Below are 115,343 nucleotides of genomic sequence, written 5' to 3' on the forward strand. Positions count from 1 at the left end.
GTTCTCCTCACATATGACTAATATTGTTTCGATCTTAGATCGAATCGATGATCAAAGCTTAGTTTTATTTGATGAATTGGGAGCTGGAACAGATCCACAAGAAGGTGCTGCTTTGGCAATTGCGATTTTGGATAAAGTTGGTGGGATTGGCAGTTATGTCATGGCAACTACTCATTATCCAGAATTAAAAGCCTATGGTTACAATCGTCCTGGGACAATTAATGCCAGTATGGAATTTGATGTAGAAACGTTAAGTCCAACATATCGCTTATTAATTGGTGTTCCTGGTCGTAGTAATGCCTTTGAAATTTCTAAACGATTAGGACTTGCCGAAGATGTAATTTCAGCAGCTAGAAATCTGATTGATGGAGAAAGTCAAAACTTAAATGAAATGATTGCAGATTTAGAAAATCGCCGTAAAATGACCGAAATGGAATACCATGAAGTACGTCAATATATTCAAGAATCAGAGGAACTGCATCGCGATTTAACGACAGCTGTAGAACAATTTTTTGGTGAACGAGAAGAGCTAATGAAAAAAGCTCGTGAAAAAGCCAATCGAGTAGTTGAAGAAGCAGAAGAGGAAGCAAATCAAATTGTGACTAATTTGCGGAAAATGCAACTAACAGGACAGTTTGAGGGTGGAATTAAAGAGCATGAATTAATTGATGCAAAATCGAAACTAGCCAATCTTCATCATGAAGAGACACTAACAAAAAATAAAGTCTTGAAAAAAGCCAAAGCCAAACAAACCTTTAAAGTAGGTGATGAAGTCTTGGTAGCTTCTTATGGCCAGCGTGGCATCTTGATGGAAAAATCAGATAAAACTAATTGGTTGGTTCAGCTGGGGATTTTAAAAATGAAGATTCGTGAATCAGATATGACCTTGGTTCAACCAGAGAAAGAACCAAAGCGCCAAGTGGTTGCAGCTGTGCGTTCAAGCAATAATAGTCATGTTTCAACACAATTAGATTTACGTGGTGAACGTTATGAATCAGCTTTAAGTGAATTAGATCAATATTTAGATGCCGCATTATTAGCTGGGTATCCGCAAGTGACGATTGTCCATGGAAAGGGAACGGGAGCTTTGCGCCAAGGAGTGAATGAAGCCTTGAAAAAACACCGTTCGGTTCAAAAATATGAAATGGCTCCACAGAATCAAGGTGGCAATGGAGCAACGATTGTTTACTTTAAATAAGGACTTATAATGAATAAGCAAAAATTTAGTTATTTTGCAAGAAATTTGTTATAATGAATCTAAGCTTACAAATTATAAGTAATTTAAAAAGCTATTAAACTTGATAAATTTAGGAGGAATTACAATGGTATTAGCTATAACAGATCAAACATTTGAAACTGAAACAAAAGAAGGCTTAGTCATTACAGATTTCTGGGCAACTTGGTGTGGCCCATGTCGTATGCAATCGCCTGTCTTGGATGAATTAGAAACAGAAGTTGGCGACAAAGTAAAATTCGTAAAAATGGATGTTGATGCAAATCCAACTGTTCCTAGTGAATTTGGAATTATGAGTATTCCAACGCTATTAGTTAAAAAAGATGGTGAAGTCGTTGAGAAATTAATTGGCTACCATGCTAAAGAACAATTAGAAGAAATTATTGCTAAATACGCATAATCCAAAACTTTTCTATAAAGTTAAATAAAGAATCATCTTTCTGGTATAGAAGGGTGATTTTTTATTATGTTAACAGGTAAAATAGCTGGTTTTATTTAATTAGTTGAAAAGTTTTGCTTTCTGAAAAAAAGTGGTATGATAGTAATGTTGAAAACTTGAAGATAGGGGACTTTTATATGAAATCTGTTTATATCCCAGTTGCAGATGCTGAAATTTTTTGTCGAATTGCCGGAAGTGGTCACCCTTTAGTTTTATTACATGGAAATAATGAAGATAGTCGGATTTTTGAGAGCCAACTAGCTATTTTTAGTCAAACATATCAAGTTATTGCAATTGATACTCGTGGACATGGGCATTCTAGCCATGGTACAGCTACATTAAGCTTTACTCGGATTGCTCTAGATATTGTTGCCGTATTGGATTATTTAGCGATTCAACATGCAAACTTTATTGGCTTCAGCGATGGTGGAAATAGTGCGATGTATGTAGCTGTGAAGCATCCTAGTTACGTAGATTCCTTAATTTTGGTAGGAGCTAATTTAACAACTGGAGGCATGAAGAAAAAGCCTTTATTTGGAGTCAAATTGGCGTATTCATTAACGAATTTACTGGCAAATGTCAGTTCAAAATATCATCAAAAAAAACAAATAATCGATTTAATGTTAAAACAGTTAACTTTAACAATAGAGGATATTAAAACAATTCAAGCGCCAACGCTAGTAGTGGCAGGTGAAAATGATATGATTGAAGAAGCTCATACTCAGCTGATTGCCGATTCGATTCCTCAGGCTGAACTAGTTATTATTCCCGATGCGGATCACTTTTTGATTATGAAACAACCAGAATTATTTAATCAAATAGCATTAGCGTTTTTAGCTAAACTAGCTAACTAGAAGTGTAAGTTTTTTGATAAGGAGGTTTATTGAATTAGATGAAAAGTGAGCATATTGAACATAAATTAGAGCTTTTACCAAATCAACCAGGTTGTTATTTGATGAAAGATAAAAATGGTACGATTATTTATGTTGGAAAAGCTAAAATTTTAAAAAATAGAGTTCGTTCCTATTTTAGAGGAAGTCACGATACGAAAACAGAACGTTTAGTTAGCGAAATTGCTGATTTTGAATACATTGTAACAGGTTCAAATATCGAAGCACTTTTGTTAGAAATTAACTTAATTAAGAAAAATGATCCTAAATATAACATTATGTTAAAGGATGATAAAACCTACCCTTTTATTAAGATAACTAATGAAAAATATCCGCGTCTTTTAATTACTAGAAAAGTGTTGAAAGATAAAGCAACCTACTTTGGACCTTATCCGGATGTAAAGGCAGCCAATGAAACTAAAAAGTTGTTAGATAAATTATATCCTTTAAGAAAATGCAAAGTTTTGCCAAATCGAGTGTGTCTTTATTATCATTTAGGACAATGTTTAGCGCCATGTATCCAAGAAATCCCTAAAGAAACTTATACAGAGATGGTAGAAGAAATCAAGCGCTTCTTGAATGGTGGGTATCAAGAAGTGAAGCAAGAGTTGGAACAGAAGATGGAAGTAGCTAGTGGCAACTTAGAGTTTGAAAAAGCCGCTGAGTTACGCGATCAGATTACCTCTATTGTGACAACCATGGAACAACAGAAAATGACAAGTGCCGATTTTATTGATCGAGATGTTTTTGGTTATGCGGTTGATAAAGGGTGGATGTGTGTTCAAGTATTTTTTGTTCGACAAGGTAAATTAATTGAACGAGATGTTTCCCTATTTCCATTTTATAACGATGAAGAAGAGGATTTTTTAACATTTATCGGACAATTTTATCAAAAAAATCATCATTTTGTGCCTAAAGAAATCTTAATTCCCCAAAATATTGATAGTGCTAGTGTTGAAGCGTTAGTTACTGCTACCAAAGTAAGTCAGCCTCAAAGAGGACAGAAAAAAGAATTGGTGCAATTAGCGAATAAAAATGCGGCAGTTTCTTTGTCTGAAAAATTTTCTTTGATTGAGAAAAAAGAAGAGCGAACATATGGTGCAGTCAAACGCTTAGGGGATGCTATGAATATTCCGTTGCCTGGTCGCATTGAAGCTTTTGATAATTCCAATACTATGGGAGTTGATCCGGTTTCAGCGATGGTCGTTTTTCTAGATGGCAAGCCAGCAAAAAATGAATACCGAAAATACAAGATTAAAACAGTTGTTGGTCCTGATGACTATGCATCTATGCGTGAAGTTATTTATCGTCGTTATTCCCGTGTATTGAAAGACGAGCTACCGTTGCCAGACTTGGTTATTATTGATGGTGGTAAAGGGCAAGTAGATGCGGCTCGTGAAGTCTTAGAGAACCAGTTAGGTTTAGATATTCCGATTGCTGGATTAGCAAAAGATAATAAGCATCGAACGAGTGAATTATTATTTGGACCAGAATTAGAGACTATTCCTTTGAAACGAAATAGCCAAGAATTTTTCTTGTTGCAACGAATTCAGGATGAGGTCCATCGCTTTGCTATTACCTTTCACCGACAATTGCGGAATAAAAATAGTTTTGCTTCTAAATTGGACGGCATCGATGGGCTTGGTCCGACGCGGAAGAAAAATCTGCTTAAAACTTTTAAATCGATGAAAAATATTCAAGAAGCAAGTATGGATGATTTAAAAGCAATTGGTTTACCTAAAAATGTAGCTCAAAACGTTTATGACAAATTTCAAAATGAACCGTAAAAATGAAAAAAGATAAACTTCATTTTGGCTAAGTTAGAATTAAATCTATTTTCTATAAACGCCAAAAAACTAGAGGAAACTCATTCTTTAGTCGGATGTGCATTGGATTAAAGTTCATTAAGATAATAAAGGAGTCAAGACGAGCAAATCTAAAGAGATTTGATCTAAAAATGACTTAGAAATCAATTGTTTTTATGAAATAGATTAAATTCAAAAAAAGTTATGAAATTCTTAAAACTAATTACAAAAATGTTAGCAAATTCATAGTGGTTTGTTATGGGAAGTTTATCAGATAAGTGGTAAGATTACTTGGAACTTCAGATAAATAACAAATTATTTAATAGACAATGTAACATTGCTATCTGCTAGGGGGGAAAAGAATGCGAGAGAAATTTCAAAAATTAAAAGAAAATCAATTTCTACTTTTTTTTGGGAAGACAATTTTGTATTTAGTAATTCTATTAATCTTAGTTTATCTCTATGATTACACAAATACAAATAGTGGCAATTTTATCTATAACGAGTTTTAACCAAGAAAGGAGGATGTTGTTTTGCTTTTGTTAGAGTGAGACAGCAACTACAATGAATCAAACGATTATTGAAAGATTAGACCAATTAGCTCAAACAACCCCTTCGGCTGCTTGGTATGATTATAATGGTGAACAGTCAACATATGAGGATTTAAAAATACAATCAGATCGAGTGGCTCTCTATTTGGGGCAAGAGCTTCATTTAACTGAGAAAAGTCCAATTTTAGTTTTTGGTGCTTTAGAAGCTGAAATGATTGTGGCCTTTATTAGTGCGATTAAAGCAGGCCACGCTTATATTCCAGTTGACAGTCATACTCCTAGAGAACGATTAGAGCAAATTATTTCTATTGCTAAACCAGATTTAATTATTGGAATGGATGAATTGCCAATTGAATTAGATGAGTCAATGTCTTTTATTTCAAAAATAGAGCTGAATGAGATTAGTCAAAGATCAACAAATCAAGTATTAGATCCAGCTAAAGCAGTAACAGGTAATAATAACTTTTATATTATTTTTACATCGGGAACTACGGGTGTTCCAAAAGGTGTACAGATTAGTCATGATAATTTAGTCAGTTTTACGGATTGGATGTTTGCTGATTTTGAAATAGAGGGACAACAACGTTTCTTGGCGCAAGCGCCTTATTCTTTCGATTTATCCGTAATGGATTTATATCCAGCACTGCTGTCTGGTAGTACATTAGTACCGTTAGAAAAAGAAATTACGAATAACTTCAAGCAATTATTTACAACACTTCCAACTTTAGCAGTAACGGTTTGGGTATCAACGCCGTCATTTGTAAACATTTGTTTGATGGATCAAAACTTTACGCAAAGTAATTACCCAGATTTAAAAACGTTCTTATTTTGTGGTGAAGAGCTACAATCAAGTACAGCGATTCTATTAAATCAACGTTTTCCAGAGTCAAAGGTATTTAATACCTATGGTCCAACAGAAGCAACTGTTGCTATTACTGAAACGCGTATTACTTCAGATATTACGGAGAGTTATCCTCGTTTGCCAATTGGTAAAGTGAAAAAAGATACGAAAGTGATTTTAGTTGATGAAGAGTTGCACCCAGTTCCAGCAGGGGAAGCTGGCGAAATCGTTATTATTGGTCCTAGTGTTTCTAAAGGTTATTTAAATAATCCTGAAAAAACAGTAGCAGCATTTTATGAAGTAGACGGTGTTCCAGCTTACCGAACAGGAGATTTAGGTAAGTTTGAGGGAGAGTTACTGTTTTACCAAGGGCGTTTAGATTTTCAAATCAAGTTACATGGCTATCGAATTGAGTTAGAAGATATCGATCATAATATTGAACAAGTCTCTTATGTGAAGGCAGCAACCGTAGTGCCTAAGTTAAAAGAACATAAAGCTCAGAGTTTGGTAGCTTATGTGGTAGCACATCCTCATTCTTTTGAGAAAGACTTTCAATTAACTAACGCCATTAAACAGGAACTAGCTCCATTAATTATGGATTATATGATGCCAACAAAATGGATTTACGTCGATCACTTGCCGTTAACTGCTAATGGGAAAGTTGATCGTAAAGGTCTAATGAACGAGGTGAATCAATGATTTTACCTTATGATGGACCTTCGTATTTTATTATTATTGCGGTTTTATTTTTACCAATTATTATTGGATTATTAAGAGGCAAACGTTATTTGATTTATCAAAACCTAGTTACGGTTCTCTTCTTATTTCTGACATTTGGTGGAAAAAGTTGGCACCAAGGTGTGTCAATTATTGTTTATATTATTTGGCAGTGGGCCTTAGTTTATGGATATTTCCATTATCGACAGAAAAAAAATGCAACGAATATCTTTGTTGGGGCTGTTATTTTAGCCATTATTCCTTTAGCAATTGTCAAAATAGCTCCATTGGCCTCAGGTCATAATTCAATTATCGGGTTTTTAGGAGTGTCGTATTTAACCTTTAAATCTGTACAGATGGTGATGGAAATTCGTGATGGATTGATTAAAGAATTCCATCCAATGATGTTTTTACAATTTTTACTATTCTTCCCAACTATTTCTTCGGGACCTATAGATCGTTATCGTCGTTTTGAAAAGGACTTTAATCAACCGGCTTATGGTGAAGCGTATATTCCATTATTAAGTAAAGCCATTTGGATGATTATGTTAGGTAGTGTTTATAAATTTATTATCGCGCATTACATCGGCACCTTTGCTGTTCCTTATACAGAAGGACTAGCTTTAGGAACGAAAGGTTTCTCCGTTAGTTTACTGTTATATATGTACAGCTATAGTATGTATTTATTTTTTGATTTTGCAGGATATAGTTTATTTGCAGTCGGAACGAGTTATTTATTGGGGATTGAAACTCCAGTTAACTTTAATAAACCGTTCATTAGTCCAAACTTAAAAGAGTTTTGGAATAGATGGCATATGTCTTTATCATTCTGGTTTAGAGATTATGTTTTTATGCGATTAGTTTTTACTTTAATGAAGAAAAAAGTGTTTAAGAGCCGGATTACGGTTTCTAATATTGGCTACTTGGCCTTATTCTTATTGATGGGAATTTGGCATGGGCTAACTTGGTATTATATTGTTTATGGTCTGTTTCATGGGGTAGCAATGTGTATCAATGATGCATGGTTAAGATATAAGAAAAAACACAAAAATCTGCCTAGTAACTGGGCTACAAATGCCTTGGCAATCTTTATTACCTTTAATACCGTTTGTTTTAGTTTCTTGATTTTCTCAGGAATTTTAGATAAAATGTTCCGTTAGTTAGCTAATAGGGTCAACAAAAAAATGAATACTATAAATGAAAGAAGGAAATAAAAATGGATAAAAAAGCAGAATTATTAGATATTTTAGAAGAATTAACAGGTAGTGATGAAGTTAGAGAAAATTTAGATGTAGCTTTATTTGACGAAGGATTATTAGATTCTTTAGGAACGGTTCAATTATTAATTGAATTAGATGCTAGATTGGGAGCAGCAGTTCCTGTTTCTGAATTTGACCGATCAGAATGGGCAACACCAAATTTAATCTTAAAGCAGCTTGAGAATTACTAATGAGCAGCTTTAAGCATAAACTTTTTATGGCAGTAGGGCCACTTGTAGTAGCAGTGGTCTTGCTACTAGGGCTTTTATTTTCACCATTTCGACTACTGCCAGTGAATCAAAAAGGAATTGAAAATTCCGCAACATCTATTAGTACGAATATTATGAAGGGTGAAAAAATTTATCGAATGGCTATGAGTGAAAAACAAACAATACCATTCTTTGGTTCATCTGAACTTTCACGTTTTGATGCATTTCATCCTTCAGTATTAGCTAAAAAATACAATCGTACCTATACGCCCTATTTAATTGGAAATGCAGGATCACAATCGTTAACGCACTTCTTAGTTATGGAAGGCATGGGAGATACTTTAAAAAATAAAAAAGCTGTTTTTGTTATTTCACCTCAATGGTTTGTAAAAAAAGGGGCATCGAATATGATGTTTAGTTCTCATTTTTCACCATTGCAAACGTATGAATTTATTTTATCTGGTGAGGAAGATAGTCCAAGTCGACGTTATGTTGCAGAACGATTACTGCAATATAAGGCAACTTCAGTTGATAATCGAATGAATGCAATGTTACAGTCTATTGCTGAAGGGAAATCAATTAATCAGCAAGAAAGAACCTATGCAATTGCAAAACGCCAAATTTTAAGAAATGAAGATGATTTATTTGGATCTTTTATTTCCGACAAAAATGCGAAACGTGTGGATAGTCGCTTAAAACAACTTCCTAATCAGTATAATGTTCAGGAACTTGATAAAAAAGCTTTTGAAATTGGGGAAAAATCGAGTAAAAATAATCCATTTCAAATTAAAGATGGCTTTTATAAAACACGAATTAAGCCTGTAGAAGGTGAATTGAAAAATTCTCAAAGAAACTTTAATTATGAATTTTCTAAAGAATATTCAGATTTACAAGTTGTTTTAGAGAAAATGAGAGATAATAACATGGATGTTCGTTTTGTGATTCCCCCAGTAAATAGTAAATGGGCGGAATATACAGGGCTATCGCAAGAAATGTTAAATCGCTTTTCTGAAAAAATAAGCTATCAATTAACTAGCCAAGGATTTAAAGTAATTGATTTAAGCAATGATGGAAAAGAAGATTACTTTATGCAAGATACAATTCATATTGGATGGCGTGGTTGGGTTGCGCTAGATCAAAAGTTAAAACCTTTCCTTGAAGATAAGCAACAAGCTTCACCAAAAATTGAATTAAACGACTATTTCTTATCTAAAAACTGGCAGAATTTACCTGCTAAAGATATCAAAAAATAAAAAATTGTGAGGCAAAGTATGAAAATACTTTGCCTCACAATTTTTTTCGTTTATTCTAGTTAAGAAAACACAGTTTTCCTAGCTCAATTAGTAACAAAATTTTAATTTTCTTATAGCTTTCTTAAAGGCTAACTATTATAATTTAATTATAGATTGAAAAGATTGGAGGAAAAATAATGTTAGAAGTTAGGCATTTAAAAAAGACATTTGGCGATTTAACAGCAGTCAATGATTTGTCTTTTACGATTAATGATGGAGAAATTTTAGGTATGATTGGACAAAATGGGGCAGGTAAAACAACGACCTTTCGTTTGATTCTAAAATTTTTAACGGCAGATAGTGGTGAAGTTTTATGGAATGGCAGGCCAATAACGAAAGAGGATTATGATATAATTGGCTATTTGCCAGAAGAGCGTGGATTATATCCCAAAGTATCAATTGAGGATCAAATCTATTATTTTGCCCGGTTACGTGGGAAGACAAAAAAAGAAATTAAACCATTAATTGATGGTTGGATGGAAAAATTCCAAGTTAAAGGAAAGAAGACAGACAAGGTTAAGTCACTTTCAAAAGGAAATCAACAAAAGGTTCAACTGATTTGTACGCTCATCCATGAACCTAAGCTGGTTATTTTAGATGAACCTTTTAGTGGATTAGATCCTGTGAATGCAGATTTATTGCAACAGGGGATTATTGATTTGCGAAAAAATGGTTCATGTGTGATTTTTTCAAGTCACCAAATGGAAAATGTGGAAGAGCTTTGTGACCACCTAGTGATGCTACGTAATGGAAATATGGTTTTAGACGGAAAAGTAAAAGATATTCGGGAACAATTTGGTCGAACAAAGATTTTTATTGAATCCAACTTAACGCATGAAGAGTTACTTAATTTACCAGGTGTTGAAGAAGTTACTGTTACAACAGATGGTATCTCAATTCTGCATCTAAATGATCCAGAATATGGGAAAGAGATATTTAAGCTTGTTACAAAAGAAGGGTATATTCCAACATTTAGTCAAGTTCCTCCAACTTTAGAAGAAATATTCAAACTGAAAGCGGGTGGTATCAATGAATAAATTTTGGATTATTGTCAGTGAAGTTTATAAGAAAAATGTTAAATCAGGTGCATTCATTTCGATGGTATTGTCACCAGTAATTTTAATTGCAGTAGTTGGACTGATTGCTTTTTTTGTAAATTCAAACCAAAAATTACCTGAAATTGCTATTCTTTCAGAAGATAAAGCTATTACAGAATTATTGAAGTCGGATAATAATTATAAGATTAACGCCAAAATTACGACTGAGAAAGCTGCAGAAAAGGCTTTGAAATCAGAAAAGATTGCGGGCTACTTAGTTTTAAAGAAAGATAAAACTAGTCTTTCTGGAGAATTTGTAACAACTCCAACAAGTGATAAAGTAGATACAGGAAGTATGAGCCAAGTTTTAACAACGATACAGACAAATCAAATTGCTAAGGAGTTAAACTTGAGTCAAAAAGATTTAGTTAATTTAACGACACCGGCCATGATTGAAACAAAAACAGTGAAATTTGATGAAACTGGTGGGGAACAAACAACCACTGATAGTACGGCAAAAATGATTAAGATTGGTAGTGCTTATGTTGTTTCTTTTCTAATTTATATTTTAATGATTTTTTATTCCGCGATTATTGCACAAGAAATTGCTTCTGAAAAAGGTACACGAATTATGGAAATCATTCTTTCTAGTGTCTCGGCAACGCAGCATTTTTTTGGTAAATTAGTAGGAATTTTATTAGTTTGTTTAACTCAAATCGTATCTTATCTATTGATTGGTACAATTGCGTATCAATTTGGAAAATCCTTAGACTTTGTTCAGGAAGTCTTAAAAGGAATTGACCTTTTTGAGATGCTAAAAGGCTTGATTGGTTCATCGCTAATCTTCTTTGTTTTAGGAATGGTTTTGTATTCTGTCATTGCAGCATTCCTTGGCTCTCTAATTTCCAAAGTAGAAGAAGCCAGTAAAGCCGTTTCACCTTTAACTTTCGTTATTATGATAGGGTTCTTTGGTGGAATGTATGGGATGAATGTACCAAATGCACCATTAGTAAAAATCGGTTCGTATGTTCCATTATTTACGCCTTTTATTATGCCTTTTAGAATGGCAAATGATACGGTTACCACAGGTGGTGTTATCGTTTCAATTGTGATTATGCTGGCTTTTACAGCTGTTCTAACCTATCTTGCTTCAATGATGTATCGTTCTAATGTATTAGTTTACTCAGATACAGGATTAGTTAAAACAATAAAAAATTCTTGGGTGATTATGCGAAATGAGCGTAAGAAGAACTAGTTAAAGAGGAGATAGACAACAAAACGATAAATTAGTTTTGTTGTCTATTTTTTTAATTTGCTCTAGCAATGTTTAAAATGACAGATAAGTCATTATGCTTGTTTACGAGGCAAAAACAAAAAAAGAAATTCAACCGCTGATTGAGGAATCGCTGAAAAAGCTTAAAGTTAAAGGAAAAAAGACGGCTAAGGTGAAGCTTCTTTCAAATAGAGACCAGTGCAAAATACAATGAATATGTATATTGATTCATGAACCAAAGCTAATTATTTTTGATGAGCCCTTTGTAGGCTTAGATTCTGAGAATGTGAGTTTATTAAAAAAAGGATTTTGTGTGATTTTTTTCAAGTCACCAACTGGAAAATGATGTATCGATACAATGTACTCATCTACTCAGATATAGGGTGGATTAAAACAATCCAATCATCTTCTTATTATATGTGAGGTATGAACGTCGGACCTAGATCAAGTCAAAAAATATCCAGTGAAATCCATTTTTATGGATAATTCACTGGATATTTTTTTTATCATTCACAATTTTAGAAGAATTCAACACACCTTTTAATTTTTTAATTGCCCGATAAGCAACTTCGCACTGCTGTCCATTAGTCATATGAACAATGCGTTCTGAAGCATCAAACTGTTTAATATTTTTTAAATTAATCAAATAAGATTGATGACAGCGGTAAAAATTAGTTTGTTTTTCATCCAATTGTTGTTGAATTTCTTTTAGAGAAGAATAAAATTCTATTTTGCGATTATAAGAGTGAATGACAATTCGATGTGCTTTTGAAGATACCTCAAAAAAGATAATTTCATCAAAAGGAATAACGAATTGCGATTGGTTTAAGCTAAAGATAAAGCTTTCCTTATGAGTATATTTCGTTGTATTACGATCAGTAATAGCTAGCAGGCTTTCCAGAAGACGGTCCTCAATAGTTTCATTGTCATTTTTTAAAATATAATCTAACGCTTCAATTTTATATTTAAATGTATGATGAAACTTATGAGCATCCCCAGTTAGAAAAATAATAAAGCCACGGGGATCAATTTTACGAATTTCAGTAGCTAAATCAAGCCCAGACATAACATCTTCGCCTAAATCAATATCCAAAAAGTAACAACCAACTTCATTTGTGTAAGTCAAGGCAGTTAAAAGTGTTTCAGGTTTTTTTGTTACAAGGTTGATTGAAAAATTAAGCTGATAGTCGCGAATCAGTTTATTAAGAGTTTGTTCAGTTAGTTTAGCAAATTGGGTATTGTCTTCACAGATATAAATATCAACCATAGCTATTGATTCCTTTCTTAGGACAAACGGTATATATTGTTAATTTTTGCACAAATACTTGTTCTTCAATGGCAGTATCCAATACAAAATTTAGGTGATTTTCAGTCATGCTCGCCAATGTTGTTAATCCAAGTCCACGATGTGTACCTTTGGTAGATTTGCCAAGTTCATACAACTCATGTAAAGAGAGGTCAGAATGGATAAAACTATTTTCAAAAGTAAAAAGAACTTTGTCGGGATAGAGTAGTAGGGAAAGGGTCAGTAGTCCATTTATCGATTCACTAGCGGCTTCAATGGCATTATCCAAAAGAATTCCAACTGCGGTACATAAGTCTAATGTATTTAATGAAATAGACTCAATTAGTTCTGGAATCTCACAATAAACTTCAATACCTAATTCTTGTGCTTGGAGTAATTTGATAAACATTAGGCCTTTTAATTCCGGAAGACGAATATTTTTAATAGATTGTAACCGAGAAAAATTGGTTGTTATGGATAAACTAGTTGGCTTGATGTGCTGATTAAAATAAACTTCTAATCCAGCATAATCTTTTGTTGTAAAATAGTCTGCCATTCCAAGGTGCATATTCAAATAATCATGATGAAATCGACTGTATTCTGAATACTTTTCTTCTAAATGACGACAATATTTTTGTAACTGTTCTAACTCAATTTTCCTTTGAAATAAATGACTTTCTCGGATTAATGCTTTATATAGAATGAAAAAAATCATAATAATTAGCAAGCCAAAAATAGAAAAGATAAGATTTGTAATGTTGACCACCTCAGGATTTGCCGTGAAAATAGCTTCAATAGTTAAATTTAAAATGAAAAATACTAAAGAAAGTGCAAATGTTGCGCTGGCTAAGTAGAGGACTGTCTTCGCTTTGAAGAATTGTTGTGTAACCGATTTATTACTGAGTATTTTTTGAAAGAATTTTGCAGCAAAAATAGCTAGAGTCATTCCTAAAAGATAGTTAAAGCCTAAAACAAGGATACTTTCTTTAGAATAATCATTTGGATAAAAATGAAAAAGACTTAGTATCAAAGCAGATGTATCAGTCATAAAAAACATAAATAAGAGACTTAAGATGGTACTAATGCCACTATAATAAATCTTCTTTGAAACGATATAGCTATATAAATAAATAACGACTAGTTCTAAAAGAACATGAATAAATGACGAGTTAAATGAATAGAAATGAAGACAACCAACAATTAATGTATTTATCAAAGTAAATAATAAAAAAATAAATAAAGATTGCTTTTTTTTGATAGAGAAAATAGTGAATATAAAAAAAGTAAGGAAACTACTTTCAAAAAATGCTGTTAAAAATAAAATCATACAAGCTCTCCTATAATATATTAATAATCAAAGTATAACATATTACTTTGGTTCAATCATTATTTATTTTTTTGAAATTTCAATAAAATTAAACAAAATAAGTATGTTAAGTACGTTGAATAGTATTTTTTGATTTCAATAAAATACGAATAAGAAGGGAAAACAGACGATTAAGAAAAAGGGGTTTTATTTCACTAGTTTTTTTTGTATTATAAAAATTGTTGTTTATATAAAAAGATAAATCAAATTTAATAACATTAATTTAAAAATGACTATAGGGAATAAGGAGGATCTGAAAGTGAAAAATATAAAAATTATTTTAGCTGATCAGGAAAGAGACTATGTTGTAAAGTTTAAAGAATATTTAGAATCACAAGAGGGAAAAAATCGCTTTGAATTAATTAGTGCAACAACTAAGGAAGCATTTGAAACTTTAGCTAAGTCAGAAAACTTTGATTTACTATTGGCGACTCCTTATTTTTTTGATAGTTCACTAGTTCACGAGATTCCAATTGTCATTGGTTTAGATGATCATACTAAAAAAAACAATTGGGATTTTCCACTAATCGAAAAATACCAATCTTTAACCAAGTTGATTGGGGAAGTGCTAGCCCTTTATTTTGAAAAAATTGAACAGACAGAGTATTTTATTGCCAATAATGGAGATACTAAAATAATTAGTACATTTTCCAGTACTGCTGGAGCAGGGAAAACTATTTTTGCGTTGAATCTTGCTAATGAATTAACGAAACTGAATTTAAACGTGCTTTATTTAAACTTAGAAACCATCCATTCAACAGCTTTATTTTTAAAAGATGATACGGATATGAGACAATCTTCCGAGCTAATCTATTTCACTCAAAAAAAATCAACTCTTCTTCTTTCTAAAATTGAAAAATACAAAAAAAGGGACTCATACTTAAATTTTGATTACTTTGACTTTATTAATAATCCAGCGGAGATGTTGGAAATGAAAAGTGAAGAAATTCACTATTTATTAGGTATTTTAAAAAGTAGTGATGTTTATGATTATGTCATTGTTGATTTAGATTCCCAACTACATGAACGTAATCTTGAAGTTTTACAGGCCAGTCAAAAAATTGTTTGGTTAGTTAAAAATGATGTAACGAGTATTTTCAAATCTGAACATATGCTAGAAAATAGTCGGACTTTAGTTGGATTAGAGGCTAAGGGAAATTCAGCACTTCATTTTGTCATGAATTACTGTCATCAAGAACAGCATTTAGAAACAAGTTTGCCTATAATGCATCATCTTCCTTTCGTCAGAAGTTGGGAGAATTTACGTCAACCAACAGCAATAGTTGAAGAAGATAGCTACTGTAAAGCTGTGGCCAATCTAATTGTCACGAATTTTGTAAAAGTGGAGGAGAATAGTGATGGTTGATGACACCGTAATCAAAGAGTTAATGGTTGAACTTCGTGCTACATTAGATTTTATGCACTCTATTGGCGATGATGAGATGCTGGAATACGTCGAAAATGCTGTTTTTGACTACGCTGCAGAACACAATGTTAAATCAAAAGATGTTCGGATGATTATTGATCGTATTTATCATGCTTTTCGTGGATTAGATGCCTTGCAGCCGTTGCTAGATGATCGTGAAGTCAGTGAGATTATGATTAATAACCATGAAGAAATATTTATTGAGAAGCGTGGAGAAGTCTTTCAAAGTGAATTGAAATTTGAATCACAAGAAAAGTTAGAGGATATTATTCAATCGATTGTTTCAAAAGTGAATAGGATTGTCAACGAGTCTTCACCGATTGTTGATGCAAGGTTAAAAGATGGTTCACGGGTGAATATTGTGTTGCCGCCAATCGCGTTAAAAGGTCCAGTAATGACCATTCGTAAATTTCCAGAAAGAGCCTTAACAATCGAAGATTATATTCAATATAAAAGTATCACACCTGAAGTCGCCCAGTTTTTAGAAAAGTTGGTTAAAGCTCGCTACAATATTTTTATTAGTGGTGGAACGGGATCTGGGAAAACAACATTTTTAAACGTAATGAGCAATTTTATTCCTGCCGATGAACGGATTATTACAATTGAAGATTCAGCCGAGTTGCAGATCAAATCCGTACCTAACTTAGTCAGTTTGGAAACACGAAATGCGAATACGGAAGGAAAAGGTGAGATTTCGATTCGGGAGCTAATAAAATCTTCATTACGGATGCGTCCAGACCGAGTAGTTGTAGGCGAGGTTCGTGGAGAAGAAGCATTAGATATGTTACAAGCAATGAATACAGGACATGACGGTTCATTATCAACAGGACATAGTAATTCAACGTATGATATGTTAAGCCGTTTAGAAACAATGGTGTTAACCGGAGCTAACTTGCCCGTTCAAGTAATTCGTCAACAAATAAGTTCAGCTTTAGATATTATGGTTCATTTATCTAGAATGCGAGATCATACTCGTAAGATTGTTGAAGTTTCTGAAATTATTGGTTTTGAAAATGGCGAGATTCAATTGAATTCGTTGTTTAAATTTATTGAAGAGGGCGAGTACAAAGGCAAAATAATTGGCGAGCTTAAGCCAACAGGTAATGAGCTGAAAAATCATTCTAAGCTGGCAATGGCAGGTATTCGTTTAGTCGAAGAAACATAAAGGAGTGGCGATACAATGGAGTTAATATCAGTTGAAACCGTTCAAAATATTGTTGGCGTTGTAGTGGCTACAGTCTTAATGGTTGTTCTGATTATAAAGATTCAAAAAAGAAAAGCTAAAGCGGCCAAAGAAAATGCTGAAAAAAAACAAGAAGAGCTGCATAAGAAAAAAATCCGAGCAACACAGATGCGGATTATTCATCAACGACAACAAGATGGAATTGGAGAACTAATCGATTATGCTGATTATCATATGAACCTAAAGGAATGGATTGTTGCCGTGATTGGAGCAGGACTTGTTTTTTCTATTTTAGGTTATATATTTTATGAAAAACCAGTGATTATTCTACTAATGTCTTTATTTGGATTATTCTTTCCGATTCAGCGCCGGAAGCAATTATTAGTAACGCGTAAACATGTCCTTAATCTACAATTCAAGGAAGCGGTTCAATCTTTATCTGCGTCATTAGCAGCAGGACGTTCGGCTGAAAGTAGTTTTCAAGAAGTTGCCTATGATTTGAAACTATTATATCCAGATCCGAATACGTATATTTTAAAAGAATTTGATATTATCAATCGTCGGGTTGAAAATGGCGAACCTTTAGAGCGTGCGATTGAAGATTTTGCCCAACGTTCTGATGTGGAAGATATTATGAATTTTGCCGATGTTTTTGTGACCTGTAAACGGACAGGCGGAAGCTTGGTAGAAGTAATGAAACGCACAGCGGATATTATCTCAGACAAATTAGAAGTTCAACAAGATATGAAGGTTCTTGTTTCGCAAAAGAAATTTGAAGCGCAAATCTTGAATTTAATGCCAGTTGGGATGGTTTTACTGTTAAAACTTACTGGTGGAGACTATCTAAATCCACTTTATGATTGGAATGGTCCTGGACCAGTGATTATGACTGTTTGTTTACTCTTTTTATTGGCAGCTTACTTAATCGGCCAAAAAATTATGAATATCAAAATGTAAGGAGACGAAGTATGGCTGTTATTTTAAAAATTAGTTTTGTTGTTTTAATTGGTTTTATTTTAATGATGTTATTGAAAGCTGGAAAAAAATACAAAGATTTTATTGAACACTACAAAAAAGCAGTCGGTTTGCCTTTTATGGCTCCGTATTCCTTTGAATTCTTAGATACTTTTTCACTAATTGAAAAATTCTATAAACAAATTGCAAATATTCAACAAAAAATGATCAGTCTTTATGGAACAAAAGATGCCACTAATCAAACTCGTGCTTTTCTTGCACAGATAATTTCTTTAACTACATTGGCTGTTCTTGCTACGTTATTGATTGGCATTATGCAACCAAATGATACTAGTGGAGCCATCGCGATGGGGATCTTAACGTTATTGATTCCTTTTGTATTAGTTAAGAACTTAGATACAAAAGAACGAAATCGCAGAATGGCCATCATCCATGAGTTGCCAGAATTTCTAAACAAATTAATCTTGCTAATTAATGCTGGTGAAACAGCCCAGAAAGCTTTTATTCGGTGTACATTAGCCAAAGCGGATTTTGTTGATAAAAGTCCATTGTACTATGAGCTAGCAGAAACCGTTACAAAAATTGAAAATAATTTACCTTTTTCAGAAGCCCTAAATCAATTAAGCAAGAAGTGTGCGATTCAGGAAATGTCAGTTTTTACAACGACTTTACTGTTGAATTATCGAAAAGGTGGAGAACAGTTGGTTCACTCGCTAAAAGAACTTTCAACTACGCTTTGGGGCAAACGAAAAGCCCAGACTCAAATGAAGGGGGAAGAAGCCTCTTCAAAAATGGTTTTCCCATTAATTATGATTTTTGGTGTTGTTATGGTAATTGTTGGTTATCCAGCACTGGCTATGTTTTAAAAAGCTAAAATCTGAAAGGTGGTGAGGCTGCAAAAGTAGAAAACAAAATCAGGTGAGGCTTTTATAAAAAATATAGATAAAAGTAATAAAAAAAAAGGAGGAACAAGAATGAAGAATTTTATGTTAGATTTCTGGAAAGATGAGCAAGGATTGGAAACACTAGAAATGTTATTGATTATTGCGATTATTGTCGTGATTGCTGTTATGTTTAAAGATAAAATCATGACTTGGGCGCAAAGTTTACTAGATAAAGGCGACGAGAATATCACGAATATTGTCGATAACAAATAATAAAATCAGCGGGGTAGAGAAGATGGAAGAATATATAGTGGAGATAAAGCGATTTTTGAAATCAGAGAAGGGCAGTGCTTTGCTAGAAGCCTCTTTTCTCTATCCTGCTATTTTAATTATTACAGTAGCAATGTTGCTTTTTACGATTGTTGTGTACCAACAATCTTTAGTTCATTATCAAGCTAGAAAAGTGGCGGATAAAGTAGCTTATGTATGGAATTACAATAGTGATTCCCAAGAAATTGGAAAAAATAATGGATTATTTGAAAAATACACCAGCCAAGATCATGGTGATGGTCTATATTGGCGATTACATGGAAATAATGTTCTTCAACAGTTTGGAATTAATTTTGGAAATGGCAGTGGTGTTGTCGGGACTAAAGAAAGTTTAGCTAAGACAAAATACAAAAGTACGAATGTGGAATTAGATATTAAATTTGAAAATAATCTGTTAGGTCGAAATCAAATTAAAGTTACTGCAAAAAGTGGATTTAAGATGCCAAGTCTATTGAAAAAAGGATTTGGCATCGATAAGGATGTTGAAGCCGTAGCTTATGCCGATGTGACAGATACAGTTGAAAGTATACGAGATTTAAGATTTATGGCATATGTGGTAGGAGAACTTAAAAACACTCTAGAAAAAGACGGGAAATTGGCAAGTATTCTCAGTAAATTAGGATTTTAACTAAAAGTAAGGAGATAAGATGGAGAATTTTTTTAGAAGACAAAATGGTTCTGTTTCAATTTATTTTATGATTGTTTCATTAATTTTTTTCTTATTTAGTACAGTTTTGATTGATTTTATGCGAATTATGGTTGCTGAAAGAAAACTAGAACATGCAACAAAAACAGCAGCAGCTTCAATTATGTCTAACTATAATGCAGAAGTAATGGGAAGATATGGATTGTTTGTTTTTGATGGAGATACGAGTAAAGCAACAGAAATGGCTTCTAATGTTACTAAAAGTAATCTTGAACTTAAAGATAATTTTTTTAATATTGCTGAATTGTCAAATTCAACAAGTCAAGTTGATTTTATGAAATTTGATGATCGTATTGGGTTAACCAGTGAAGAAACATTAAAGCAACAAATGCTAGAGTCAGTTAAGTATAAAGGACCATTAGCATTTGGCGAAGAAACGTTTGAAATATTTGATTTTTTTACTCAAAATGGACGAGATACCCAAGCATTGAAAAAAATGATGAAAGAACAAAAGAAAATTAAAGCAGAAATGGAAAAAAGGCTGGAAAATATTAAAGAAATTGAAGAAGAGTTAAAAAACATTGAGATTGCTCCAATCCAACTAAGCTTAAATCGAAGTCAAATTGAAGCTTATAATCAAGCTATTTTTATTAAAACGTATTTTGTTGAATCGGGAGATAGTTTTGAAAATAAACAACAAGCAATTTTTAAACAAGCTTATGAAAATGAAACTGATGAAAAGATAAAGGCGAACTTAAAGATTCAAATGGATAAGCATCATGAGGAATTAGAAAAGTTAAAAGATGCGGGAACCGATGCTGAAACGAGTTTGGGAAATGAAGTTACAAACATTAACGCAAAAGTAACGGAAGTAAAGAATGCACTATCTAAATTAAAAACTGCTGAATCCGCAATAAAAGCGGCTATTACTTCCAATGAAGAAATAAAAAAGAAGCTTGGCAATCTACCAAGTGGCGATTCAAAAGAAATTAACGAGATGCGCGAGGCGATACAAAAAGCCTATGTAGATCCAGTTAAGTTGACAGATATGCAAGGGAAAATTCAAACATCAAAAAAAAATTTAGAAACCTATCAAGGCAAGTTAGAAGCCTATAGTAAAAAAATAAAGGGCTATAAAAAAGCTTCTTTAAAACCGGGCATAGATAAAAGTTTAGCCATTGATAAAAATGATCTGAAAATTGATCAAGACTCTACTAAAGAACAAATAGAACAATCAGTAACAAATCGGGTTACTAAAAATAAAAATCATGCAATGGCAGTTGGTTATCAATCTGTAGTCGATTTGTATTTAGGCAAAGAAATATCAGCTATTGAGAATAGTGGAATTAATGAAATCAATCAAGCGATTGATGCAGTAGTGACGACTTCTAAAGAAAAAGAGGTCCGTCAAGAATTATCTGAAGATGAGAAAAAGCAAGAGGAAGCAGAAAAAGAAAAGACAGCTGGTGGTATGAAAGATTTAGGTAAGATTATGGACGTAATCAATACGGCTAAAGACAAATTAGATTCTGAACAAGCGATTTACGATAATTTAGAAGCGATTATGAAAAGTAATGACGCTGAAAATCAGAAGGACTACCCAGAAGGAAAAGCGCCATCAACCGATGCCGATGATTTAGTTGATCAAAGTTTTGATCTGTTAGACACGCTAACAACCATGGGCAATCAACTGAAGAACCGAGCTTTATTGAATGAATATTTATTAGGCGAGTTTGGTACAAGCCAACCAGTCAGTCTATTTGGTACAGATACAATCGATCCAGATAATATAGATGGTTTGATTTCTGATTTTGAGTTCCAGAATAAGCAAGTTGAATATTTGATGTATGGAAAAAGTACACCAGGTGCGAATTATGCATCAGCATTGTTGGAATTGATTATGATACGGTTAGTCTGTAATTTGATTTCGGGTGCATTTGATAAGGCTGTTCAAAAAGCTTTTAGCGTTAATATTTTGGTTGGTTTAGCAGCATTGATATCGTATACGATTATTGAAACTGTAAAGGATATTATTAAGTTAACTAAATCAAATGATATAGAACGTAAAGATAAATCTGCAGCTTTTTTCAAAATGAAAATTGGAAAAATTGACCCTTCAAAATTAACTTTAACATATCGAGACTATTTACGTTTAATGTTATTATTTGAACGGAAAAATCAATATGCTCGAGCATTAGCAGTAGTAGAACAAGTAAGTGAAGAAAAAGGAGTCGGGATAAAACCAACCCAAATAAAGGTAACAAATACAGCAAAAATTAAACCTTGGTTTTTACCTAACGCCGTTAAAACTTTTACTACTCTAGATAGTAAGTTAGTCGATGGAGAAATTGAGTTGAAAACAGAATTATATTATTCATATTAAAAGGAGAAGATAAACATGAAAAAATTAGTAATGACAATGGTATTAGGAAGTATATTTATTTTAGGAGCTTGTGGAAACACGACTAAAGAAACATCATCAAAAGAAGATACGTCAGAAAAATCGGTGACAACAGAACAGAAGAAAGATTCTAAAGAAAATGAAGGTTTAGGTGATTACAAAGGCTTGAAAATTGGTGATACAGTAGCAGTTAAAGGTGCAGATATGTATGATGGAACGATGGATTTTGATTTTACGTTGAATAAAATAGAATATACAATCCAACCGATAGCTGGAAAAGATCCAGGATATGATAGTGGTTTTATTATTGCTGATGTTACCATTAAAAATACAGGAACAGAAGAATTAGATGTTGATATATTAGCTAGTCTACAATATAGTGGAGCTCCTTTTTCATTCGGTTCAGATTTTGATTTGAAGGAGTTAGATGATTCAGAAAAATTATCAAAAGGTGAGAGTAAAACAGGAAAAATGATTGTTTATTATAAAAATCTAGATGGCACTATAACCTATGGGCTAGAAGGGTACTCCACATTATTTTCATATGATATCAAGGTAGATGAGATGAAAGACTATGTAGCTGAATAAGCTTTGCATATTTTAAAAGGAGATAAACATGAAAAAATTAGTAATGACAATGGTATTAGGAAGTATGTTGATTATAGGAGCGTGTGGAAATAATAAGGAAGAAAGTATGAACAAGGAAAATATATCAAATCAAGAAAGTCCATCTAAAAAGATATCAGAAAAAACAGATGATATCGAAAGTTATAAAGGATTAAGAATTGGAGATTTAGTATCGGTAAACTATGCAAAAGCTTTTAAAGGGAAATATGCATTTGATTTTACTTTGAATAAGTTAGAATTTACTGATCAACCACTAGGTGGATCAGAGGCGGAATATGAAAGTAGTTTTATTATTGCCGATATTACTATAAAAAATGTTGGAAAAGAAGCTTTACCATTAGAACAATTAGAGAATATGAAAATAGGGCCTGCTATTTTTGATTTTGGAGTGGATTATGAATTTAATGATATTGATGGCTCTGCAAAACTAGGTGTTGGCGAAAGTATAACTGGAAAAATGGTTACTGATTTCAGAAAATTAGACAGCAAATTAACATGGGGATTAGAAGGGATAACAACTGTGTTTTCATATGATATTAAAGCAGATGAAATTGGAGACTATGTACCTGAATAAAAAGTGTTTCAGTTCTCAATAAAAACGTATCATGTTTAAACCCTAGTTAAAAGGAGGAGGTGAGTAATTATTGAACAATTGGTTAAAGTGTGAAAAAGGTAGCCTACTCTTGGAAACAGCTATGATTTTACCAATTTTTTTAATGTTTATTTTTTTACTGTGGACATTGATCCGAATTTCGGTTATTCAAATGGCTTTGGATAAATCAACTTCAGACTTAGTTCAATCGGTTAATTCCTCAGCATATGGAATTAGTATTGTGATTGATAAGGGAAATGAACTGAAACAAGAGTTAAAGACTAAAGCCAATGGTGGAATTGATCAATGGATCGGTAAACAACCAGATGAGGCAGCGAAAATGTTGAACATTAGTGGAATTGACACATATGTTAAAGAGTTAGTTGGAAATGGAATTGACGGAGGATTACCAGTTGATGCAATTGGTTCAAGCTATTACGAAAAAATTGTAGGAAAAGAGGGACCTTGGTCTAATAGCAAATTAAAAGATGTATTTAAATCTAATATCCGAATGAAAGATAATGGTGAAATTAGTGGCTACTATGGTTCAGGTGATATAAAAATAGAAGAAGTTAACCCCGTTCAGGCTACTGGAAAAGAACAATTATATAAAGTTCGGGTTTCGTATGTTGTGCCTTTGAATTTGCCATTTCTTAATGGATATAAAGTAAATCTTCAAAGTGTAGCAGGTGGATATTTGTGGACGACTAATAGGTAACAGTCAATAAGTAAAAAAGGAGAACTAAATGATTGGAACATCGGTACTAATGTTATGTGTATTTTTAGGAATTGCTTTTTATTATGATATTCGCTACAATCTTATTCCAAATAAATTAATTTTATTTTTTTTGCCTTTAGCATTTATAAATACAATTGGTGTCTCTGGAGTTGGTGGATTAGTTGATAGTATGTTAGGTTTTTTAGTTAGTGGTGGAATTATGATGATCCTCTATGTTTTTAAAGCATTAGCAGCAGGCGATGTTAAATTATTCGCTGTTATTGGAGCCATAATGGGAATTGAATTTTCTTTGTATTGTATGATGTACACCATTATTGTAGGAGGAATTTTAGCTATTCTCATTCTTTTATTCACGCGAACATTTCTCTCGAGAATGTTAACAGCTATTCAACATATATGGACATCGATAAAAGTGAAAACGACAGAGCCATTAGAGGTTTTTAAAGTCACCAAAGCTAAAACAATGCCCTTTATGATAGCCGTAGTACCGGGAGCATTAATTGCGATTTATTATGTATATCTTGTTTAATTGGTTTGAAAAGAGGGAATGAGAAGATGAAATTAAAAAAGGAAATAAATCAACGAAGTGGGAAGAAGTTAGTTTATTGCAAAGAGTCAGGAGCCGCTTTTAAAGAAGAGGATTTTATTGAGATTGAGAAGAAAATGCTGGAACATAATCGAATACAGCAACTACTTCCAATTCACATTCAACAAATAGACTTTGAATTTGCAATTGATTTTTCTCTAGATGAGAAGCGCAGCGTAGCAGATTATATTCAAAAGAATACTTATTTGAAGGTTGAAGAAATATATGTACTATTATTAGAGATGATTAAAAAAATCGAACAGGCAGAAGAATATATGCTAAATCGACAACATTTTCTGATTGAAATCGATACTCTTTTTTATGTTGATTCATTACAACGAGTAGAATTAGTTTATTTGCCATTAAACGATCTTTTTTTCCAGTTTACAATAGAGGAACAAATTCAACAAATAACTAAAAAATTCCTGCAAAAAATTGATCCTGAAGCAGAAATTGAAGTGGATTTAGAAGAATTATTGACGTATCTGAAGGAACCACATTTTTCAATTCAGGGACTTAGAAAACTAGTTTATCGTCAAAGTAGAGCGTTGCCGCCAATGGAAGAGGAGCATAGTTTTAGTAAACAGGTAGGTGCATCAGCGAGTGCAAACTTAAAAAATGAAGCAACCGATACGAGTTTTACTAAGTTTATGAATCTCTTTAAAAAGCAATCAGAAAAAGTGGAAATAGATCAAAAGAATAAAGATGCAAAAAATAGTCAAAATGAAGATTTTATAGCTGCCAAGGGAAAATTAAAAAAAGACAACCTAGCAGTGGGACTATTAAGTATTCTAGCACTTGTGGTTATTTCTCAATTGGTGGCAGATAAACTGATTCTACTCGCTTTAGGAGGATTAGTTATTATTATTGGTTTAAATTATAGTCAAAAAATGAAAAAGCGAGTGAATGAAGCCTTTCCTGAAGAGAAGTCTGCTACTAAAAATACGGTTATTAAAGAGTCTAAAAAAGAAAAAACGCCTTTGACAATTGAGGAAAAAAATAAACGAAATAAAATCGCTTTGATTGTACTTGGATTAATGGCATTGGTTGTTTTGCAACAGTTAATAGACAATGGATTTGTGTTAGGTATCGGAATTCTGATCATTGGTGGAGTTACATTTTTATTCATAAAAAAGATGGGCTTAACAAAAGTTTCGCAAACAAATCCAGAAAAAAACAGCTTAGGTTTTTCAACGAAAAAACAACCGTCTAATGAGATGCCAAAGCAAAAGATTGCTGAATTATTAGCTGCAGAAAATGGTCCATTTAATGAAGGCAATTCGGAAGTCGAATTAGTTGACGGTAATATTCTTGAAACAAATGAGTCATTGAAACAAGCGAGTGTTGCTTCAAGTGAGCAAGCGTTAGCGGATTTCAAAGCTGAAATTAAAGAAGAATATTTACAAGAATTGCAAAAAGAAATAGTGGAAGAAAAGCAATTAAAAGCGGAAGTAGACTCTCAAATAATAGCTAAAAGTAAGATTAGTTATACATTAAAAAGTCAGCCGAAAAAAATTGAATCAGATTCAAAGATAGAAAAGAAAATGTCTACTATTTTAAAAAATAAAGTGTTCTTTATGAACGCTAAACCATTGTTAACATTAGAACGTTTTGAAAAGAATCATGGTTCTGAAAAAATCGATATTCATAAAAAACATTTTTTAGTGGGTCGTAATGAAAATCGAGTAGATTATTTTGAAAATGAAAAGGGAACTTCTCGTATTCATTTTGAACTTTTTTATTTAGATGATGTTGTGATGATTCGTGATCTAAATTCAAAACATGGTACTTTTTTAAACGAGTTTAAATTACAACCTTATGAAATGTATGAAGTTAAAGAGAATGACCGTATTCAGTTGAAATCGGTTCATTATTTATTAAAAAATGTAAAAATTAGTTAGGAGAATTAGATAAATGAAAAAATTTAGTAAAGTGCTTGGATTTAGTCTGCTTAGTGTATTGTTGGTCGGTTGTGGTGGAAAGGCTCAAGGATTAGCTGAAAAATCAACTGAAGTTCAATCTAGTTCTAGCAGTGAAGTAGCAGAAAAAATTGAAAGCCCTATAGAAGTTAAACTTAATCAGGGTTATTTTGTTTTATTTAATGAAACTAAAAAAGAAGAAACTAAAAAAGAACGCTTAGTTTTAGAATTAGAAGTAAAAAATTTAGTGAACAACGCTAATTTTCTTAATGAAAGAAAACTAGCTTTGTTAAATAAAGCAACAGATGAAGTGATAAAAACATATGTTTTTAAAGAGTTTGGTAGTGGGGTGCTTCAAGAAAAAAATGAAAAGGCAACGGGAGCCCTCTCTTTTGATGTTGAAGAGGGAGCAATGTACGATTTAGTCTATCAAGTAAATGATGACTGGCTTTCATTGAATATAACCGTAGATCCTGCTGATTACCAAGATACAAAAACAACCTTAGAAGATCCGCTAACAGCAACGAATGCTTATTTTAATGTCTTGGCTTTCAATGAAGAAGATGCTAATTATCAGAAACTAGTATCTAACAATCTGCAAAATGCTAACACACTTCATCAAAATTTGTTTAAAGATAAAGTTTTAGGAGCTTTATTTTCTAGATATAAACCAGATGAAGCAACAGTTTTATCAATGTATCAACGTTTCCAAGCAATGGAGAAAAAAAGAGCGACGATTGTGCCAACTTTAATCTCTAATGACACAGAAAAAGCCATTGTTTCATTGCAGTTTGAAATCATGTCTCATCAAAATATTAAAGATTTATTTTTTGAAAAGTCACAAGAAATAGGTTTAGCCACTCATTGGAGTGGAATTCTAGAAGGAAAAGAAGAAGAAGCGACGATTCCACAATTTGATGAAATTATGGAACAAACGGTGCTTGTAAGAAGAGAAGAACCTCTGGTAATTGAGTTAGTTAAAGTTGAGGATAAATGGGAATTTGATTTAAACAATGAAAATTTCCAAGCTATTTTTTATGGTGGATATCGTGGAAAATAAAGTGTAGTAAAAAAAGTCAGTTTCCATTATGGAAGCTGACTTTTTTTGATAAATTGTTTAAAAGCCACGTCCACCGCCGCCATGTTTTGTACCACTACTAGAAGTGCGAGTTGAAGTTGGAGTACTGCTGCTGCCCATACTTCTTCCGCTACCACCATGAGTCTTCCCACTACTTGAAGTACGTGTTGTCGTTGTTCCACCACCGCCACTGTTATTAGTGCGGTTTGGCGGATCTTTTTTCGGAATTCGACGAGATGTCGTTTTATCTTTCATTAAATTATCTTGTTGGAAGGTTAGGTAAGTTTGTCCGTTATTTCGGAAATTATAAGAGCTCGTGGTAGATTTCATCTTATACTTGCCAATAACCCCTAAACAAAAAAATCCAGCCAGCAACAAAGCAGACAACAAACTAGCTATTGTTTTTCCACCAGTAAATTTTCCAACTAAAGGCTTAACTTCTTTAGGCTTGGCTTTTTCTGCTGCTTTAGCTTTTGCTTCAAGGTCTTTTTGATAATAGTTCTTTGTTTGATTGAGAAAAGCCGTTGTAGCACCATAATAATTTTGATTTGGAAGTTCTTTAAAGACGGCATCGAGCAAACGCTCAATTCGAGCATCATTTAACAAGTTTATCATTTCACCAGATGTTGTGATAAAAGCTTCCCGATTGTCCATATCAAGTAATAATAAAATACCACTTTTTTCAGGACCAGTCCCGAATTTATTTTTATCGTAATAATCATCTGCATAGGCTGCACTTGTTTTTCCTTCGGCGTTATTCGTTGTGACAACGACAACATCCATTTGCATATCCTTTTTTAATTCTAGAATTTGTGCTTCTAATTGCTGTTTGTTTTCGGCTGATAGTAGCTGTGCTTGGTCGAATACACGGGTTTCTTCAGCTTGTACAGTAGCCAGTCCAGTCGTAAAACCTACGATCAAAACAAGGAGAAAGCATAATTTAGTTAGTGAAGTAGTCCATATTTTCATTAGAAGTAATACCCTCCTAATAAGAATAGAATAAAGAAGATTCCTGTTAAACCAGCAAATAATACCGCCATTTTTTTAGAATCAATAGGAAGTTCACCAAAAAATTTACCAGTTTGTCCATTCATTATATAGGAATAGTTTCGCTGGTTTTTTTGATAATTTAAAATCCAAACAGGCAATAAAACATATTTTGGTTTCAATTGTACATCATTAAGTTGAACCGTTAGTTTTTTTATTGATGATTTGCCAGATAGTGTACTTTTCAGCATGGTCTCACCATTTCTGCGAATGTTTTGTTGTATCTCAGTCTGGAAGACATCCATTTCTTTATTTCGTTTTTCAGCTTGAAAACCAGATAAATAACTACTAGAAAATTTTGTCAAACTAGACAAATCATAGGGATGAATACTTTCTATCATAGATGCACTATTTTTAGAAAGTGCATTCCGGAAGATCCCATTAAATTGCATCGTTCCTTTTCGGAGACTAGTGTATTGTTTCGTATTTATATATTCCGTATCCCCATTTCGCCAACTGGTAACGACACTTGTGTCAGCTGTTAATTGTCCATCAACGGATCCATCGATAATCCAATAGGGGAAGTAAATACCAGTAATATTCTCAATTTGTTTCTCATTAAAAAAAGCCTTTGGAATAAATTTCTTTTTCTGAACCCAATTTAAAAATTGTTGTGTGGCGCGTTCTTTTCCAATTGAAAAAGGAATAATAGCATCAGGTAAAAAATCCCCTTCCAAACGACCAGCAAGAATAACTGGGTTATGGCAATAATAGCAATACGTAGCAGCAGTAGTTGTTTCTGTTACAATCTCAGCACCACAACTGGGACAAGAATAAAGATTTGCCTCCGTTAACGGTGGACTCTCATAACTTTCAAATGCTGCATTTTGTTCAGTGGTTGCCTCTGTTTCTTGATCAGAGGACACTGGATTTTGGAAAGCTTCAAGTTGACTAGCTGTAAAATTACTTAAACAATACTCACAATGAAATTGTTGAGTATCAGGATTAAAAGTTAAACCAGCATCGCAATTTGGGCATTTATGTGTTAAAACGTCCATTTTTGAACTCCTTTTAGATTAATTTAAATGATCGTAATTATTTACTTTAAGCAAATGGTTGTCCACATTCAGGACAGAATTTGGGTCTAGGCTGTCCTTCTGGAATTTTGTAGCCACAATTGCTACAGAATTTTGCTGCGGCAACTTCTGGTTCAGGTTTTGGTTTCCCACAATCAAAACAGAATTTACCAGTATTACGAGTACCACATTCGCATGTCCATAATTCTACTTGTGTTTGTGGAGCGACTTGCGGAGTTTCAGCTTGCGGTTGTTGCTGGCTCTGATTTTGTTGATTTTGCATTTGTTGCTGATTGGCTTGAGACGTTGTTCCCACAAAATTACCGCCAGTTTGTATGCCTGAATTCATAGCGAAAAAGCCATTAACACTTCCATTAGGATTTGAACCAGCAGCTTCCATACCACGAGCTACAGCGCCTTGAACATATCCTTCGCGAACACCAGGATCACTAAGCATGGCTCCTTGATTTCGCATTTGAATTAAGGCTTTTGACTCATCATCATATGAAATACTTGCAATTCCAACAGCTTGAATCTCCATACCACGAGTAACGCGCCATTCTTCATCTAACGTTTCAGACATAAATTTACTTAGTTGAGTTCCTTTAGAAGTAACATGAGAAACACGTTCGCCATCAGCGGATAGTTGATTGATAGATGCTTGTAAAGCTTCAAGAAATTCATTTAGATATTGTTCATTAATATCTTGGATATCAACTTTGACTTTATTACGCGGAATGGCTTCTTTATAAAATAAGATTGGGTCTGTAATTTTGATAGAGTAGGATCCGTGAGCTCGAAGAAAGAGTTCTGCATTGTAAAAATTATCAAAATAATTAATTGGATTTCGCGTTCCAAAACGAATTCCTTTGATTTCTTGCAAATTAATATAAAAGACTTCTTGTTTCGTAGGAGTTACGCCACCAAATTTGATACGATCAAATGAATCTGCAATGGCATCTTTAAAATTCCCAGTAAATAGAGAGGGAAGTGCTGTATCATCTACATGGTAATAACCTTCTTCTGCTGTAAAATCAACAATTTTTCCACCATCAGTTAAAATCATAAATTGATTAGGATTAACATGAATGACTGAACCCGTTGAAATTGTGTCAGAGGTTCCTTTTTGATTAGCCCCACGTTTTTCACTTTTTCGGACATGTACGCCTTTAACAAAAACTGTTGAATCACTCATTTTATCAGGCTCGATGACCTCAAGCCATTGATCGGCTAAAGTATCGGAAGCCGAGGTTAGTGCTACTTTAATTAAACCCATTTAAATCAACCTTTCTATTCTTAAATTACCTTATACATAATTAATAGTAGCATAGTTGGAAATGCTTGTATAGACGTTAATTTATTGGATTTTGAACAGAAAAACTAAAGAGAAAGGTTCTGATTTTTATTGGTTAAAAAAAGAGTTTATAGAAAATATCAACTACTATAGTTCAGGCATTTTAGTATCTCTTTTAACAACTTTCATTGTAAAATAAATAAGTGATAGGGAAGATAAGAAAAAAGGGGGAATTTTGTTGAAAAAAGCAGATAGCCTAATGAATCAATTGGACTATTCTTTGGAAAAAAAGCTTGATTTATTTGATAAAAGCAAATCACGTTATATGCTTCGAGCGTTTTTAGCGTGTTTATTTCTAACATTAGGTTCGGCAGTGGCCTTTAGCATTGCCAGTAAAGGAGATCATATTGCGCCAGGTTTGGGGAAAATGCTGTATGCCTTCATGTTTAGTTGGTCTTTAGTGATGATTGTGTATTTAAATGCAGAATTAGGTACATCGAACATGATGTATTTTACTGTTGGATTTTATCAACGTAGAGTAACTTTTAGTAAAGCAGCGACTGTATTAGTTACTTGTATTCTTTTTAATCTAATTGGTGGAGTAGTAGTAGGCTTCTTAATGTCTAAAACAACGATTTTTACCGAATTACCAAAAGATGACTACATCTTTACCGCTGTGACTGCTAAATTAATGAAAACACCTCTTCAAATTTTTGTAGAAGGAATTTTTGCGAATATTGTTGTAAATACCGCTGTTATGGCTTCTATGAGAATGAAAGATGATGCGGCAAAAGTGATTAGTTTAATCTTTATTATCTATATTTTTGCTTTCTTAGGCTTTGAACATGTGATTGCTAATTTTCCAGCGTTTTCTTTAGCTTATTTTGCTTCTGGTGGAACGTTGGCAGCCATGACGTTTAGTGCTGTTGGAACCAACCTATTACTCGCTTTCTTAGGGAATTTTGTTGGTGGAGGTTTGGTAATGGGGTTAGGGTATGCTTGGTTAAATAAAACAGATTCTATCTATCAAGATTAAATCTAAAAGAGCGTGAAACAAAACTGGTTTTCAGTTTGTTTCACGCTCTAAGTTCATATAAATGGTGAGAAAAAGCAATCCCTTGAGTTTATTTACTTTTCTTTTTATTATGGCGTGAAGATCGAGAAGGGAGAGAATCAAAAATGGATTCATCATCATCTTCTTCGGGAGCCGTTTCATGGTTAATATCACTAAAGACTTGACTTAAAGCATCAAATTCATGCAATGCCTCTTCTTCTGTTAACGGTTCTGTAGGCAAATCATTTAGTGGCTCTTCTTCAATAATCGCCTCAATTTCTTCGACTTCCGTAACCGGCTGTTCTTCAAAAGAAACGAAAGGCTCAGTAGCTTCAGGTTCCTCAGCGGATATCTCGGGGACAAAGTTGATAAAAACGTCTTCTTCGATTTCATCCTCTTCTAGCTGAATAGAAGGAACGTCTGTAGGAACTTCCATAATTTCTTCAGTTTCAACGAAATCTTCTACAGGTTCGGTAAACTCTTGTCTAAGTTCTTTTGTAAAAGTTTCAGTCAAAGGTACTTCAACTTCCTCAGTAATGAAATCCTGTGGAATCGCTTCTTCTTCAACTGGAGGAGTTTCTGATGGCAAATCAAGAATACCAAAACGATCTTCAAAGTAAATGAAGTCATCCTCTGATTGTTGTTTTTCTTCAATAGATTCGTTCAAAACCGGTTCAACAATTTCTTGATAGTCTGCTTCAAGCTCATCATCTGTTAAAAAATCATCGTTTAAAGTAATGGTTTCTAAAGGTTTATCAATAGAAACAGAATCTTTAGCATCCCATTGCAAGGTAATTGTGACTTTGTTACCACGAGAATTAATTTCAGAGATAGCTTCTGAATAGAGTTCTTGTTGTGCTTGCAGTTGTTCCGCTAAGAATCCAGCTTCTAAGCTAAAGTTAGGATTGCCATGTTGAATTCGAGCAGTAATAGTTGGTCCAGTTAATGTGTAAAGTTTTTGATGTTTTTTTTCTTTAAGCAACACTAAGTCGCCAAAACATGCTTTTTTGAAAAACAGGACTAAATCATCAAAATCAGCAACAGGATATTGACGCGCTAATTCTTTTCCAGCCCAATATAAGATTTCGTGTGTTTCTTTTCCAAGAATATTTGGTAAAAGGCTATCACGAATTAATTCGTAGCCAAACATAGAAATGGTTCCAGTAAATTTTTCTAAATCAATCGGTTTTAATTGTTCATCATTTTTCATTTAGTCATCACCTCAATTTTATCTTCTTATCTATTATAACGTTAAATGTTGTGGAAGCCTATCTTTTTTGCTTTCCTTAACGAAAATTAAAGAGAATTGCTGGAATTTGTCAAGAATCTGTTAAAAGATGAAGCTAACTCTTGAATTTTAGTGAAAAAAAGGTGAAAATAGGAGATAGTATAAAATCATTAAAATGAAAGACTAAAAAATAAATCAATCTACAAAAAGAGCAAGAATTAACTATGAAAAAGTGAACTAAATGAATTTTTAAAAATGAGGGGAATTTATGAAAAAACAGGCAATCGGCTTTATTGATTCAGGAGTAGGTGGTTTGACAGTTGTTAAAGAAGCGATGCGTCAACTCCCCAATGAATCTATTTATTATGTAGGCGATACGGCCCGCTGTCCATATGGTCCAAGGCCAGAGGAACAGGTGCGCCAGTTTACTTGGGAAATGACCCACTTTTTATTGGATAAAGATATCAAAATGTTAGTGATTGCATGTAACACAGCAACAGCAGCAGCATTGGAAGATATTAAAAAGAAATTAGCGATTCCTGTTATTGGTGTGATTTTACCAGGAAGTCGTGCAGCAATTAAAGCAACTAATAGTAATTTAATCGGTATCATTGGAACCGCAGGAACTGTCAAAAGTAATATGTACCATGATATGATTCGCTCAAAAGATCGTTTGGCGAAAGTGTCTAGTTTAGCTTGTCCTAAGTTTGTGCCAATTGTAGAAAGTCATGAGTATAATAGTGCGATTGCGAAAAAAGTAGTAGCGGAAACATTAAAGCCGATGCAAAAAAAAGGTGTAGATACGTTGATTCTTGGCTGTACCCACTATCCGCTATTACGTCCGATTATTCAAAATGTGATGGGATCTGGGGTAACACTGATTGATTCTGGTGCAGAGACAGTTAGTGAAGTGAGTACAATACTAGATTATTTTAATATTGCTGAAGATAGTAAAAGCAAGCTTTCTGTTGAACGCTGTTTTTATACAACCGGATCGGCTCAAATGTTTAGAGAAATTGCTTCTGACTGGCTAGGTTTAGCTGAGATGGAAGTGGAAAATATTAAACTAGGACATGGCTAACAAATCTATTTGTTAGCTAGTTAGTAATTTGGATAAATTATGAGAAACTAAATTGAAATGAGGAATTCACCAGATGCGTAGTGATGGCAGACAATATGATGAAGGACGTCAAGTAACAATTGAAACAAATTATTTAAAACACCCAGAAGGCTCTGTTTTGATTTCAGTAGGAGATACAAAGGTAATCTGTAATGCTACGTTAGAAGAAAGAGTACCGCCTTTTATGCGTGGTGAAGGGCGTGGTTGGGTAAATGCAGAATATAGTATGTTGCCTAGAGCTACGGAATCAAGATCTATTCGCGAATCATCAAAAGGCAAAGTAAAAGGGCGCACCATGGAAATCCAACGTTTAATTGCACGTAGTTTACGTGCAGTTGTTGATCTAGAAATACTAGGTGAACGATCAATTATGGTAGATTGTGATGTTATTCAAGCGGACGGAGGTACACGGACAGCAAGCATAACAGGTGCATTTGTCGCCTTGCAATTAGCTGTTCAAAAGCTGTTAGACGCAGGTGAGTTAACTGAAAATCCAATTAAAGAAGGATTAGCTGCTATTAGTGTTGGAATTTTACCAGATGGAGAAGCTGTACTAGATTTGAATTATCCAGAAGATAGTTCAGCAGCAGTGGATATGAATTTAGTTATGACTTCAAGCGGTCGTTTTGTTGAAATTCAAGGAACTGGAGAAGAAGCAACATTTACAACGGAAGAATTAATGCAAATGTTAGCATTAGGAAAAAAAGGCATTCATGAGTTAATTCAGTTACAAAATACCGCTTTACGCCAAAGTGTGGATACATTGGTTCTACCAACGCATTCTGCTTCAGCAAAAGAAATTTTAATTGCTACAAATAATCCAGGGAAAGCGCGCGAATTTGATGCATTATTTGCTAAAAAAGGTTGGACTGTGAAAACATTATTGGACTATCCAGCAATTCCAGAAGTTGAAGAAACAGGTACGACTTTTGCTGAAAATGCGTTATTAAAAGCTGAAACTATTGCGAAACGTTTAAATATGCTTGTGTTAGCAGATGATTCTGGCTTAAAAGTGGATGCATTATCTGGACAACCAGGAGTGTACTCGGCTCGTTATGCAGGAGAACCTAAAAGTGATGCTGCAAATAACGCCAAATTACTCCATGAATTAAGTTCGTTTAAACCAGAAGAAAAAACAGCTCAATTTCATTGTACGTTAGCTTTGGCAATGCCAGGTAAAGAAAGCTTAGTTGTATCAGGAGAAGTGGCTGGTTTGATTATTGCTATTCCAAGAGGCGCTAATGGTTTTGGTTATGATCCGTTATTTTATGTGCCAGAAATGAAAAAAACAATGGCGGAATTGGCTAGCGAAGAAAAAAATAAAATTAGCCATCGAGCAAAAGCATTGGTCAATCTAGAAAAAGTGTGGGATGATTGGATTAAATAAACCATAAAAAAGAGGTGTTTTAAATGAAAGTATTAGTTGTCAGTGACAATCATGGAGATCGTGACGTATTAGTTGATTTGATTCAAACTTATCAAGGAAAAGTCAATCAAATGTTTCATTGTGGAGACTCAGAACTACCATCAGATGATCCAATTTGGGAGCAGATGTTAAGTATTCGTGGCAATTGTGATTATGATTCAGCTTTTCCAACTTCTCGTGTGACTAAAGTTGATGGAGAAACGGTACTAACGGTTCATGGTCATTTACACGATGTAAAGTTTACAATGGATACCTTGATTTATGCCGCTAAAGAAGTAGGTGCTAGTTTTGCCTTTTTCGGTCATACACATGAATTAGGTGTAGAAATGGTGGATTCGATTTTATTGTTAAATCCTGGAAGTATTTCTTTACCAAGAGGGCGCTTCAGTGGAACAAAAACTTATGCGATTATTGAAACGACTCCTGAGCTAATCCAAGTAACTTATTATGATCGAAGTCATCAACCAGTTGACGGGTTGCATTTTGACTTTAAACGCTAATAAAAAGGGCTGGAAACAAAACGATTTTTTTAGTTTTGTTTTCAGTTCTTTTTTTAGTGATTTCTCTAATGGTGTCTGAAAACATATGATATGTCATTAAAAAACTATAAAAATTACATTTAGAATCATAGGATTATTTGATATGCTAAAGAAAATTGGGGAATTCTGCAGAAAGGGGCCTTGGTTGTTGTTGGATGTTTTTAGGGAATTTATTTGAAAAAGGAGAGTTAACATTTGATATCTAAAGTAAAAAAAACACTTATTTGTTCATTTTTAACTGTAAGCGCTTTAACGTTAGCGATGACTATTCAATTGATGCCAGTAAAAGTACATGCTGAGGATGGACCTAAAAGTACATTACAAACTGGAGATTCCGAACAAGCAATTCCAGAAATTAAAGAAAATCCTTATGCTTCACATTTTTTTCCAAAGGAATTACTGGAATGGGATGCACTGAAAGATGAAGATGCAATTCATAATCGTTCATCTGTACCGCTTAGAAAAAGAGTTCAAGGAGAGAAAACGAATCAAGATCAAAGTTTGGAAGCAAAAGTTGTTTCTTTGGCAATCACAAATCGAAACACAAGTGGAACCCCATCCCAAGGTAGCGGAGATAAGGCAGTTTATAATTTTAGCTATTGGCAATATGTGGATACGTTAGTTGCTTGGGCAGGTTCTGCCGGTGAAGGAATTATTGTGCCACCTAGTGGAGATGTGATTGATTCAGCTCATCAAAATGGTGTGCCAGTTCTAGGAACAGTCTTTTTTCCGCCAACTGCATATGGTGGAAAATCAGAGTGGGTGCAACAATTTGTTGTGAAAGATGCCGATGGAAACTTTCCAGTAGCAGATAAATTACTATTACTTGCTGATTATTATGGATTTGATGGTTGGTTTATTAATCAAGAAACACAAACAGATGCTACAACAGCTAAAGCCTTGCAAGAGCTTTTAGTCTATTTACAGCAACATAAGAAACCGGAACAAGATATAATGTGGTATGATTCGATGCTTGAAAGTGGAAATATTTCGTGGCAAGGTGCTTTAAATGATCGAAATAAAACTTTTTTTCAAAAAGATGCACAACAAGTAGCAGATACTATGTTTTTAGACTTTAACTGGAAAAATAACCCAAGTAAATTAGATAGTTCGGCTAAAATGGCAACGGATCTAAATCGCTCACCGTATGATTTATTTGCTGGAATCGATGTACAAGCTCAAGGATTCAATACGTCTACTAAACCTAGTAGCCTTCTCCGCAATGGTCAACCGATAGTTTCATTAGGGTTGTATTGTCCTGACTGGACACTGCGGGATGGAGCTAATTATGATGTGAATAAATATTGGGAAAATGAAGAAAAATTCTGGGTGAACTCAGCAGGAGATCCTCGTGATACTAGTATGGAGGCTAGTAAATGGCAAGGGATTTCTCGTTATTTTGTAGAAAAATCAGCTGTTACAAGTTTGCCTTTTGTAACGAATTTTAATGTTGGGAATGGCGATAATTTTTATCAAAATGGGCAGCTAGTAAAAGAGGGAGCCTATAATAATCGTAGCATTCAAGATATTATGCCAACGTATCGTTGGATTCTTGAGAATCAAGGAAATCAGCTAAGAGCAAGTATTGATTATAGTACGGCTTTTAATGGTGGTTCATCTATTGCGTTATCTGGTTCGACAGTCGAAAATGGCGAAACAACTGCCAAATTATATAAGAGCCAATTAGCCTTAACAGGTAAAGAAAAAGCAACTTTGGTTTATCAAGGAAAAGCGACACTTGAATTAGTCTTAGGTTTTACAGACGAGCCAACTAAATTAATCCCGTTATCTGGTGAAACACAGGACGGCGATTGGCAGAAGCTTCAAGTTGACTTAAGCCCATATAAAGGAAAAACAATTGATACGATTTCTGTTAAAGTAATCAGTCAAGAAACAAAAAAAGAGACAAAGATTCAATTAGGACAGATTGAAATTGCGGATATGAATGAGATGACGGTTAGTCCGATTCAAAATTTAGAAATTGTTGGGCAGTCTATTGAAGAGGATTTATTTGCTAATTTACGCTTCAAGTGGACGTCAGCTGCTGAAAATACAAAGAGCTATAATCTTTATCAAGTTGCAGAAAATGGTGAGAAACAGTTAGTTGGAGTGAGTACTAATCAAGCGTATTTTGCGGCTAAGCAAAAACGTCCTAGTACAAATAGTCTTCATTATCAAGTAGTTCCAGTAGATTCATTAGGAAAGGAACATCTGACAGCAGCAGCGAATATTAATTTTACTTTTAATGCCTTGAAAGCACCAACAGCTGATTTTTCAGCGAATAAATCTTTTGTTAAAGTTGGTGAATCTATTGAATTAATGAGTCAATCAGCGCAATCTGCTGAAAAATTGACTTGGTTAATTGAAGGCGGAACACCAGAAAACGGTGAAGGTAAAAAAATTCAGGTTCAATTTGCTAAGGCGGGAACGTATACGATTCGTTTAACTGCTAGTAATTCCGCAGGTGACACTGAAAAAGTCAAAGAAAATTATATTACAGTTTACGATGATCAATTTAAGGAACCTTTAGTTAATTTAGCTTTAGGTGCTGTAGCGACTGAAGCATCTGGTTACACGAATAAAAATGAATCCCCTAAGCAAGCTTTGGATGGTGATCTACTAACTAAATGGTGTGATAATGCCCATGATCAACCATGGATGAGTGTTGATTTAGGTAAGCCTGTTTCGATTGTTGGTTTTAAGCTTTATCATGCCGAAGCGGGTGGTGAGAATGCTGAATGGAATACGAGAGATTATGAAATTCTAGTTAGCCAAGATAATCAGAATTGGTCAGAAGTCGTTCATCAAGATAAAAATACGAAAGGCATAACGGAAGACTCAATTCCTTTAACAGAAGCACGTTATATTAAGTTGAAATTAAATAAAGCTGAGCAAACTGGTAAAGTAGCTCGCATTTATGATTTTGAAATTTGGGGTTATCAAAAAACTGGAATTGAAGTTGTGCCAAATCAAGAGGCACTTAGCCAACTCCGGAGTCAATACTATCAAACAAATGTGAATGAAGCTGAGTATACAGTAGCTAGTTTTACCGAATTAAAAGCGGCGCGAATAGAGGCTAAGCGTATTTTAGAGGTGAGTCAATCTGTTCCATTAGGAGAAATTGAAGCAGCCATTCAACGACTAACTACAGCTTTTCAATCGTTAGTATCGGTACAAGATGAAGCCTATAAGAAATTAGCTGAGTTGATACAAGTCGCTGAAAAGATTGATGGAACGTTATATACAATCGAAAGTTATCAAAATTTACAAGAGAAATTAATCCAAGCCAAAGAATTGGTTCAACAGCCTAATTTGACGATTGCTGTGTTAGAGGCGCAATACAATCAGCTACAAAAGCAGTTAACTGATTTAACTTTAGTTGAAAGTAGCCCGGTAGAAGTTGCTAAAATAAAACTCAGAGAAGCGATTAAACAATTCAAAGAAGTCAATTCTGCCTTATATACACTAGAAAGTTATCAAAAACTCTCTGAACAAATAAGCTTTGCAGAAGAAATGTTAAAAGATTCTACAGCAACGTTACAAACTATTCAAATAACTACCGGAAAATTACAGCAGCTATTTGATGAGTTAGTAACACTTGAATCAGCTGATTTGACGCAAGCACTAACTAAATTACAACAACTTGTCAATAACGCTAAAGAGTTAACAGAAAGTCATTATACAATTGAAAGCTATGCAAAGATGACGACTCAATTAGAATTAGCCCAGGGAATCTTAACTATGGAAGAACCTCTATTATCGGAAGTTGAAGGAAGAGGGACAGCGTTACAAAAAGCTATTGATGAGTTAATTTCTACCGATTCAATGCTTGTTCAACAAATGAAGGACCAGTTAAATGAGATCTTAGAGCAAGCTAAAAAAGTCAATTCTTCCTTGTATACAATGGCAAGCTATCAGGGACTTCAATTGGCTATAGCAGATGGAGAAAAACTAGTTAGTGATCCTTTATCGACAATTCAAGGTTTAGAATTTGCAAAAATCAATATCCAACAAAGAATGGATCAATTGGTAACACTTGAAACTGCTGAAATTCAAGCGCTTCATAAAAAAATCAGCGCATATGTGGTTCTTGTGAAAGAGTTAAAAGAAACAGAGTATACTTCTGAAACATTTAAGCTTTTAACCAATCAGATTAAAGCAACTGAAGTCATTCTATTGAATCCAGCAAGTTCATTAAGTCAACTACAAGCGACTGAAAAAGAGTTAGAAACTGCAGTGGCACAATTAATCATGAAAAAAGAGGATCAACAACAAGAAAAAATAAATCAAGCTAGAATAAAATTAAGCGAATTAATTACAACAGCAAAAAGTTATCAAGAAAATCACTATACAAGTGAGAGCTACCAAATTTTACAACAATCCGTTACAACAGCTGAAAGTCTTTTGGCAATGAGAAAAATAGCTACTTTGGGAGAACTTGAGGAAGCAATGGCAACTGTAACAGTAGCCATAAATAATCTGGTTCCTATAGAGGAAGGCAATCGTCAAAAAGTGAAACTAGAAATTGCTGAATTATTACGTAAAGCTAAGCTAGCTATTAATCAAGAGCAAGAATTTACAAAAGAATCAATCCAGTCTCTGAAAGGAGCAATTGCTAAAACAGAAGAAATTATAGCGAACCCAGATGTTACGTATTCTGAGTTGGTGGCAACAAAAAATGATTTAGAACAAGCTTATACGGGGCTAACTCCAATGGTAGTTGAGAAAGAGGGAGATACCGAAAAAGAAGGAGTGAAACCAACAAATCCAGTAATTAGTATTCCAACAACAACAACGCCACCTGTCCAACAATTCAATGCGCCTACCAATCCATCTTCAACCGAAAGCCAGTTTCCTAAAACTGGTGAGAAAACAAGCAACAGTATAGGAGCATCAGTGGGCTGGATTTTAATTTTGATTATCAGTGGAACCACTTTTTACAAGATTAAAAAACAAGAACCAATGAACTAATTAAAAAACATGAATGAAGGCAATGATGCTTTGATTCATGTTTTTTATACGTACGTGAATAGTTGAACAAATCATTAAGCTTTTATTAAAATTAAAATTTTGATTCGTAAGACTACTTTTTTATGTGTGAATAACGTAAAATAGAAGAGGAACTATTTATTGACTCTAAGGAGGAACTGTTAGACATGATAGGTAAAGAAATTGGCGAAATGCTACTTGAAAATAAAGAAGGATTTTTAATTCCAGCTGAAACGGTAGCCCATGTTCAAGTAAATAACCACTTGGATCACGCGTTATTGGTGCTAACGAAAATTCGCTATTCCGTAATTCCAGTATTAGATAACGAGTATCGTATTAAAGGATTAATTTCAATGCCGATGGTGATTGATGCGATTATGGGTCTTGAAGAAATTAATTTTGATAAATTAAGTGACATCTGTGTGCATGAAGTTATGCAAACTGATTTTCCGATTGTGCATAATCCCTATGATTTAGAAGAGGTTTTGCATTTATTAGTGAATCACGCTTTTCTTTGTGTAGCTAGTGAAGATGGAAGTTTTACAGGAATCGTTACTAGGCGTGAACTATTAAAAGCAACCAATCGAATTGCTCATGAATTTGAAAATGAATTCGATGTCTTAAAAAAAGTTAAAAAGTAAGCATAAAAGAATTCATTTTTTCGTTAGAATTTGTTATTCTTATAAAGGACTATTGAAAAGTAGGTCAGAAGGAGTGGTTCATGATGGATGCAAACGAAATTATTAAATTTATTGCAGATAGTAAGAAGAAAACACCTGTAAAGGTTTACCTTAAAGGAAGTCTAAAAGAACTAACTTTCCCTGAAACAATCCAAAATTTTACGAATTGTAAATCAGGTGTATTATTTGGTGACTGGCAAGATGTAGAGCCATTTTTGAAAGAAAATAGTACTCTTATTTTAGATTACGTTGTTGAAAATGATCGTCGTAATTCAGCAGTTCCATTAGTCGATACAAAACCATTAAATGCTCGTATTGAACCTGGTGCGATTATTCGAGATCAAGTTGAAATTGGCAATCAAGCAGTTATTATGATGGGGGCATTAATTAATATTGGTGCGATTGTTGGCGAAAATACGATGATTGATATGGGTGCAGTTCTAGGTGGACGTGCTACAGTTGGAAAAAATTGTCATATCGGTGCGGGTGCTGTTTTAGCTGGTGTTGTTGAGCCTGCTAGTGCACAACCAGTTGTGATTGAAGATGATGTTTTAATTGGAGCAAATGCGGTTGTTTTAGAAGGCATTCGCGTTGGCAAAGGAGCAGTTGTTGCGGCGGGTTCAATCGTTGTTAGCGATGTAGCACCTTATACGGTTGTTGCTGGTGTTCCAGCTAAAAAAATTAAAGATATTGATGAAAAAACAAAAAGTAAAACAGGCTTAATTGATGAGCTACGTAAACTTTAAGATGTCAATAAAAGTAGTTGTTGAATTAAATTTTAAGCCATCTCTGTATTAGAGATGGCTTTTTTTGAAAAGGAGTGGTTCACTATGACAGAATTAAATCCATTTGTAGCAATTCGTAGAGAGCTGCATTTAATTCCCGAGATTGGTTTAGAAGAGTATAAAACACATGATTATTTACTAAATAAAATTAATGCATTACCACAAGAACATCTAGAAATCAAAACTTGGAAGACAGCTATTGTTGTTCGAGTTAAAGGTTCAGAGGGAGAGAAAACAATTGGTTGGCGGACAGATATTGATGGCTTACCAGTTAGTGAGGAAACGGATTTACCTTTCAAATCAACTCATGAAGGACGAATGCATGCTTGTGGTCATGATATGCATATGTCAATTGCATTAGGATTGTTAACGCATTTTAGTCAGCATCCAGGGAAAAATGATTTAGTGATTCTCTTTCAACCTGCAGAAGAGAATGAATGTGGGGGCAAATTAGTTTACGATCATGGACTACTAGATGAATGGATGCCACAAGAATTTTATGCCTTACATGTTCAGCCGGAATTACCTGTAGGAACGATAGGAACACGAGCGGGGACCTTATTTGCAGGTACATGTCGAATTAAGGCAGATTTCACTGGGAAAAGTGGTCATGCAGCTTATCCTCATGAATCCAATGATATGATTGTTGCGGCAAGCCAATTTGTGAGCCAATTGCAAACAATTGTGAGTCGGAGTGTGAATCCTGTTGAAGGCGCAGTGATTACAATTGGGACCTTTAATGCAGGAACTACAGAAAATATTATTAGCGGAAATGCCAGTCTAACAGGTACTATCCGAACGTTGACGCCTGAAATGAGCGAACATATGATTGAGCGTGTTCAGCAAGTTGCTGCTGGAATTGAAGCATCGTATCAATGTAAAATTGAGTTAAGCTTAGTTCAAGGCGGATATTTACCAGTCGTTAATGCAGAAAAAGAAACCACAGAATTTATTGAATTTATGAATCATCATTCAGCAGTAGATTTGGTTATTTCACCAACAGCCATGATAGGGGAAGACTTCGGTTATTTACTAAATAAAGTACCAGGAACGATGTTTTGGTTAGGCGTAGATAGTCCGTACGGCTTACATCATCCTAAAATGAGTCCCAAAGAAGAGGCTATTCCGTTTGCTATTCAGCAAGTCGGGGCGTTTCTAGAAATGAAACTAGCTAAATAATAAGAAAAACCTACCACTAGTTTAGCCACCCGATTCTTATCTTCAGGGATGACTACTATTGATAGGTTATTTTTTTATTTCATTAGACTTAAAGGAGAGGCTGGAATCTCAATTCCTGCATCAGTTAAGGCCGCGACGTAATGCCTTAAAAACTCATTTTGAACACGGAATTGATCGCCATTTAACGTAAAGATTACAACTCGAAAAGCCAGCATCCCATTGCCTAAATCCGTTAATCCCATCATAGTTGGACCTTGAACGATTTCTGGATATTCAGGAACCAACGTATCATTTACTTGTTGAATGATGGCTGTTACTTGATTAATATCAGCATTTGGCAATAAACGAATATCAATTAACGCACGCATATTCCCTCTGGATAAATTGCTGACAATGGTAATATTGCGATTAGGAATAAAGTTCAACGTCCCATTTAAACTTTTAACTTGGGTCGTTCGGATTCCAACGGCAATTACAGTTCCTTCAATAGGATCTAATTTTACATAATCACCGACATCTAGTTGTTTTTCTAAAATAATAAAGAATCCAGTGACAATATCACTTACAAATCCTTGAGCGCCTAAACCAATAGCAATCCCCACAACTCCAGCACCAGCAAGTAAAGTTGCCACAGGAACACCGAGAATCGATAATACCCCATATGCATAGAAAAAAATCATGATGTAGTGAAAAATATTAAGAGAAAGTGTATATAAAGTATCTAATCGGTTTTGTGAAACTTGTTTTTTCTTTTTATAGTTATCAAAACTTTTTTCAATTGATAGTTTCCCAATCTTTGTGATAATTAATAGGATAACGGTTAAAAAAAACAGTTGAATCCCTTTACTGATTAGTGTAGCAATTACATCACTCCAATTAATACTATTCCAATAATTTAAAAAATAATTCGTACTTTTGGCAACTTTATCAACAACATCTGTAGTTACTGAACTATCCATTGTGCTACTACTATCCATCAAAAAAAACTCCTTTAAAATATTTTAGTCTTTCTTATTCTATCAAAAAATAACGAGAAAAGTGAAAAAATTTGAAATTCTTAATAAAGGATTATAAAGTGTTGGGACAAATAAAAAATAAACGCTAAACTTGTTTGATATAATTTGAACAAAAATTGAATTAATGGTATTCTAATAAAGTAAAGATTTGCGGTTTTGTTTAAGAATTTAGCTGGTTTAATTTAATCAGTGTCGATTCAAATAAACAGAAAGAACTAAGGTGGAAGTGAGGCGATAAAATGTCAGGTGGAGAAATTGCGGCGATTATTGCGGCAGTTGCATTTGCTGTGCTGGTGGTTTTCATAGTGATGAATTTGATGAAATTCTCAAAAATTGCAAGTGAAATCGGTCAAACAGTTAAAGAAGCAAATTCAAGTATTCAAGTTATTACCAAGGATGTTGATAATCTATCAATTGAAGTTGAGGGACTACTGAATAAAGCCAATGCTCTTGTAGATGATGTGAATGGAAAGTTAGGGATGACTGATCCATTATTTCAGGCAATTGGAGACTTAGGAACGACGGTTTCAGATTTAAATGAATCAAGTCGTAACTTAGTTGGTCATGTTACTGGAGCTTCAAAGAAAACGGCTCAAGTTTCTATGGCTTCAAAAATTGGTCGGACAGCAATGTCGGTGAAACGCAATCGTAAAGCGAAAAAAGTAGCAAAAACAGAGATTTAAAAATAATGAAAATTAAATAAGAATGGAGAGAATAGACATATGAGTAAACAAGGTGGATTTTTCTTAGGTGCATTAATCGGAGGAACAGCAGCAGCAATAACAGCTTTATTATTTGCTCCAAAATCAGGACAAGAATTACGCGAAGAACTTTCTGGTAGAGCAGAAGAGTTTAAAGGTACTGCGAAAGATTATGCTGATTTAGCCGTTGATCGTGGAACAGAATTAAAAAATGCTGCAGTAGATGCAACTTCTGATATTAAAATTAGCTTAAAAGGAACAGCAAATCAATTTGCAGAACAATTAAAACAAACATCTAAAGAAGTAAATAGTGATTTAGATGATATCCGTGCTGAATTAAAAGATGAAGCAGCAGAAGTGAAAGAAGAAGTTGCTGACACAGCGGAAAAAGCAAAAGATAGTGCTGAAAAAGCGACTGATGTTGTGACAGAAAAAGCAGATAATATTAAAGAAAATGTAGCAGATACAGCGAAAGATGCTGCTGAAAAGACAACAGCAACCGCAAAAGACGTTGCATCAGATGTTAAAGATACAGCCAAAGAAGTAAAAAAAGAAATTAAAAAATAAGTACATTAAAAAAGCTGCATCCAAATTTGGATGCAGCTTTTTTAGTTAGTTGATGACAGTATACGTTTTTGGTGTATGTGTGAAGACTTCACATCCATCTTTAGTTACATATAAACAATCTTCAATTCGGACACCTGCTACACCGGGAACATAAACTCCTGGTTCAATTGAGAAACACATGCCTTCTTCAATCACAAGTGAATTGCCTTCCATGATAGAAGGGAACTCATGAACAGAACTACCTAAACCATGTCCTAAACGATGGTTAAAATACGGGCCATAGCCAGCAGCAGTAATAATATCACGAGCAATTTTGTCAAGTTCTCCAGCAGTAACCCCAGGTTTAACTGCTTGTAACGCTGCTTCGTGAGCTTCTAAGACAACTGCATAAATTTTTTGAGATTCTTTTGATGCCTCGCCATATGCTACAGTTCGAGTAGCATCACTTGTATAGCCATTATAAACAACACCTAAATCAAATAAAACTAATTCATTTTTTTGAATTTTTCTTTGGCTAGGATTACCGTGAGGACTCGCTGCATTATCACCGGCAAGTACGAGAGTATCAAAGCTCATTTGCATAATGCCTTTTTTCTTTAACTGATATTCAATTTCAGCGACAATTGCTTGTTCAGAAACACCTTCTTGAATGGCTTTAAATCCAATATCAAAAGCAAAATCAGCCCACTTGCCGGCTTCAATCATTGTTGCAATTTCTTCTGGTGTTTTAATCAACTTTTGTCGTTGAATCACAGGAGTTAAATCATAGGTAAAATCGGTAGTTGAAAATTCGGTTTGTAAAGCTTCAAACCTAGCTAATGTTAAGAATTCTTTTTCGACTGCCCAATTGTTGCAAGCATCGGTAGTTTGTTTGATTTGCTCGGCAATAATTGTCCATGGATTTTCATTATCTAAATAGCCAAAAACATTAAATTCCCATTCACTATTTTGGGCATCTGCGATTTCTAATGCAGGGGTGAATAAAAAGGGGTTTGCTTTTGGGAAAACCAGCAAACTTAAAATTCGTTCATGAGGATCACTTTCATACCCAGTAAAATAAGCAATATTTGCTGGATCGTTGATGAATGCTACATCAACTTGATTTTCATTTAACCATTTCTGTAGTTCAACTAATTGTTTTTTCATATCAAATCCTTCTTTCTTTTTAATTAAAAAATAGAATCAAACTCACTTCTTATTGTAGCATTAAAAAGCCAATATGTTTAGAAAAAAAAGTCATAAATGCCTAAATCTAGGTAAAAGAGAGCGCTTTTTGAAAACAAAGATGAAATTTTCATGAAAATGAGAGTAAAACGTTTGCAATTTGCTTGATAATTTGTTAAATTGTAGGAGTATAGGAATGTTCAGAAACTAAATTAAAAAATAAAAGGAGAAAATAAACTCATGGAAAAACAAACAATTACAATTTATGATGTTGCAAGAGAAGCGAATGTTTCAATGGCAACAGTTTCACGAGTTGTCAATGGCAACCCAAATGTGAAACCAACAACAAGAAAGAAAGTTTTAGAGGTTATCGATCGTTTGGATTATCGTCCGAATGCGGTTGCACGTGGACTAGCAAGTAAAAAGACGACAACTGTAGGTGTAATTATTCCAGATGTAACGAATTTATATTTTGCTTCATTAGCAAGAGGGATTGATGATATTGCTACAATGTACAAATACAATATCATTTTAGCAAACTCTGATCAAAATGATTTAAAAGAAATTCAAGTATTGAATACATTATTAGCTAAACAAGTTGATGGTGTGATATATATGGGACACAAAATAACAGATGAAATGCGTGCTGAGTTTTCACGTTCAAAAACGCCTGTAGTCTTAGCAGGAACAGTTGATCCAGATGAACAAGTAGGTAGTGTGAATATCGATTATGAAGCAGCGACAGAGCAAGTCATCACACAATTAATTGAAAAAGGCAACAAACGTATTGCTTTCATTGCTGGTTCATTATTAGAACCAATCAATGGAACATACCGTTTAAATGGCTATAAAAAAGCTCTTAAAAAAGCTGGTATTAAATTTGATGAAGCCTTGGTTTTTGAATCTGAATATTCATATAAATCTGGTGAAGCATTGTATGACAAATTATCTTCAGCTAAAGCAACAGCTGCTTACGTAGGGGACGATGAATTAGCTATCGGTGTATTAAACGGAGCGCTAGATCAAGGCGTTAAAATTCCAGAAAATTTTGAAGTCATTACAAGTAATAACTCAAAATTAACGGAAATGATTCGTCCACGTTTAAGTACAATTACTCAACCGTTGTATGATATTGGAGCAGTTTCGATGCGCCTATTAACAAAGTTAATGAACAAAGAAGAAGTAGATGAAAAAACGATTGTATTGCCTTATAACATTGCAAATCGTGATACAACTAAAAAATAACTAAAAAGCTAGAGCATCTGTTAAAAAACAGTCGCTCTAGCTTTTTTGTATAAAAAAAGAAGGTTAGCTTTGAATCGCTAACCTTCCGAACAATAATTAAATTATGGAGTAGTCGTGATAGTAGTTGTACCACCAGCGGTTGGAGGTGGAGTAGCTGGTGGAGTAGGTTTGTTTGCCTCTTCCTCAGCTTTCTTCTTATCCTCTTCTTCTTTTTTCTTTTTAGCCGCTGCTTCGTCCTCATTTTTCTTTTTCTCTTCTTCGGTTTTTTTCTTGTCTTCTTCTTCTTTTTTCTTATCTTCCTGTTCTTTCTTCTTCCTATCTTCCTCTTCTTTTTTCTTTTTCTCTTCAGTTTCACGAGCTTTTAGATAGGTTTCATACCAGAAATTATTGAGTTCATAAGAATTGGCACCCACAGCAAAGTCATAAGTGGTAACCCCGGGTATAAAGTTAGTATTGAATAAATCACTTCTAGTTGGACCAGTAACATCAATTGTTTTTCCATCAGGGAGTGTCATTTTTCCAGGTTTCATACCAGTTTGTTCTAAAACAGTAGATGAAGAAATTCCCGGTGGACGAGTAAAGCTTTTGTCTGCTCCCATAATAGTAGGGTTGACACTGTAAATAGCATTTGCTAGCTGTGCCCAATAAGATTCATTAGCACCACTGGCATCGAAATCGGCTCCATTATCATAGTATTGCAGCTGATGACGAGATTCACCATCATTGTCATAACCAATCCATGAGCTTAAGGTCACTTGAGGTGTACTAGCAACAAACCAAACATCAATAAAGTCATTAGTTGTTCCCGTTTTCCCAGCCAAATCAGGCGAGAAGTTTAATTCACCTAAAATACCAGCAGCAGTCCCACTTTCAACAACCGAACGCATCATATCAATTGTTAGATAGGCTGTTTGTGGTGTGAAGACTGTTTCTGATTTTGCTTCATGCTGATAGATGACATTGCCTTTTTTGTCAGTAATGTTTTCAATCATGTATCCTTCAACATAAGTTCCATTATTGGCAACAGCTGCAAAAGCATTTGTTTGTTCCATAACGGTAGGCCCTGTTTCTGTACCTCCAAGCGATAAGGCAGGTTGGCCACTTTCGTACTCTGCATCTGAAATCGAAGTGAATCCCATTTTTTTCATGTAATCTTCAGGTTTCATTCCTTCAGGAGAGCTTTTCAACATTTCTAAATAAATTTTAGCAGTTGGATTGTTGTATGAACGTTTTAATGCATCCCTTGCACTGATGAATTTTCCAGTAATACTACCACCATAGTTACTTGGGTTCCATGATGAACCATCAGATTGAGTAAAGTTGATGGCTGTATCAGGAATCATAGTTGCAGGTTGAATTAATCCTTGCTCAATGGCAGGAGCGTAAACTAAAAGTGGTTTAATTGTCGAACCAGGTTGACGATGGGTACTAAAGGCATGATCGACTTCACTAATAGAAAAATCACGTCCACCAACAAAACCAATGACACGACCAGTTGCATTATCCATTAGAACACTACCATTTTGAACAGGTTCAGGTTCCATTACAGGCTCACCAGTTGTTTTATCTAGAATCAAAGCGCCAGTATATTGATCGACTTTATTCCGATAATAGGTTTGACCAAATTGATCGCCATAATTAGCTACTACATTTTGCATGGCATCATAGACACCTTTATCAATAGTCGAACGGATTTCATATCCATTATTTTGTATTTGTGATTCAGCTTCAAAGTAATATTTGTTATAGAGAGTATCATTTTCAGTAATATCTTTTTCAGTTAATTTATCTGCTGTATAATTTTTTTTCATAACAATTAAGGTTGCTTCTTTTAAAACGCGATTGTATAAAAATGAATAGTCATGATTGTCAACCGTTTGTGTTGGTTGAACAAAGTCTTTAACTAAGTCGTAGTTAAGTGCTTCTTCATAATCTTTTTTGCTAATAAATTTTTCACGATACATTCTAAAAAGTACTGTATTTTTACGTTCTAAACCAGGCTCTAAATTCGAGCGAAGTTCTCCTAATTGATTGTAAGGTGTATAAAGCGATGGACTTTGTGGTAGACCAGCAATAAAAGCAGATTGTGCTAAGTTTAATTCACTTGCACGAACTCCAAAAATACCGAGAGCTGCTTCTTCTACACCAGCTATATTTTGGCCACTACTATTTCTTCCAAAGGTTGAGGTATTTAAGTAAGCTTCTAAAATTTCATCTTTGGAAAAATAATTTTCTAAACGAATCGCTAGTAAAATTTCATTGGCTTTTCGTTTAAACGAAACTTCACTAGTCAAAATTTGTTGTTTAACTAGTTGTTGGGTCAAGGTTGATCCACCAGTTTGAACTTTTGCACCAGTAAATTCCTGTGTTAAAGCACGAGCCACAGCTTTAGGGACAATACCATTGTGTTTATAGAAGTATTCATCTTCAGTAGCAATAATAGCATGTTGTAAGTTTTTAGACATGTCACTTAAAGGAACCACTTTACGAACTAAGTCGGATTTAACCGCTCCAATCGGCTGGTTATCTGCAAAATACATTGTTGATGATTGTTCTAAGTTTGTAATATCAGCCTTCATTTCTTCGTACGTAGGTGGTTTTTCAGTAGAAACTAAATAGGCAAAGTAGCCTAATCCAATTCCACTAGCCAAGGCACCGCCAACTAAAATAGCGATAATTAAGCTTAAAATTAAGCTTTTTATTACTCCATAAGTGACATTGAATGAAAAAATTAACTTCTTTTTAGAATCCGTTGGTGGAGTTGGTACTTCCTCTTGTAGGGCAGGAATGATGGCTAATTCATAAGTTTCTTCTTTTGTATCAAGAAGGTTAGCTGGGTTTTCTTCACTAGAAGAGTCTAAAGCATCAACTTCTGGATTTTCAGTAAGTGAACCAGGTGCGATTAAGTCGGATTCTAAATTGCTTTCAAGAGGAGGTTCAACAGAGCCTGATAATTGTTCTGTATCAGCTTTGTTTAATTTTCGTTTAAGCTTATTCCACTCAGCCAAGAGAATCACTTGAGCTGCTAGTAGAAAGGCAACTATTTTATTCTCAACAGGTTGATCAGAAGGTTCTTTTTCAGAAGGTAAGTCATTATTTTCTAAAGAAAGAGTGTCAGATTGAATTTCTTCAGGTTTGTTACTTTCTTCAATGGAAATTCCCTCTAGAGGTTCCTCTATGCTTTTATTCTCGATATCAACATTTTCCGAATTTGGGACAGCAGGTAGATCCTTTGAATCAGCACTATTAGAATGGGCTTCATCTTGAACCGACTGGTCATTAGTAATTATCGGATCTGTCACTTGATTATCAGCAGTATCCGTTTCTTGTTGAGCATCAATAGTTGCATCAGAATGAGAAGTTTTGGAGGAATCCGTTGTGAAATTATTCGTCGGTTCCACGTAACCTGGCTCATGAAAGGATGCAGAAGAAATATCTGATTGTTGCTCTTCATTAGAATTAATCTTTTTTTCTTTGAAAGAAATCCATTTTTCTTTCACAACTCGTTTTACAATAGTGAATCCTTGTTTTATTTTTTCACTAAATGAGGAGTTGTTGTTTTGTGGATCATTCAAATTGTGTTCACCTCAGTATCTTAATTAATAAAATATATATTCTGCATTATTATAACAAAAACTGTCAGGAAATAACATCCTTAATCAAAAAACTTACGAAAAGTTTGGTTTTTCGTGTCAAAAAATTTTATAGTAAACCTTTATTTGTAGGCTTGTTTGATCTCATTGACTAATTGCGTGAGTTCAGATGTTAAAAATACGCTTGTTTCTTCTGAAAAAGAGAGCATTTTTGTTGGTGTTTGATAGTCATTAAAGTAACTAATTGATAGGATTTCATCCGTTTGTGACTGAAATTTGACAGTCAATTGTGGATTATATAGATAGGCGCCACATGGATCAGCTACTAGTGAAGCAATTTTGTAGGTAGTAGCGTTCTCCTTTTTTATACGATAATAGTGACCATCTAGATAATGTTTACTTGAACCCATTTGTTGAGCCAAGTTTGAAATTGTCTGGTTAAATGATTTCATTATTACTCTCCCTTTTAAATAGAATCTAAGAATAAGTATACAATAGTATAGAAAAAAATTAAAAAAAATTTGCTGAAATTCAAGTTTTTTTCAATTTTAATAATGACTGTTCTTCTATGTTAGAATTTGATTATAAAAAAGTGTTTGACTTCTTACTGAAATTTTATTATACTAAAAACACGATAAATTTTGATTGTGAGGGATTGCTATGACTAATTGCAATTTACAGAAACCAACACAACTGAATAATTTCTTCTTTAGCTACTTTAGATAGTGTTTGTGTACATGGGAAATCATGGATGCAAACCGTAATGTTTGTGTCTATGGGGCTAGAGAATTTTAACATGCAAAATTCGCCACATAGATTGTTCTGTCAAATCTAAGTGGCTTTTATAATTTAACTGGTGGAATAGGATCAGTTTAGGAAGCATCTACTTAGATTTTCGATAAATCTAGAAGTAGATGCTTTTTAATTTTATCTACCTGGTAGTGAATGAGTTGGAATAGGAGGAAATATTTTAGTAAAAATGGTTAAAAGAAATCAACTAAAAAATGGAGGAAATAAAAATGAAAAAAACAACATTAAAAAAATACGTAGTAGCGGGTTTGACAGGAGCATTAGCTTTAGGTGTTCTTGTAGGGTGTAGCAATGGGAAAGATGCAAGCAAAAAAGATGGTTCTGTTAAAGTAGGGATTTTACAGTATATGGAGCACAATTCTTTAGATGAAGCGAGAGAAGGATTTTTAGCAGAATTAAAAGATGCTGGTTATGAAGAAGGCAAGAATCTGACATTGGATTCTTTGAATTCTCAAGGAGATCAAGCGAATTTAAAAAGTATGAGTGAACGTTTAGTTAAAAATAAAAACGATGTTATTCTGACAATTGCAACACCTGCAACAATTTCTGTTGCTAATGAGACCGATAAAATCCCTGTATTATTCACTGCTGTAACCGATGCAGTTGCAGCTAAGATTGTTAAAAGCAATGAAAAACCAGGTGGAAACGTAACGGGAACAAGTGATATGGTGCCAGTAGAAGATCAAACAAAACTATTGCTTTCAATTGTGCCAAAAGCGAAAAAAATCGGAATTATTTATAATTCAAGTGAAGAAAATTCAGTGATTCAAGCAGATTTAGCTAAAAAAGCTTTAGAAAAAGGCGGAGTTGAAGTTAAAGTTGCAACAGTTACATCAACAAATGATGTCCAACAAGTAATGACATCATTAGCAAACGATGTTCAAGGAGTATATGTTCCTACTGACAATACATTGGCGAATACAATGGCAACTGTGGGTGAAATTGCAAAAGCGAAGAAAATTCCGGTTGTTGCTGGAGCAACAGAACAAGTTAAAGTTGGTGGCTTAGCAACTTATGGAATTGATTACAAAGATTTAGGCCGTCAAACTGGGAAACTAGCAGTCAAAATTCTAAAAGGCGAAGCAAAACCAGAGGATTTAGCTGTTGAAACATCAACAAAGTTAGAATTAGTTGTGAATAAAGAAATGGCAGAAGCTATTGGAATTGATCCAGATAGTATTAAATTAGATAAATAAAATAAGCAAAGTCAAATGATTTAGTAAAAGAGCTGTTTGTAACTAGCTCTTTTACTAAAGATAAGGATGTTTAGGAAGGAAGATTTGTTAGATGGATATTATTTTATCAAGTGTTTCACAAGGTTTATTATGGTCTACGATGGCGATTGGTGTCTATTTGACCTATCGGATTTTAGATATTGCAGATTTAACAGCAGAGGCAAGTTTTCCTTTAGGTGCAGCGATTTGCGCTAAACTTATTATTAGTGGAATATCTCCATTATTAGCAACAACTTTAGGTTTAGTCGGAGGAATGCTAGCTGGTTTAGTATCAGGTCTACTACATACTAAATTAAAAATTCCAGCATTGTTAACCGGTATTTTAACCATGACGGCATTATATTCAATTAATTTACGTATTATGGGACAAGCAAATATTTCATTACTTGGTCAAGATTCAGTAATGAGCTTTTTTACAAACTTAGGTTTAGATAAGCCTTACGCTGTTTTAGTGATTGGCGCAATTTTTGTTTTAGTTGTGATTCTTTTCCTATATCTATTCTTTAGTACAGAAGTGGGGTTGGCTATCCATGCAACAGGAGATAACAATGAAATGAGTGAGGCAAACGGAATCAATACGGATGCAATGAAAATTATAGGGTATATGATTTCTAATGGGTTAATTGCTTTATCTGGAGCATTACTAGCACAAAATAATGGATATGCGGATATTAGTGGAGGAGTTGGCACAATTGTAATTGGCTTAGCTTCGATTATTATTAGTGAAGTTATTTTCAACAATGTGAGTTTTGTTCAACGACTATTTGTGATTATTGCAGGATCGATTATTTATCGTTTAATTATTGCGATTGTTTTAGAATTTGGTGTGGCTCCAACAGATTTGAAATTATATTCGGCAATTATTTTAACCATTTGTTTAGCATCACCACTTTTACGTAGCAAACTAAGAGTTAGTTTAAAACCAAAAGCAGCAGCGAAAAAGAAAGGCGGCGTATAAGATGACAGACATCTTACAATTAAAAGGGATCCATAAAAGCTTTGAAGTTGGAACCGTCAATGAGCATCATGTTTTAAAAGGGATTAATTTAACTTTGAAGCAAGGTGAATTTGTAACGATTATCGGAGGGAATGGCGCTGGTAAATCAACGTTACTAAATAGTATTGCTGGCAGTTTTGGTGTTGATGAAGGACAACTATTTTTAGATAAAATCAATGTAACTAGTCAAAAAACAGCAAAACGTGCAAAATATATTGGACGAGTTTTCCAAGATCCAAGAATGGGAACAGCAACTCGTTTATCAATAGAAGAAAACTTAGCTATTGCTTACAATCGTGGTAAGAGTCGTGGTTTATCTAAAGGAGTCAAAGAGAAACAGCGTAGTGAATTTAAAGCCCAATTAAAAGAACTTGATTTAGGTTTAGAGAATCGTTTGAAAATGGAAGTTGGTTTGCTTTCTGGGGGACAACGCCAAGCATTAACATTATTAATGGCAACGTTAGTCACACCTAAATTGCTTTTATTAGATGAGCATACGGCAGCATTAGACCCTAAAACAAGTCAATCGGTGTTAAATTTAACTGAGAAGATTGTTCAAGAGAAGCAATTAACGACATTAATGATTACGCATAATATGGAAGATGCGATTCGTTACGGCAATCGCTTAATCATGCTATACAATGGGCAAATTGTGGTGGATGTTAAAGGGGAAGAGAAGCAAGGATTAACTGTACCAGATTTATTAGCCTTATTCCAAAAAAATAGTGGAACCGCAATGAACGATGATGCATTGATTTTAGCTTAATAAAAAAATATCCTTAGCTAATTTATCTATTAGTTAAGGATATTTTTATACAATTAATTTAAAGTTGGCAGTTTTTCACCAAGTACAGCTAGACGTTCAGCAACTTCATCTAAACTCAAATGATGTTCTTTCACATAGCGGTTTTCAGGTGAAATACGGCAATCATGACTACAGCCACGTAAATATTTAGCTTCATTTTCTTCAGAAGTTAGAATTTGACGATTGCACTTTGGGTCGGCACAGTTGACATAACGTTCAGAAGGTAATCCATCAAACCAATCACGACCAACAATAACATGTTCTTTATGATTGATTGGTACGCTGATACGGCTGTCAAAGACATACATTTGCCCATCCCATAAATCTCCTTGAACTTCTGGATCTTTTCCATAAGTGGCGATTCCACCATGAAGTTGACCAACATCTTTAAAGCCTTCTCGGACCAACCAGCCAGAGAATTTTTCACAACGAATTCCACCGGTACAATAAGTAACCACGCGTTTTTCCATAAATTGTTCTTTGTTGTCACGAATCCATTGAGGCAACTCACGAAAACTACGAATATCAGGACGGACAGCTCCTCTAAAATGACCTAAATCATATTCATAATCATTACGAGCATCAATAACAACTACGTTCTCATCTAAAATAGCTTCACGAAATTCTTGTGGACTTAAATACTCACCTGTTAATTCCAATGGATTTATATCGTCTTCAAGATTTAACGAAACTAATTCTGGACGATAACGAACATGCATTTTTTTGAAAGCATCTTGATTTTCATCATCGATTTTAAAAATAGTTGTAGCAAAGCGTGAATCTGCATGCATTTCTTCTATATAACGTTCTGTCGCTTCATAGGTTCCAGAAACAGTACCATTGATTCCTTCATCTGCGACTAAAATCCGACCTTTCAGCCCGATTTCTTGACAAAATGCTAAATGATCCTTAGCAAACTGTTCTCCATTATCTATTGTTACATATTGATAATAAAGTAAAACTCGAATATCCTTTGACATAATTAAAATTCCTCCTAGTTAAATGTTCCTTGCAGTGAAAAAAATAGCTAGAATCACCAATAATGAATCATATCATGAATAAATAAAGGAAACAATGTATTTGCTTGTGTTGAATTGTACAATGATTTCAAAATTGTTGCTATGCAAGCTGGATTTCGCTAAGATAAAAAGAAACGGTATACAATTGGAGGAATGAGTAAATGAAACGTTGTGATTGGGCAAAATCAGAATTAGATAAAAAATATCATGATACTGAGTGGGGAAAGCCACTTCATGGAGATCAAGCTATTTTTGAGTTGTTGATTCTGGAGACAATGCAAGCTGGCTTAAGTTGGTCAACTGTTTTAACAAAACGAGAGAATTTTCGTCAAGCCTTAGACGGTTTTGATTATCAAAAAATTGCTTTGTATAACGAGGAGAAAAAATCAGAATTATTAACCAATGCCGGATTAATTCGTAATAAATTAAAAATACACTCTATCATAAAAAATGCTCAGGCTTTTTTAAGGGTTCAAGAAGAATTTACAAGCTTTGATGATTATTTGTGGTCATTTGTAGATGGAAAACCAATTGTAAACCAATTTGAAAAACGAGAAGAAGTTCCTACTGAAACAGAACTGTCACAAAAGTTAGCCAAAGATTTAAAAAAACGTGGTTTTTCATTTGTTGGTCCGGTGACGTGTTATGCATTTATACAGGCTTCAGGGCTAGTAAATGATCATTTACTTGATTGCGATTTTTATTAAATAAAGCTTGAAATAAAGGTCAGTAACAAATAAAATAACAAGAGAAATGAAATTTGATTGTAATCTAAACGATATGCTATTAAAACTTGGTATATGTTATAATTAAAAAACATTAAGAAATACTTAAATAAAATATAACGATGACACTTACTTTGGAGGAGCTCAAAAAATGAATAAAAAGTTAATTAATATCGCCATCTTAGGTAGCCTAACGTTTAGTTCTGTAATATTACCAGTTGTTGCTCATGCAGATACAATTGAATCGAAAATTCAACAACAGGATACTAAAATAAATTCTTTGAAAAATGCCTCATCATCAACACAAACTGATTTGGAAAATATCGAGTCTTCAATTGCATCAAATGAAGCCAATGCTAAACAATTATTAGCTGATATTCAAACGGCCAATCAAGAAATGAACCAATTAGATTCAGAAATTACCGTATTACAAGAAAAAATTCAACAGCGTAATGGACAGTTACAAGATCAAGCTCGTTCTGTACAAGTGAACGGCGATAGTTCAAACTATGTTGAATTTATTATTAATGCAGAATCTGTTACGGATATTATTGGAAGAATTGATGTTGTTGGGAAACTTGTTACAGCAAATCGTGAATTAGTCCAAGCGCAAGTTCGTGACCAAGATGCAGTTAAATCGAAAAAAATTGAGACAGAACAAAAGGTGAATCAACAAAATGCACTAGCTGGTCAGTTAGAATCAGCACAAACTAAATTAGCCAGCCAAAAATTTGAAAAAGAAGCAGTTGTTGCTCAATTAGCGTCTGAAACAGCAGTCGCTGAAGGTGAAAAACAATCATTCTTGGCTCAAAAAGCGGAAGCTGAGAAACAAGTTGCATTATTAGCAGCTGCAAAAGAAGAATCAGCTAAAGCAGTTAAACTAGCTGTAGCTAAAACAAAGGAAGAATCTTCAAAAGCATCTGAAAGTTCTTCTGTAGCATCTAACGAATCTAGTAATTCAACAGAATCTTCTTCAAGTGCAGAACCAGAAAATGTGAACCCTGTTCAACCTCCAGCTGGAGGAAATAGTGGCAATAATGGAGGCGGATCGGTAACTCCGAATCCAACACCAACGCCTGAACCAACACCAACACCGGAGCCAGAACAACCGAAACCACAACCTCCTGTGAATCCTGTTCAACCACCAACAGGTGGTGGAACTTCTTGGGCAAGTTTAAAACCGATTGCTGAATCATTTCTTGGAACACCTTATTTATGGGGTGGAACAACACCAAATGGTTTTGACTGTTCTGGATTCACACAGTATGTTTTTGCTCAAGCTGGAAAAAGAATTCCTCGTGTAGCATCTGATCAATATGCACAATCGCAAAAAGTATCAACTCCGCAAGCAGGAGATTTAGTTTTCTTCTCTCAATCAGGTGGAGTCATTGATCATGTTGGAATCTATGTTAACTCAAGCACATTTATTGGTTCACAAAGTACTCCAGGAGTGGCATATGCTTCTTACAGTGGGTATTGGGGTAATTATATTGTAGGTTACGGTAGATATTAAGCGAAAATACTAAAAGATGTCGAGGAAACTCGCATCTTTTTTTTGTAAATTAAAGAATAGGATCCAATTAAAATACTTACAATTTTAAAATGACGAAGGTAAATTGTAAAAGTTAAACTATCTATTTTTAATAGGAAACAATTGTCTTTAAATATATATCAATAGAAATACGAAGGGTTCTATTGTATTTGATTGATAGAGGTGGAAACAAGTTGTTAAGAGAAGTATAGTTAACGGTTACTTTCTCGAAAAAATTGCTCAAGCTTCCTTTTCTTTGGGATTTTTACTGGTCGTTATGAAGAATAAAATATCAGCAGGTAGAGTCTGAAGATGCTTTTTTATTATAGGATTGAAGACTCTAAGAAAAAGTCTTAATCATTCCTGTGATGGAACAAAACTAAAACTCTCATGAAATCATCATTTTGAACAAATGGATTTCATGAGAGTTTTTAGTAATTAATTTAAATAAGATTCAGTTAGTTCCATAAAAGTAGTGACATCTTGAGCCATAATTTGAATACCAGCTACCCAAAAATCAGGTTTTGTCAGATCCACATTTAGGTGTTTCATCGCTAAGTCTTCTGTTGTCATTGAAGCGGTATCTCGTAATAAATCAATATACTTATCTTCAAAACCAGCACCTTCCTCAAGAGAGCGAGCGTAGATTCCTAAGCTAAACAAATAGCCAAAGGTATATGGGAAGTTATAAAAAGAAATTTCTGAAATATAAAAATGTAACTTACTTGCCCAAAAATGCGGATGATAGTTACTCAGAGAATTCTGGAAGGCCTCTTTTTCAGCAGCTTCCATTAGTTCGGAAATTCTTTCAGCAGTGACAATGCCCTGTTTTCTTTCTGTATAAAAATTCGTTTCAAAAATAAAACGGGCATGAATATTTAAGAACATAGCTAGCGCATTTGACATCTTGGTGTCTAGTAAAGTGATTTTTTCAGCTTCATTTTTTGCTTCGCGAACAGTTGCATCAGCGACAATCATTTCTGCAAATGTGCTGGCTGTTTCAGCAACGTTCATAGCATATTCTTGACGAACGCCAGGTAAATCTTTCATTACATAACTATGAAATGCATGTCCTAATTCATGAGCAAGAGTGGAGACTTCGCTAGGAGAGTCAGCGTAGGTCATGAAAATACGTGATTCACCAGACTCTGGCAATGAAGTACAGTAACCACCAGGACGTTTGCCACTACGATTTTCAGCTTCAATCCACTGCTGATCAAAAGCCATTTGAGCAAATTCAGCCATCTTAGGACTGAATTTCTTGAAATTCGCTACAATAAAATCAGCACCATCATCAAATGGATAGACTTGAGGTTCAGCACCAGGCATAATAATAGGAGCATCGACATCTTCCCAAGCTAATTTTTCTTTACCTAATAAATGTGCCTTACGATTCAAATAATCAATAAAAGGTGCTTTATGATCGGTTACGGCTTGCCACATAGCATTTAAGGTTTCAGGTTTCATTCGATTATATTCCAAAGGTTGTTTTAAAAAGTCTGTTACTCCATGAGATTTATAGGTTGCCAAGCGAAATCCGCTTAAGTGGTTTAAAGTATCTGCAAAAGCTGGAGCTAATCTGCCCCAAGTGATTTCCCATTTTTCAAATAGTTCACTCCGAACTTTTGGATCTGGATCAGCCATCATTTTATTAAAGGCTTGTCCGGCAGAAAGTAAAGTTGTTGTTCCATCTGCATTTTCAAAAGGGATTTCAATGGTGTTCACAAGGGTATCATAATGTTCACTCCAACCTTCAAATCCGTCAATGCTTAGGGCGTTGATTAATGCTTCTTCAGCTTCACTTAATAATTCTTGTCCATGGAATCTAGTTTCAGAAAGATTGAAGGCGATTGAACTAAACTCAGCTAAACTGACTAGTTTTTGCCATTCATCATTAGAGATGTTTACCATTTTTTTTACGAAAACAGTGGACACTGTAGCAAACTGACTACTTAACTCTAATAATTGACCAGTGACAGCGCCAGCATACTTGTCATTTACATCTGCAGATTGTACGGCAGTAATGAAACTAAACGCTTGAGTTAATCCAAAGTTGATTTTTTCTTGATGAGCTAAGATCTTACCGAAATGTGAATAACTAGGTTGGTCAGTATCAGGTGTCCAATTTTGAATTTCAGTTGAATTGTTCGTGATTTGTTCCTTTAATAAAACAATCTTTTCTTTTAAGGCAGTCGATGTACTACCTCCGGGGAAAATAGATTCTAAATCCCAATTGATTGAATACTTCATTTAATAACTTCCTTTCCAATTTTTAATACTCTAAGTATAACTTAATTCGTTTAAATATAGCAAAATAAATAGATAAAATCAATGTACATCCAAAGTCTGAGAAAGAGTTGGTTCTTTAGGCGGTAGGTTCTCATTAAAAACTCAGTTAAACTAAAGGAGTAGAGTAAGTTAAATTCATTAAAAAGGATGGGAAGAAAATGAGTAGAAATTTAAGAGTTTTATTGGTGATTGAAGGGTTTTTAGCAATTTCATTTATCCGTGATTTAATTGGTAATCCTTTGGTAGTTACGTTATTAATTGGTGCTGTTGTGTTGATGGTTATTGGCAATCGAGATCAAAATAAAAACCTAGGGAAGGTAGCTATATATATTGGTTTATCTGGTTTAGCGCTTGGTGCATTCACTTCTGGAGTAGCCGTTGCAATGCTGATTATTATTCTGATGTGGGGCGTTATATTTGGTTTTGATGAAATGAAATATGAAATTCAAAAAAGAATTTAAGAAATTATTGAGATGCAGATGCGTCTCTTTTTTTGATTAGTTATAAAAAATTGTACCTAGAAAAGGTAGCTTTTTTCTGAAAAAATAGTAACATAAGAGAGCAAAGTAAATTAGGAGGTCTTTTATGAAATTGAAATTAGCTACAAAAGATAATTTATTTATTCTTCTTGCGATTGTGATGATGGGTATTTTATTTTACAGTTCATCACAACCTTTTGGTAAACAAACTGTAGCACCATATTTAGATAAGCTGTTAGTAAATCAACCTTTTAAAGAACTCTTAAGTGGTATTCATTTTAATTACGCAGGTGGTGGGGAAGTTAGTATTGCTGCTAAAGGGTATGTTCCTTTTATTGAATTCTTTATCCGCAAAGGAGCTCATTTTGGTACGTACTTTTTACTGGGTTTATTCTGGTTCTTAGGTTTGAAAAATCGATTGTACAGTATTGGGTTAACAGCGTTTATTGCTTGGAGCTTAGCTGCAGGTTATGCCGCTTTTGATGAATTTCATCAGAGTTTTACGGCAGATCGTACGCCACTTTTTCAAGATGTTATACTGGATAGTGTTGGTGCTTTAACAGCTGTTTTAATCGCCGTGCTGTTTAGTCAATTATTTGGTAAAAAAAAGAAACATAAAAAATAGAATGTAGTGATGATAAAATAAGAAAATCTGATTTTAATTTGCACTAAATTAGTGTAGTTTGGTAAAATGAAGGAAAGATATAAAATTAATTACACAATGAAATGAGGGATAAGGATGTCAGGACATTCAAAATGGAGTAATATTCAAGGGCGTAAAAATGCGCAAGATGCAAAACGTGGGCAAATTTTTCAAAAAATATCAAGAGAAATTTATATGGCTGTAAAAAGTGGTGGTTCGGATCCTGGCATCAATCCTCAATTGCGTATGATGATTGATAAAGCCAAATCAGCTAATATGCCTAATGATAATGTGAAAAGAGCTATTGCTAAAGGAAGTCAAAGTGGCGAAGGTGAAAATTATGAAGAAGTTACTTATGAAGGATATGGACCAAACGGAATTGCTGTTTTAGTACATGCATTAACTGATAATCGGAATCGGACAGGTACTAATGTTCGAGTTGCATTTAATAAAAATGGTGGTTCTTTGGGTGAAACAGGTTCGGTTAGTTATATGTTTGATCGTAAAGGTTATTTAGCGATTGAGCGAGCGGGTTTAGATGTTGATGAGGATACAATGTTAATGAGTGTTTTAGAAGCAGGTGGGGAAGAAATGGAAACCTCTGATGAAGTTTTTGAAATTTATACGGAGCCAGTTGATTTTGTATCGGTTCGAGATAGTTTGGAAGCGGAAGGTTATACTTTAGCTCAAGCAGAAATCACCATGATACCTCAAACAACTAATGAGTTACCGGCTGATAAAGCGACACAATTCCAACTAATGTTAGATAAATTAGAAGAAGACGATGACGTATCAGAAGTCTTTCACAACGCTGAAATATAAATAATAAAAGCTCACATTGGATGTCCAATGTGAGCTTTTATTATTTTATCCGTTTAAAAAAATTCATAAGCTATTTTTATTCACTGGTAGCTTGTTTGGTAAATCCTTCCCCAACAACACGTTGTACATCATTGATGATAAAGAATGCTTTTGGGTCATATTGATTCACGATTTTAGTAAGCTGTAATAATTGTTGACGATTGACAACTGTATACAGAATTTTACGATCCTGCTTTAAATAGTAACCTTGTCCATGGAAAATAGTAATACCACGTTCTAATTGTTCATCGATATCTTGAGCAATTTGTTCGTATTTATCTGAAATAATCGTAACTGATTTTTTCGGATTAAAGCCTTCTAAGATGAAATCCAATACTTTTGTGGAAATATAAAGAGAAACTACTGTAAAGAGCATTTTTTCTAAACCAATAATAAAGACTGAAGGAAGAACAACAATTAAGTCGAAAAATAACAATGCGTAGCTTGTGTTCCACCCTAGGTATTTGTTGGCTAATTTGGCCAAAATAGCACTTCCTGCTGTTGTTCCACCACCTAGCATGATTAACCCCATTCCTGCTCCCATCAAAGCACCAGCTGCCAATGCAGCAACAATCACCTCATCCGGTTTGAAAACAAAGACAGTCGTTACACGCAAGAAAAATGACATAAGGGCAACGGCAAAAATCGTTAAAAATACCGTTGATTTGTCTAAATACTTATAGCCAATTACTAGTAAAACACTGTTAAATAATAAGTTTGTTAAAGCTGGGGACCAAGAAAGTTGATAATAAAGCATCATCGTTAATCCTGTTACGCCACCTTCGCCAAGCTCGTTAGGCAAAGCAAACATATTCACTGCTACTGAAAAAATAAAAGCACCAAGAATAATTTTTAAATAGTTAGCAATCTTTTTTTTCGTCATGCTGATTTCACTCCTTTAAATGTTTCTACATGGTCAATTTAAACTGAAAATTACAAAAAATAAGACACTGCTTGCTCCTATAACAGGGCATTCAGAGTCTTTTTTCAAAAAAGTACTAAAACAAAATGTAATACGATTGGATTCCAATCTCTTCAACAAACAAATTACCTCAAAAGGTATTTATATCCTAAGAAAATATAACATAAATAAACTAGTTAGGCAAATGAATAAAATAGCAATTAGACACAAAATAAAAAATAAAAAAATAATGAGACTTTTTTGCATATAGTCTAGATAGGACGGACAAAGAGGGAGCTGAATGGATGGCGATTGAAGAATTGGCAACAACTATTTTAAAAGAAGCGGATATACGAGGAGTGAACGATATTCATATCTTACCAAAATCAACGGAATATCAATTGTTTTTTAGAGTGAGTGGTCAACTTTTATTGTGGCTAACAATCTCTTTGGAACAAGGAATTCGGTTGATTGCTTATTTCAAATTTTTATCGGATATGGATGTAGGTGAGAAGCGCTTTCCACAAACAAGTTCAAGTACGATGAAATTAGATGGAAAAGCTAAAGCGCTACGCTTTTCTACTATTACTGACTTCCATCATCAAGAATCTTTGGTTATCCGTTTGCTACACCAAGTTCAAAAACATACTTTGGAACAGACGGCTTATTTTCCAAGACAGATTAAAGAATTAGAGCAATTAATTAAAAGGAAAAGTGGCTTGCTTTTGTTTTCAGGGCCTGTGGGATCGGGTAAAACTACAACTATGTTTCAACTAATTAAGGAGTCATTAGTACATGAAGAGCGACAAGTTTTTACAGTAGAAGATCCAGTTGAGATTGAGGAACCACGATTTTTACAAACACAAGTTAATCAAAAGGCTGGAATTAGTTATGAGGCTTTATTAAAAGCTAGTTTAAGACATCATCCGGATATTATTGTTGTAGGTGAAATTCGTGATACAGAAACAGCTAAAATGGTTATTCGTGGTGCATTAACAGGGCATTTAGTGATTAGTAGTATTCATGCCAAAAATGCTAGTGGGGTTTTGAGTCGATTAGGTGAGTTAGGAATTTCTTTGAATCAATTGCAACAAACCCTCATAGGAATTGTTTCTCAAAAGTTAGTTCCGAGGCGATGTAGTCTATGTGAGGGGACGTGTCGATTATGTTGTACTCATTTATCTGTCTATGAAAAACGTTCAGTTCTTTACGAAATTACAACAGGAAGACAATTAGAAAAACTTGGACGACAAAAGGAGGTGGGGGTAGTAGCAGATCATCAACGAGGTTCTTTTAATTCTTATTTACGAAAGGCGTATAGTTATGGATTTATTACAGAAGATGGGTATCAAAAAAATCGGCTTTATTGAACCAATAAAAGAGTCAAAGCAAGCCTTTTTTCTTTCAAAATTAGCTGTTTTAGTTGAGGAGGGTTTTTCTTTAAAAGAAGCACTTAATTTTTTAATCCTCATCATGACGAAAGAAAAATATTGGTTGGAAAAAGTAGTGATAAGCTTAGAAAGTGGTCAAGAATTTTATCAAATATTGGCTGAGTTAGGTTTTTCAGAACGAATATCTGCTGAGATTTATTTAGCGCAAGTTCATGGGCAATTCAGTCAAGCGCTAGCTAATAGTGGCTTATATTTAGAAGCTAAATTAGAGCAAAGAAAGAAACTCAAACAATTATTGCACTACCCATTACTACTAGTTGTATTTATGTTAGGTATTTTGTTTGCCATGCGTTTGTTCTTACTTCCTTATTTTAGTCAACTATTTCAAAAAAATGATTCATTAACATCTATTTTAAGTCAGATTTCTATTGGCTTTATTTACTGTTTTCCGTATATTTTGGCTGGTATTGCTGCAGTTGGCATTAGTTTGAATGTTTATCTTAAACGACGATTTAAACATTATTCTGCTATTGCCAAAATTGATCTTTTATTAAAGATTGGCTTCTTAGATAAATTCATTAAATTATACTACACTTATTATTTTAGTTACGAATGGGCCCAATTATTTAAAAGCGGTCATAAAATGTTACGAATTATTCAGTTAATGAAAGAAAAAGAAACGACTAGACTAATGCAAGAAGTGGCTTTAAAAATGGAAGATGGGTTGAAAAATGGTCATGAATTTAATCAAATTATGGAACAATTTAATTTTTTTACACCAGAATTAGGTGCGATTATCTTTCATGGAGAGTTGACGAGTCAATTAGCCAGTGAATTAAGTTTGTATAGCGCAAGCTGTCAAAAAGAATTTGTTACTAGTATTGAAAAATTATTAGGATGGATTCAACCCGTTATCTTTTTTCTAGTAGCTTTTTTTATTCTATGTATTTATCTAGCGTTATTATTACCAATGTTTACGATGATGGAGGGAATTGTATGAAAATAAAACTGAAAAAAATACTCAAAAGCTCGGATGGTTTTACATTAATTGAAATGATTTTAGTACTTTTTGTCATATCTGTCTTACTTATATTAGTTATCCCTAATGTTGTACAGCAAAAAGATAAGATTGATAAACAAGGGGCGGAAGCTTTGACAACCGTGGTGGAAACACAGGTTGAACTTTATTTGCTAGATAATGATCCAGGAATTCAGGTGACATTTGAGAAATTAAAGGAAGGAAATTATTTAAAACAAAAGCAGGTAGACAATGCAAAACAAAAAGGAATTACAATCGAAAATAACCAAGTGCGATTAAAATGACTGTATGGAATAATCGCGGATTTACACTATTGGAAACATTATTGACCTTGTTTGTAGTAGTAATGTTAGTTGGCCTACCAAGTTTTATTGGAAGTCAAGTTCTAGAAAAAATGGAAAGTATCTTATTTTTAGAAGATTTTCAAAGTCATTTATTGGCTATTCAAAATTATGCTTTATTAATGAATGAAAAAACAGAGATGAAGATTCAGAAATCGGGTGAAGTTTAATATTCTAGTCCAACAAATGTAGCTAGTTCTATCAATAAGGTAATTTATTTTCCGGGAGGCATGAGAACAGAAGCTACTTACAAAATCGGCTATATAAAAGGCAGTGGCCGTCCAACAAATTTTCAAACAATTCAATTTAAAGATAGATACAAAATATATCGTTTTAAATTTCAGATGGGAAGTGGTCGTTATACTTTGGAAGAAGCTTCATAATCAAGAGGGCTATCTAGTTTTAGAAGGATTGGTGTCCTTTTTCTTAGTGACAGGCGCAGTATTTTTGTATTTTCCAATAGTTTTAAACTTATTACAGCATTTAGAAAGTGAAAAAGAATCTGTGGAAATAAACCGCAAGCTTTATGAAGAGGCGCAATTTGAAGTAGAGGCTATTCAGCAAAAGAATAGCAGTTATGAGAAAGGGTTAGAGCTATATGGTCAAGGAAACCAAGAAATTAGACGAATCTACCAAATATCTATTTTGGTGGAATAACACAAAGGGATTTACGCTATTAGAAGCCTTAGTTGCAACCTTTATTTTAATTCTATGTCTATCTTTATTAACTCTTTGTAGTCAAAATTATAAAAAAATAAAGCAACAAACCTTTGATAATAGGCAAATAGAGTGGCATTTATTTCTTAACCAGATAGAACACGAGTTAGCGGCAACTATTTGTACAACGATTGAACCTGAAAAAGTAAGCTTTAAATACAAAGAAGGTACTGAAAAAACAGGTGCTTTCTTTTACGAAAAATACAATCAAATGATTCGCCGTCGAACGACAAATGGTTCCGGAGGCCATCAACCTATTCTACTGAATGTTCAAACTTTAAATTTTTCAAAAAAAGCTTCATTCTTAGTGATAAAAGTAACATTTGCCAATGATGAATCTTATGAGGGGAAAATAAAAATTCAACTAGAAGAAGAGGGATGAGATGAATCAAAAAGGAGCTGTGTTACCATCAGTAATTCTATTTTTAGCATTAACGCTGGTGCTTGTTAGAGGGACAACAAGTATTTATCAAGGTCAGATGCGCCAGTTTATTGTATTGAATAATTATTATCAAGCCAAAACATTGGCGATAGTGGCAACCACTGAATTAGAAAGGAAGTTAAAACGACAAAAGCAGCCTCCTAAAAAAGTAACCATCGTGTATAATGTTGGAGAAGTTCACTTGCTGTGGAAAAATGAAAAAAGTTATTTCGTACAGGTGGTGTTAAAAAATCATTATGTTTCAGAAGAGGTTTATGTAGTTACTGAGGAAGTAATAAGTGAAACAAGGGTGAAGGATTAATAGGTATAAATAGTAGCAGATAGATAGGTGATTTCGCAAGAATTACTCTTATTCCCCTCGATAATTTATTTTACAAGATAGCCAATTGGGTATCTTGTTTTTTGCGTATTCTAGGTGATTATTCATTGTAATTCAAGAGATTTAAAGATATAATAAAATGAATGTCTAAATTTATTTTTAGAAGTGTCTTATTCCAAAAATAAATCGTGTGAAGGAGGAAGCAAAATGAGTCGAATTGATAAATTACGTAAAGGAATGCAACAACGTGGCTTGGATGCATTATTGGTAACAAGTCCTTATAATTTGCGTTATGTGTCTAATTTTACTGGGACAACTGGCTTAAGTATAATTACTTTGAATGAAGCTTACTTTGTCACAGATTTTAGATACACTGAACAAGTTGCAGAACAGGCCAAAGGGTTTACGATTGTGCAAAATTTTGGTCCTATCTATGATGAAGTTGTAAAAATTGTAACAGATCAAGAAATTGAAGCATTAGGCTTTGAACAAGATTTTGTGACGTTTAGTACCTTTGACATGCTTGAAGAAATTATTCCTGGAACAACTGATCTAGTTCCAGTATCAGGTTTAATTGAAGAATTACGTGAAATCAAAGAAGATAGTGAGATTGAAACAATTAGAAAAGCGTGTTCGATTTCAGATGCAGCCTTCAAGTATATTTTAGGTGTGATTAAACCAGGAATGTCAGAAATTGAAGTCGCTAATTTATTAGATTTTCATATGCGTAGCTTAGGTGCGACAGGGGTTTCTTTTGATACGATTGTAGCAAGTGGTTTGCGCTCAGCAATGCCTCATGGAGTTGCTAGTTCTAAATTAATTGAAACAGGTGATTTTGTTACACTAGATTTTGGTTGTTATTATGAAGGATATGTATCTGACATGACGAGAACCATAGCTGTTGGTGAACCTAGTGCGAAGCTTAAAGAAATTTATCAGATTACATTAGATGCACAATTACGTGTGATTGATGCAGCAAAACCAGGAATGACAGGCGTTGAATTAGATGCTGTAGCTCGTGACTATATTGCGTCAAAAGGTTATGGGACTGCATTTGGTCACTCTACTGGTCATGGGATTGGTCTAGAAATTCATGAAGGACCAAATGTTTCTAAGTTAGCGGACAAAGCATTTGTGGCTGGCAACGTGATTACTGATGAACCGGGAATTTATTTGCCAGGAATCGGTGGTGTGCGAATTGAAGATGACTTATTGATTACTGCCACTGGTAATGAAGTCTTAGTTCATTCACCAAAAGAATTGATTATTCTTTAAAAAAGAATAGAATCATTAAATTTTGACTAGTGAAAATAGAATTCAATAGTAACAAGCTTTAATAAATGGTACACTAGAACCATATATGCTAGACGATTTAGGAGGAAAATGAATGATATCAGTAAATGATTTTAAAACAGGTTTAACGATTGAGTTTGATGGTGGAATTTGGCGTGTCGTGGAATTCCAACACGTAAAACCAGGTAAAGGAGCAGCTTTTGTTCGCTCAAAACTTAAAAATTTACGTACAGGTGCTGCACAAGAAAAAACGTTCCGTGCTGGTGAAAAAGTTGGGAAAGCACAAATCGATAACCGTCGTATGCAATATTTATATGAAAGTGGTGGCGCTCATGTCTTTATGGACAGCGAAACTTACGATCAATTAGAATTACAAGAGTCTCAAATCGAAGATGAATTGAAATATTTAAAAGAGAATATGGAAGTTCAAATCATTATGTATGGTGCTGAAACATTAGGTGTTGAGTTGCCAAACACAGTTGAATTACGTGTTGAAGAAACTGATCCAGGAATTCGCGGTGATACATCTTCTGGAGGAACTAAACCTGCAAAAATGGAAACAGGCGTATATGTAAATGTACCTTTCTTTGTGAATGCAGATGATGTTTTAATCGTTAACACACAAGATGGTTCTTACGTATCAAGAGCCTAATTAATTTTAAATAGGAAATTGGAGGTCTACCTAATGGCTGAAGAAACAAAATTAACTTTACAAGATAACAAAACAAGTCTTGGCGAAATCGAAATTGCTCCAGAGGTAATTGAAGTGATTTCTGGAATTGCTGCTAGCAAAATAGATGGTGTTTATTCAATGCATGGAAACTTAACATCTGGAGTTGCTGAATTATTTGGACGCACAAGTCACAAAAAAGGTGTTCGTTTAGCAGTAGATGAAGATGGTTTAAAAGTAGATGTTTATTGCTTAATCAACTACGGAATTTCGGTTCCTAAAGTAGCAAGTGAGATGCAAGAAAAAATTCGTCAACAATTATTATTTATGACGGATATTGAATTAGCAGAAGTAAATATTCATGTAGTTGGGGTTGTTCCTGAAAAAGCACTTCCACAAGATTTATTAGACTTAGATTTAGATGATGAAGAAGAAGATGGTGAAGATGCGTGAGTTTAACAAGACGCGATATTAGAGAAAAAGCACTGCAAGCTTTATTCCAAATGTCAGCTAATGAAGATTTATCGATAGATCAAGCAATTCAACAAGCTTTAACAAGTGAAGATGAATTACTTGATGAGGTAGAAATTGTTGCTGTTCCTAAGTATTTGGAATTAGTAGTAACAGGCGTGCTACAAAATCAAGCGACAATTGACGAAAAAATTCAAGCAAACCTTGAAAATTGGTCAATGAAGCGTCTTGCTAAAACAGACTTAATTATCATGCGTATTGCAATTTTTGAAATGCTTTATGTAACAGATGTACCTGGTCGTGTTGCCTTGAATGAGGCATTAGAAATTACCAAACTTTATAGTGATGAAAAATCACGTAAATTTGTGAATGGTGTTTTAGCAAAAGTAGTCGATGAAGAAAATTAAGTTGAACAAAAAATAAAAAGAGGCTGAATAGCCTCTTTTTTGCAGCCAATTATTAAAGTTCGTTTTTAGAGGTTTTTATGTCGATATTCAGCTTTGTTTCATGGAAAAATAGGGTTTTAACGAATTATAATATTTTTTTATAGAATAATGTTATTATTTTTAGCTTGATGACTATTTCCTAAGCGTCGCTTATGTTAGAATAGAAACTGTATCAAACGAACTAATAATTGAGGAGTGGTTTTAGGTGAGCGCAATAATTATGGATGGTAAAGGTTTAGCAGATGAAATGCAAATTGAAATGATTGAAGCAGTTCAGGAGTTAAAGAAAAATGGAATTACTCCAGGTTTAGTTGTTTTATTAGTTGGTGAAAATCCGGCTAGCCAAACATATGTAAAAAATAAAGAAAAACGTGCAGTTGCACTTGGCTTTCATTCTTTAGTAAAACGTCTACCAGCAACAATTTCAGAGGCAGATTTATTGAAAGAAATTGACCATTACAATCAAGATAATGATTTTCATGGTATCTTAGTTCAATTACCACTTCCTGCTCATATAGATTCAGAAAAAGTTTTAAATGCAATTGATTCAACTAAGGATGTTGATGGTTTTCACCCAGTAAACATGGGGAAATTATTAATTGGCAAACCAGATATGATTCCTTGTACGCCATATGGTATTATGAAGATATTCGCTCGTTATCAAATTGATTTGGCGGGGAAAAATGCAGTAATTATTGGTCGTAGTAATATTGTTGGGAAACCAATGGCCCAACTGCTATTAATGGAAGATGCAACAGTGACAATTGCTCACTCTAAAACAGCCAATTTAGCTGAATTAGCAAGAACAGCTGACATTTTAGTTGTTGCAATTGGACGAGGTCATTTTGTTACAAAAGAATTTATCAAACCTGGCGCTGTTGTAATTGATGTTGGTATGAACCGTGATGAGAATGGAAAGCTAATTGGTGATGTAGCCTCAGCCGAAGTAGCGGAAATTGCCGGTTATTTAACACCTGTTCCAAAAGGCGTCGGTCCTATGACGATTACGATGTTATTATATCAAACAATAAAAAGTGCTGAAACAGCCTTAAGTTAGTTTTGAAAAGGAGGGGATTTTTTGTCATCTGAATACTTAACAGTGACAGCTTTGACAAAATATTTAAAGCGCAAATTTGATGTTGATCCTTATTTAGAGCGTGTCTATTTAACAGGAGAAATATCGAATTTTAGAATGCGTCCAAATGCCCATCAATATTTTAGTTTGAAAGATAATCAAGCCAAGATTTCAGCCTTGATGTTTAAAGGTGCGTTTCAAAAATTAAAATTCACTCCGGAAGAAGGAATGAAAGTTTTAGTTATTGGACGAATTTCGCTTTATGAAGCCAGCGGCAACTATCAAATCTATGTAGAACATATGGAACCTGATGGTGTTGGTGCTTTGTATCAGGCGCTTGAAGAAATGAAGAAAAAGTTACAACAAGAAGGATTATTTAATGCACCCAAGCAATTGATTTCGACTTTTCCTAAGCGTATTGCGGTTATCACTAGTCCTAGTGGTGCCGTCGTTCGAGATATTATGACAACGGTAAAACGTCGTTATCCCATCGTTCAACTAGTTATCTTTCCAACTCTAGTCCAAGGAGATCGTGCTGCAGATGATATCGTTCGCAGTATTCATTTGGTAGAAGAGCAAGGGAATTTTGATACAATGATTATTGCTCGTGGCGGTGGATCGATTGAAGATCTATGGCCATTTAATGAAGAGAAAGTCGCTCGTGCGATTTTTGAAGCGACGACACCAAGTATCTCTTCTGTGGGGCATGAAACAGATATTACAATTGCTGATTTAGTAGCTGATGTTCGGGCCGCAACTCCAACAGCTGCGGCCGAGTTATCGGTACCGCTACTATCAGATGAACTTTTAAAAATAGAACAATTACGGATGCGCTTGTTGCAAAGCTATACTAGCAAGCTCAATGTATTGAATCAACGATTAAATCATAGCTTAAGTTCTTATATTTTTCGTCAACCTGAACGTTTATATGAAGGCTATGCTCAAAACTTAGACTTGGTTTCTCAACGTTTAATGCGTAGTTTAACACAGCGAATCAGTGATCAAAGTAACTATCTAGATGTATTAAATGCCAAATTAAAAGCGAATAATCCACAACAAATGGTGAAACAAAAAAGAACAGACATTGAGACATTGACCATGCAATTAACCAATCAAATGGAACGCTATATGTCGGATAAAACAAAGGCTATTGATACGATGATGCAATCTTTAGATTATTTAAGTCCATTAAAAATTATGGATCGTGGTTATAGTTACGTAACAAAAGAAAATGAAGTGATTAAAGCTGCCAAACAAGTTGAGTTAGACGATACATTGCATATTCATTTAGGCACGGGTCATCTTGAGGCAAAAGTAATCAAGAAAGTGGAGGAAAGTTAAATGAGTGCAAAAGCAAAGATTAAATTTGAAGAAGCTATGCAACAACTAGAAGAAATTGTGACGAATTTAGAACGTGGTGATGTTCCTTTAGAAGAAGCGTTGGAGCAATTTCAAAAAGGTGTTGGTTTAAGCAAACTATGTAAAGAAACTTTACAAAATGCTGAAGAAACATTAACCAAAATGGTAGATGAAAATGGTGAAGAACAACTTTTTGAAGATGCTAACGAGTGAGTAGGGACGTGAACATGGAGATGACTTTAGATCAATTTAAAATGACTATGCTACCAAAGCTAGAAGAAACATTAAAACAACAATTAGCTGAAAATATGCCAGCAGATTCAACCTTATACCAAGCAATGAATTATTCGGTAGAAGCTGGCGGCAAAAGAATTCGTCCCTTATTATTATTAGCGACAATTCAAGTTTTATCAGGCAATGTTGAAAGTGGTTTGTTAGTCGCTACAGCTTTAGAGTATATTCATACTTATTCCCTAATTCATGATGATTTACCAGCAATGGACGATGACGCATTACGTCGAGGAAAGCCGACGAATCATATTGTTTATGGAGAAGCTTTGGCTATTTTAGCTGGAGATGGTTTATTGACGTATGCTTTTGAATTGGTTGGGGAAAGCCCCTTCTTGACAAACCAACAGAGGGTTAAGTTAGTTGTAGCCTTAGCCAAGGCAGCTGGACCGACTGGAATGGTCTTAGGACAAGTTGCTGATATAGAAGGAGAAGATCAACAACTTCCACTATCAGAATTACAAAAAGTACACCAGAAAAAAACAGGTGAATTATTAAAATTTGCCGCATATGCTGGAGCAGTTATTGCTAATGCAGATACAGCAACAGAAAAAAGTTTAGTTGAATTTGCAAGTCATATTGGTTTAGCCTTTCAAATTCGTGATGATATTCTAGATGTCATTGGAACAACGGCTGAATTAGGTAAAGAAACAGGAATGGACACGATTCATCAGAAGAGTACCTATCCTAATTTATTAACTCTAGATGGAGCGAAAGAAGCCTTAAATTTAGAATTAAATTTGGCTAGAAAAAGTATAATTGAATTAGAACAAACATTAGCAATTGATACTAGTTTATTAAGTGGCTTTATTGAACTATTAGAGATTTAAACAGAAAGATAGGCGATTTCGTGAAAAAAGAACGTGTAGATGTCCTTTTAGTAGAACAAGGTTTATTTGAAACCCGTGAAAAGGCGAAAAGAGCCATCATGGCAGGTCAAATTTATAATCAAAATGAAGAACGCCTTGATAAACCAGGGGAAAAAATTTCCATTGAAACAATATTAAAAATTAAAGGTGAAACTTTGCGTTATGTTAGTCGTGGTGGGTTAAAATTAGAAAAAGCATTAAATGTTTTTGATGTAGTTGTTGAAGATAAAATTTTATTGGATATTGGGTCTTCTACAGGTGGATTTACGGATGCCGCTTTGCAGAATGGTGCAAAAATGAGCTATGCTTTAGATGTAGGCTATAATCAGCTAGCTTGGAAATTACGTCAAGATCCTCGTGTTGAAGTGATGGAACGCGTGAATTTCCGCCACAGCAAGCCAGAAGACTTTACAAAAGGACAGCCGACAATTGCTTCCATTGATGTTTCTTTTATTTCGTTGCGTTTAATTTTGCCAGTTTTAAAAGAAATACTAGCACCAGGTGGCGATGTTATTGCCTTGATTAAACCGCAGTTTGAAGCTGGACGTGAAGGTGTTGGGAAAAAAGGAATTGTTCGTGATCCGGCAGTTCATAAACAAGTGCTTGAAGACATGCTCAATTTTGTAATCGGAATTGGCTATGATGTGATGGCGTTAGATTATTCACCAATTACAGGTGGTGAAGGAAATATTGAATTTTTGATGCACTTAAAATGGAATAAAAAAACAACTGGAACGATTGTTTATACAGTAAATATTGATTCAACTTTAGCGAGTGCATATGATAAGTTAAAAAATAAATAAACAAAAGCAAAGCATTTTATCTTTTTATAGATAGAGTGTTTTTTGTATAAACTAACGATAGGTGATAGATATAAAGAACACTTCTTGCTGGCTTTACTATTATTTTTTAAATGAATTTTGATAAAAGATCATTTTTTATGGCTTAGTTCTTTTCTATATATCGAAAATACGGTATGATAGTAGTAATAAATGTATAAATATCCTGTTTTTTAGAAAATGAGGTGTAATCATGAAAAAGAAAGAAAGACATCAACTGTTAAAAGAGTTAATTCAAGAGCACGTAATTGAAAAACAAGAGGACTTTGTTCGGATATTGGAAGAGAGAGGAATTGAAGTCACTCAGGCCACTATTTCGAGAGATATTAAAGAGCTTTTTTTAGTGAAAGTTCCTGCGCAAACAGGCGGATATCGTTACAGTTTACCACCAGATGTTCAATTTGATACTGCTAAAAAATTAGAGCGCTTAATTAAGGATGCATTTGTTTCGATTGATTACCAAGATTATTTCTTAGTTTTAAAGACCATTCCTGGGAATGCCTACGCACTAGGGAAATTAATTGAATCTTCAAGTTTTGATGGCGTATTTGGTACAATTGCTGGTGATGATACGATTTTAATTATTTGTCACAATGCAACAGCAGCATTACAATTACAAGAACATATTTTAAGTTTAGTTTAAAGTGAATTTATTTAGTAATTTTTGACATTAAATGCAGATACTAAATAAGAGTGGCTAGATAAATAAAAAGAGGTGAATCAACTTGCTACAAGAGTTGGCAATTAAGAATTTTGCGATTATCCACGACTTAGCTTTAAGCTTTGATAATGGGATGACTGTTTTAACTGGGGAAACTGGTGCAGGTAAATCAATTATTATTGATGCGGTAGGTTTGCTTGCTGGTGGTCGAGCCTCTACTGATTTTATTCGCCACGGTGAGAATAAATGTGTATTGGAAGGCTTATTTAGTTTAGATAAAAATGCGATTACTTTTGAGTTACTTAAAGAGTATGATATTGATTTTGAGGATCAGACAGTATTAATTCAACGGTATATTCATCGTAATGGAAAAAATGTTTGTCGCATAAATGGTCGATTAGTAAATATTGCAACTCTTCGCCTAATTGGTGAAACAATGATTGACATTCATGGTCAAAATGAACATCAAGAATTAATGAATCCAGATCGTCATATAGAAATGTTGGATCAATTTGGGGATCGTGAATTGACTCAATTACTAATTGCATATCAAGAGACATTCAGTGACTATCAAAAGGCTAAAAAAGCCTATGATAAGTGGCAAAATAGCGAACAAGAGCTGGCACAACGAATGGACATGTTAGCTTACCAAACAAACGATATTGAGTTAGCTGAATTAATTATCGGTGAAGAAGAGCAATTGATTGAAGAGAAGAATTTACTAGTCAACTATCAACGAATTGTTGGAGCTTTGTCAATAAGCTATGATGCGTTACAAGGTGAAGAAGGAAGTGGTGTTGATTTAATAGGCACTGCTATGACTGAAATGAGTACAATCGAGTCCTTAGACGATCAGTACAAACAAATTTCAGAAACAATTGCAAATAGCTATTTTCAATTGCAAGAAGCGGCCAGTGATATCTTAAAAGAAATGGATCAATTGGCGTATGATGAAGAACGGTTAAATGAAATTGAAAAGCGTTTGGATTTTATTCAGCAATTGAAACGCAAGTATGGCGAAAGCGTATCTGACATTATGGATTACTATGAAAAAATTATGATTGAATTGGATCAAATTCAAAATCGCGAAGGACATATGAATCAACTAATTAGTCAACTTGGAAGTTTAGCAACTATCTTAACAGATCAAGGCCAAGCTTTAACCGCTAAACGTAAACAAGTTGCCAAATTATTAGAAAAAGAAATTCATGAACAATTGAAAGAACTCTATATGGAAAAAGTAATCTTTGAAGTAAAATTCAGTACAACTTCTGAAGCTGATTCAATGATGAATTTCCGAAAAGATGGACAAGATACAATTGAATTTTATATTGCGACGAACCCAGGAGAACCATTGAAACCTTTAGCTAAAGTAGCTTCAGGTGGAGAGTTATCTCGGATGATGTTAGCGATGAAAACAATTTTCTCTAAATCTCAAGGGATTACAAGTATTATTTTTGATGAAGTCGATACAGGTGTAAGTGGTCGAGTAGCTCAAGCTATTGCCAATAAGATTTATTTAGTAGCTGTTCACTCACAAGTGCTATGTATTACGCATTTGCCACAAGTTGCAGCGATGGCGGACCATCATTTGTTTATTTCTAAAACACAAGTAGAAGAACGAACGGAAACCCATGTAACCCTATTAAAACAATCAGAAAAAATTCAAGAGATTGCTAGGATGTTAGCTGGAACTGAAATTACAAAGCTAACCTTAAAACATGGGAAAGAGTTATTAGATTTAGCTAAAACAGAAAAAGCTAAATATGCACTTAATGACCAATAAGAAAGAATTGATTGAAATCAACTGCCCTTGATTTTAATCAATTTTTTTAATTCAATTATTTGAAAATTCTTGAAAATAAAAAATATTACATAAAAATGACAAAAATGTGACGAAACCTATATGAATTCTAAAATTCTTTAAAATAGGGTATAAGATGATTTAGAAAATCGGTATACTAATATTAAGCGCTTTAACTCTAAGAATTGGAAAATAGAGTTAAAGTATTAAGGAGGATGAAGAATGAAGAAAAAATGGATGATTGGGATTGTCATTGGTATAGTTGCGATTGTGGGAATCACAGTGGCAATTAATATGGCACAACCAAAACAAAACATATCGAAAGAACCAAAGGATGATGGAATTGAGTATTTTACCCTCCCAGATGTAGATCAAGTTTATATTAATGGAGTTGTGACTCCAGACCAAACTGAAGCTTTTACAATGAAAGAAAATTTAGACTCTAATCCTGAAATTAAAGTAAATAATGGAGATGTGGTAGAAGCAGATACGGTATTATTTACTTATGAAGATAAAGCTGTTACAAAAGAAATGGAAGAGGGCAATCGTGGAATTAACAAAGGCTACACTCAAAGAGGCAATGCAATTGTTAAACGAGATCGTGATTTAGCAAATGTTAAAGCCGAAACAGCTACTAATCCTGAAACTGGTGAAACTGTAACTAGCGATACAACAGCAGCAAAGAATGATATTCGTAATGCAGCTCAAGATACGATTGACTCAATTGATCAAGATATTCAATCATTAAATGATCAAGTTGTTGCTTTAGCAGAAAAACAATATACAAGTGTAACCGCTAAATTTAAAGGTCGTGTATCAATTCCAGAAGTCAAAGAAGCGAATGCACCTGTCTTGCGCTTAACGTCTGAAGGTTTTTATATCGCTGGAAAAGTAAATGAAAAAGATTTATCAAAAATTAAATTAGACCAAAAAGCAGATATCAAAGTAGTTTCAAATGGAAATACAGCTACTGGTAAAATTGCTTTTATTGATGATAACCCGCCAGATGTTTCTGCAAATGATGCTGAAGGTGGTGGTATGGGAGGATCAACCGGAATGTCCTCTTATCTAGTTAAGGTATCTTTGGATTCCTTAGAAGGAATTAAAAATGGCTATCATGTTCAGTCAACAATCAATTTAAGTAACGAATTAGTGAAGATTCCAACTGAAGCAATTCATGAAGATGGGGATAAAAAATACGTTTTAGTGAACGATTTTGGTTCAGTTATTCGTCGTGAGGTTGTTCTAGGTGAAGTAGAAGGTAAAAACACTACCGTTCAATCAGGTCTTGAATCAGCAGATAAAATTATTGTTTCTTCTAAGAAAGAAGTTAAAGAAGGCGATATTTTAGAAAATAATGATTCCACTGGTGAACAAGGTGGAGGAGTAGAATCTAAATAAAGGGGCGCAATGATATGACAGAATTAAATGAAAAAGCGCCTTTGATTGATTTGAAAAACATCAATAAATACTTTCCGATGGGAAAAGAAAAACTCCATGTTTTAAAGTCGTTGGATTTAACGATTGAAGAAGGGGAGTTTATTATGATTATGGGGAAATCTGGAAGTGGGAAAACTACTTTAATGAACATTATAGGATTCCTTGATCGTATTTCAGATGGAAGTTATTTATTCAAAGGCAAAGATGTTTCAACACTTTCAGAAAATAAAAAGTCTGAATATCGTAATGAATTTTTTGGATTTGTTTTTCAACAATTTTTCTTAATTGATTCTTTAAATGTTTTACAGAACGTTGAATTGCCAATGGTTTATCAAGGTGTTACAAAAAGCAGTGAAAAACATGAAAAGGCAAAAAAATATTTAGAGATTGTTGGTTTAAGCTCAAAACTAAAATCTAAAGCCTCTGAATTATCAGGAGGGCAACAGCAACGGGTAGCAATCGCGAGAGCGTTAGTTAATGATCCATTATTGATTATGGCAGATGAACCTACTGGGGCCTTAGATAGTGAAACAGGCAAAGAAATTATGGAAACACTAAAAGCATTAAATGAAGAGGGAAAAACGATTGTAATGGTTACTCATGATGAAGACATGACGAAATATGCCACTCGAGTTGTGCGTATGAAGGATGGTATTTTTGTTGAGGAAGAGGTGCCCTTATGATTTTAAATATTTTCATTAGTACATTTTTGAGTTTGAAGGCCCATAAATTACGCGTATTTCTGACAATGGTTGGAATTATTATTGGGATTACTTCAGTTGTAACCATCTCTACTTTAGGAGAAGGGATGAAAAGACAAGTTCTAGCGACAACAGATTCTACTAATGCTAGTAATGTTAAAATTATTTATAGTATGGAGCAAGAAGATGCATCTGGAATGGGCTATATTGAGTATCAGGACAGTGATTTTAATTTCTCAATGGTTGATTTAAAAAAAGTAAAAGACATTAAAGGTTTACAATCTATTTATCCTGATTATGGACAACAATTTATGGGGGATACAATTGATCAAGAGCTAGATTACTTTGGTACGAAGGCATATCTGTATGTCGCACCTAATAAAGGCGAGGTGAAACTTAAATACGGACGTAATTTTCAACCCAGTGATGCAAATCGGGATGTGATTATTTTAAGTTATAATGTATTTGAAGGTCAAATTAGCATGGATAATCCAGAAGAGCTGATTAATCAAGCCGTTTCTATTGGGGGATACATGTATAAAGTGATTGGTATTACAGAGTCAGTGGATTATGAAAGTCTATCAACAACGGATATGATGGGTGGATTTGATTATATGTCGACTATGACCAGTTATGTATCAAAATCTTCATATAATGAATTAGCGAAATCAAAGGCTATTAGTGGAATTAAACTAAAACTTAGCGAAGGTGTAAATCGTGAAGAAGTCCTTGGACAAATTATTTCTGCGTTACAAGAACTACATCCAGATGTTAAGGGAGTCTTTAAAGAGGACGACACGAATCAACAGCAACAGCAGCAAGTAGAAACAATGATCGGCGGCTTAACAAGCTTTTTAATGGCGATTACAGCTATTTCATTACTAGTTGGTGGTATTGGTGTGATGAATATTATGTATGTATCTGTAACAGAACGTAAACGAGAAATCGGAATTCGCCGCGCAATAGGAGCGAAACCAAGAACCATTTTAATGCAATTTTTATTAGAAGCGGCCTTTATTACATTATTAGGCGGGCTAATTGGAATTGCTTTAGGATATGGTTTATCGTCAATTGTCGGTGGGTTTGTACAAATTAAACCAGTAATGACTCCGCAAATATTTATGATTTCGTCAATAGTTTCAATTTTGACGGGAATTGTCTTTGGGATTATTCCAGCAATTAATGCGGCTAGAATGGATCCGATTAAAGCAATTTATCGTTAAATTAAGTGCTAAAAAATAAAACCAGAGTTAAATTCATGAAATGTACGAATCTAAAAAGGTAGACTTAAAAAGCTAGCTTTCCGAGATTGCGACAGAAATAATGAATTTACTCTGGTTTTTCTTGCAATAAAAAAACCAGTAAGAACAAGGTTCTTGACTGGTAGCTTCATTAACGATTAATAAATAATGTATAAATAACTGTTAAAAAACCAGAACCAAGCATTGCAATCAACATAATCCATACAACAGCTTTAGTGATTTTTTCCATCTTAGTTGGTGCTTTCTTATATGTTACTTTATTTAAGTCTTTCCCTTTCATAGAGGGTTCCCTCACTTTCTATAATAAATTATCTCATCTTAGTGTACACTTAAATAGAGTCAGATTTCAAGAGTTCTTTAAAAAAAATTTTTCTTTTTTAAAATCCAAGCAGTTATAATACTAGCAATTGCCATAATTCCTAAGATTAACCAAAAGGCACCAGCTGTATCCATAAAAGGTAAATCAACATTCATCCCGTATATCCCACCTAAAATAGTGGGAATTGTCAAAACAATCGTGATGGAAGTTAAAATTTTCATAATATTATTTAAATTATTGGAAATAACTGAAGAAAAGACTAAGCTTACTTGATTGAGTACTTGCTGATATTCAGACGTCATTACATTTGCTTGATTATTTTCAACAATAACATCATGTAGAAATCCTCTAGTTAAGAGATCTTTGCTGAACCGATCAGTTTCTTTCATAATCTCAAAAACGGGTTTATTGCTTCCGATAGCAGTTGAAAAATAAATTAAACTTTTTTGTAAAGACATTAAAGCATATAATTGTTCATTTTTTGTAGATTTTGTTAATAAAAGCTCTAACCGACGCGTTTCAGCATTGATTTCATCTAAACAATACATATAAGAAGCAGAAATATGCCAAAGCATTCGTAAGACAAAGCGTTCTTGATGGGTAGTGTCGACAACATAATTAGGGTGGTTATCAATAATTTCAGTAATGAAATGTGGGATATATTTTGTTGCAGTAATAATGGTATGTTCGGTTAAAATAATTGAGATTGGAAAAGTTGTATATTCTTTGTAACCCAATTCACTTACACGAAGGAGAGGGTATTGTAAAACGATTAAAGAAGGAGCGTTAGAATCTTCTTCCTTCAACATTTCCTGTCTAGAAACTTCATTTAAATCTAAAACGCTTGTGATGTAATCTCTAGGGAACTTAAATTCTGCAATCAGCTGGTCAACTTCTTCCTCAGTAGGATCGCATACATTGATCCATCCACCAATGACTAATTTTGTATCGGAAATAAGTACACTTGCTTCATTTGTATGAAAGCTTTGAATCATGCTGAAAAACTCCTGTCTGAATTCTTTAATAACGACTATAAAAAATAGTCACAAAATAAGTTTAGTAGGTCAGTATCATTATACACTACTTAATTAAAGAAAAGCGAGTGGTTAGAGTTCGTTGCAACTTATGTTGAGATGGCATAAAATAGAGGAAAGAAATTACATTTTATTTTTAATATAGAAGATCTCTTTAAATTCATATATATACGTGAGATAAATAAAAAGCATAGGTAAAAATTATTTATAAATTAAATTTTTTTACGAGACGGCTTAGGTTAATTAAGTTATTATCAATAAAGAGGGTAAGAAGAATGAATGCAAAAGATAAAGCAAAAATGTTAGAAATTATAAAAAATAAACAATCTGGTGGTAGGTCAAAACAAATGGCTCCTCCGAAAAATGATCAAAAGAATATGCGCAAAGGCCCGAAGATTTATAATAAGTAGATACGCTTAAAGCACTGATTTGTTGGTGCTTTTTTGTTGTGTGTGAGTTCGCAAATCTTGGTATAGGTGAGTAATGAATTTCAAAAAATAAAGAACTAATGTAACTAATTTATATATTAATAGACATACAGTTATGTTAAAATTAATATTAAAATAATTTAATTACAGGTAAAGAAAGGAGAACAATGGAACAATTAAAAAGTGATTTAGGCGGTGCTAGCCAAAAAGCAACGGCTCTAAAAAATGCAACAAATACCCTAATTCAACCAGTTGTTATAACAGAGGATACACAAACAACGGTTACTGGAAATACAAATGGACAAGTAGCTATTAAATCGGCGCAAGACAAAGCAAAACAAATAGCCAACGCGGTTGTAAAAGCTTCAAGTAATATTCAAAGTATTGCCAAAGAATTTGAAGCACTGGATGAGCAGATAGGTCAAAATCCACCTAAACCATTAGGAGATTATGTAAATGGATAAGTGGGATGAGTTGCATAAAAAAGAACGTTTATTGATGGAGCGAGAAGATCAGTTAGTTCATGAAAAAAATCAAGTACAACGAATAAATGAAGCCTATGAGGAATATTTTAATGAAGGCCATCATTTTATGTCTGATTTACAAGATAGCTTTTATGAAAATGACGATAGCTTACAGTTTGAAGCTATCCGAGATGAATATACTTATGAATCCAACAAGGTACTAGCTGATTTAGAAGAGAGTACAGAGGAATTAAATAAACATAAACGAAAGATTCAAATGGAATTAGATGAAGTGGTCTATGATAAAAGGCGAGTATCTTTGGAAGAAAAAGAGGTGAAAAATGAGCATTGATATGTATGTTTCAGCTTCAAAAAATCAAGCAAAAAGTGTGAGTGATATGACAAAGCAACAGATAATGGGTTACGAAGAATTACAAAAAGCCATTGCTGATTTCACTCTAAATAGTCCTTTTTTAACAGGTAAAGCTTATGATACGTCTAAAGCTTTTTTTTCAACAGTGTTGTATCCTTTGGCTCAAGGTGGTATTTTATTATCAGAGGCTGTGGATAGAGCTGTTACTAAGTTTCCAGAAGATTATCAATCTCAAGTAGATAGTGGCAATTTAAAGCAATCGGATTTAGAAGAAAAGATTAGACAAGCGGAGGGGTTGATCGGGCAAGCCGAAGGAATACGCACTATGTTAGAATCTTCATTGACGCCAGATATTATCAAAACATCTCAGTTAGCAGCTAATTTAAGATTATTAGAATCCTATAGTGGAGTTAAACGAATTTTAGAAGAAAAATTAGATAAGTTAATGACGTTTAATCACAATTCACCCAAAATATTTGAGGAAATTCAAGCTTTAGAAGATGCAATTGATCAAGGATTAGCACAAACAACAACTGCTTTTAATCCAGATACTGGAACTTTTATGATTCCCAGTAAAGAAGCGTTAAGTTGGAGTAAAACAATCAACGAAAAATGGGCAGATTATGAAGCACGCCATACAGCTGAAGACAAGGTAGAGGTTAAAAAAACACAATTGCCAGGTGCAGAAATTGTGTATATGGTTTATAGAAATGGCGAATTAGACAAAGAGGCAACCAGTGAATTAGCTAAAGAAATAGCAAAAGCTGATTTGAAATCAATGAACGCTTTTTTAGCAGGTGCAGGTTATCAGGTACTTGAAAATAATGGTGTGAAAGCTCTCTTAGATTTTGTTTTTGGGGAAAGGGAACTAGAGGATTCTGTTAAACAACATAAAGGGTATAATGAAGGTGTATTTACTGGTAATTTGTTAAGTTTACTGCAATCGGGTGCCGAGTTTATTGGAGGCGGATTGTGGCTCTTAGGCGGTACAAGTGGTAGTTTAGCGTTAGCCCCAGCAACAGGAGGTTCAAGTGTTTCAGCAATACCAGCCATATCAGGTAGTACATTAGCGATATGGACTCACGCGGCAGCCATTGGCGGGATGAGTATTCAGAATATTATGAGTGGGAATGGCTATCATCTACCTAATGCTAAGATTGGTGCAAATGGAACACAAGTTAGTAGTAAGACTACGTGGAAAAACGGGAAGACCGAACGAGTAGATGTCGAAAATCCAGCCCCTGGTATTAGAGATGGGGATATTCACTATCATGATTCTAACAATACAAAATGGCGGTATGATATTAAAAATAATGAATTCATAAACCCAAAGACGGGAGAATTAGCTCCCCAAAAAATACAAAAATTATTGAAAAATAAAGATATTCTAAAAGGAATACAGAAAGCTCTGGAGGTTTTGGGTAAATGAAATTAAAAAGTAACGAACTATTAAAAAAAATTATTGAAGAATCTAGTAATGATCATAAACATAATATTCTGCTTGATTTAGAAAATGGAGAAAAATTATTTAATAAAAGTATTATTTCTATATTTGACACATATATACTAAAAGATTCTGATGAGCAAATTTCGATTGAAATAGCCAAAAATAATTTTGATAGATTGATAAAAATGAATGGAGATAAAACAGGATACGAAAGCTCTAATAATGAAATACGGATAATTGATTATGTCGAAAAAACTAATATGACAGCCTCAGAGCAATGGTTAATAGGGCTAGTAGTTATGAATAATTTAATTAATAAAATAAATTTTCCAGAAAAATTCATCTTTTATTTTTCGTATGATGATGAATTGTTAACAATAAGATTTCATAAGTTTAGAAAAGAAGAAGGGCTCTGGTTTAACGGAGATATAGAAAACTGTGAATTTCCTATTGGCTATTTTTATAACATAGATTGATGGATATGTAAATAATTACAACATACATCAAATTCAGTAAGTAACATGGATGAATTCTTTGAAAGTGAATTTGGTTCTGAATTAAAAGGAAAAATCTCAAAAAATGGAAAACGAGTAGATGGACAAAATGTTTATAAAGTAGATAATAAAACAGGTAATTTAAAGAAAAACGATTAAATTTATTTAGATGGGTTGCATAAAGACCACCTAGAGGTATTTGATAAAAATGGAAAACTTAGAACTGTTTTAAATTTAGATTGTAGCATAAATTTAGATAAATATTATAAAGCAATAGGAAGGGTGTTAAAATGAAAGGGGAATTGAAAGAACTATTTCATTTGTTTTCAAAAATAAATGATAAATATAATGAAAAATTGATAGATTCTAATAGACTTAATGATGTGAAAGAAAATGTAATTGAAAGCTTGGATACAGATTTTTTCTCATTGGGATAAAGCATGTTTATATTTAAGTGAAGTAGATGTTGATAAGGAGGGGGTTGAAGAAGAAGAAAATTTTAGACATGGTATAGCGTATTTAGGTATGTCATTATTAGATATATCCAATGATTTAGAACAAATGTATGATTTATTAGGTGAATTAAATAAAAACTTATTAAAAAAAGAAGATTCAAATTAAATAGGGATAGGATACCAAGTCATTGAAAAAAATGGTGTGAAAGCCCTTTTAAAAGCAGTTTTTTGAGAAAGAGAGCTAGATGAGATAATAGAAGATTTACAGGCATTAAAAAAATTATTAAAGAATTAGAAACAATGGATATGACTAAAAAATTAGATGAAATAAATTATCAATATGTATTTAGAGATAACCTTGCTAAATTAATTGATAAAATAGTTAAATGAGTTCTAGTCATATAGTTATAGTTGTAGGGGGACGCTTATTTAATTTGGCTGCTCCTTTTTTGAATAAAATTAGAAAGGTACATAATGTACAATGATAAAATGAGGTTTCAGAATATCATGTGTAAGAGAAATTATAATAGCCCATCCAATTCAATTTTCAATAAAGGATATAGAGAAAAATAAAGAATATCAAAAGTGTAATGGAAAGATTAGATATAAATTGACAGAAATAGTATAGTGACTATTTATAGTGCTAGTGAATCATTATGGATGAATTCTTTGAAGGTGAATTTGGTTCTGAACTCAAAGGAAATGTATCGAAAAATGGGAAACGTGTTGATGGACAACAGGTATATAAAGTTGATAATAAAAAATTGAAAGAACTAGGCTTGAAAAAAGGCGATCAATTATATTTGGATGGATTACACAAAGATCATTTGGAAGTATTTGATAGTAATGGAAGCTTCAAAGAAGTTTTAAACTTAGATGGTACTGTAAATAGAGATAAGACAATTAAAGCCGCAGGAAGGATAATAAAATGACAAAAATAAAATCAGAATTTTTAATACTTTTAAATTTTTTAGAAGTATTAAACAAGAAAGAGAATTCAGAATTAATTTTAGAAGAGAATATAAAAGATGTGCAAGAGTACTGGGAAGATTTTGATGAAGATATAGAAAAAGTAATTCATACTATCCACAAATTAACTATCGAAGGAGATAATAAGGAAAATTCATTAGACAGTTTGGTTCAATTACGAATTTTATTAGTAGATGTAGAAAGATATTTTTCTGATACTAGACAATTGATAGATGAGATGAATAGAAAATTGTTGGAGAATTTAGAACAAGAAGAAGTCTAGAATGAAAGTGGACAGATGTCAATAAAGTAGACACAAAAACAGATACAATTTAGGTAGAGCCAAAATAGATTTTTTCATTTTCATTTGGTGTCATCATATTGTTTGCTGAATGTGGGCGTTTTGAATTGTAAAAACCCTCTATATATTCAAAAGAAGATTGTTCCACTTCTTGGATTTTTTTAAATGTTCTACGATTAAGTTCTTCTTTTTTCATATATTTGAAAAAGGATTCGTTTACTGCATTATCCCAAGGATAGGCTGCTTTAGAAAATGAAGCTATTTTATTGAATTTTGATTGGAAACTTTAAAGATATACTGTTTTTCAACTCTCTGAAAGTCAGGCATAGTCAAATAACTTTAAAGGCTGAAAAACTCCTGTCTGAATTCTTTAATAACGACTATAAAAAATAGTCACAAAATAAGTTTAGTAGGTCAGTATCATTATACACTACTTAATTAAAGAAAAGCGAGTGGTTAGAGTTCGTTGCATCTTATGTTGAGATGGCATAAAATAGAGGAGAGAAAAATAACTTTAAAGAAAGAAGTTGAGATTAAATGAATGTTAATGAAGAGCGTTTGGTTGCTCGTTTTTTGGAAGTAGTTCAAATTGATTCCGAAACTAAAAATGAAGCGAATATTCAAGCTTATTTGAAGAAAGAATTTGCCGCGTTAGGTCTTCAAGTGAATGAGGATAATACAATGGGTGAAACAGGTTTTGGTGCTAATAATTTAATCTGTACACTAACAGGTGATCCTGAAAGTGAGCCGTTTTTCTTCTCTTGTCATATGGATACAGTCACACCAGGTGAAAATATTAAACCAGTGATTAAAGAGGGCGCTATTTATTCTGATGGTACTACTATCCTAGGGGCAGATGATAAAGCTGGAATTGCAATTATGTTTGAAGTAATCCAAATTCTTAAGGAATTGGATACACCCCATGGAACGATTGAGTTTATTATTTCAGTAGGTGAAGAAAGTGGTTTAGTTGGTGCGAATGCGTTTGATGTGAAACAACTGTCTGCTGGATTTGGTTTTGTATTGGATACTGGTGGTCCTGTTGGAAGCATTACAGTTGGAAGTCCAACTCAGTATCGAATCGAAGCGATAGTAAACGGAGTCACAGCACATGCAGGCGTTGCACCAGAAAAAGGTGTCTCAGCAGCTCAAATAGCAGCAAATGCGATTCATCATATGAAATTAGGTCGTATTGATAGTGAAACAACAGCGAATATTGGATTTATTAGTGGTGGAACAGCAACAAATATTGTGATGGACCGATTAGAGATTATTGCCGAAGCGCGTTCAATTAATGCCGAAGCTTGTGAAAATCAAGTTCAACACATGGTAGATACTTTTGAAAAAGCCGCTAAAGAATTAGGTGGAACAGCTACGGTTATTACTGAGAAAAAATATAGTGGCTACCGTTTTGATTCAACAACTCCAATTGTTCAATTAGCTGCCAAAGCGATTCAAGAACTTGGTTTAGAACCGAATTATCAGATTAGTGGCGGCGGTAGTGATGCCAATGTATTTAATGGAAAAGGCAAGCCTACAACTAATTTAGCAATTGGTTATGAAAAAATTCACACAGTCAATGAATTTTTACCAATTTCAGAGTTTCTAAAAGCAGCAGAGATGGCCTATCAAATCGTAAATATAATTTATGCAAATTAATTTTGGTAAAAAAGAATTCTATTCTTTTCATTTGCCGAAATATTTGGTACGATTAGAGGAGCATGAAAGTATTGCGAAATTCGCAAAGGATTTGAAGGGAGAGAATATTGAATGAGTAAACAAGAGATTGGCGTTATCGGCATGGCCGTAATGGGGAAAAATTTAGCACTAAACATTGAGAGCCGAGGCTATACAGTTTCAATATTTAACCGTACGGGTTCAAAAACTGAGGAAGTTATTGCAGAGCATCCTGATAAAAAATTAGTTCCAACTTATACAATTGAAGATTTTGTTGCATCTTTGGAAAAACCACGTCGTATTTTAATCATGGTAAAAGCAGGTGCTCCAACAGATATGACGATTCAAACATTATTGCCTCATTTAGATAAAGGGGATATTTTAATTGATGGTGGGAATACATTCTTTAAAGATACGATTCGCCGCAGTCAAGAATTAGACCAATCAGGTATTAATTTCATTGGTACAGGTGTTTCTGGTGGTGAAGAGGGTGCCTTGAAAGGTCCTGCAATCATGCCTGGTGGACAAAAAGAAGCTTATGAATTAGTTGCTCCAATTTTAGAAAAAATTGCTGCAGTTGCTAAAGAAGATGGCGAACCGTGTATTACGTACATTGGTGAAAATGGAGCGGGTCACTATGTGAAGATGGTGCATAATGGGATTGAATATGGCGATATGCAATTAATTGCTGAATCTTATGCATTACTTCGTGAAGTTGTAGGGCTTTCTGTTGAGGAAGCAGCTGAAGTTTTTGCTGAGTGGAATTTAGGTGAATTAGATAGCTATTTAATGGAAATTACTTCTGATATTCTAACACGTAAAGATCCTGAAACTGGGAAACCAATTGTTGATGTGATTTTAGATCGTGCGGGTAATAAAGGAACAGGTAAGTGGACTTCTCAAAGCGCATTAGACTTAGGTGTGCCACTTCCATTAATTACAGAGTCTGTTTTTGCTCGTTATATTTCAGCAATGAAAGATGAACGTGTAGCAGCTAGTAAGGTTTTACCAAAACCAGCTAGCTTTAAATTAGATCAAGATAAAAAAGAATTTATTGAAAAAATTCGTCAGGCTTTATATTTTAGTAAAATCATGAGCTATGCTCAAGGATTTGCTCAAATGCGTATTGCTAGTGAAGAATATAGCTGGAATTTACAATACGGCGAGATTGCTAAAATCTTCCGTGCAGGTTGTATTATCCGGGCACGTTTCTTACAAAAAATTACAGATGCTTATGTTCGTGAACCAGAATTGAAAAATCTATTATTAGATGAGTACTTCATTGATATTACCAAAAATTATCAAGATGCTGTTCGTGATGTTGTTGGTATTGCCGTTAAATCAGGTGTACCAATTCCGACATTCTCATCTGCAATTGCGTATTATGATTCTTATCGTTCAGAAACATTGCCAGCGAACCTAATCCAAGCGCAACGCGATTACTTTGGTGCTCACACTTATGAACGTACAGATAAAGAAGGTATTTTCCACTATGACTGGTACGGTCAAGAAAATAAATAAATTTTAAACGAAGCATAAGAAAGTAGCCCTCCTAGTGGTTGCTTTCTTATTTTTATAATGATGAATTCAGTTTGCAATTTATTTGATAAGAAGATTAGTTAAAGTATGGTAGGGGTCATTTATTCATTAAGTGACTTTGTTTAGTAAATAAGAGTGAGGACTAGACTGAATTTAAAAGAACGAAAAATCGCTTTTTAAGGCGATTTTTCGTTCTTTTGTTGTTGTGTTCCTTTTTCATTTCTCACAATCTCTAGTACAGAAAGTAGCTTAATAATCGGTATTAGCCCAGCATTGCTAATTGATTGAGCAATTTTTTGATTCATCTGTTCCTGTTGAATTGTTGTTTTTTTATCTTTACTTTCTTGTGTATGCTCTTGAATTGTAGCTAAGTATTTTTTTCGCTGTAATTCACTTTGTTTTGCAGATTGCTCTTTTGAATGAGTATCTTTCATGGGAGAAAGCGTATTGTTTTTTTCTTTTTTTCTAATTGTAAGAATAAGCACAACAATTGATAGCCCACATAAAATAATCGTGAATAGGATTGAATTCATAAAAATTTCCCTTCTACTTAATTAAGAATGAGTTTATTTCTATAAATAGTATAACACGTATTAGTTAATAAAAAAATTCTAATTCATTTATCAGCTTTTTCAAAAAATAGCCAAAAAATGGAGAGAGAATTAGACTAGCTTATTTAGTCAAGAATGTATACTATATAAAAGAACTTTATTATCTAATTTTGAGGTTAGTTGTTTTTTTATTTTTATGCTTAAATTAAATTCATGCATGGTTTAATTTAAATGAAATCATCAATTATAGGTAAATAACGTTTCTTTTTTATTGGTTTATGGTAAAATGAAATTGATATTTCAATGAGAAAATCATTGTAGTCGAGTGATAAACGTGTTATTGTACTAAAGGCGTACATTTTAGAGTAAAAACACTGAATGTAAAGGAAAAGGTGATTTGAATGAATAGAATTTTAATTATTGAAGATGAGAAAAATTTGGCACGTTTTGTAGAATTAGAGCTAAAGCATGAAGGCTATGAGACAGAAGTCCAAAACAATGGTAGAAAAGGTTTAGAAACAGCACTTGAATCGGATTGGGATGCTATTTTACTAGATTTAATGTTACCAGAATTAAATGGAATTGAAGTTTGCCGTCGTATCCGTCAAACAAAAAATACACCAATTATCATGATGACAGCCCGTGATTCAGTTATTGACCGTGTTTCTGGATTGGATCATGGAGCAGATGATTATATTGTGAAACCATTCGCTATTGAAGAATTACTAGCACGTTTACGCGCATTATTACGTCGTATTGATATTGAGGGTGAACAAAATATTACGAAACAAACAACCGTAACGTATCGTGATTTAACGATTGAAAAAGAAAATCGTGTTGTTCGTCGTGGTGATAAAGTGATTGAATTAACAAAACGTGAGTATGAACTGTTATTAGCATTGATGGAGAATATTAACGTTGTTTTAGCACGTGATGTTTTATTAAATAAAGTTTGGGGTTATGAAACTGAAGTTGAAACGAATGTTGTTGACGTGTATATTCGTTATTTACGTAATAAAATTGATGTTCCAGAAGAAGAAAGTTACATTCAAACTGTTCGTGGAACGGGTTATGTGATGCGTTCGTGATGAAACCAGCCATTGAAGACAAAAAAAGAAAGTTATGGAACTTTCCGATGTCATTAAAATGGAAGTGGACATTTGGTGCAAGTATGGCCATCTTTTTCACGTATACTTTCTTTTCGGTTGCAATTTATCTTGGCTTTAATCAGATGATGATTAGTCAAGAAAATAGCAATGTTAATGATATTATGTCTGGAGTAGCTAGTAAATTACAAGTAAGTGGTAGTAATTTAACCAAGGAAGTTGTTAAGGAATCTTTAACGCCTAAATATTATGAGATTGATGTTGATGCAGATAGCCGGTTTTTAATGACAGATACTACAGATGCAACAGCAGATGCTCTTTTTTCAAAAATTAATGAAGTCGGTGTGATTGTTGCAGTTTTTGATCCAGAGGGTAAAAAAATTTATGAATCTAGGCCTAGTCATACTAACCTCGATAAACATGCAACTCCTTTGATTGAGGAGCTGTTTATAGATGGAAAAAGAGGAGTCATTGGAACGACACCTGTGATGTCAGCTAAGAATCAAAGTATTGTTGGATATGTTCAAGTGATCAATGAATTGGATCGTTATCATGGTATGATTAATACAGTGTTGCTTACAATGCTCTTGATGGGGGTTCTGGCTCTTGTTGTGAGTGGCGTATTAGGCTACTTATTGGCAGTAAACTTTCTTAGACCAATCAAACAAATGACTCAAACTATGAATGATGTTCGTAAAGACTCTCAATCTGCTTCCCGAATGATTGTTCCAGCAGGAAATGATGAGCTAAGTCATTTAACGGAATTGTTTAATGATATGTTAGATAAAATGCAGAAATACATTGAACAACAGAAACAATTTGTTGAAGATGTTTCTCATGAATTAAGAACGCCAGTAGCCATTATGGAAGGGCATCTTAAGCTATTAGATCGTTGGGGGAAAGAAGATCCTGAGATTTTGGATGAGTCGTTACTTGCCTCTTTACAAGAAATTGAGCGAATGAAAAGTTTAGTACAAGAAATGTTGGATTTATCTCGTGCGGAGCAAGTGGAGATTCACTATAAGCATGAAATAACCGATGTCAAAAATATTATCCACCAAGTATTTAATAATTTTTCAATGATTCATCCGGACTTTACCTTTAACTTAGATGATGATTTAACTGGGAATGTAAAAGTTCAGATTTATCGCAATCATTTTGAGCAAATTTTAATTATTTTGCTAGATAATGCGGTGAAGTATTCAACGGAACGGAAGGAAATTCATATTTCTGTTGCAGAGGATATATATGATATTCAAATTGCTATTCAAGATTTTGGAGAAGGTATTGCTCCAGAAGATATCCAAAAGATATTTAATCGTTTTTATCGAATTGATAAAGCTCGTAGTCGTGAAAAAGGTGGAAATGGTCTAGGATTAGCAATTGCTAAAGAGTTACTTGATGGCTATCAAGGCGAAATTACCGTTGAAAGCGTCTTAAACGGTGGAACTATTTTTAGAATTAGATTGCCAATTTATCATGAAGACAAATAAAAAGCATTGAAAACCATTTGGTTTTCAATGCTTTTGTTTTATTTACGCTGTTGTTTGCCTTCATTACGTTTTTTCTTATTATTTGGTGTGTTCTTTTTAGAAGTAGGACTAACAACTTCTGCTTGTTTAATTGGTTTAGAAACGGATACATTGCCTGGTTGAACAGGACGATTTTTTAATTCTTCGGCAATTGCTGCTTTGATTTTAGGTTTATGGTATAAGTTTGTAATTAATGTTTGGAAGCAGGCAAAGACTCCACCGACTAACCAATATAAACCTAATCCAGCAGGAGATGACCATGTGAAGACTAAAATCATGACTGGATTCATAAAGAGCATTGTACGCATTTGTTTTTTCTGTTCAGGTGAAAGACCAATCATTGAGATGAAGGCTTGAGCAACATACACTAATCCGGCTGCGATAGCTAAGTATGCGTTGCGGTCACCTAAGTTTATTCCTAGGAAATAACTATCAGCAATTTGTGGTGATAAACGAATTGCCTGATACATTGCTGTAAAGACAGGCATTTGAATTAAGATTGGTAAACAACCGATCCCACCAGTCATGCTTACGTTATTTCGTTTATAGACATCCATCATTTCTTGTTGAGCAGCTGCTTTTTCTTCAGGATTTGTTGCAGCTTTTTGTTTTTGTTGAACAACATCTAATTCTGGCTTAATAAAAGCCATCTTTTCTTGTTGAACCATTGATTTTTTTGACTGACTTAAGTTTAATGGCAGAATGATGACACGCACGATTAAGGTAATAAAGATAATCGCTAAGCCATAGTTTCCACCGAATAAATCAGCTAACCAAATGATCGCATTTCCAGTAGGAACAACTAGATATTCATAGATAAATCCTGTTGGATTCCCTTTAGAATCGGTTTTCATACACCCAGAAAGAAAAAGAACTAAGCTTAGAACACCACTAGTCAAGAAAAGTTTTTTTAATTTATTCATAGTTCACAACCTTTATTTATTTTAGTAGGTAACATTCCTAACTATACTGTAATTGTGAGAAAATTTCAATTGGTTACTGAAAATTTGTTACGAATTTCAATAGTTGAATCTTCTTCGATGCTGAGTTGGTCAACTCGTCCACTTGGGGTAGGTGAATTCCGGATTTTTTTAATAAACTCATCTATTTGTTCCAATGTTCCATTTGCCTCTATATAAACAGAACCATCATCTTGATTGTAGACTATGCCTCCGACACCAATTTGATCCGCTACCATTTTAGTCATATATCGAAAACCAACACCTTGAACTCGGCCAATAACAAGCATTTTTACTTGTTTCATATCTCCTTCCTCCTATCTTATTTTTATTTCTATTTTACCGATGATTCGTGGCTTCGTCAATTGTCTGAACTCAATCCAGAGGTAAGCAGAATAAAGATAGCTATGTTATACTAAACTAGGATGGAGGCGAGTCAAATGTATCAAGTGATTGCATTATATGGGGAATACGAACCTTGGTGGTTTTTTGAAGATTGGAAAGAAGAAATCATTTCTTTTGAAGAATTTGATTCATTTCCAGCAGCACTTCAAAATTATCAAGAAAAATACAACCAACTTCAATTAAAATTTGTCAACCATGTTACAAAAAAACACTATTTAACGGCTTTTTGGAATGAAGAAGAAAAGCGTTATTGCGAAGATTGTGAAGATGATTTACAATTATTTCATAGTGTGATGCTTTTAAAAGAGGAACAACCGATTGAAGCGATTCATCAGGTAAGTTCAATTTAGAGAGGAAAATAAATGAAAACTTTAGTTATTGCTGAAAAACCTAGTGTAGGAAAAGAGATTGCTCGTGTTTTAGGAGCGAATCAAAAAAGTAAGAATTATATTGAAGGAAAAGATTACATTGTCACTTGGGCTTTAGGTCATTTGTTAGGATTAAAAATGCCTGAGGATTATAAAAAAGAGTGGGCAACATGGGATATGGAAAGTTTGCCTTTAATTCCACCCAAAATGGCTACCAAACCTTTAAAAAATACTGGGCATCAATTAAAAGCGATTAAGCAATTAGCAAATCGTAAAGATGTTGGAAGTGCTGTAATTGCAACCGATGCCGGACGTGAAGGGGAATTAGTTGCTCGTTGGATTTTAGAGTATGTTCATTTTAATAAGCCTGTTAAGCGTCTTTGGATTTCATCACAAACAGATAAAGCGATTAAAGATGGTTTTAAATCACTGAAACCGAGTAAAGCTTATGATTATTTATATGATTCAGCAATTGCTCGATCTGAGGCGGATTGGCTTGTTGGTTTAAATGTAACACGGGCGTTAACTGTGAAATATCAAGATAGTTTATCTGCTGGTCGTGTTCAAACACCGACATTAGCGATGGTACGGAAACAGGAAGAAAAAATCGAAAAGTTTGTGCCAGAAACCTTTTTCACAGTGGGGGTAACCACTAATGGTGAAAAAGCACAATTAGTCGATGGAGCTAAAACTAAATTTAGTGATCGTAAAGATGCGGAAGAGTTGGCCAATCGTTTAAAGACTAAGGCAGTTACGGTTACAGAAGTGAAAGAAAAACAACAAGTAGAATCAGCACCTCTACCTTTTGATTTAACAGAATTGCAAAGAGAAGCGAATAAACGTTATCAATTTTCTGCGAAAAAAACTTTGGGACTAATGCAAACCTTATATGAACGTCATAAAGTTTTGTCTTATCCACGAACCGATTCCAAACATTTAACAACGGATATGGCGGCAACAATGAAAGATCGTTTACATGCCATTCAAGGCTTTGATCCAGAACGAGTAAAACGGGCATTAAAAAATGGTGGAAAAACAACCAATCAGGGAGTATATAATAATAGCAAGGTTACGGACCATCATGGAATTATTCCAACAGAAGAACGACCTCGCCCGGAAAAAATGGACAACGATGAATTGCGTATTTATCGATTAGTTGTGGAACGCTTTTTAGGTTTATTTTTACCAGCCTACAAATCAGCAAAATACAGCTATACATTAAATGTTGATGGTGTTAATTTTAGATTGCAACAAGAAAAAATTCTAGAGATTGGCTGGAAACAAGAAGCCGTTGCTAAAAGTCAAACGAGTTATCAAAAAGGCGAAGTTTTAGCAAAGCCAAGTTTTACAGTGGATAAACATTTGACAGAGGCTCCAGGTCGTTTAACAGAGGCTTCATTGTTGCAACAGATGGAAAAAACGGGTTTAGGAACACCGGCAACACGAGCTGAGATTATTGAAAAATTAATCAGTAGTGATTTAATGGAACGAAATCAAAATAAATTAAGTGTTTCGCCAAAAGGACGTCAATTATTAACATTGGTGAATCCAGCGTTAGTGACACCCGATTTAACAGCGAAATGGGAAAAATCTTTAGAAGAAATTGCCAACGGAAAACTAAAAAAAGAACTTTTCTTAAAGCAGATTCAAAGTGAAACCATTCGTTTAGTAAAAGAAATTAAAACAAGTAATCGTAACTATACGGATCATTCTTTGACGAATAAAACTTGTCCAGAATGTGGTGAAAAGTTAAAAGAAAAAAATGGTCGAGATGGAAAAGTTTTAATCTGTAGCAGTGCAACTTGTTCTTATCGTCGTCGCAAAGATCCAAAAGTATCTATGCATCGTTGTCCTCAATGCCATAAAAAAATGGAGATTCATGAAGGCAAGAATGGGGCGTATTTCAAATGTAAATATTGCAATATTGCTGAAAAAGTTGGCGATAAAAAGAATAAAAAAATGTCTAAACATGAAGAGAAAAAAATGTTGAAAAAATATAGTCAACCAACAGAAGAAGTTGAAAGTCCATTAGCACTCGCCTTAAAAGCAGCAATGGAAGGATCAAAAGAATAAAAAGTAAAGTAGGACATAGGTCCTGAAATAGTAGAAATCCCAAAAAATCGATTTTTATAAATGTTGATTTCTTGGGATTTTTTATTTGACGGAATGTCCTATAAAATTATGGTTTCCCCAATTACTTTGTGAAACTATATAGGTACAGGAGCTAGTTGCATTAATCAATATCTCAATTCTAAAGAAAATATTAATTTTTTTTTAAAATTATGATAGACAAATTTAAGTGAGTAAGTTAGTCTTAGAATAGATTAAAAAATGGAGGTTCTCATGAATAGTAAGGAAATAAAAAAAGTAGCAAAAAAGTATTTAAGTGGCAATTGGGGGACAGCAATAGGTAGCTTGTTTATTATGTTCTTTGTAGCATGGGCAGTGAACATGTTTATGTCTCTAGCATCAGGAATGAGTACAATGTTACAAGCGTTTTCTAGTGTAGCTGTATATGGTAATGATGGTAGTGCAGATCAAATGATTAATTTTCTGCCAATGCTTTTTGGAAATATAGTCCTTTTTGTAATATATATAGTGGTTGTTACTTTTGTTCAGCAATTATTAGCAGTTGGCTACAAATGGGGCTTACTAGATTTAATTGATGGAAAAGCATACTCAGTTGGCTCATTGTTTCAAGTATTTAATCGAACAATGTTTAAAACAATGGGTTTAATGATTATGATTAGTATTTTTACTGGATTATGGAGTTTGTTATTTATCATACCAGGGCTTGTTAAAGGGTATAGTTATAGTCAAGCTTATAATATTTTAAAAGATAATCCAGAGATTGGTATTCTAGATGCTATTACTGCTAGTCGTAGATTAATGGATGGCAAAAAAGGAAATTTATTTGTCTTACAATTAACATTTGTGTTATGGTACTTAATTCCTGTAATACTCGGTTTCATTTTAACGATTGTTGTAGTGGGAGCAATGTCTTCTGTATCGAGTGATAATCCACTTGGGTATTTTGGATTATTACTTTTAGGGTATATGGCTGTAGGTGTATCTATATTTGGACTTAGTTTATATCTTACTCCTTATCAACAAACGTCAGAGCAAGTATTTTATCGTCGTTTAACAGATTCAATGTAATCGGAAATTCGTTTGAAAAGTTCTTTTATTGCGTATGCGATAGAAGGGCTTTTTTTATGGGAAAGATGGTAAATGTAAAGGTTTATAAAAAAAGGGGACAAACGTTCTCTTTTTTGTGTATAATAGGAAATGATAACTAGGAAGGGAGCAAAATAGTGCCTAAAAAAAAGAAAAAGACAAACAAAAAACAAAAGGGACGGAATTTTTCTATTGAAGTAATTGGACTTATTTTTATTTGCTCAGCTTTGCTAGCAGGAATTAGACTTGGATTTGTAGGTCGTTTAATTGCGAACTTATTTCGTTTTTTTGTAGGAAATACTTATTTAATCAGCGTGCTTATTTTTGGAGTATACGGTGGATATTTATTGATCCGCGGCAAGGAGCCTATCTATAGAAGTAAACGAATCTTTGGCTTTAGTGTGATGTATCTGAGTTTATTGATTCTGTTACATGCCATTTTATTTGGTCCAATTATGGACGGCAATACATCGGTAAATGTTTTTTCAGCAACAATTCGTTATTTTATGACAGATATTCAATCGGATAAAATTGCACAATCATTAGGAGGTGGAATGATTGGGGCGCTTTTTTATAGTTTAAGCTATTTTTTATTTGATCAATGGGGAACGTATTTTATTAGTGGTATGGTATTTATTGCGGGTGTTTACCTGTTCTTTAATCTATCATTTAAAAAAACATTAACGATTTTTCGAGATTATTTGAAGAAGATTCAAGTCTTTTTGCAAAATACATGGAAAACAGTTAGTGAGAAACAAGCAGTAAAAAAATCAGAGTCTGAGAAGACTAAATCAAAAACAGTAGTTAAAGAAAAAAATAAAGTAGCTCCTCTTTCAGCTGGTAAAGTACTTGCCGAGGAAATAAAAGAACCAGAAAAAGGTGAGACCCAACAGCTGAATTTGGAAATTGATAGTTATCAAAGTCAAATTCAAAAACCAGCAGCACCTATAGCGGCTAAACCTAAAAAAACAGAGGCATCCATTGATGAAGAAAATGGAAGTGATTTGGAATTTCAAATTCAATCGGAACTTGAAAATCGTGATTACCAATTGCCACCAACGACGCTGCTAAATGAAATTGAAGCATTAGATCAAACAAATGAATATGCATTAATTAAGAAAAATGTGGCTAAATTAGAAGACACCTTTGCTAGTTTTGGTGTCGAAGCAAAAGTAACAAAGGCTAATTTAGGTCCAGCAGTAACAAAATATGAAGTTCAACCAGCAGTTGGAGTTAAAGTGAGTAAAATTGTTAGTCTAAGCGATGATATTGCGTTAGCTTTAGCTGCCAAAGATATCCGCATGGAAGCCCCTATTCCAGGTAAACCATTTATTGGAATTGAAGTACCCAATAGTGAAGTGAGTACTGTTGCGTTTCGCGATGTGATTGAAGGACAAGTTGCTCATCCAGAAAAACTATTAGAAGTCCCTTTAGGTAGGGATATTACCGGTGCTGTCGCTGTCGCTGATTTAAGTAAAATGCCTCATTTATTAGTAGCTGGTTCAACCGGAAGTGGGAAGTCAGTTTGTATCAACGGGATTATTACGAGTATCCTGATGCGTGCCAAACCCAATGAAGTCAAATTAATGATGATTGATCCCAAAATGGTGGAATTGAATGTTTATAATGGGATTCCTCATTTGTTAACTCCTGTAGTAACCAATCCTAAGAAGGCGGCTCAAGCTTTACAAAAAGTCGTGATGGAGATGGAGCAGCGATATGAAAAATTTGCAGCTACCGGAATGCGGAATATTACTGGATATAACGCAATGGTGATTGAGCATAATTTAGAAACAGGTGAAAATAATCCAACCTTACCATACATTGTCGTTCTAGTTGATGAATTGGCTGATTTAATGATGGTGGCGAGTAACGAAGTTGAAGAGTCTATTACCCGATTGGCTCAAATGGCTCGTGCGGCGGGGATTCATATGATTTTAGCTACTCAACGACCAAGTGTAGATGTCATTACTGGGATAATCAAAGCCAATGTCCCTTCACGTATTGCATTTGCTGTATCTAGCAGTATCGATTCACGGACGATTATTGATGGTAGTGGTGCAGAAAAACTATTAGGACGAGGCGATATGCTCTTTTTACCAATGGGTGAAAATAAACCTGTTCGTGTCCAAGGAGCTTTTATTTCTGATGAAGAAGTAGAACGTGTTGTACATTTTGTGACAGAACAGCAAGGAGCAAATTATCAAGAAGAGATGATGCCTTCTGAAATTGTTGAGCCAATTGCAGGTGAAGTTCAAGATGAGTTGTATGATGAAGCTGTAGCTATGGTATTAGAGATGCAAACAGCTAGCATTTCATTACTACAACGACGCTTTAGAATTGGTTACAATCGTGCTGCACGTTTAGTCGATGAAATGGAGATGCGAGGAATTGTTGGACCATCAGAAGGTAGCAAACCACGTAAAGTAAATATTACAGAGTTACCTAATCACGATCAGATAGAACCAAATCAAGAATAAAATTAGGATAGTTAATCGACTGAAATTAGTTTTTTAGTGATTAACTATTCTATTTTTATATTAACATCTAGTTATTTAATTATAGGAGATACGAATGATAAATCAAGTTTGTTCGTTAATTAAAAATGAAAATACTATTAAAAACTGAACGTTTTTTAAGAAAAACGGTTACATTAATCGCTTTAGTATTTATTTTCATGGGAAAAGGTGGTAGAATACAAATGAGTAATAAATTGTTATTTATAACAGTTGGTTATCATACAAAAATGTTGGAGGGGTTCTAAATTGAAAAAACGTAATCTTATGGGTCTGCTTGCACTAGGTTTAGGTGTTAGTTTGACATTGGCTGCTTGTGGTGGCAATGGGAATAAAGATTCAGGTAAAGGTGACAAAGCAGTTCATACAGCTGCAATGGTTACCGATGTTGGTGGGGTAGATGATAAATCATTTAACCAATCTGCATGGGAAGGTCTTCAAGAGTGGGGTAATAAAAACGATCTTAAAAAAGGAAAAGATGGTTACAATTACTTCCAATCAAATTCTGACTCAGATTTCGTAACAAATTTAAACAGTGCCGTTAAAGCAAACTACAATACCGTTTTTGGAATTGGTTATAAAATTGCACCAGCATTAAAAGACGTAGCAAAACAAAATCCTAAAACAAACTTTGCAATTATTGACTCAGTTGTTGAAGGCGACAATGTTGTTTCAATCGTCTTTAAAGATAATGAAGCAGCTTTCTTAGCAGGAGTTGCAGCAGCAAAAACAACTGAGAGTAAAAAACTTGGTTTTATTGGTGGACAAGAAAGTGATGTAATTAGTCGTTTTGAAGCAGGGTTTATCGAGGGCGTTAAAGCTGTTGATCCTTCAATCGAAGTAAAATCTGAATACGCAGGTTCATTTGGTGATCCAGCTAAAGGAAAACAGTTAGCTGCCGCAATGTACAACAGTGGCATCGATATTATCTATCAAGCAGCTGGTGATACTGGTAATGGTGTATTCTCAGAAGCGAAAGATGTTATGAAAGCTGATAGTTCTAAAAAAGTTTGGGTTATCGGCGTTGACCGCGACCAAGATGCAGAAGGTAAATACGATGGCGGCAACTTAACTTTAACGTCAACACTAAAAGGTGTAGCGGCAACAGTTATTGATATTTCTGACCGTGCTAAAGATAATAAATTCCCAGGTGGGGAAACATTAACTTACGGATTGAAAGAAGATGGCGTTGGCCTAACAGATGGTAACTTATCAAAAGAAGCTTTAACAGCAGTTGCTGATTACAAAGCTCAAATTATTGATGGAAAAGTTACAGTTTCAGAAAAAGTTAAGTAAATTAAATTGATTAAAAGACCGGAGTTTTTAATTCCGGTCTTTTTTACAATAATAGAATCAGTCCTTATTAGAGAAATCCTTACATTTGAAATTTTTCTTTAGCTATCATAGAAAACAGAATGTTAATGATAAAATCAAGCTTTTTGCCTATTTTTGATTAAAAAAATTTAGCTAGCCCTTTCATTTTAAATAAAGTATAATGTACAAGGAAAAACAGCAATTATAAGAAGGAGTGAGCCAACGTGACAGGGACAGATTATGTAATTGAAATGTCTGGAATTACCAAACAATTTGGTGAGTTCAAGGCCAATGATAACATTAATCTCCAATTGAAAAAGGGTGAAATTCATGCTCTTTTGGGTGAGAATGGTGCGGGTAAATCCACATTAATGAATATTCTTTCTGGACTTTTAGAACCAACTTCAGGTGACATTAAGATTAATGGTAAAAAAGTAACAATTTCCTCTCCAAGTATGGCAAATAAACTAGGAATTGGAATGGTTCATCAACATTTTATGCTTGTTAAGAAATTTACAGTTACTGAAAATATTATTTTAGGTAGCGAACCAAGTAAATTTGGTTTTATCAACAAGCTTGCTGCGAAAAAAATTATCAAGGATTTATCTAGTAAGTATGGTTTAGAAGTAGATGCCAATGCAGTTGTCGAAGATATATCAGTAGGTATGGAGCAACGTGCTGAGATTATTAAAACGTTGTACCGGGGCGCAGATATTTTAATATTTGATGAACCGACAGCTGTTTTAACTCCTCAAGAAATTGATGAATTGATTATTATTATGCACGAGTTAGTTAAAGAAGGAAAATCAATTATTTTAATTACGCATAAATTAGATGAGATTAAACAAGTTGCAGATCGCTGTACGGTTATTCGACGTGGTCAAAGTATTGAGACTGTTAATGTTAAAGAAACATCGCAACAAGAGTTAGCGGATATGATGGTTGGACGTTCGGTTTCGTTTAAGACACAAAAAAGTATTGCGGAACCTAAAGAAGTTGTTTTAGCAATAGAAAATCTAATTGTTAAAGAAACTCGCGGTTTAGAAGCAGTTAAGAGCCTTAGTGTCGAAGTTCATGCAGGGGAAGTTTTAGGAATTGCGGGAATTGATGGCAACGGTCAAAGCGAACTGATTCAAGCTATTTCTGGATTATCAAAAGTTGAAAAGGGGAAAATTACGTTAAACGGTCGTGAAATTCAAAATCTTTCTCCCAGAAAAATTACTGAAACAGGCTTAGGTCATATTCCAGAAGATCGTCATAAGTATGGTTTAGTCTTGCCAATGAGTGTTGAAGAGAATATTGCATTGCAAACCTATTATCAAAAACCTCTTAGTAATCATGGGTTTATCGATAAAAAAGCAGTCAATCAGTATGCTAAAAAATTAATGAGTGAGTTTGATGTTCGTGCTCATAATGAACGTGTTCCTGCAAGTGCCTTATCTGGTGGGAATCAACAAAAAGCAATTATTGCTCGTGAATTAGACCGCAACCCATCCTTACTAATTGCAGCACAACCCACTCGTGGTTTGGATGTTGGAGCCATTGAGTATATTCATAAGCGTTTAATCGAGCAACGCGACAATGATAAAGCTGTCTTATTAATGAGTTTTGAATTAGATGAAATCTTAAATGTTTCTGATCGAATTGCTGTTATGTTTGAAGGAAGAATTGTTGCAATAGTAGATCCAAAGGAGACTTCAAGGGAAGAATTAGGTCTGTTAATGGCGGGTGTTTCACTTGAAAAAGCTCGTGCTAAGACAACGACAGAAATAGTTGGAGAGGAGAATCACTTTGACGCATAAAAATGAACGTCTTATTAATCTTTTAGTTCCTGTTTTATCAGTGGTTTTAGGCTTACTATTAGGCGCTATCGTTATGTTAGCCTTTGGTTATGATCCGGTATTAGGTTATGCCTCTTTAATTGATGGTGCCGTTGGTGGTCCATTTTATATTGGTGAAACCTTACGCCAAGCCACACCATTAATTCTAACTGCATTGGGATTTGCGGTAGCCAATACAGCTGGTTTTTTCAATATTGGTGTTGCTGGTCAAGCTTTGTTTGGTTGGGTTGGTTCAATTTCAGTAGCATTAATGATGCCTGATTTGCCAAAATTATTGTTGGTTCCTCTTTGTTTATTAGTTGGAGCATTGTGTGGAGCAATTTGGGCTGGTATTGCTGGATTTTTACGAGCATATTTTGATACAAGTGAAGTTATCGTTACAATCATGCTGAACTATACGGCTTTGTATATTGCTAATCATGTAGTTCGTAATGTTTTGACAAAAGGTGATGATGCAACACCACAAATTTCAGAAAATGCTAGTTTACGAACAGATTGGCTAACAACTTTAACCGATAATTCTACCTTGCATTTAGGGTTAATCATTGCCGTAATGATGTGTATTATTGTTTGGATTATGATGCAAAAAACAACATTGGGCTATGAATTGCGTGCAGTGGGTATGAATCCTTATGCCTCTGAATATGCAGGAATGAGTACAAAGAAAAATATTATTTTAGCAATGGCAATTTCTGGTGCATTAGCTGGTTTAGGCGGTAGTATGGAAGGTTTAGGAAATTTCCAAAATCTATTTGTACAAGGAAGTATGCCTAGTATCGGGTTTGATGGTATGGCTGTTTCGTTATTAGGAGCAGGAAATCCGTTTGGTATTTTAGTAGCAGGAATTTTATTTGGTGCATTGAAGATTGGTGGAGTTAGTATGCCGATTGGATCAGATGTGCCAACAGAAGTTGTAGATATCGTGATTGCTTCAATTATATTCTTTGTTGGATCAAGCTATCTAATTCGTTATTTTATGAAAAAATTTAAACGTAATGAACAAAAATTAATTGCCGCAAACGGAACTAAGAAAGGGGTGAATTAACGTGGATGCTTTTATTTCAACAGCTTCAATCGTAGTATCTTCAGCGTTAATTTATGCAGCTCCATTAATTTTTACAGCGTTAGGTGGAACTTTTTCTGAACGTGGTGGAATTGTAAACGTAGGATTAGAAGGAATTATGGTTATGGGTGCTTTTTCTTCAATCGTCTTTAACTTAGCGTTTGCGGAACAATTAGGTTCTTGGACACCTTGGATTGCCTTGCTAGTTGGTGGTGGAATTGGTGTGATTTTCTCTCTGATTCATGCTGTAGCAACAGTTAATTTAAGAGCCAATCATATTGTTTCTGGTACTGTTGTAAACATGCTGGCTCCAGCTTTGGCAGTTTTCTTAACACGAATTTTATTTGAAGGTAAAGGGCAAACAGAAATTATTCAACAAAACTTCGGAAAAAGCAGTGTTCCGTTATTAAAGGATATTCCTATTATTGGCCAAATCTTTTTTACAAATACATCAGCAATGGCTTTTGTCGCAATTTTTGTGTCAATTTTAGCGTGGATATTATTATTTAAAACTCGTTTTGGTTTACGTTTGCGTTCTGTTGGGGAACATCCACAAGCAGCAGATACATTAGGAATTAATGTGTATTTCATGCGTTATGCAGGTGTGATGATCTCAGGATTACTTGGAGGAATCGGTGGAGCAATTGCTGCACAATCGATTTCTTTAAACTTCTCACATTCTACAATTGCTGGACAAGGATTTATCGCCTTAGCAGCAATGATCTTTGGTAAATGGAATCCACTTGGTGCAATGGGGGCAGCGATTTTCTTTGGGTTTGCTCAAAGCCTAAGTGTAATAGGAAGTTATATTCCATTAATTAAAGATGTTCCAAGTGTTGTGTTACAAACGGCGCCATATATTTTAACTGTGATTGTTTTAGTTGGGGTTATTGGGAAATCTGAGGCTCCGGCAGCAGATGGCGAAACGTATATAAAATCAAAATAGTGCAAAAAAGCAAAGCTTCTCAAATTGTTGGGAAGCTTTTTTTTTATTTAAATAAGGATGCTATGTAAACATAAAGAATCTATTAGAAATCGAATTCAAAGAGCATTTATAATTGTATTCTCTTCATAATTAACTTATGATATAGGAATGAAGGTTTTATGAGACGTACAATCTCAAGTAAAGCTAAGTTTATTTTTAGTGAGAAATTTATCAAGAATATGTATGCCATGATTTAAGTGTTAGGTCACTAAAAATCGTGATTGGGGAGGAAAAAAATGTCAATACAATTGAATGAAGGAGTGCATTTACATGTGCTACCAACGAAAAAATATAAAACAGTTCGTTTAGTTATAAAGTTCAGAGCGCCATTAAAAGCTGAAACAATTACGAATCGGGCGATGTTATCAAGCCTTCTAGAAACCAACAGCAAAAAATATCCAACACAAACAGAACTGAGAAGTACTTTAGCTAATTTATATGGTGCAAGCTTTGGTTTATCTGTGACAAAAAAAGGTACAGAGCATATGTTTACTGTTGGAATGAACTTAGTTAATGAACGCTATTTATCAGAAAAAACTAATATTTTAAATGATGGAATTGCCCTACTTGAAGAAATTATTTTTAATCCTAATGTAGCGAATGGTCAGTTTGATGAAGGGACCTTTAATCGTGAAAAAGAGAACTTGCTAGATTACTATAGTTCTATTTATGACGATAAGCAGGCATATGCTAGTCTTTCGTTACAATCACTTTATTTTGAAGATGAAGATCAAAAAATGCCAAGTATTGGTACAGCAGAAGAATTAGAAAAAATTACAGCCACTTCTTTATTCGCTTACTATCAAAAAATGTTACAAGAAGATACAATTGATATTTATGTTTTAGGTGATGTAGATGAAAATGATATTGAATTAGCTTTTAGAAAATTTCCATTTACACCTAGAAAAAAGGCTACTGGTTCAGTTTTTTACCAAGAACCAACTCGTAACAATTTAAAAAATGAAGTTGAAAAGCAAGAAGTCACTCAAGCAAAATACAATTTAGCGTATGAAACCAATACGTACTATTTGGAAAAAGATTACTTTGCATTGCAAGTATTCAATGGGATTTTTGGCGGTTTTCCTCATTCTAAATTATTTGTTAATGTACGAGAAAAGGAAAGTTTGGCTTACTATGCTTCTAGTAGTTTGGATACATTTAGAGGAATGATGACTGTTCAGACTGGAATTGAGTCAGCAAAAGTTCAGCAGGTTTCGGATATTATTTCAGTGCAATTAAATGAAGTTCAAATTGGTAATTTTGAAGAGGAAGCTATTAATCAAACGAAAGAAATGTTGAAAAATCAAATTTTGCAGTCAGAAGATAATGCACCCGCCTTTATTGAACGTTTGTACATTTATGATATTGTTGGAAAAAATCTGTCTGTTGACGAATGGCAAGCACAAGTAGATGCTGTTACCAAAGAAGAAATTATTGCGGTAGCTAATAAGATTCAGCTAAAAGCAACATTCTTTTTAACTGGGGAGGTTTAATCGTGGAAAAAAAACATTATGATCAATTAAATGAAACTATTTATACTGAAACGTTAGAAAATGGATTGCGTGTAACGTTACTACCTAAAAACGATTTCCATAAAACCTATGGTTTATTTACAACAAATTATGGTTCAATTGACAATCAGTTTATTCCACTAGGAAAGACTGAATTAGTAAAAGTGCCAGATGGTGTCGCTCACTTTTTAGAACACAAAATGTTTGAAAAAGAAGATGGTGATGTTTTTAACGTATTTGGCAAACAAGGTGCGTCAGCTAATGCCTTTACAAGTTTTACTCGAACAAGTTATTTATTTACTAGCACCAATCGTATATTGGAAAATGTTGAAACATTATTAGATTTTGTTCAAGAACCCTATTTCACTAAAGAAACTGTTGAAAAGGAAAAAGGGATTATTGCACAAGAAATTCAAATGTATGATGATGAGCCTGATTGGCGTCTATTTTTTGGTATTTTGGGAAATTTATATCCAAAACATCCATTACACATTGATATTGCTGGAACTGTGGACAGCATTATGGAGATTACTCCTGAAGACTTATATGAATGCTACCATACCTTTTATCACCCAAGTAATATGAATTTACTTGTTGTTGGAAAAATGAATCCTGCTGAAATGATGACAACGATTCGTGACAATCAAGACCATAAAGAATTTGCTCCAGCAACAGAAATTGTGCGTCACTTTCCAACTGAAACAGTAGCGGATATTAACGTTTTTGATTCGATTGAGATGCCAGTAAATCGTGCAAAAAGTATTGTTGGTGTCAAGGGAGTACATCCTGCTCCAACTGGAAAAGCAGCATTAGTCTATAAAACAAAAATGAATTTATTGTTAACTCTTTTATTTGGAACTACGTCTGAAAATTATTTGCGTTTATATGATGGTGGTGTAATTGATGACAGCTTTTCTTTTGAATTTAATTTAGAACGAACGTTTCATTTTATTGATATTGGTGGGGATGCAAAAGAACCAACGGCTTTTAGTGAGGCAATTAAAGAAATTTTACTAACTGCAAAAGATAGTTCAGAATTAACAGAAGCAAATCTAACAACTGTCAAAAAACGGATGATTGGTAGTGCGTTACAATCTTTAAATTCAATAGAATACATTGCTAATCAATATAGCCAAGAAGCTTATGGTGATGCAAGTTTATTTGATTTAGTACCAACTATTGAAAGCATTAAGTTAGCAGATATTCAACAATTAGCTGCTGAGTTTATGATAAAAGAACATATGAGTACCTTCCATATTTTACCAAAAGAGGCGAATGAAGGATGAAATTTGCTTTGATTATGGGGGCTAGCGGTGATATTGGTGGTGCGATTGCCCAAGATTTAGCAAAAGCGGGCTGGTCGCTTTACCTTCATTGTCATTCGGATTTTACAAGTGTGGAGAGACAGGCTAAGGTCTATCAAAAAAATTATCCAAAACAAGATTTTTTTACTTTGCAATTAGATATGATGAATGAAGCAGAGCTACCGCTTTTTTTGGAATCAATTTTTCAATTAGATGCGGTCATTTTTGCTAGTGGGTTTACACATTATCACTTATTAACAGAGACGACAGCATTAGAAATGGATCAAATGTGGCAAGTTCATGTAAAAACACCTATTTTATTAGTGCAAAGTTTGCAAACTAAATTAGCTGCATCTGGAAATGGTCGTATTGTATTTATTAGTTCAGTTTATGGTGAAGTTGGGAGTGCCATGGAGGTTTTGTATTCTACAACTAAAGGTGCCCAACTTGCATTTGTTAAAGCCTATAGCAAAGAAGTGATTAGCTTAGGGATTACAGTGAATGCAATTTCTCCAGGAGCGATTGCAACGAAAATGAATCAAGACTTTGCCGAAGCGGAGCTAGATTGGTTGAACGAGGAAATTCCAGCAGGTCGAATGGGAACTACGACTGAAATTAGCTTCTGGGTGCAACAACTGTTGGAACCATTAAGTCAATATATGACAGGACAGTCTTTGGTTATCAGCGGTGGCTGGCTAAAGTAAAGAAAAAATTAATGTTTTGTTATCTATTCATATGCTATAATAACTATGATATGGAGAATAAAGTTATCTAAAAAAAGAAATCTAGTGGGTGATAGGTGAATGAATGAAATTGGAATAAAATTACAAGAAGCTAGAAAAGCAAAAGGGTATACATTAGATGATTTGCAACAAATGACAAAAATTCAAAAACGTTATTTAATTGCAATTGAAGAAGGCAATTTTGATGTAATGCCTGGCAAGTTTTATGCCCGTGCTTTTATTAAACAATATGCGGATACGGTTGGCTTAAATGGCGATCAATTGTTAGAACAATACACAGATGCTGTTCCACACACACATGATGAAGAGTATGTGGAGAAGGTCAACACAAACCAAACACGGTCAGAAAATCATGTAACAAATGAATTACTTGAACGAGTAAAAACTTTGTTACCTACTATTTTGATTGTCATAGTCGTATTTTTGATTATTGGTGGAATTTGGTATGCAGCAACAAAAACTGGAAATAAAGATACTGAATCAATTATTTCTAAAGATTCAGATACAACATCGATTACAACAAGTAGTAATACAGCTACTAGTGAATCAAAAACTAGTGCAGCTTCTTCTAGTTCAAAAGAACCAGAAAAAGAACCGGAAAAACCAAAACAAGCAATTGCCGTTGAATCATCAACGGGTCAAACAACAAATTACACGGTTACCAATGCAACCGAACCAGGTTCAATTGTATTGAGTGCAGAAGGTGGAGCAAGTTGGGTTGGCGTTGAAGTTAATGGTGTAGCAGCTGATCAAAAAACAATGCAAAGTGGCGATAATTTGGAAGTTCCATTACCAGCCGGAACAACATCAATCTCTGTCAGAATTGGAAATGCAGCGAGTACAAAAATTACATTGAATGGTGAAGCAGTGGCTTATGCTCCAGAAGCAACTAATGTAATTACGCAAACACTTGTCTTTACTGTAACTCCAGTTGCAGCAGCGGCACAATAGGTAGAAAAATTAACATAGAAAAATCCCAAACCTTGGTTATTTTACTTCGGTTTAGGATTTTTTTTGTTTTTATTTACATTCATTGAAAAAAATAGTTGTTTTGAAATTTGTTAAAATCCTTTTTAGAAAAATACTGGTTTTTTTATTCTGAAAAAAGTATAATAATGAATGAATATAGGGAGGTTTGTCTATGGAATTATTATTTTTTGTATTGCTTATGATTGTTGGAATAGTGGTTTCATCTGTAGCGAATAAGTATTTACCACGAGTTCCGTTAGCATTAATTCAAATTTCAGTTGGTGTTTTAATGACCTTTTTACCATTGGAACATGAAGTTATTTTAGAACCAGAGATTTTTATGTTATGCATCATTGCTCCGTTGGTTTTTTATGAGGGTCAGAAGGTCTCTAGAAAAGAATTTTGGGAGTTAAAAGGTCCAATTTTATTATTAGCTTTTGGATTAGTTTTAATTTCAGTTATACTGGGAGGTTTTGTTATTCAATGGTTAATTCCTAAGATGCCTTTAGCGATTGCCTTTGCATTAGCTGCGATTATCTCACCCACGGATACTGTTGCGTTGAAATCAATTGTGAAAAATATTAAGCTACCAGATAATATCATGGGTGTTTTAGAAGGAGAGTCACTAATTAATGATGCAGCTGGACTAGTTTCTTTTAAAGTTGCTTTAGCAGCAGTTGTAACAGGTGTCTTTTCAGTCAAAGAAGCCAGCATTAGTTTTTTAGTTGCAGCTTTTGGTGGGATTGTTCTTGGCGTAATTATGGGTCTGTTATTTGTAAAGTTACGGATAAAATTAAGAAAAATGGGATTAGAAGAATCAGAGTTATTAATTTTGATTCAGTTAGCGACACCTTTTGTTATTTTTATCTTAGCAGAAGAGTTTAATTTTTCAGGAATTTTGGCTTTAGTTGCAGCAGGCTTTGTTCATGGATTTGAACAGGATAAATTACAAAAAACTACGACAAAATTGCAGCTGATTTCTAGCAATGTTTGGTCAACTTTTATTTATTTTTTAAATAGTTTAGTTTTCTTATTATTAGGTTCAATGCTGCCAAGTGTTATCAAAGCCATCTGGGATGCTAATGATGTTCATGTTGCTGAATTACTTGGAAGTTCACTTTTGATTTTTTGTTTTATTCTTTTCTTACGATTTGCATGGGTGTATCTATTGTATGCTGATTTTGTTGAACCAGTAGATGCGGGATTTAGTAATTACCTGATTCAAATGACAAGTGCTTTGGAACCTGCTAAGAAATCTGGGATTTCTAGATTTAAGTACGCTGTTATTACGGCATTTGCTGGTGTTCATGGGACCATTTCCTTAGCCACAGCTCTCTCAGTACCATTAGTTTTAGGAAACAATGAAGTGTTTCCTTTAAGAAATGAAGTGCTGTTTATTACGGCGAGTGTTATTTTATTTAGTTTGATTAGTGCAACGATCATGTTGCCTTTATTAGTCCCTAAGGAACAGGTAACGACGGATTTAGTCATTAATGCTAAAAAATTAGATGAAATTACAGGTTATCAAGAAATTCTCTTTCGCACAATTGATCGTTTGGAGCAACAGCGTACAGCCGAGAATAATACGATGCTTAATCAAATTTTACTAGAGTTAGAAGATAAATTAGTTGCAAGTAAAGAAGGGCGTTATCGTGATGAAGATCGTGGAAAAATGCAAGAGATTATGAATTTTGCTCGTGATATTGAGAAGCAGAAAATTGATGAATTAATTGCAGAAAAACAGATTTCACCAATGATTGAACGTTTGTATCAAGTTTATTTGGAAAATTCTCGTCGTTTTGAAGAACGTAATTTCTTTAAAATTATGTTATTTAAAATCAAAATGAATTTGTTGAAAAAACGAGTAAAAAAAATGCGTAATCAAGAATTTGACGCACGATTTAAATCAAAAATAGATGCTCATAGCCAATTAATTGAAGAATTTAAAGAATCTCAACGATTAGTAGCTGGAACCGTTGTGCAAGAAATCCAGAATCAAATGACTTCTGAAAATCGAAAAGAGTCAATTGAAGTCATGGAGCGATACAACCGTCGGACTGAATATGTTCAACTAGATTCAGCAATACAACAACAAAATATGCGCCGTTTAGCTAGTCTGACTTTGCAAATCGAACGAGAAGAAATTCAACGTTTATTAGATAATGCTGAGATTAATTTTGAGATTGCGAATCAATTAGGCGAACAGGTGACCTATGATGAGTTAAGTGAATTAACAATGGGAACTGAATGATTTTTTATTTAACTAAATTAAGGGTTTCGCTATTAAGTAGCGAAACTCTGTGATAAACTAGCAAAGTATGCATGTAAATAACTATCTAACGTAAATAAGAATTTTAGATAGAAGATGGAGGAAAATAGCATTGAATTTACCAAATAAATTAACAGTACTTCGTATTTTTATGATTCCAATATTCATGGTGATCGTTTTAGGTCCATTTGATTGGGGACAAGTCAATTGGTTAGGAAGCTCAATTGAGGTTACACAATTAGTTGGCGCAATTATCTTTGCGTTAGCAAGTATTACCGATTGGTTGGATGGGAAAATTGCACGAGCAAGAAATTTAGTCACTAATTTTGGTAAGTTTGCGGACCCTTTAGCAGATAAAATGTTAGTTGTTACAGCATTTATTGTTCTAGTTGGGCAAGGAATTGTTCCATCGTGGGTCATTGCAATTATTATTTGCCGTGAGTTAGCAGTTACAGGACTTCGTTTGCTTTTAGTTGGCGATGGCGAGGTAATGGCAGCAGCAATGCCTGGTAAGATTAAAACAGCAACTCAAATGGTAGCAATTATTTTGTTGTTTTTAAATAATTTTCCATTTGCTGGAATGAATTTCCCGTTTGCAACTATTATGTTGTATGTGTGTTTATTTTTTACTGTCTATTCTGGTGTTGATTATTTTATTAAAAATAAACATGTTTTCTCTGGATCAATGTAAAAATGAATGATGTCAAAAGGTGAAGGAACGAATAAAAGTTCCCTCACCTTTTTTGTCGCTTTTTGACTGATTATGGTAAAATAAAGAGGTATGAATTGTAAAAGGGAGGTCAATGAAAGTGAAAAGAAAGTGGCAAATAGTCAGTCTTTTTTTTATGCTACTTTTTTTAGCAAGTTGTGGAGCGGGAAATGAAGCAAAAGACAGCAAAGAAGCTTTGAAAAATAGAGAGAGCCCGTCAGCGAAGTCTCTTGAAACTGGCTTTAAACTTTGGGTAATTACAGATGTTCATTATATAGCTCCAAGCTTACATGATGATGGGAAAAAATTTGACTTTATTGTGAGTACTTCAGCAGGTAAAGATTTAAACTACCAAACAGAAACATTAGAGGCTTTAGTCATGCAAGCTAAAAAAGAACAACCAGATGTATTAGTAGTAAGTGGTGATTTAACTCTAAATGGTGAAAAACAAAGTGCAATTGAATTAGCAGATTATTTTAAGGAAATTGAAAAAAATGGCACAGAAGTTTATGTGATTCCTGGGAACCACGATATCAGTGATGGTTGGGCGAAAAAATATCGTGGAGATCAAG

Annotated in this window: 112 protein-coding genes and 1 pseudogene (2 of these 113 running past the window's edge); 94 read left to right on the forward strand and 19 right to left on the reverse strand. The window is 33.9% G+C overall.

Annotation, left to right across the window (positions count from 1 at the left end; translation table 11 throughout):
• From BR43_RS17000 to BR43_RS17050, 11 genes are all read left to right on the forward strand, one after another.
• A protein-coding gene (locus BR43_RS17000; protein WP_034564129.1) for an endonuclease MutS2 crosses the window boundary here: on the forward strand, positions 1–1,198 show its 3' portion. It extends 1,169 nt beyond the left edge of the window; 1,198 of the gene's 2,367 nt are visible here — the last part of the coding sequence; the start codon falls outside the window, past its left edge; it ends in the stop codon at positions 1,196–1,198.
• Between the two features lie 124 nt (positions 1,199–1,322).
• On the forward strand, positions 1,323–1,634 hold the full coding sequence (trxA, locus tag BR43_RS17005) for a thioredoxin (RefSeq protein WP_034564131.1): 312 nt from the start codon (positions 1,323–1,325) through the stop codon (positions 1,632–1,634).
• 176 nt (positions 1,635–1,810) lie between these two features.
• Positions 1,811–2,527 carry an alpha/beta fold hydrolase gene (locus BR43_RS17010; RefSeq protein WP_034564133.1) on the forward strand — a complete coding sequence of 239 codons (717 nt, stop codon included), beginning with the start codon at positions 1,811–1,813 and terminating at the stop codon, positions 2,525–2,527.
• A gap of 38 nt (positions 2,528–2,565) precedes the next feature.
• On the forward strand, positions 2,566–4,350 hold the full coding sequence (gene uvrC / locus BR43_RS17015; RefSeq protein WP_034564135.1) for an excinuclease ABC subunit UvrC: 1,785 nt from the start codon (positions 2,566–2,568) through the stop codon (positions 4,348–4,350).
• Between the two features lie 380 nt (positions 4,351–4,730).
• On the forward strand, positions 4,731–4,880 hold the full coding sequence (gene dltX, locus BR43_RS17020; RefSeq protein ID WP_034564137.1) for a teichoic acid D-Ala incorporation-associated protein DltX: 150 nt from the start codon (positions 4,731–4,733) through the stop codon (positions 4,878–4,880).
• 52 nt (positions 4,881–4,932) lie between these two features.
• Positions 4,933–6,459, forward strand: a complete 1,527-nt coding sequence (dltA, locus tag BR43_RS17025; RefSeq protein ID WP_034564138.1) for a D-alanine--poly(phosphoribitol) ligase subunit DltA — start codon at positions 4,933–4,935, stop codon at positions 6,457–6,459.
• The gene (gene dltB, locus BR43_RS17030; RefSeq protein WP_034564140.1) at positions 6,456–7,637 is read left to right on the forward strand and encodes a D-alanyl-lipoteichoic acid biosynthesis protein DltB; all 1,182 of its coding nucleotides are present in this window, start codon (positions 6,456–6,458) and stop codon (positions 7,635–7,637) included. Before dltA ends, dltB begins: the two co-directional genes overlap by 4 nt.
• Before the next feature lie 56 nt (positions 7,638–7,693).
• Positions 7,694–7,927, forward strand: coding sequence for a D-alanine--poly(phosphoribitol) ligase subunit DltC (gene dltC / locus BR43_RS17035; protein WP_034564142.1), 234 nt, complete (start codon positions 7,694–7,696; stop codon positions 7,925–7,927).
• On the forward strand, positions 7,927–9,198 hold the full coding sequence (gene dltD / locus BR43_RS17040; protein ID WP_034564144.1) for a D-alanyl-lipoteichoic acid biosynthesis protein DltD: 1,272 nt from the start codon (positions 7,927–7,929) through the stop codon (positions 9,196–9,198). Before dltC ends, dltD begins: the two co-directional genes overlap by 1 nt.
• A 176-nt stretch (positions 9,199–9,374) precedes the next feature.
• Positions 9,375–10,274, forward strand: a complete 900-nt coding sequence (locus BR43_RS17045) for an ABC transporter ATP-binding protein (protein WP_034564146.1) — start codon at positions 9,375–9,377, stop codon at positions 10,272–10,274.
• Entirely contained in the window at positions 10,267–11,529 is a 1,263-nt protein-coding gene (locus BR43_RS17050; RefSeq protein ID WP_034564148.1) for an ABC transporter permease, read from the forward strand. The genes BR43_RS17045 and BR43_RS17050 overlap by 8 nt, the downstream gene beginning before the upstream one ends.
• 505 nt (positions 11,530–12,034) lie before the next feature.
• Here BR43_RS17050 and BR43_RS17055 read toward each other — a convergent pair.
• Together BR43_RS17055 and BR43_RS17060 are read right to left on the reverse strand one after the other, a co-directional pair.
• On the reverse strand, positions 12,035–12,814 hold the full coding sequence (locus tag BR43_RS17055; protein ID WP_051934019.1) for a LytR/AlgR family response regulator transcription factor: 780 nt from the start codon (positions 12,812–12,814) through the stop codon (positions 12,035–12,037).
• Positions 12,807–14,159 carry a GHKL domain-containing protein gene (locus BR43_RS17060; protein WP_034564150.1) on the reverse strand — a complete coding sequence of 451 codons (1,353 nt, stop codon included), beginning with the start codon at positions 14,157–14,159 and terminating at the stop codon, positions 12,807–12,809. Before BR43_RS17060 ends, BR43_RS17055 begins: the two co-directional genes overlap by 8 nt.
• A 298-nt stretch (positions 14,160–14,457) precedes the next feature.
• On the opposite strand from BR43_RS17060, the gene BR43_RS17065 reads away from it, so the two are divergent.
• From BR43_RS17065 to BR43_RS17125, 13 genes are all read left to right on the forward strand, one after another.
• Entirely contained in the window at positions 14,458–15,564 is a 1,107-nt protein-coding gene (locus BR43_RS17065; protein ID WP_034564152.1) for an AAA family ATPase, read from the forward strand.
• A complete protein-coding gene (locus tag BR43_RS17070) occupies positions 15,557–16,789 on the forward strand; it encodes a TadA family conjugal transfer-associated ATPase (RefSeq protein ID WP_034564153.1) in 1,233 nt (410 codons plus the stop codon). Before BR43_RS17065 ends, BR43_RS17070 begins: the two co-directional genes overlap by 8 nt.
• 15 nt (positions 16,790–16,804) lie before the next feature.
• Positions 16,805–17,764 (forward strand): type II secretion system F family protein, encoded by a 960-nt coding sequence (locus BR43_RS17075; protein ID WP_034564155.1) that lies wholly within the window; start codon positions 16,805–16,807, stop codon positions 17,762–17,764.
• A gap of 11 nt (positions 17,765–17,775) precedes the next feature.
• Positions 17,776–18,648, forward strand: coding sequence for a type II secretion system F family protein (locus tag BR43_RS17080; protein ID WP_051934020.1), 873 nt, complete (start codon positions 17,776–17,778; stop codon positions 18,646–18,648).
• A gap of 108 nt (positions 18,649–18,756) precedes the next feature.
• Entirely contained in the window at positions 18,757–18,939 is a 183-nt protein-coding gene (locus BR43_RS17085; protein ID WP_034564157.1) for a Flp1 family type IVb pilin, read from the forward strand.
• 22 nt (positions 18,940–18,961) lie between these two features.
• The gene (locus BR43_RS17090) at positions 18,962–19,624 is read left to right on the forward strand and encodes a TadE/TadG family type IV pilus assembly protein (RefSeq protein ID WP_034564159.1); all 663 of its coding nucleotides are present in this window, start codon (positions 18,962–18,964) and stop codon (positions 19,622–19,624) included.
• A 19-nt stretch (positions 19,625–19,643) separates the two neighbouring features.
• Positions 19,644–22,025 carry a DUF5702 domain-containing protein gene (locus BR43_RS17095; RefSeq protein WP_034564161.1) on the forward strand — a complete coding sequence of 794 codons (2,382 nt, stop codon included), beginning with the start codon at positions 19,644–19,646 and terminating at the stop codon, positions 22,023–22,025.
• A gap of 15 nt (positions 22,026–22,040) precedes the next feature.
• A complete protein-coding gene (locus BR43_RS17100; RefSeq protein ID WP_034564163.1) occupies positions 22,041–22,631 on the forward strand; it encodes a hypothetical protein in 591 nt (196 codons plus the stop codon).
• 28 nt (positions 22,632–22,659) lie between these two features.
• Entirely contained in the window at positions 22,660–23,244 is a 585-nt protein-coding gene (locus tag BR43_RS17105) for a hypothetical protein (RefSeq protein ID WP_034564165.1), read from the forward strand.
• Positions 23,245–23,314: 70 nt separating this feature from the next.
• Positions 23,315–23,980, forward strand: a complete 666-nt coding sequence (locus BR43_RS17110; RefSeq protein WP_034564167.1) for a TadE/TadG family type IV pilus assembly protein — start codon at positions 23,315–23,317, stop codon at positions 23,978–23,980.
• Between the two features lie 28 nt (positions 23,981–24,008).
• Positions 24,009–24,530 (forward strand): A24 family peptidase, encoded by a 522-nt coding sequence (locus tag BR43_RS17115; RefSeq protein ID WP_034564170.1) that lies wholly within the window; start codon positions 24,009–24,011, stop codon positions 24,528–24,530.
• A gap of 26 nt (positions 24,531–24,556) precedes the next feature.
• Positions 24,557–26,488 carry a DUF6382 and FHA domain-containing protein gene (locus BR43_RS17120; RefSeq protein ID WP_034564172.1) on the forward strand — a complete coding sequence of 644 codons (1,932 nt, stop codon included), beginning with the start codon at positions 24,557–24,559 and terminating at the stop codon, positions 26,486–26,488.
• Positions 26,489–26,501: 13 nt separating this feature from the next.
• Positions 26,502–27,566: a DUF5105 domain-containing protein gene (locus tag BR43_RS17125; protein ID WP_034564174.1), complete on the forward strand. Its 1,065-nt coding sequence runs from the start codon at positions 26,502–26,504 to the stop codon at positions 27,564–27,566.
• A gap of 57 nt (positions 27,567–27,623) precedes the next feature.
• On the opposite strand, the gene BR43_RS17130 is transcribed toward BR43_RS17125, so the two are convergent.
• From BR43_RS17130 to BR43_RS17140, 3 genes are read right to left on the reverse strand one after another with little or no spacing between them, the layout of a single operon-like run.
• A complete protein-coding gene (locus BR43_RS17130; protein ID WP_034564175.1) occupies positions 27,624–28,553 on the reverse strand; it encodes a TPM domain-containing protein in 930 nt (309 codons plus the stop codon).
• Positions 28,553–29,629 (reverse strand): hypothetical protein, encoded by a 1,077-nt coding sequence (locus tag BR43_RS17135; RefSeq protein ID WP_034564178.1) that lies wholly within the window; start codon positions 29,627–29,629, stop codon positions 28,553–28,555. The genes BR43_RS17130 and BR43_RS17135 overlap by 1 nt, the downstream gene beginning before the upstream one ends.
• A gap of 46 nt (positions 29,630–29,675) precedes the next feature.
• Positions 29,676–30,923 (reverse strand): SPFH domain-containing protein, encoded by a 1,248-nt coding sequence (locus tag BR43_RS17140; protein ID WP_034564180.1) that lies wholly within the window; start codon positions 30,921–30,923, stop codon positions 29,676–29,678.
• A 256-nt stretch (positions 30,924–31,179) separates the two neighbouring features.
• On the opposite strand from BR43_RS17140, the gene BR43_RS17145 reads away from it, so the two are divergent.
• Entirely contained in the window at positions 31,180–31,977 is a 798-nt protein-coding gene (locus BR43_RS17145) for a formate/nitrite transporter family protein (RefSeq protein ID WP_425393641.1), read from the forward strand.
• A gap of 88 nt (positions 31,978–32,065) precedes the next feature.
• Here BR43_RS17145 and BR43_RS19735 read toward each other — a convergent pair whose 3' ends face one another.
• Complete coding sequence (locus BR43_RS19735) at positions 32,066–33,205, reverse strand: YslB family protein (RefSeq protein WP_084679975.1); 1,140 nt, start codon at positions 33,203–33,205, stop codon at positions 32,066–32,068.
• A gap of 286 nt (positions 33,206–33,491) precedes the next feature.
• Between BR43_RS19735 and racE the strand changes: the two genes are divergently transcribed.
• The 7 genes from racE to BR43_RS17185 all read left to right on the forward strand — a co-directional run bounded on the left by racE (position 33,492) and on the right by BR43_RS17185 (position 43,941).
• Complete coding sequence (racE, locus tag BR43_RS17155; protein WP_034564181.1) at positions 33,492–34,304, forward strand: glutamate racemase; 813 nt, start codon at positions 33,492–33,494, stop codon at positions 34,302–34,304.
• A 73-nt stretch (positions 34,305–34,377) separates the two neighbouring features.
• Positions 34,378–35,730 carry a ribonuclease PH gene (rph, locus tag BR43_RS17160; RefSeq protein ID WP_034564183.1) on the forward strand — a complete coding sequence of 451 codons (1,353 nt, stop codon included), beginning with the start codon at positions 34,378–34,380 and terminating at the stop codon, positions 35,728–35,730.
• A 23-nt stretch (positions 35,731–35,753) separates the two neighbouring features.
• The gene (locus tag BR43_RS17165) at positions 35,754–36,269 is read left to right on the forward strand and encodes a metallophosphoesterase (protein WP_034564185.1); all 516 of its coding nucleotides are present in this window, start codon (positions 35,754–35,756) and stop codon (positions 36,267–36,269) included.
• 234 nt (positions 36,270–36,503) lie between these two features.
• On the forward strand, positions 36,504–41,279 hold the full coding sequence (locus BR43_RS17170; protein ID WP_245617882.1) for an endo-beta-N-acetylglucosaminidase: 4,776 nt from the start codon (positions 36,504–36,506) through the stop codon (positions 41,277–41,279).
• A 185-nt stretch (positions 41,280–41,464) separates the two neighbouring features.
• The gene (gene cbpB / locus BR43_RS17175) at positions 41,465–41,938 is read left to right on the forward strand and encodes a cyclic-di-AMP-binding protein CbpB (protein ID WP_034564187.1); all 474 of its coding nucleotides are present in this window, start codon (positions 41,465–41,467) and stop codon (positions 41,936–41,938) included.
• An 83-nt stretch (positions 41,939–42,021) separates the two neighbouring features.
• Positions 42,022–42,723, forward strand: a complete 702-nt coding sequence (gene dapD / locus BR43_RS17180; protein ID WP_034564189.1) for a 2,3,4,5-tetrahydropyridine-2,6-dicarboxylate N-acetyltransferase — start codon at positions 42,022–42,024, stop codon at positions 42,721–42,723.
• 84 nt (positions 42,724–42,807) lie between these two features.
• Complete coding sequence (locus BR43_RS17185) at positions 42,808–43,941, forward strand: N-acetyldiaminopimelate deacetylase (RefSeq protein WP_034564191.1); 1,134 nt, start codon at positions 42,808–42,810, stop codon at positions 43,939–43,941.
• A 74-nt stretch (positions 43,942–44,015) separates the two neighbouring features.
• Here the strand turns inward: BR43_RS17185 and BR43_RS17190 are convergent, their stop codons facing one another.
• Positions 44,016–44,918: a mechanosensitive ion channel family protein gene (locus BR43_RS17190; RefSeq protein ID WP_034564193.1), complete on the reverse strand. Its 903-nt coding sequence runs from the start codon at positions 44,916–44,918 to the stop codon at positions 44,016–44,018.
• A 278-nt stretch (positions 44,919–45,196) separates the two neighbouring features.
• Here BR43_RS17190 and BR43_RS17195 point away from each other — a divergent pair, with 278 nt between their 5' ends.
• Positions 45,197–45,640: a DUF948 domain-containing protein gene (locus BR43_RS17195; protein WP_034564195.1), complete on the forward strand. Its 444-nt coding sequence runs from the start codon at positions 45,197–45,199 to the stop codon at positions 45,638–45,640.
• Positions 45,641–45,679: 39 nt separating this feature from the next.
• Positions 45,680–46,225, forward strand: coding sequence for a YtxH domain-containing protein (locus tag BR43_RS17200; RefSeq protein ID WP_034564197.1), 546 nt, complete (start codon positions 45,680–45,682; stop codon positions 46,223–46,225).
• A 45-nt stretch (positions 46,226–46,270) separates the two neighbouring features.
• Here BR43_RS17200 and BR43_RS17205 read toward each other — a convergent pair whose 3' ends face one another.
• Complete coding sequence (locus BR43_RS17205; protein ID WP_034564199.1) at positions 46,271–47,371, reverse strand: M24 family metallopeptidase; 1,101 nt, start codon at positions 47,369–47,371, stop codon at positions 46,271–46,273.
• Between the two features lie 258 nt (positions 47,372–47,629).
• Between BR43_RS17205 and ccpA the strand changes: the two genes are divergently transcribed.
• Complete coding sequence (gene ccpA / locus BR43_RS17210; RefSeq protein ID WP_034564201.1) at positions 47,630–48,634, forward strand: catabolite control protein A; 1,005 nt, start codon at positions 47,630–47,632, stop codon at positions 48,632–48,634.
• 101 nt (positions 48,635–48,735) lie between these two features.
• Here the strand turns inward: ccpA and BR43_RS17215 are convergent, their stop codons facing one another.
• Together BR43_RS17215 and BR43_RS17220 are read right to left on the reverse strand one after the other, a co-directional pair.
• A complete protein-coding gene (locus BR43_RS17215) occupies positions 48,736–52,209 on the reverse strand; it encodes a transglycosylase domain-containing protein (RefSeq protein WP_051934021.1) in 3,474 nt (1,157 codons plus the stop codon).
• 140 nt (positions 52,210–52,349) lie between these two features.
• Entirely contained in the window at positions 52,350–52,679 is a 330-nt protein-coding gene (locus BR43_RS17220) for a hypothetical protein (RefSeq protein ID WP_034564202.1), read from the reverse strand.
• 567 nt (positions 52,680–53,246) lie between these two features.
• On the opposite strand from BR43_RS17220, the gene BR43_RS17225 reads away from it, so the two are divergent.
• From BR43_RS17225 to BR43_RS17235, 3 genes are all read left to right on the forward strand, one after another.
• On the forward strand, positions 53,247–54,233 hold the full coding sequence (locus tag BR43_RS17225; protein ID WP_034564204.1) for an ABC transporter substrate-binding protein: 987 nt from the start codon (positions 53,247–53,249) through the stop codon (positions 54,231–54,233).
• A gap of 91 nt (positions 54,234–54,324) precedes the next feature.
• A complete protein-coding gene (locus BR43_RS17230) occupies positions 54,325–55,230 on the forward strand; it encodes an ABC transporter permease (protein WP_034564206.1) in 906 nt (301 codons plus the stop codon).
• A 1-nt stretch (position 55,231) separates the two neighbouring features.
• The gene (locus tag BR43_RS17235; RefSeq protein ID WP_034564208.1) at positions 55,232–56,035 is read left to right on the forward strand and encodes an ABC transporter ATP-binding protein; all 804 of its coding nucleotides are present in this window, start codon (positions 55,232–55,234) and stop codon (positions 56,033–56,035) included.
• 53 nt (positions 56,036–56,088) lie between these two features.
• On the opposite strand, the gene trhO is transcribed toward BR43_RS17235, so the two are convergent.
• Complete coding sequence (trhO, locus tag BR43_RS17240; RefSeq protein WP_034564210.1) at positions 56,089–57,054, reverse strand: oxygen-dependent tRNA uridine(34) hydroxylase TrhO; 966 nt, start codon at positions 57,052–57,054, stop codon at positions 56,089–56,091.
• Positions 57,055–57,254: 200 nt separating this feature from the next.
• On the opposite strand from trhO, the gene BR43_RS17245 reads away from it, so the two are divergent.
• Together BR43_RS17245 and BR43_RS17250 are read left to right on the forward strand one after the other, a co-directional pair.
• A complete protein-coding gene (locus BR43_RS17245; protein ID WP_034564212.1) occupies positions 57,255–57,800 on the forward strand; it encodes a DNA-3-methyladenine glycosylase I in 546 nt (181 codons plus the stop codon).
• A 169-nt stretch (positions 57,801–57,969) separates the two neighbouring features.
• Positions 57,970–59,331 (forward strand): C40 family peptidase, encoded by a 1,362-nt coding sequence (locus tag BR43_RS17250; protein ID WP_034564214.1) that lies wholly within the window; start codon positions 57,970–57,972, stop codon positions 59,329–59,331.
• A 456-nt stretch (positions 59,332–59,787) separates the two neighbouring features.
• Here the strand turns inward: BR43_RS17250 and BR43_RS17255 are convergent, their stop codons facing one another.
• Positions 59,788–61,599 carry a M3 family oligoendopeptidase gene (locus BR43_RS17255; RefSeq protein WP_034564216.1) on the reverse strand — a complete coding sequence of 604 codons (1,812 nt, stop codon included), beginning with the start codon at positions 61,597–61,599 and terminating at the stop codon, positions 59,788–59,790.
• A gap of 197 nt (positions 61,600–61,796) precedes the next feature.
• On the opposite strand from BR43_RS17255, the gene BR43_RS17260 reads away from it, so the two are divergent.
• The 3 genes from BR43_RS17260 (at position 61,797) to BR43_RS17270 (ending at position 63,582) form a co-directional block, all read left to right on the forward strand.
• The gene (locus BR43_RS17260; RefSeq protein ID WP_034564218.1) at positions 61,797–62,099 is read left to right on the forward strand and encodes a DUF7649 domain-containing protein; all 303 of its coding nucleotides are present in this window, start codon (positions 61,797–61,799) and stop codon (positions 62,097–62,099) included.
• A gap of 124 nt (positions 62,100–62,223) precedes the next feature.
• Complete coding sequence (locus tag BR43_RS17265) at positions 62,224–62,742, forward strand: VanZ family protein (RefSeq protein WP_034564220.1); 519 nt, start codon at positions 62,224–62,226, stop codon at positions 62,740–62,742.
• A 114-nt stretch (positions 62,743–62,856) separates the two neighbouring features.
• Positions 62,857–63,582 carry a YebC/PmpR family DNA-binding transcriptional regulator gene (locus BR43_RS17270; protein WP_034564222.1) on the forward strand — a complete coding sequence of 242 codons (726 nt, stop codon included), beginning with the start codon at positions 62,857–62,859 and terminating at the stop codon, positions 63,580–63,582.
• 76 nt (positions 63,583–63,658) lie between these two features.
• Here the strand turns inward: BR43_RS17270 and BR43_RS17275 are convergent, their stop codons facing one another.
• Positions 63,659–64,504, reverse strand: coding sequence for a YitT family protein (locus BR43_RS17275; RefSeq protein ID WP_034564225.1), 846 nt, complete (start codon positions 64,502–64,504; stop codon positions 63,659–63,661).
• A gap of 323 nt (positions 64,505–64,827) precedes the next feature.
• Between BR43_RS17275 and comGA the strand changes: the two genes are divergently transcribed.
• The 22 genes from comGA (at position 64,828) to BR43_RS17380 (ending at position 81,910) form a co-directional block, all read left to right on the forward strand.
• Positions 64,828–65,892, forward strand: coding sequence for a competence type IV pilus ATPase ComGA (gene comGA, locus BR43_RS17280; protein ID WP_034564227.1), 1,065 nt, complete (start codon positions 64,828–64,830; stop codon positions 65,890–65,892).
• Positions 65,846–66,913 (forward strand): competence type IV pilus assembly protein ComGB, encoded by a 1,068-nt coding sequence (comGB, locus tag BR43_RS17285; protein ID WP_034564229.1) that lies wholly within the window; start codon positions 65,846–65,848, stop codon positions 66,911–66,913. Before comGA ends, comGB begins: the two co-directional genes overlap by 47 nt.
• On the forward strand, positions 66,910–67,236 hold the full coding sequence (gene comGC / locus BR43_RS17290; RefSeq protein ID WP_034564231.1) for a competence type IV pilus major pilin ComGC: 327 nt from the start codon (positions 66,910–66,912) through the stop codon (positions 67,234–67,236). Before comGB ends, comGC begins: the two co-directional genes overlap by 4 nt.
• On the forward strand, positions 67,233–67,463 hold the full coding sequence (locus tag BR43_RS17295; protein WP_051934022.1) for a prepilin-type N-terminal cleavage/methylation domain-containing protein: 231 nt from the start codon (positions 67,233–67,235) through the stop codon (positions 67,461–67,463). The genes comGC and BR43_RS17295 overlap by 4 nt, the downstream gene beginning before the upstream one ends.
• A gap of 60 nt (positions 67,464–67,523) precedes the next feature.
• A complete protein-coding gene (locus tag BR43_RS20050; RefSeq protein ID WP_157464090.1) occupies positions 67,524–67,676 on the forward strand; it encodes a hypothetical protein in 153 nt (50 codons plus the stop codon).
• Entirely contained in the window at positions 67,645–67,950 is a 306-nt protein-coding gene (locus tag BR43_RS20360) for a hypothetical protein (protein ID WP_211252938.1), read from the forward strand. Before BR43_RS20050 ends, BR43_RS20360 begins: the two co-directional genes overlap by 32 nt.
• Positions 67,892–68,392, forward strand: coding sequence for a competence type IV pilus minor pilin ComGF (gene comGF / locus BR43_RS17305; RefSeq protein ID WP_084679976.1), 501 nt, complete (start codon positions 67,892–67,894; stop codon positions 68,390–68,392). The genes BR43_RS20360 and comGF overlap by 59 nt, the downstream gene beginning before the upstream one ends.
• Before the next feature lies 1 nt (position 68,393).
• Positions 68,394–68,753 (forward strand): hypothetical protein, encoded by a 360-nt coding sequence (locus tag BR43_RS17310; RefSeq protein ID WP_034564233.1) that lies wholly within the window; start codon positions 68,394–68,396, stop codon positions 68,751–68,753.
• Positions 68,754–68,978: 225 nt separating this feature from the next.
• Entirely contained in the window at positions 68,979–70,046 is a 1,068-nt protein-coding gene (locus BR43_RS17315) for a M24 family metallopeptidase (protein ID WP_034564235.1), read from the forward strand.
• Positions 70,047–70,158: 112 nt separating this feature from the next.
• Positions 70,159–70,716, forward strand: a complete 558-nt coding sequence (gene efp / locus BR43_RS17320) for an elongation factor P (RefSeq protein ID WP_034564237.1) — start codon at positions 70,159–70,161, stop codon at positions 70,714–70,716.
• Between the two features lie 33 nt (positions 70,717–70,749).
• Complete coding sequence (locus BR43_RS17325) at positions 70,750–71,187, forward strand: Asp23/Gls24 family envelope stress response protein (protein WP_034564238.1); 438 nt, start codon at positions 70,750–70,752, stop codon at positions 71,185–71,187.
• Positions 71,184–71,612: a transcription antitermination factor NusB gene (gene nusB, locus BR43_RS17330; RefSeq protein ID WP_034564240.1), complete on the forward strand. Its 429-nt coding sequence runs from the start codon at positions 71,184–71,186 to the stop codon at positions 71,610–71,612. Before BR43_RS17325 ends, nusB begins: the two co-directional genes overlap by 4 nt.
• A 259-nt stretch (positions 71,613–71,871) precedes the next feature.
• Positions 71,872–72,708, forward strand: a complete 837-nt coding sequence (locus BR43_RS17335) for a bifunctional methylenetetrahydrofolate dehydrogenase/methenyltetrahydrofolate cyclohydrolase (protein WP_034565370.1) — start codon at positions 71,872–71,874, stop codon at positions 72,706–72,708.
• Positions 72,709–72,729: 21 nt separating this feature from the next.
• Complete coding sequence (xseA, locus tag BR43_RS17340) at positions 72,730–74,067, forward strand: exodeoxyribonuclease VII large subunit (RefSeq protein WP_034564242.1); 1,338 nt, start codon at positions 72,730–72,732, stop codon at positions 74,065–74,067.
• Positions 74,068–74,298: an exodeoxyribonuclease VII small subunit gene (locus BR43_RS17345; protein ID WP_034564244.1), complete on the forward strand. Its 231-nt coding sequence runs from the start codon at positions 74,068–74,070 to the stop codon at positions 74,296–74,298.
• Positions 74,299–74,318: 20 nt separating this feature from the next.
• Complete coding sequence (locus tag BR43_RS17350; protein ID WP_034565372.1) at positions 74,319–75,203, forward strand: polyprenyl synthetase family protein; 885 nt, start codon at positions 74,319–74,321, stop codon at positions 75,201–75,203.
• A gap of 20 nt (positions 75,204–75,223) precedes the next feature.
• Positions 75,224–76,045 (forward strand): TlyA family RNA methyltransferase, encoded by an 822-nt coding sequence (locus BR43_RS17355; protein ID WP_034564246.1) that lies wholly within the window; start codon positions 75,224–75,226, stop codon positions 76,043–76,045.
• Positions 76,046–76,274: 229 nt separating this feature from the next.
• Positions 76,275–76,724: an arginine repressor gene (gene argR / locus BR43_RS17360; protein ID WP_034564248.1), complete on the forward strand. Its 450-nt coding sequence runs from the start codon at positions 76,275–76,277 to the stop codon at positions 76,722–76,724.
• An 82-nt stretch (positions 76,725–76,806) separates the two neighbouring features.
• Positions 76,807–78,528 (forward strand): DNA repair protein RecN, encoded by a 1,722-nt coding sequence (gene recN, locus BR43_RS17365; RefSeq protein ID WP_034564250.1) that lies wholly within the window; start codon positions 76,807–76,809, stop codon positions 78,526–78,528.
• A 240-nt stretch (positions 78,529–78,768) separates the two neighbouring features.
• The gene (locus BR43_RS17370) at positions 78,769–79,947 is read left to right on the forward strand and encodes an efflux RND transporter periplasmic adaptor subunit (protein WP_034564252.1); all 1,179 of its coding nucleotides are present in this window, start codon (positions 78,769–78,771) and stop codon (positions 79,945–79,947) included.
• Positions 79,948–79,961: 14 nt separating this feature from the next.
• Positions 79,962–80,669 carry an ABC transporter ATP-binding protein gene (locus BR43_RS17375; protein WP_034564255.1) on the forward strand — a complete coding sequence of 236 codons (708 nt, stop codon included), beginning with the start codon at positions 79,962–79,964 and terminating at the stop codon, positions 80,667–80,669.
• Positions 80,666–81,910: an ABC transporter permease gene (locus BR43_RS17380; protein WP_034564257.1), complete on the forward strand. Its 1,245-nt coding sequence runs from the start codon at positions 80,666–80,668 to the stop codon at positions 81,908–81,910. Before BR43_RS17375 ends, BR43_RS17380 begins: the two co-directional genes overlap by 4 nt.
• Positions 81,911–82,079: 169 nt before the next feature.
• Here the strand turns inward: BR43_RS17380 and BR43_RS19740 are convergent, their stop codons facing one another.
• On the reverse strand, positions 82,080–82,229 hold the full coding sequence (locus tag BR43_RS19740) for a DUF4044 domain-containing protein (RefSeq protein ID WP_084679978.1): 150 nt from the start codon (positions 82,227–82,229) through the stop codon (positions 82,080–82,082).
• Between the two features lie 77 nt (positions 82,230–82,306).
• The gene (locus BR43_RS17385) at positions 82,307–83,263 is read right to left on the reverse strand and encodes a magnesium transporter CorA family protein (protein WP_034564259.1); all 957 of its coding nucleotides are present in this window, start codon (positions 83,261–83,263) and stop codon (positions 82,307–82,309) included.
• 314 nt (positions 83,264–83,577) lie between these two features.
• Here BR43_RS17385 and BR43_RS20655 point away from each other — a divergent pair, with 314 nt between their 5' ends.
• The 10 genes from BR43_RS20655 (at position 83,578) to BR43_RS17430 (ending at position 88,215) form a co-directional block, all read left to right on the forward strand.
• A complete protein-coding gene (locus BR43_RS20655; protein ID WP_010052107.1) occupies positions 83,578–83,712 on the forward strand; it encodes a hypothetical protein in 135 nt (44 codons plus the stop codon).
• A gap of 185 nt (positions 83,713–83,897) precedes the next feature.
• Positions 83,898–84,194 (forward strand): TIGR04197 family type VII secretion effector, encoded by a 297-nt coding sequence (locus BR43_RS17395; protein WP_034564262.1) that lies wholly within the window; start codon positions 83,898–83,900, stop codon positions 84,192–84,194.
• A complete protein-coding gene (locus tag BR43_RS17400) occupies positions 84,187–84,546 on the forward strand; it encodes a DUF3958 family protein (protein WP_034564265.1) in 360 nt (119 codons plus the stop codon). The genes BR43_RS17395 and BR43_RS17400 overlap by 8 nt, the downstream gene beginning before the upstream one ends.
• On the forward strand, positions 84,536–85,996 hold the full coding sequence (locus tag BR43_RS19320) for a T7SS effector LXG polymorphic toxin (RefSeq protein ID WP_051934024.1): 1,461 nt from the start codon (positions 84,536–84,538) through the stop codon (positions 85,994–85,996). The genes BR43_RS17400 and BR43_RS19320 overlap by 11 nt, the downstream gene beginning before the upstream one ends.
• Entirely contained in the window at positions 85,993–86,490 is a 498-nt protein-coding gene (locus BR43_RS17410) for a hypothetical protein (protein ID WP_034564267.1), read from the forward strand. Before BR43_RS19320 ends, BR43_RS17410 begins: the two co-directional genes overlap by 4 nt.
• Before the next feature lie 45 nt (positions 86,491–86,535).
• A complete protein-coding gene (locus BR43_RS20660) occupies positions 86,536–86,667 on the forward strand; it encodes a hypothetical protein (RefSeq protein WP_281173975.1) in 132 nt (43 codons plus the stop codon).
• A 131-nt stretch (positions 86,668–86,798) separates the two neighbouring features.
• Positions 86,799–86,945: a hypothetical protein gene (locus BR43_RS20235; protein ID WP_169741022.1), complete on the forward strand. Its 147-nt coding sequence runs from the start codon at positions 86,799–86,801 to the stop codon at positions 86,943–86,945.
• Positions 86,908–87,129 (forward strand): hypothetical protein, encoded by a 222-nt coding sequence (locus BR43_RS17420; RefSeq protein ID WP_034564269.1) that lies wholly within the window; start codon positions 86,908–86,910, stop codon positions 87,127–87,129. The genes BR43_RS20235 and BR43_RS17420 overlap by 38 nt, the downstream gene beginning before the upstream one ends.
• Before the next feature lie 490 nt (positions 87,130–87,619).
• The gene (locus BR43_RS20515) at positions 87,620–87,895 is read left to right on the forward strand and encodes a hypothetical protein (protein ID WP_034564271.1); all 276 of its coding nucleotides are present in this window, start codon (positions 87,620–87,622) and stop codon (positions 87,893–87,895) included.
• Positions 87,892–88,215 (forward strand): hypothetical protein, encoded by a 324-nt coding sequence (locus tag BR43_RS17430; RefSeq protein WP_034564273.1) that lies wholly within the window; start codon positions 87,892–87,894, stop codon positions 88,213–88,215. Before BR43_RS20515 ends, BR43_RS17430 begins: the two co-directional genes overlap by 4 nt.
• Positions 88,216–88,264: 49 nt before the next feature.
• Here the strand turns inward: BR43_RS17430 and BR43_RS17435 are convergent.
• Positions 88,265–88,495 (reverse strand): annotated as a pseudogene (locus BR43_RS17435) (integrase core domain-containing protein); the annotation flags it as partial.
• A gap of 275 nt (positions 88,496–88,770) precedes the next feature.
• Between BR43_RS17435 and BR43_RS17440 the strand changes: the two are divergent.
• Positions 88,771–89,892: a M20/M25/M40 family metallo-hydrolase gene (locus BR43_RS17440; protein WP_034564275.1), complete on the forward strand. Its 1,122-nt coding sequence runs from the start codon at positions 88,771–88,773 to the stop codon at positions 89,890–89,892.
• A 111-nt stretch (positions 89,893–90,003) separates the two neighbouring features.
• Positions 90,004–91,431, forward strand: coding sequence for an NADP-dependent phosphogluconate dehydrogenase (gndA, locus tag BR43_RS17445; protein WP_034564277.1), 1,428 nt, complete (start codon positions 90,004–90,006; stop codon positions 91,429–91,431).
• A gap of 194 nt (positions 91,432–91,625) precedes the next feature.
• On the opposite strand, the gene BR43_RS17450 is transcribed toward gndA, so the two are convergent.
• Positions 91,626–91,982 carry a hypothetical protein gene (locus BR43_RS17450; protein WP_034564279.1) on the reverse strand — a complete coding sequence of 119 codons (357 nt, stop codon included), beginning with the start codon at positions 91,980–91,982 and terminating at the stop codon, positions 91,626–91,628.
• 419 nt (positions 91,983–92,401) lie between these two features.
• Here BR43_RS17450 and BR43_RS17455 point away from each other — a divergent pair, with 419 nt between their 5' ends.
• Both BR43_RS17455 and BR43_RS17460 read left to right on the forward strand, forming a co-directional pair.
• Positions 92,402–93,088, forward strand: a complete 687-nt coding sequence (locus BR43_RS17455; RefSeq protein WP_034564282.1) for a response regulator transcription factor — start codon at positions 92,402–92,404, stop codon at positions 93,086–93,088.
• Positions 93,089–93,135: 47 nt separating this feature from the next.
• Complete coding sequence (locus BR43_RS17460; RefSeq protein WP_281173976.1) at positions 93,136–94,599, forward strand: HAMP domain-containing sensor histidine kinase; 1,464 nt, start codon at positions 93,136–93,138, stop codon at positions 94,597–94,599.
• Between the two features lie 38 nt (positions 94,600–94,637).
• On the opposite strand, the gene yidC is transcribed toward BR43_RS17460, so the two are convergent.
• Complete coding sequence (gene yidC / locus BR43_RS17465; RefSeq protein WP_034564285.1) at positions 94,638–95,561, reverse strand: membrane protein insertase YidC; 924 nt, start codon at positions 95,559–95,561, stop codon at positions 94,638–94,640.
• A gap of 65 nt (positions 95,562–95,626) precedes the next feature.
• On the reverse strand, positions 95,627–95,902 hold the full coding sequence (locus BR43_RS17470; protein ID WP_034564288.1) for an acylphosphatase: 276 nt from the start codon (positions 95,900–95,902) through the stop codon (positions 95,627–95,629).
• Between the two features lie 135 nt (positions 95,903–96,037).
• Here BR43_RS17470 and BR43_RS17475 point away from each other — a divergent pair, with 135 nt between their 5' ends.
• The 15 genes from BR43_RS17475 to BR43_RS17545 form a co-directional block, all read left to right on the forward strand.
• Entirely contained in the window at positions 96,038–96,352 is a 315-nt protein-coding gene (locus BR43_RS17475; protein WP_051934026.1) for a DUF1033 family protein, read from the forward strand.
• A 12-nt stretch (positions 96,353–96,364) separates the two neighbouring features.
• Complete coding sequence (locus BR43_RS17480; RefSeq protein WP_034564290.1) at positions 96,365–98,443, forward strand: DNA topoisomerase 3; 2,079 nt, start codon at positions 96,365–96,367, stop codon at positions 98,441–98,443.
• A 270-nt stretch (positions 98,444–98,713) separates the two neighbouring features.
• A complete protein-coding gene (locus tag BR43_RS17485; RefSeq protein ID WP_034564293.1) occupies positions 98,714–99,529 on the forward strand; it encodes a DUF975 family protein in 816 nt (271 codons plus the stop codon).
• Between the two features lie 152 nt (positions 99,530–99,681).
• Positions 99,682–102,027 (forward strand): FtsK/SpoIIIE family DNA translocase, encoded by a 2,346-nt coding sequence (locus BR43_RS17490; protein ID WP_034564296.1) that lies wholly within the window; start codon positions 99,682–99,684, stop codon positions 102,025–102,027.
• Between the two features lie 285 nt (positions 102,028–102,312).
• Entirely contained in the window at positions 102,313–103,359 is a 1,047-nt protein-coding gene (locus BR43_RS17495) for a BMP family lipoprotein (protein ID WP_034564298.1), read from the forward strand.
• A 269-nt stretch (positions 103,360–103,628) separates the two neighbouring features.
• Positions 103,629–105,179, forward strand: coding sequence for an ABC transporter ATP-binding protein (locus BR43_RS17500; RefSeq protein ID WP_034565380.1), 1,551 nt, complete (start codon positions 103,629–103,631; stop codon positions 105,177–105,179).
• The gene (locus BR43_RS17505) at positions 105,169–106,263 is read left to right on the forward strand and encodes an ABC transporter permease (protein WP_034564301.1); all 1,095 of its coding nucleotides are present in this window, start codon (positions 105,169–105,171) and stop codon (positions 106,261–106,263) included. The genes BR43_RS17500 and BR43_RS17505 overlap by 11 nt, the downstream gene beginning before the upstream one ends.
• 1 nt (position 106,264) lies before the next feature.
• Positions 106,265–107,227: an ABC transporter permease gene (locus tag BR43_RS17510; RefSeq protein WP_034564303.1), complete on the forward strand. Its 963-nt coding sequence runs from the start codon at positions 106,265–106,267 to the stop codon at positions 107,225–107,227.
• A 275-nt stretch (positions 107,228–107,502) separates the two neighbouring features.
• Entirely contained in the window at positions 107,503–108,759 is a 1,257-nt protein-coding gene (yfmF, locus tag BR43_RS17515) for an EF-P 5-aminopentanol modification-associated protein YfmF (protein ID WP_034564306.1), read from the forward strand.
• A gap of 2 nt (positions 108,760–108,761) precedes the next feature.
• Positions 108,762–110,063, forward strand: a complete 1,302-nt coding sequence (gene yfmH, locus BR43_RS17520; protein ID WP_034564308.1) for an EF-P 5-aminopentanol modification-associated protein YfmH — start codon at positions 108,762–108,764, stop codon at positions 110,061–110,063.
• Positions 110,060–110,785: an elongation factor P 5-aminopentanone reductase gene (gene ymfI / locus BR43_RS17525; protein WP_034564311.1), complete on the forward strand. Its 726-nt coding sequence runs from the start codon at positions 110,060–110,062 to the stop codon at positions 110,783–110,785. The genes yfmH and ymfI overlap by 4 nt, the downstream gene beginning before the upstream one ends.
• 99 nt (positions 110,786–110,884) lie before the next feature.
• Positions 110,885–111,775, forward strand: a complete 891-nt coding sequence (locus BR43_RS17530; RefSeq protein WP_034564314.1) for a helix-turn-helix domain-containing protein — start codon at positions 110,885–110,887, stop codon at positions 111,773–111,775.
• Between the two features lie 190 nt (positions 111,776–111,965).
• On the forward strand, positions 111,966–114,044 hold the full coding sequence (locus tag BR43_RS17535; RefSeq protein WP_034564317.1) for a Na+/H+ antiporter: 2,079 nt from the start codon (positions 111,966–111,968) through the stop codon (positions 114,042–114,044).
• Between the two features lie 130 nt (positions 114,045–114,174).
• On the forward strand, positions 114,175–114,753 hold the full coding sequence (gene pgsA / locus BR43_RS17540; protein ID WP_034564320.1) for a CDP-diacylglycerol--glycerol-3-phosphate 3-phosphatidyltransferase: 579 nt from the start codon (positions 114,175–114,177) through the stop codon (positions 114,751–114,753).
• Positions 114,754–114,871: 118 nt separating this feature from the next.
• Positions 114,872–115,343: the 5' end (the start) of a metallophosphoesterase gene (locus tag BR43_RS17545; RefSeq protein ID WP_425393643.1), read on the forward strand. It continues 911 nt past the right edge of the window; the window shows 472 of its 1,383 coding nt (coding positions 1–472); it begins with the start codon at positions 114,872–114,874; the stop codon falls past the right edge of the window.

It is taken from the genome of Carnobacterium gallinarum DSM 4847 (assembly GCF_000744375.1).
In the GTDB taxonomy this organism is placed as follows: Bacteria; Bacillota; Bacilli; order Lactobacillales; family Carnobacteriaceae; genus Carnobacterium; species Carnobacterium gallinarum.

Bases quoted from the DNA above. Each gene is read 5' to 3' on its own strand.
- trxA (WP_034564131.1), top strand. From the start codon at position 1,323: ATGGTATTAGCTATAACAGATCAAACATTTGAAACTGAAACAAAAGAA.
- BR43_RS17010 (WP_034564133.1), top strand. From the start codon at position 1,811: ATGAAATCTGTTTATATCCCAGTTGCAGATGCTGAAATTTTTTGTCGA.
- uvrC (WP_034564135.1), top strand. From the start codon at position 2,566: ATGAAAAGTGAGCATATTGAACATAAATTAGAGCTTTTACCAAATCAA.
- dltX (WP_034564137.1), top strand. From the start codon at position 4,731: ATGCGAGAGAAATTTCAAAAATTAAAAGAAAATCAATTTCTACTTTTT.
- dltA (WP_034564138.1), top strand. From the start codon at position 4,933: ATGAATCAAACGATTATTGAAAGATTAGACCAATTAGCTCAAACAACC.
- dltB (WP_034564140.1), top strand. From the start codon at position 6,456: ATGATTTTACCTTATGATGGACCTTCGTATTTTATTATTATTGCGGTT.
- dltC (WP_034564142.1), top strand. From the start codon at position 7,694: ATGGATAAAAAAGCAGAATTATTAGATATTTTAGAAGAATTAACAGGT.
- dltD (WP_034564144.1), top strand. From the start codon at position 7,927: ATGAGCAGCTTTAAGCATAAACTTTTTATGGCAGTAGGGCCACTTGTA.
- BR43_RS17045 (WP_034564146.1), top strand. From the start codon at position 9,375: ATGTTAGAAGTTAGGCATTTAAAAAAGACATTTGGCGATTTAACAGCA.
- BR43_RS17050 (WP_034564148.1), top strand. From the start codon at position 10,267: ATGAATAAATTTTGGATTATTGTCAGTGAAGTTTATAAGAAAAATGTT.
- BR43_RS17055 (WP_051934019.1), bottom strand. From the start codon at position 12,814: ATGGTTGATATTTATATCTGTGAAGACAATACCCAATTTGCTAAACTA.
- BR43_RS17060 (WP_034564150.1), bottom strand. From the start codon at position 14,159: ATGATTTTATTTTTAACAGCATTTTTTGAAAGTAGTTTCCTTACTTTT.
- BR43_RS17070 (WP_034564153.1), top strand. From the start codon at position 15,557: ATGGTTGATGACACCGTAATCAAAGAGTTAATGGTTGAACTTCGTGCT.
- BR43_RS17075 (WP_034564155.1), top strand. From the start codon at position 16,805: ATGGAGTTAATATCAGTTGAAACCGTTCAAAATATTGTTGGCGTTGTA.
- BR43_RS17080 (WP_051934020.1), top strand. From the start codon at position 17,776: ATGGCTGTTATTTTAAAAATTAGTTTTGTTGTTTTAATTGGTTTTATT.
- BR43_RS17085 (WP_034564157.1), top strand. From the start codon at position 18,757: ATGAAGAATTTTATGTTAGATTTCTGGAAAGATGAGCAAGGATTGGAA.
- BR43_RS17090 (WP_034564159.1), top strand. From the start codon at position 18,962: ATGGAAGAATATATAGTGGAGATAAAGCGATTTTTGAAATCAGAGAAG.
- BR43_RS17095 (WP_034564161.1), top strand. From the start codon at position 19,644: ATGGAGAATTTTTTTAGAAGACAAAATGGTTCTGTTTCAATTTATTTT.
- BR43_RS17100 (WP_034564163.1), top strand. From the start codon at position 22,041: ATGAAAAAATTAGTAATGACAATGGTATTAGGAAGTATATTTATTTTA.
- BR43_RS17105 (WP_034564165.1), top strand. From the start codon at position 22,660: ATGAAAAAATTAGTAATGACAATGGTATTAGGAAGTATGTTGATTATA.
- BR43_RS17115 (WP_034564170.1), top strand. From the start codon at position 24,009: ATGATTGGAACATCGGTACTAATGTTATGTGTATTTTTAGGAATTGCT.
- BR43_RS17120 (WP_034564172.1), top strand. From the start codon at position 24,557: ATGAAATTAAAAAAGGAAATAAATCAACGAAGTGGGAAGAAGTTAGTT.
- BR43_RS17125 (WP_034564174.1), top strand. From the start codon at position 26,502: ATGAAAAAATTTAGTAAAGTGCTTGGATTTAGTCTGCTTAGTGTATTG.
- BR43_RS17130 (WP_034564175.1), bottom strand. From the start codon at position 28,553: ATGAAAATATGGACTACTTCACTAACTAAATTATGCTTTCTCCTTGTT.
- BR43_RS17135 (WP_034564178.1), bottom strand. From the start codon at position 29,629: ATGGACGTTTTAACACATAAATGCCCAAATTGCGATGCTGGTTTAACT.
- BR43_RS17140 (WP_034564180.1), bottom strand. From the start codon at position 30,923: ATGGGTTTAATTAAAGTAGCACTAACCTCGGCTTCCGATACTTTAGCC.
- BR43_RS19735 (WP_084679975.1), bottom strand. From the start codon at position 33,205: ATGAAAAATGATGAACAATTAAAACCGATTGATTTAGAAAAATTTACT.
- racE (WP_034564181.1), top strand. From the start codon at position 33,492: ATGAAAAAACAGGCAATCGGCTTTATTGATTCAGGAGTAGGTGGTTTG.
- rph (WP_034564183.1), top strand. From the start codon at position 34,378: ATGCGTAGTGATGGCAGACAATATGATGAAGGACGTCAAGTAACAATT.
- BR43_RS17165 (WP_034564185.1), top strand. From the start codon at position 35,754: ATGAAAGTATTAGTTGTCAGTGACAATCATGGAGATCGTGACGTATTA.
- cbpB (WP_034564187.1), top strand. From the start codon at position 41,465: ATGATAGGTAAAGAAATTGGCGAAATGCTACTTGAAAATAAAGAAGGA.
- dapD (WP_034564189.1), top strand. From the start codon at position 42,022: ATGGATGCAAACGAAATTATTAAATTTATTGCAGATAGTAAGAAGAAA.
- BR43_RS17185 (WP_034564191.1), top strand. From the start codon at position 42,808: ATGACAGAATTAAATCCATTTGTAGCAATTCGTAGAGAGCTGCATTTA.
- BR43_RS17190 (WP_034564193.1), bottom strand. From the start codon at position 44,918: ATGGATAGTAGTAGCACAATGGATAGTTCAGTAACTACAGATGTTGTT.
- BR43_RS17195 (WP_034564195.1), top strand. From the start codon at position 45,197: ATGTCAGGTGGAGAAATTGCGGCGATTATTGCGGCAGTTGCATTTGCT.
- BR43_RS17200 (WP_034564197.1), top strand. From the start codon at position 45,680: ATGAGTAAACAAGGTGGATTTTTCTTAGGTGCATTAATCGGAGGAACA.
- BR43_RS17205 (WP_034564199.1), bottom strand. From the start codon at position 47,371: ATGAAAAAACAATTAGTTGAACTACAGAAATGGTTAAATGAAAATCAA.
- ccpA (WP_034564201.1), top strand. From the start codon at position 47,630: ATGGAAAAACAAACAATTACAATTTATGATGTTGCAAGAGAAGCGAAT.
- BR43_RS17220 (WP_034564202.1), bottom strand. From the start codon at position 52,679: ATGAAATCATTTAACCAGACAATTTCAAACTTGGCTCAACAAATGGGT.
- BR43_RS17225 (WP_034564204.1), top strand. From the start codon at position 53,247: ATGAAAAAAACAACATTAAAAAAATACGTAGTAGCGGGTTTGACAGGA.
- BR43_RS17230 (WP_034564206.1), top strand. From the start codon at position 54,325: ATGGATATTATTTTATCAAGTGTTTCACAAGGTTTATTATGGTCTACG.
- BR43_RS17235 (WP_034564208.1), top strand. From the start codon at position 55,232: ATGACAGACATCTTACAATTAAAAGGGATCCATAAAAGCTTTGAAGTT.
- trhO (WP_034564210.1), bottom strand. From the start codon at position 57,054: ATGTCAAAGGATATTCGAGTTTTACTTTATTATCAATATGTAACAATA.
- BR43_RS17245 (WP_034564212.1), top strand. From the start codon at position 57,255: ATGAAACGTTGTGATTGGGCAAAATCAGAATTAGATAAAAAATATCAT.
- BR43_RS17250 (WP_034564214.1), top strand. From the start codon at position 57,970: ATGAATAAAAAGTTAATTAATATCGCCATCTTAGGTAGCCTAACGTTT.
- BR43_RS17255 (WP_034564216.1), bottom strand. From the start codon at position 61,599: ATGAAGTATTCAATCAATTGGGATTTAGAATCTATTTTCCCCGGAGGT.
- BR43_RS17260 (WP_034564218.1), top strand. From the start codon at position 61,797: ATGAGTAGAAATTTAAGAGTTTTATTGGTGATTGAAGGGTTTTTAGCA.
- BR43_RS17265 (WP_034564220.1), top strand. From the start codon at position 62,224: ATGAAATTGAAATTAGCTACAAAAGATAATTTATTTATTCTTCTTGCG.
- BR43_RS17270 (WP_034564222.1), top strand. From the start codon at position 62,857: ATGTCAGGACATTCAAAATGGAGTAATATTCAAGGGCGTAAAAATGCG.
- BR43_RS17275 (WP_034564225.1), bottom strand. From the start codon at position 64,504: ATGACGAAAAAAAAGATTGCTAACTATTTAAAAATTATTCTTGGTGCT.
- comGA (WP_034564227.1), top strand. From the start codon at position 64,828: ATGGCGATTGAAGAATTGGCAACAACTATTTTAAAAGAAGCGGATATA.
- comGB (WP_034564229.1), top strand. From the start codon at position 65,846: ATGGATTTATTACAGAAGATGGGTATCAAAAAAATCGGCTTTATTGAA.
- comGC (WP_034564231.1), top strand. From the start codon at position 66,910: ATGAAAATAAAACTGAAAAAAATACTCAAAAGCTCGGATGGTTTTACA.
- BR43_RS17295 (WP_051934022.1), top strand. From the start codon at position 67,233: ATGACTGTATGGAATAATCGCGGATTTACACTATTGGAAACATTATTG.
- BR43_RS20050 (WP_157464090.1), top strand. From the start codon at position 67,524: ATGAGAACAGAAGCTACTTACAAAATCGGCTATATAAAAGGCAGTGGC.
- comGF (WP_084679976.1), top strand. From the start codon at position 67,892: ATGGTCAAGGAAACCAAGAAATTAGACGAATCTACCAAATATCTATTT.
- BR43_RS17310 (WP_034564233.1), top strand. From the start codon at position 68,394: ATGAATCAAAAAGGAGCTGTGTTACCATCAGTAATTCTATTTTTAGCA.
- BR43_RS17315 (WP_034564235.1), top strand. From the start codon at position 68,979: ATGAGTCGAATTGATAAATTACGTAAAGGAATGCAACAACGTGGCTTG.
- efp (WP_034564237.1), top strand. From the start codon at position 70,159: ATGATATCAGTAAATGATTTTAAAACAGGTTTAACGATTGAGTTTGAT.
- BR43_RS17325 (WP_034564238.1), top strand. From the start codon at position 70,750: ATGGCTGAAGAAACAAAATTAACTTTACAAGATAACAAAACAAGTCTT.
- BR43_RS17335 (WP_034565370.1), top strand. From the start codon at position 71,872: ATGGATGGTAAAGGTTTAGCAGATGAAATGCAAATTGAAATGATTGAA.
- BR43_RS17345 (WP_034564244.1), top strand. From the start codon at position 74,068: ATGAGTGCAAAAGCAAAGATTAAATTTGAAGAAGCTATGCAACAACTA.
- BR43_RS17350 (WP_034565372.1), top strand. From the start codon at position 74,319: ATGACTTTAGATCAATTTAAAATGACTATGCTACCAAAGCTAGAAGAA.
- argR (WP_034564248.1), top strand. From the start codon at position 76,275: ATGAAAAAGAAAGAAAGACATCAACTGTTAAAAGAGTTAATTCAAGAG.
- BR43_RS17370 (WP_034564252.1), top strand. From the start codon at position 78,769: ATGAAGAAAAAATGGATGATTGGGATTGTCATTGGTATAGTTGCGATT.
- BR43_RS17375 (WP_034564255.1), top strand. From the start codon at position 79,962: ATGACAGAATTAAATGAAAAAGCGCCTTTGATTGATTTGAAAAACATC.
- BR43_RS17380 (WP_034564257.1), top strand. From the start codon at position 80,666: ATGATTTTAAATATTTTCATTAGTACATTTTTGAGTTTGAAGGCCCAT.
- BR43_RS19740 (WP_084679978.1), bottom strand. From the start codon at position 82,229: ATGAAAGGGAAAGACTTAAATAAAGTAACATATAAGAAAGCACCAACT.
- BR43_RS17385 (WP_034564259.1), bottom strand. From the start codon at position 83,263: ATGATTCAAAGCTTTCATACAAATGAAGCAAGTGTACTTATTTCCGAT.
- BR43_RS20655 (WP_010052107.1), top strand. From the start codon at position 83,578: ATGAATGCAAAAGATAAAGCAAAAATGTTAGAAATTATAAAAAATAAA.
- BR43_RS17395 (WP_034564262.1), top strand. From the start codon at position 83,898: ATGGAACAATTAAAAAGTGATTTAGGCGGTGCTAGCCAAAAAGCAACG.
- BR43_RS17400 (WP_034564265.1), top strand. From the start codon at position 84,187: ATGGATAAGTGGGATGAGTTGCATAAAAAAGAACGTTTATTGATGGAG.
- BR43_RS19320 (WP_051934024.1), top strand. From the start codon at position 84,536: ATGAGCATTGATATGTATGTTTCAGCTTCAAAAAATCAAGCAAAAAGT.
- BR43_RS17410 (WP_034564267.1), top strand. From the start codon at position 85,993: ATGAAATTAAAAAGTAACGAACTATTAAAAAAAATTATTGAAGAATCT.
- BR43_RS20660 (WP_281173975.1), top strand. From the start codon at position 86,536: ATGGATGAATTCTTTGAAAGTGAATTTGGTTCTGAATTAAAAGGAAAA.
- BR43_RS20235 (WP_169741022.1), top strand. From the start codon at position 86,799: ATGAAAGGGGAATTGAAAGAACTATTTCATTTGTTTTCAAAAATAAAT.
- BR43_RS20515 (WP_034564271.1), top strand. From the start codon at position 87,620: ATGGATGAATTCTTTGAAGGTGAATTTGGTTCTGAACTCAAAGGAAAT.
- BR43_RS17430 (WP_034564273.1), top strand. From the start codon at position 87,892: ATGACAAAAATAAAATCAGAATTTTTAATACTTTTAAATTTTTTAGAA.
- BR43_RS17440 (WP_034564275.1), top strand. From the start codon at position 88,771: ATGAATGTTAATGAAGAGCGTTTGGTTGCTCGTTTTTTGGAAGTAGTT.
- gndA (WP_034564277.1), top strand. From the start codon at position 90,004: ATGAGTAAACAAGAGATTGGCGTTATCGGCATGGCCGTAATGGGGAAA.
- BR43_RS17450 (WP_034564279.1), bottom strand. From the start codon at position 91,982: ATGAATTCAATCCTATTCACGATTATTTTATGTGGGCTATCAATTGTT.
- BR43_RS17455 (WP_034564282.1), top strand. From the start codon at position 92,402: ATGAATAGAATTTTAATTATTGAAGATGAGAAAAATTTGGCACGTTTT.
- BR43_RS17460 (WP_281173976.1), top strand. From the start codon at position 93,136: ATGTCATTAAAATGGAAGTGGACATTTGGTGCAAGTATGGCCATCTTT.
- yidC (WP_034564285.1), bottom strand. From the start codon at position 95,561: ATGAATAAATTAAAAAAACTTTTCTTGACTAGTGGTGTTCTAAGCTTA.
- BR43_RS17470 (WP_034564288.1), bottom strand. From the start codon at position 95,902: ATGAAACAAGTAAAAATGCTTGTTATTGGCCGAGTTCAAGGTGTTGGT.
- BR43_RS17475 (WP_051934026.1), top strand. From the start codon at position 96,038: ATGTATCAAGTGATTGCATTATATGGGGAATACGAACCTTGGTGGTTT.
- BR43_RS17480 (WP_034564290.1), top strand. From the start codon at position 96,365: ATGAAAACTTTAGTTATTGCTGAAAAACCTAGTGTAGGAAAAGAGATT.
- BR43_RS17485 (WP_034564293.1), top strand. From the start codon at position 98,714: ATGAATAGTAAGGAAATAAAAAAAGTAGCAAAAAAGTATTTAAGTGGC.
- BR43_RS17500 (WP_034565380.1), top strand. From the start codon at position 103,629: ATGTCTGGAATTACCAAACAATTTGGTGAGTTCAAGGCCAATGATAAC.
- yfmF (WP_034564306.1), top strand. From the start codon at position 107,503: ATGTCAATACAATTGAATGAAGGAGTGCATTTACATGTGCTACCAACG.
- ymfI (WP_034564311.1), top strand. From the start codon at position 110,060: ATGAAATTTGCTTTGATTATGGGGGCTAGCGGTGATATTGGTGGTGCG.
- BR43_RS17530 (WP_034564314.1), top strand. From the start codon at position 110,885: ATGAATGAAATTGGAATAAAATTACAAGAAGCTAGAAAAGCAAAAGGG.
- BR43_RS17535 (WP_034564317.1), top strand. From the start codon at position 111,966: ATGGAATTATTATTTTTTGTATTGCTTATGATTGTTGGAATAGTGGTT.